Source organism: Bacteroides sp. LFL-34 (assembly GCF_027257075.1).
GTDB classification, from domain to species: Bacteria; Bacteroidota; Bacteroidia; order Bacteroidales; family Bacteroidaceae; genus Bacteroides; species Bacteroides ovatus.
In genome coordinates this window covers 1-115,343 of the sequence record NZ_JAPQKZ010000015.1, presented here as the reverse complement: position 1 = coordinate 115,343, position 115,343 = coordinate 1, and the positions used below count along the sequence as shown (strand labels likewise).

84 protein-coding genes, 3 pseudogenes and 2 riboswitches (1 of these 89 running past the window's edge) are annotated in these 115,343 nt (G+C 42.1%); of the genes and pseudogenes, 62 read left to right on the top strand and 25 right to left on the bottom strand.

Translation table 11 applies throughout. From position 1 onward, the window contains the following. From N5O98_RS11440 to N5O98_RS11380, 14 genes and pseudogenes are all read left to right on the top strand, one after another. Positions 1 to 195: the 3' end of a tyrosine-type recombinase/integrase gene (locus N5O98_RS11440; protein WP_004311304.1), read on the top strand. It extends 750 nt beyond the left edge of the window; only the last 195 of its 945 coding nucleotides appear in the window; the start codon falls outside the window, past its left edge; the stop codon is at positions 193 to 195. Positions 196 to 591: 396 nt separating this feature from the next. Further along, positions 592 to 3,555, top strand: a complete 2,964-nt coding sequence (locus tag N5O98_RS11435) for a hypothetical protein (protein WP_004311303.1) — start codon at positions 592 to 594, stop codon at positions 3,553 to 3,555. Positions 3,556 to 3,950: 395 nt separating this feature from the next. Beyond that, positions 3,951 to 4,706, top strand: a pseudogene (locus N5O98_RS11430) (tyrosine-type recombinase/integrase); the annotation flags it as partial. A gap of 447 nt (positions 4,707 to 5,153) precedes the next feature. Further along, a complete protein-coding gene (locus tag N5O98_RS11425; protein WP_004289225.1) occupies positions 5,154 to 6,047 on the top strand; it encodes a phage integrase SAM-like domain-containing protein in 894 nt (297 codons plus the stop codon). Between the two features lie 46 nt (positions 6,048 to 6,093). Continuing rightward, complete coding sequence (locus N5O98_RS27495; protein ID WP_004289226.1) at positions 6,094 to 6,423, top strand: hypothetical protein; 330 nt, start codon at positions 6,094 to 6,096, stop codon at positions 6,421 to 6,423. A gap of 386 nt (positions 6,424 to 6,809) precedes the next feature. Beyond that, positions 6,810 to 7,001: riboswitch (cobalamin riboswitch) on the top strand. 155 nt (positions 7,002 to 7,156) lie between these two features. Continuing rightward, the gene (locus N5O98_RS11420) at positions 7,157 to 8,074 is read left to right on the top strand and encodes a DUF4465 domain-containing protein (protein WP_004289228.1); all 918 of its coding nucleotides are present in this window, start codon (positions 7,157 to 7,159) and stop codon (positions 8,072 to 8,074) included. A gap of 64 nt (positions 8,075 to 8,138) precedes the next feature. After that, complete coding sequence (locus N5O98_RS11415; RefSeq protein WP_004293827.1) at positions 8,139 to 9,920, top strand: PKD-like domain-containing protein; 1,782 nt, start codon at positions 8,139 to 8,141, stop codon at positions 9,918 to 9,920. A gap of 14 nt (positions 9,921 to 9,934) precedes the next feature. Next, positions 9,935 to 12,025 (top strand): lipoprotein, encoded by a 2,091-nt coding sequence (locus tag N5O98_RS11410; RefSeq protein WP_004311297.1) that lies wholly within the window; start codon positions 9,935 to 9,937, stop codon positions 12,023 to 12,025. A 28-nt stretch (positions 12,026 to 12,053) separates the two neighbouring features. Beyond that, the gene (locus tag N5O98_RS11405) at positions 12,054 to 13,154 is read left to right on the top strand and encodes a YncE family protein (RefSeq protein WP_004293828.1); all 1,101 of its coding nucleotides are present in this window, start codon (positions 12,054 to 12,056) and stop codon (positions 13,152 to 13,154) included. An 18-nt stretch (positions 13,155 to 13,172) separates the two neighbouring features. After that, complete coding sequence (locus tag N5O98_RS11400) at positions 13,173 to 15,251, top strand: TonB-dependent receptor plug domain-containing protein (RefSeq protein WP_004311295.1); 2,079 nt, start codon at positions 13,173 to 13,175, stop codon at positions 15,249 to 15,251. Positions 15,252 to 15,262: 11 nt separating this feature from the next. Further along, positions 15,263 to 16,402, top strand: coding sequence for an ABC transporter substrate-binding protein (locus N5O98_RS11395; protein ID WP_004289233.1), 1,140 nt, complete (start codon positions 15,263 to 15,265; stop codon positions 16,400 to 16,402). Beyond that, complete coding sequence (locus N5O98_RS11390) at positions 16,403 to 17,383, top strand: FecCD family ABC transporter permease (RefSeq protein WP_004311292.1); 981 nt, start codon at positions 16,403 to 16,405, stop codon at positions 17,381 to 17,383. After that, positions 17,380 to 18,138 carry an ABC transporter ATP-binding protein gene (locus N5O98_RS11385; protein WP_004289235.1) on the top strand — a complete coding sequence of 253 codons (759 nt, stop codon included), beginning with the start codon at positions 17,380 to 17,382 and terminating at the stop codon, positions 18,136 to 18,138. Before N5O98_RS11390 ends, N5O98_RS11385 begins: the two co-directional genes overlap by 4 nt. Beyond that, a complete protein-coding gene (locus tag N5O98_RS11380; protein WP_004289236.1) occupies positions 18,135 to 18,701 on the top strand; it encodes a DUF2284 domain-containing protein in 567 nt (188 codons plus the stop codon). The genes N5O98_RS11385 and N5O98_RS11380 overlap by 4 nt, the downstream gene beginning before the upstream one ends. Positions 18,702 to 19,284: 583 nt before the next feature. Here N5O98_RS11380 and N5O98_RS11375 read toward each other — a convergent pair. After that, positions 19,285 to 19,539 (bottom strand): hypothetical protein, encoded by a 255-nt coding sequence (locus N5O98_RS11375; protein ID WP_008650625.1) that lies wholly within the window; start codon positions 19,537 to 19,539, stop codon positions 19,285 to 19,287. A 76-nt stretch (positions 19,540 to 19,615) separates the two neighbouring features. Between N5O98_RS11375 and N5O98_RS11370 the strand changes: the two genes are divergently transcribed. The 3 genes from N5O98_RS11370 to N5O98_RS11360 all read left to right on the top strand — a co-directional run bounded on the left by N5O98_RS11370 (position 19,616) and on the right by N5O98_RS11360 (position 21,330). Further along, positions 19,616 to 20,032 carry a DUF3408 domain-containing protein gene (locus tag N5O98_RS11370; protein ID WP_004327094.1) on the top strand — a complete coding sequence of 139 codons (417 nt, stop codon included), beginning with the start codon at positions 19,616 to 19,618 and terminating at the stop codon, positions 20,030 to 20,032. Between the two features lie 29 nt (positions 20,033 to 20,061). Continuing rightward, positions 20,062 to 20,466, top strand: a complete 405-nt coding sequence (locus N5O98_RS11365; RefSeq protein ID WP_004315818.1) for a DUF3408 domain-containing protein — start codon at positions 20,062 to 20,064, stop codon at positions 20,464 to 20,466. A gap of 75 nt (positions 20,467 to 20,541) precedes the next feature. Then, a complete protein-coding gene (locus N5O98_RS11360; RefSeq protein WP_004311277.1) occupies positions 20,542 to 21,330 on the top strand; it encodes a ParA family protein in 789 nt (262 codons plus the stop codon). 108 nt (positions 21,331 to 21,438) lie between these two features. Here N5O98_RS11360 and N5O98_RS11355 read toward each other — a convergent pair whose 3' ends face one another. Beyond that, complete coding sequence (locus N5O98_RS11355) at positions 21,439 to 21,600, bottom strand: hypothetical protein (RefSeq protein WP_153862836.1); 162 nt, start codon at positions 21,598 to 21,600, stop codon at positions 21,439 to 21,441. A 987-nt stretch (positions 21,601 to 22,587) separates the two neighbouring features. On the opposite strand from N5O98_RS11355, the gene N5O98_RS11350 reads away from it, so the two are divergent. The 7 genes from N5O98_RS11350 to N5O98_RS11320 all read left to right on the top strand — a co-directional run bounded on the left by N5O98_RS11350 (position 22,588) and on the right by N5O98_RS11320 (position 37,728). Next, positions 22,588 to 24,468 (top strand): carboxypeptidase-like regulatory domain-containing protein, encoded by a 1,881-nt coding sequence (locus N5O98_RS11350; protein WP_004327093.1) that lies wholly within the window; start codon positions 22,588 to 22,590, stop codon positions 24,466 to 24,468. A gap of 910 nt (positions 24,469 to 25,378) precedes the next feature. Then, entirely contained in the window at positions 25,379 to 28,249 is a 2,871-nt protein-coding gene (locus tag N5O98_RS11345) for a TonB-dependent receptor (RefSeq protein ID WP_004311273.1), read from the top strand. A gap of 13 nt (positions 28,250 to 28,262) precedes the next feature. Beyond that, positions 28,263 to 29,534 carry a DUF4876 domain-containing protein gene (locus tag N5O98_RS11340; protein ID WP_165860835.1) on the top strand — a complete coding sequence of 424 codons (1,272 nt, stop codon included), beginning with the start codon at positions 28,263 to 28,265 and terminating at the stop codon, positions 29,532 to 29,534. Positions 29,535 to 29,557: 23 nt separating this feature from the next. Then, the gene (locus tag N5O98_RS11335; RefSeq protein WP_004311268.1) at positions 29,558 to 31,120 is read left to right on the top strand and encodes a DUF6850 family outer membrane beta-barrel protein; all 1,563 of its coding nucleotides are present in this window, start codon (positions 29,558 to 29,560) and stop codon (positions 31,118 to 31,120) included. A gap of 30 nt (positions 31,121 to 31,150) precedes the next feature. Continuing rightward, positions 31,151 to 33,325, top strand: a complete 2,175-nt coding sequence (locus N5O98_RS11330; protein WP_005651733.1) for a HEAT repeat domain-containing protein — start codon at positions 31,151 to 31,153, stop codon at positions 33,323 to 33,325. A 6-nt stretch (positions 33,326 to 33,331) separates the two neighbouring features. Continuing rightward, on the top strand, positions 33,332 to 35,533 hold the full coding sequence (locus N5O98_RS11325) for a HEAT repeat domain-containing protein (RefSeq protein ID WP_004311266.1): 2,202 nt from the start codon (positions 33,332 to 33,334) through the stop codon (positions 35,531 to 35,533). Between the two features lie 2 nt (positions 35,534 to 35,535). Further along, the gene (locus N5O98_RS11320) at positions 35,536 to 37,728 is read left to right on the top strand and encodes a HEAT repeat domain-containing protein (RefSeq protein ID WP_182423470.1); all 2,193 of its coding nucleotides are present in this window, start codon (positions 35,536 to 35,538) and stop codon (positions 37,726 to 37,728) included. Positions 37,729 to 37,731: 3 nt separating this feature from the next. On the opposite strand, the pseudogene N5O98_RS11315 reads toward N5O98_RS11320, so the two are convergent. After that, positions 37,732 to 37,905, bottom strand: a pseudogene (locus N5O98_RS11315) (transposase); the annotation flags it as partial. Between the two features lie 232 nt (positions 37,906 to 38,137). Here N5O98_RS11315 and N5O98_RS11310 point away from each other — a divergent pair. Further along, positions 38,138 to 38,824: pseudogene (locus tag N5O98_RS11310) on the top strand (transposase); the annotation flags it as partial. Here the strand turns inward: N5O98_RS11310 and N5O98_RS11305 are convergent. Both N5O98_RS11305 and N5O98_RS11300 read right to left on the bottom strand, forming a co-directional pair. Continuing rightward, a complete protein-coding gene (locus N5O98_RS11305) occupies positions 38,796 to 42,344 on the bottom strand; it encodes a type IIG restriction enzyme/methyltransferase (RefSeq protein ID WP_149948916.1) in 3,549 nt (1,182 codons plus the stop codon). The pseudogene N5O98_RS11310 and the gene N5O98_RS11305 overlap by 29 nt on opposite strands. Positions 42,345 to 42,539: 195 nt before the next feature. Next, entirely contained in the window at positions 42,540 to 42,707 is a 168-nt protein-coding gene (locus N5O98_RS11300) for a hypothetical protein (protein WP_004311262.1), read from the bottom strand. A 298-nt stretch (positions 42,708 to 43,005) separates the two neighbouring features. On the opposite strand from N5O98_RS11300, the gene N5O98_RS11295 reads away from it, so the two are divergent. Both N5O98_RS11295 and N5O98_RS11290 read left to right on the top strand, forming a co-directional pair. Then, positions 43,006 to 43,209 carry a helix-turn-helix domain-containing protein gene (locus N5O98_RS11295; protein ID WP_032849094.1) on the top strand — a complete coding sequence of 68 codons (204 nt, stop codon included), beginning with the start codon at positions 43,006 to 43,008 and terminating at the stop codon, positions 43,207 to 43,209. Between the two features lie 12 nt (positions 43,210 to 43,221). Beyond that, positions 43,222 to 43,515 (top strand): helix-turn-helix domain-containing protein, encoded by a 294-nt coding sequence (locus N5O98_RS11290; RefSeq protein WP_005811301.1) that lies wholly within the window; start codon positions 43,222 to 43,224, stop codon positions 43,513 to 43,515. Between the two features lie 64 nt (positions 43,516 to 43,579). Here the strand turns inward: N5O98_RS11290 and N5O98_RS11285 are convergent, their stop codons facing one another. Both N5O98_RS11285 and N5O98_RS11280 read right to left on the bottom strand, forming a co-directional pair. Continuing rightward, positions 43,580 to 44,791: a site-specific integrase gene (locus tag N5O98_RS11285; protein ID WP_004311260.1), complete on the bottom strand. Its 1,212-nt coding sequence runs from the start codon at positions 44,789 to 44,791 to the stop codon at positions 43,580 to 43,582. A gap of 19 nt (positions 44,792 to 44,810) precedes the next feature. Beyond that, positions 44,811 to 46,040 (bottom strand): site-specific integrase, encoded by a 1,230-nt coding sequence (locus N5O98_RS11280; protein WP_004311259.1) that lies wholly within the window; start codon positions 46,038 to 46,040, stop codon positions 44,811 to 44,813. Positions 46,041 to 46,899: 859 nt separating this feature from the next. Here N5O98_RS11280 and N5O98_RS11275 point away from each other — a divergent pair. Continuing rightward, positions 46,900 to 49,497, top strand: coding sequence for a collagen-like triple helix repeat-containing protein (locus N5O98_RS11275; RefSeq protein ID WP_229127976.1), 2,598 nt, complete (start codon positions 46,900 to 46,902; stop codon positions 49,495 to 49,497). Positions 49,498 to 50,064: 567 nt separating this feature from the next. Beyond that, the gene (locus tag N5O98_RS11270) at positions 50,065 to 51,624 is read left to right on the top strand and encodes an ATP-binding protein (protein ID WP_008648727.1); all 1,560 of its coding nucleotides are present in this window, start codon (positions 50,065 to 50,067) and stop codon (positions 51,622 to 51,624) included. A gap of 41 nt (positions 51,625 to 51,665) precedes the next feature. Here N5O98_RS11270 and N5O98_RS11265 read toward each other — a convergent pair whose 3' ends face one another. Together N5O98_RS11265 and N5O98_RS11260 are read right to left on the bottom strand one after the other, a co-directional pair. Beyond that, positions 51,666 to 53,240 (bottom strand): Rne/Rng family ribonuclease, encoded by a 1,575-nt coding sequence (locus N5O98_RS11265; RefSeq protein ID WP_004304193.1) that lies wholly within the window; start codon positions 53,238 to 53,240, stop codon positions 51,666 to 51,668. A gap of 283 nt (positions 53,241 to 53,523) precedes the next feature. Continuing rightward, positions 53,524 to 53,799 (bottom strand): HU family DNA-binding protein, encoded by a 276-nt coding sequence (locus N5O98_RS11260; RefSeq protein ID WP_004300646.1) that lies wholly within the window; start codon positions 53,797 to 53,799, stop codon positions 53,524 to 53,526. A 211-nt stretch (positions 53,800 to 54,010) separates the two neighbouring features. Between N5O98_RS11260 and mutY the strand changes: the two genes are divergently transcribed. The 4 genes from mutY to N5O98_RS11240 all read left to right on the top strand — a co-directional run bounded on the left by mutY (position 54,011) and on the right by N5O98_RS11240 (position 57,674). Beyond that, entirely contained in the window at positions 54,011 to 55,060 is a 1,050-nt protein-coding gene (mutY, locus tag N5O98_RS11255; protein ID WP_004311255.1) for an A/G-specific adenine glycosylase, read from the top strand. 91 nt (positions 55,061 to 55,151) lie between these two features. Further along, positions 55,152 to 55,631, top strand: a complete 480-nt coding sequence (locus tag N5O98_RS11250; RefSeq protein WP_022200014.1) for a single-stranded DNA-binding protein — start codon at positions 55,152 to 55,154, stop codon at positions 55,629 to 55,631. A 77-nt stretch (positions 55,632 to 55,708) separates the two neighbouring features. Next, positions 55,709 to 57,064, top strand: coding sequence for a gliding motility-associated protein GldE (locus tag N5O98_RS11245; RefSeq protein WP_004311253.1), 1,356 nt, complete (start codon positions 55,709 to 55,711; stop codon positions 57,062 to 57,064). Next, positions 57,042 to 57,674 carry a 4'-phosphopantetheinyl transferase family protein gene (locus tag N5O98_RS11240; protein WP_061447523.1) on the top strand — a complete coding sequence of 211 codons (633 nt, stop codon included), beginning with the start codon at positions 57,042 to 57,044 and terminating at the stop codon, positions 57,672 to 57,674. Before N5O98_RS11245 ends, N5O98_RS11240 begins: the two co-directional genes overlap by 23 nt. A 161-nt stretch (positions 57,675 to 57,835) precedes the next feature. Here the strand turns inward: N5O98_RS11240 and N5O98_RS11235 are convergent, their stop codons facing one another. The 9 genes from N5O98_RS11235 to N5O98_RS11195 form a co-directional block, all read right to left on the bottom strand. Beyond that, positions 57,836 to 58,060, bottom strand: a complete 225-nt coding sequence (locus N5O98_RS11235; protein WP_004300640.1) for a (4Fe-4S)-binding protein — start codon at positions 58,058 to 58,060, stop codon at positions 57,836 to 57,838. Positions 58,061 to 58,068: 8 nt separating this feature from the next. After that, on the bottom strand, positions 58,069 to 58,371 hold the full coding sequence (locus N5O98_RS11230; RefSeq protein ID WP_004300639.1) for a GNAT family N-acetyltransferase: 303 nt from the start codon (positions 58,369 to 58,371) through the stop codon (positions 58,069 to 58,071). An 80-nt stretch (positions 58,372 to 58,451) separates the two neighbouring features. Continuing rightward, positions 58,452 to 59,825 (bottom strand): tryptophanase, encoded by a 1,374-nt coding sequence (locus N5O98_RS11225; RefSeq protein WP_061447522.1) that lies wholly within the window; start codon positions 59,823 to 59,825, stop codon positions 58,452 to 58,454. Positions 59,826 to 60,043: 218 nt separating this feature from the next. Further along, complete coding sequence (locus N5O98_RS11220) at positions 60,044 to 61,354, bottom strand: DUF5074 domain-containing protein (protein WP_004304187.1); 1,311 nt, start codon at positions 61,352 to 61,354, stop codon at positions 60,044 to 60,046. Between the two features lie 49 nt (positions 61,355 to 61,403). Further along, on the bottom strand, positions 61,404 to 63,416 hold the full coding sequence (locus tag N5O98_RS11215; protein WP_004304186.1) for a YncE family protein: 2,013 nt from the start codon (positions 63,414 to 63,416) through the stop codon (positions 61,404 to 61,406). 19 nt (positions 63,417 to 63,435) lie between these two features. Beyond that, positions 63,436 to 65,481, bottom strand: coding sequence for a TonB-dependent receptor plug domain-containing protein (locus tag N5O98_RS11210; RefSeq protein WP_061447521.1), 2,046 nt, complete (start codon positions 65,479 to 65,481; stop codon positions 63,436 to 63,438). A 184-nt stretch (positions 65,482 to 65,665) separates the two neighbouring features. Next, positions 65,666 to 65,865: riboswitch (cobalamin riboswitch) on the bottom strand. Positions 65,866 to 66,635: 770 nt separating this feature from the next. Continuing rightward, positions 66,636 to 67,580, bottom strand: coding sequence for a DUF5106 domain-containing protein (locus N5O98_RS11205; RefSeq protein ID WP_004304184.1), 945 nt, complete (start codon positions 67,578 to 67,580; stop codon positions 66,636 to 66,638). A 157-nt stretch (positions 67,581 to 67,737) separates the two neighbouring features. Then, positions 67,738 to 69,519: a sensor histidine kinase gene (locus N5O98_RS11200; protein WP_004311246.1), complete on the bottom strand. Its 1,782-nt coding sequence runs from the start codon at positions 69,517 to 69,519 to the stop codon at positions 67,738 to 67,740. Between the two features lie 27 nt (positions 69,520 to 69,546). Beyond that, positions 69,547 to 70,236, bottom strand: a complete 690-nt coding sequence (locus N5O98_RS11195; RefSeq protein ID WP_004300631.1) for a response regulator transcription factor — start codon at positions 70,234 to 70,236, stop codon at positions 69,547 to 69,549. A gap of 241 nt (positions 70,237 to 70,477) precedes the next feature. Between N5O98_RS11195 and N5O98_RS11190 the strand changes: the two genes are divergently transcribed. The 4 genes from N5O98_RS11190 to N5O98_RS11175 all read left to right on the top strand — a co-directional run bounded on the left by N5O98_RS11190 (position 70,478) and on the right by N5O98_RS11175 (position 75,352). Further along, the gene (locus N5O98_RS11190) at positions 70,478 to 71,671 is read left to right on the top strand and encodes a hypothetical protein (RefSeq protein WP_004300629.1); all 1,194 of its coding nucleotides are present in this window, start codon (positions 70,478 to 70,480) and stop codon (positions 71,669 to 71,671) included. A gap of 59 nt (positions 71,672 to 71,730) precedes the next feature. After that, positions 71,731 to 72,531 (top strand): DUF3805 domain-containing protein, encoded by an 801-nt coding sequence (locus tag N5O98_RS11185; RefSeq protein ID WP_004311244.1) that lies wholly within the window; start codon positions 71,731 to 71,733, stop codon positions 72,529 to 72,531. A 1-nt stretch (position 72,532) separates the two neighbouring features. Further along, entirely contained in the window at positions 72,533 to 74,401 is a 1,869-nt protein-coding gene (locus tag N5O98_RS11180; protein WP_004311243.1) for an ABC-F family ATP-binding cassette domain-containing protein, read from the top strand. A gap of 111 nt (positions 74,402 to 74,512) precedes the next feature. Beyond that, entirely contained in the window at positions 74,513 to 75,352 is an 840-nt protein-coding gene (locus N5O98_RS11175; RefSeq protein ID WP_061447519.1) for a histidinol-phosphatase, read from the top strand. A gap of 1 nt (position 75,353) precedes the next feature. Here N5O98_RS11175 and N5O98_RS11170 read toward each other — a convergent pair whose 3' ends face one another. Together N5O98_RS11170 and N5O98_RS11165 are read right to left on the bottom strand one after the other, a co-directional pair. Further along, positions 75,354 to 75,569 (bottom strand): hypothetical protein, encoded by a 216-nt coding sequence (locus N5O98_RS11170; RefSeq protein WP_004304182.1) that lies wholly within the window; start codon positions 75,567 to 75,569, stop codon positions 75,354 to 75,356. A 26-nt stretch (positions 75,570 to 75,595) separates the two neighbouring features. Next, entirely contained in the window at positions 75,596 to 76,831 is a 1,236-nt protein-coding gene (locus tag N5O98_RS11165) for a fucose isomerase (RefSeq protein ID WP_118161373.1), read from the bottom strand. Positions 76,832 to 77,011: 180 nt separating this feature from the next. Between N5O98_RS11165 and N5O98_RS11160 the strand changes: the two genes are divergently transcribed. From N5O98_RS11160 to rimI, 4 genes are all read left to right on the top strand, one after another. Continuing rightward, positions 77,012 to 78,211, top strand: a complete 1,200-nt coding sequence (locus N5O98_RS11160; RefSeq protein ID WP_004300623.1) for a pyridoxal phosphate-dependent aminotransferase — start codon at positions 77,012 to 77,014, stop codon at positions 78,209 to 78,211. A gap of 82 nt (positions 78,212 to 78,293) precedes the next feature. Further along, positions 78,294 to 79,538, top strand: coding sequence for an ABC transporter permease (locus N5O98_RS11155; RefSeq protein WP_004314833.1), 1,245 nt, complete (start codon positions 78,294 to 78,296; stop codon positions 79,536 to 79,538). 130 nt (positions 79,539 to 79,668) lie between these two features. Then, positions 79,669 to 81,135, top strand: a complete 1,467-nt coding sequence (locus N5O98_RS11150; RefSeq protein WP_004311241.1) for a RimK family protein — start codon at positions 79,669 to 79,671, stop codon at positions 81,133 to 81,135. A gap of 2 nt (positions 81,136 to 81,137) precedes the next feature. Further along, the gene (rimI, locus tag N5O98_RS11145) at positions 81,138 to 81,587 is read left to right on the top strand and encodes a ribosomal protein S18-alanine N-acetyltransferase (RefSeq protein WP_004311240.1); all 450 of its coding nucleotides are present in this window, start codon (positions 81,138 to 81,140) and stop codon (positions 81,585 to 81,587) included. Positions 81,588 to 81,617: 30 nt separating this feature from the next. Here rimI and N5O98_RS11140 read toward each other — a convergent pair whose 3' ends face one another. Genes N5O98_RS11140 through N5O98_RS11125 form a run of 4 tightly spaced genes read right to left on the bottom strand, consistent with a single transcriptional unit; the run spans position 81,618 to position 86,553 of the window. Continuing rightward, on the bottom strand, positions 81,618 to 82,790 hold the full coding sequence (locus N5O98_RS11140) for a glycosyltransferase (protein ID WP_004311239.1): 1,173 nt from the start codon (positions 82,788 to 82,790) through the stop codon (positions 81,618 to 81,620). A 56-nt stretch (positions 82,791 to 82,846) separates the two neighbouring features. Further along, positions 82,847 to 83,872: an AI-2E family transporter gene (locus N5O98_RS11135; protein WP_004300618.1), complete on the bottom strand. Its 1,026-nt coding sequence runs from the start codon at positions 83,870 to 83,872 to the stop codon at positions 82,847 to 82,849. A gap of 57 nt (positions 83,873 to 83,929) precedes the next feature. After that, complete coding sequence (locus tag N5O98_RS11130) at positions 83,930 to 85,183, bottom strand: sensor histidine kinase (RefSeq protein ID WP_004300617.1); 1,254 nt, start codon at positions 85,181 to 85,183, stop codon at positions 83,930 to 83,932. Positions 85,184 to 85,188: 5 nt separating this feature from the next. Next, entirely contained in the window at positions 85,189 to 86,553 is a 1,365-nt protein-coding gene (locus N5O98_RS11125) for a sigma-54-dependent transcriptional regulator (protein WP_004300616.1), read from the bottom strand. 326 nt (positions 86,554 to 86,879) lie between these two features. Here N5O98_RS11125 and N5O98_RS11120 point away from each other — a divergent pair, with 326 nt between their 5' ends. The 16 genes from N5O98_RS11120 (at position 86,880) to N5O98_RS11045 (ending at position 109,188) form a co-directional block, all read left to right on the top strand. Beyond that, positions 86,880 to 88,181, top strand: coding sequence for a TolC family protein (locus N5O98_RS11120; protein ID WP_032843902.1), 1,302 nt, complete (start codon positions 86,880 to 86,882; stop codon positions 88,179 to 88,181). Positions 88,182 to 88,187: 6 nt separating this feature from the next. Further along, positions 88,188 to 89,435 carry an efflux RND transporter periplasmic adaptor subunit gene (locus N5O98_RS11115; protein WP_004311235.1) on the top strand — a complete coding sequence of 416 codons (1,248 nt, stop codon included), beginning with the start codon at positions 88,188 to 88,190 and terminating at the stop codon, positions 89,433 to 89,435. Positions 89,436 to 89,447: 12 nt separating this feature from the next. After that, positions 89,448 to 90,164 (top strand): ABC transporter ATP-binding protein, encoded by a 717-nt coding sequence (locus N5O98_RS11110; protein WP_004304173.1) that lies wholly within the window; start codon positions 89,448 to 89,450, stop codon positions 90,162 to 90,164. Then, on the top strand, positions 90,161 to 92,581 hold the full coding sequence (locus N5O98_RS11105; RefSeq protein ID WP_004326609.1) for an ABC transporter permease: 2,421 nt from the start codon (positions 90,161 to 90,163) through the stop codon (positions 92,579 to 92,581). The genes N5O98_RS11110 and N5O98_RS11105 overlap by 4 nt, the downstream gene beginning before the upstream one ends. A gap of 702 nt (positions 92,582 to 93,283) precedes the next feature. Next, positions 93,284 to 93,829: a DUF2500 family protein gene (locus N5O98_RS11100; RefSeq protein ID WP_004311234.1), complete on the top strand. Its 546-nt coding sequence runs from the start codon at positions 93,284 to 93,286 to the stop codon at positions 93,827 to 93,829. Between the two features lie 20 nt (positions 93,830 to 93,849). Beyond that, the gene (locus tag N5O98_RS11095) at positions 93,850 to 94,440 is read left to right on the top strand and encodes a sugar O-acetyltransferase (protein ID WP_004300595.1); all 591 of its coding nucleotides are present in this window, start codon (positions 93,850 to 93,852) and stop codon (positions 94,438 to 94,440) included. Positions 94,441 to 94,673: 233 nt separating this feature from the next. Then, positions 94,674 to 97,151, top strand: a complete 2,478-nt coding sequence (locus N5O98_RS11090) for a TonB-dependent receptor (protein WP_004311233.1) — start codon at positions 94,674 to 94,676, stop codon at positions 97,149 to 97,151. An 81-nt stretch (positions 97,152 to 97,232) separates the two neighbouring features. Then, a complete protein-coding gene (locus tag N5O98_RS11085; RefSeq protein WP_004311232.1) occupies positions 97,233 to 98,309 on the top strand; it encodes a sensor histidine kinase in 1,077 nt (358 codons plus the stop codon). Beyond that, positions 98,306 to 99,385 (top strand): sensor histidine kinase, encoded by a 1,080-nt coding sequence (locus tag N5O98_RS11080; RefSeq protein WP_032851999.1) that lies wholly within the window; start codon positions 98,306 to 98,308, stop codon positions 99,383 to 99,385. Before N5O98_RS11085 ends, N5O98_RS11080 begins: the two co-directional genes overlap by 4 nt. Beyond that, positions 99,382 to 100,098 (top strand): LytR/AlgR family response regulator transcription factor, encoded by a 717-nt coding sequence (locus tag N5O98_RS11075; RefSeq protein ID WP_195664285.1) that lies wholly within the window; start codon positions 99,382 to 99,384, stop codon positions 100,096 to 100,098. The genes N5O98_RS11080 and N5O98_RS11075 overlap by 4 nt, the downstream gene beginning before the upstream one ends. Positions 100,099 to 100,162: 64 nt before the next feature. Next, positions 100,163 to 100,711 carry an RNA polymerase sigma-70 factor gene (locus tag N5O98_RS11070; RefSeq protein WP_004304159.1) on the top strand — a complete coding sequence of 183 codons (549 nt, stop codon included), beginning with the start codon at positions 100,163 to 100,165 and terminating at the stop codon, positions 100,709 to 100,711. Positions 100,712 to 100,795: 84 nt separating this feature from the next. Further along, a complete protein-coding gene (locus N5O98_RS11065) occupies positions 100,796 to 101,965 on the top strand; it encodes a FecR family protein (RefSeq protein ID WP_004311231.1) in 1,170 nt (389 codons plus the stop codon). A 10-nt stretch (positions 101,966 to 101,975) separates the two neighbouring features. Next, entirely contained in the window at positions 101,976 to 105,353 is a 3,378-nt protein-coding gene (locus N5O98_RS11060) for a TonB-dependent receptor (protein WP_004311230.1), read from the top strand. Positions 105,354 to 105,379: 26 nt separating this feature from the next. Then, positions 105,380 to 106,837, top strand: a complete 1,458-nt coding sequence (locus tag N5O98_RS11055) for a RagB/SusD family nutrient uptake outer membrane protein (RefSeq protein WP_022199195.1) — start codon at positions 105,380 to 105,382, stop codon at positions 106,835 to 106,837. Between the two features lie 24 nt (positions 106,838 to 106,861). Continuing rightward, the gene (locus tag N5O98_RS11050) at positions 106,862 to 108,028 is read left to right on the top strand and encodes a metallophosphoesterase (RefSeq protein WP_004311228.1); all 1,167 of its coding nucleotides are present in this window, start codon (positions 106,862 to 106,864) and stop codon (positions 108,026 to 108,028) included. A gap of 20 nt (positions 108,029 to 108,048) precedes the next feature. Beyond that, positions 108,049 to 109,188: a metallophosphoesterase gene (locus N5O98_RS11045; protein WP_022199194.1), complete on the top strand. Its 1,140-nt coding sequence runs from the start codon at positions 108,049 to 108,051 to the stop codon at positions 109,186 to 109,188. Positions 109,189 to 109,270: 82 nt separating this feature from the next. Here N5O98_RS11045 and trxA read toward each other — a convergent pair whose 3' ends face one another. After that, entirely contained in the window at positions 109,271 to 109,768 is a 498-nt protein-coding gene (gene trxA / locus N5O98_RS11040) for a thioredoxin (protein WP_061447516.1), read from the bottom strand. A 513-nt stretch (positions 109,769 to 110,281) separates the two neighbouring features. On the opposite strand from trxA, the gene N5O98_RS11035 reads away from it, so the two are divergent. The 5 genes from N5O98_RS11035 (at position 110,282) to N5O98_RS11015 (ending at position 114,368) form a co-directional block, all read left to right on the top strand. Further along, a complete protein-coding gene (locus tag N5O98_RS11035; protein WP_022199192.1) occupies positions 110,282 to 111,679 on the top strand; it encodes an RtcB family protein in 1,398 nt (465 codons plus the stop codon). 38 nt (positions 111,680 to 111,717) lie between these two features. Then, entirely contained in the window at positions 111,718 to 112,425 is a 708-nt protein-coding gene (locus N5O98_RS11030; protein WP_022199191.1) for an RNA ligase family protein, read from the top strand. A gap of 2 nt (positions 112,426 to 112,427) precedes the next feature. After that, positions 112,428 to 113,537 carry an AAA family ATPase gene (locus N5O98_RS11025; RefSeq protein WP_022199190.1) on the top strand — a complete coding sequence of 370 codons (1,110 nt, stop codon included), beginning with the start codon at positions 112,428 to 112,430 and terminating at the stop codon, positions 113,535 to 113,537. 136 nt (positions 113,538 to 113,673) lie between these two features. After that, positions 113,674 to 113,919: a hypothetical protein gene (locus N5O98_RS11020; protein WP_004300538.1), complete on the top strand. Its 246-nt coding sequence runs from the start codon at positions 113,674 to 113,676 to the stop codon at positions 113,917 to 113,919. Then, the gene (locus tag N5O98_RS11015) at positions 113,919 to 114,368 is read left to right on the top strand and encodes a WG repeat-containing protein (protein ID WP_008648679.1); all 450 of its coding nucleotides are present in this window, start codon (positions 113,919 to 113,921) and stop codon (positions 114,366 to 114,368) included. Before N5O98_RS11020 ends, N5O98_RS11015 begins: the two co-directional genes overlap by 1 nt. Positions 114,369 to 115,343: the final 975 nt, after the last annotated feature.

The window sequence follows — 115,343 nt, the reverse complement described above, 5'->3', positions numbered from 1 at the left end:
ACCGCACGTCATACTTGGGCGACGACTGCGTATTATTGCGAAATTCATCCGGGCATTATTTCCGAAGCAATGGGACATTCGTCTATCACTGTAACGGAAACTTATTTGAAACCTTTTCGAAGTAAGAAAATTGATGAAGCAAATAAACAGGTGCTCGACTTTGTAAAACGCTCGGTGATGGGTGCAAGTGCTTGATTTTTACTCTGTTACTTCGTAGGTAACGGGTTGAAATATCGGTGCAAATATGAGCATATTTCTTAAAACAACCAAACGAAATCATACATTTTTTCTAATAAACTACTCAAAAGAGGAATTAAACAAATAAAACACACGGATTCTTTGTATTAGGACTTTGTTAACTTCTAAATTTTGCAAAAGATTTCCCTCCCTCTACTGCCTTTCAGAAGCAGGGGTAAAAATGTTTCATTGCTTATCGTCTTATTTTTCAGTATTGACTACTCCAAAAGAGCAGGTACAAAGGTTTATCCGTTACCTACGAAGTAACGGGCGGCTATTATTGAAACTTAGTGTTTAATAATATATTATTAATGTAATTTTTAAGTAGTTATGAAGAAAAAATTTGTTAGGGTAATGCTTTTTGGGGCATTGACGCTTGCGGTTAGTACAACTGTAACGAGTTGTAAGGACTATGACGATGACATCAAAAATCTGCAAGAGCAGATTGATAAAGTTACGTCCACTAATCCGGTGAGTACAGAGGACATGAAAGCGGCCATATCTAGTGCCATTCAAACTTTGCAGACTCAATTGCAAACTGCTATTGATGGTAAGGCGGATAGCAAGGCAGTACAGGATTTGCTGAAAACAGTAGAAGCGTTGCAGACTGCGTTGGAAAACAAAGCAGATGCAAGTACTATTAAAACATTGGGCGACCAGATTACCGAACTTTCAAAACAAGTAAACTCAATCGAGGGAACTTTGAACGAAACGAAAAAAGATCTGGAAGCTAAAGTTGCCGACCTGACAGAAAAATTGGCTGGTGCTGCATCTAGCGAAGACCTGAAAAAATTAGCAAATGAACTGGCAGAAGCTAAGAATGAATTGAAGGCTGTAAAAGATATGGCTGACAATAATGCGGCTGCTATTGTTGAGATACAAGCTAATATCTTGGAACTGCAAAAATTGGATGGCAGAATCACCGCATTGGAAACATTCAATCAAAACGCTGCATCGAAGGATGATTTGACTGCTTACGTAGCCCATTCTGAACTTGCAGGATTGGTTGATAACGAAGTTCTGGAGTTGCTGAAAGACAATGGCTCTATTGCTAAATATGTAAACGAGGTTATTGAATCACAGGTATTGGCGGAAACCTCTGCTATCAATCTTGCTATCAAAGGTGTAGACGATAAATTAGCAACGTTGAGTACTAGTTTTGAAACTTATAAGAGTGAACAGGCAACTGCTTACCAAACTGTTACCAGTAATATCACTACGCTTACTACATTTAAAACAACTATCGAAACAGCTTTAGCTGGTGGTGGTTATGAAAATTTTGCGGCAGTATTGGCTGAAATCTCTACGATCAAAGCTAGTTATGGCTATTGCGCTACTAAAGCAGATTTTGATAATAAAGTAGAAGCCTATCTTGCTACTTATAAAAGTGGGGTAGATGGAGAGTTTACTGCATTAAAAACTCGTATCACAGCACTTGAAAATCAGATTCAGAGCGTAGTTTATGTTCCTGAATATGAAGATGGTAAAATCATCTTTATGTCTTATTTCTACGATAATAAATTGGTAGCTGAAACGAAACCGATCCAGATGAAATTCCGTATTTCTCCTGCAACGGCCGTTGCCAACTTCGCAGAGAATTATGCTCCTTCGTTCGACGGACAGGAAATTAAGACCCGCACAGCCGAGATTTATAACATTGAGAAAACGGAAGTAGACGAAGCTACAGGTATCGTTACTTTTACTATTTCTACTTCAACGGACAAGAGTTTCGCTGTTAGTCTGAATCTTATCGCTAAAGATCAAAGCAAGAATCTGACTAATATCAGTTCGAACTATTTCCCGGTAATTTCGGATTATAGAGCGATTACTGATGTAAAAGTGGAATCACCGAATAAAGAAATTGATTATATTCTTTATGATAAACCTCTATCAGTTGTAGATTATGCAACGGGAGCTGTTCTTCAGATTACTGGTAAAAATAGAGCTGGTGATGATGTTACTAATGAGCCAATGGCAAGCAGTGTGAATGCCGAGAAGTTCGTAGTATCATATAAGGTAGAGGGCGATGATGCGGCTTCCTATACCATTGAGAAGGGTGTACTGAAGTTGAAAAATTATACTGATGCTTCTAATGGTAAAATAGCCAAACCAAAGGCCACTGTAACAATCACTGGTACTGATTTCGAGAAAGTTACTGCTTTTGCTGATGTTACCGCTAAAGCGGCATCGACAGATCCGGAAGTTTCTCCAACTATTTCGGCAGTTAAATTTGATGGAACAAAAGAACAAGTAGCTGATGTGACAGTTCCTTATGGTACAACTGGTGGTAGTACTGATATTGGTATTAGTCAGGAAGTTTATGAAAAATTGCCAGCAGAGAATTTTGCCTTTAAAGCTGCAGAAGGAGTATATTTGAGATTTAAAGCTAATACCACTACAAACGAATTGGAAATTGTAGTTCCGAAGGGTACAGTAAAAGATACTTATGTACCGGAAGTAAAAGTAAAGGTATCTGATGTACAGAACTTCACTTTGAAACCATCAATTACAGTTGAGGTAACAGATGCTGATTACACATTGACGTATGATGATAAGATTATTACTGGTGGATCAAGTTTGGCTTTGACCGCAAATCTTCTTCCGGCAGACAAGCCTACATCTATGAATTTCATGATGGAAATCCCTTCTCTCTTTGCGAACTATGCAACGATTGTGGACAATGCTAAGAAGGTAGGTGCTACTGTTCAGTTCTCACTGAAAGAGGCGATCACTGGTGTTAGCCTTGCAGATAATGTCTTGAAAGTGGATAATACATACTCTAACCCTGCTCCTGCTAAGGCTATAGTAGTTGTTGCTAAGGTTATTGCTAAAAATGCGGCTGGAGCAGATATCGAATTAGTAACTTCTAAGGAAACAACCTTTACTCTTGCTGATCTTAGTGGTGAATGGACTGCTCCGACTGCTACAACAGTGAAGATTGGTAGTGATAAAGTGGATGCAACTACTCAACTTGCAACAGGAGCTATATGGAAAGCTTCTAATAAAGAGAAAATGTGGGAAGCAGGTAAGGAAGTAAAAGCTGGCGACAAATGGGGAGCAGCTCCATTAGGCATATTCGGATTTGTAGCTCCTACATTTGAATTGGCTGATGCCGCTAATGCTAAATATGTTACTTTAGATAAGAATACGGGTGCTTTGACTCTTACCAATACAGGAAAGCAGTTGAAAGCTGAAGTTAGCATTATTGTTAACATTGTTGCCGAATCACGTTGGGGAACAATTACTAATTATGCTGCTGGTAAAACGGTTACAGTGAAAATAGATCCGACAAAAGAGTCAACTAGTATTCCAGACTAAAAACCCTTCTTCACCTATGTGTGAAAAAGATATTTTTACCCCAGAACAAAGCGAAGGACACAGCTTGTGAAAGTCCATCCTTCCATCTTTGTTCTTCTATTAGAAAAGGGATGCCACCCTAATTTCCCACTGGCATCCCTTTTATCTTTACTCTTGGAACGTCTTTTTTGTTGTACTAGAATCAAATTGCTAGTCCCTCATTTCCCTATAGGTAAAGGAGGCGTTCACAAGATATAGAAAACCCGAGCTTGCGAAAGTCCGGGTTTTTGTTATAAATCGACTTTGATAGCTTTCTCTATAAAAACATCTTCGTTTTCAGTTTTGTTCGTATGATGAGTTTTTAGATGAAAGAATACTTGTATCTTTATTGTCGAATAAATTAATAAATTGAGAAAATGTTGAAAGTAGTAACATTTATGAAGCAAGTAGCCACGGGGCTACAGGTGGAGGGAAACTTCGGTACTGCACACGTTTATCGTAGCAGTCTGAATGCCATCATTGCTTATTGTGGGAAAGCGGACTTCACCTTTGAAGAAGTGAGTCCGGAGTGGTTAAAAGGATTTGAAATACATCTTCGTAGTCGTGGTTGTAGCTGGAACACCGTTTCCACTTATCTGCGTACGTTTCGTGCGGTTTACAATCGTGCCGTCGATCTTGGGAAAGCTCCTTATGTACCTCATCTGTTCCGTTCTGTTTATACCGGTACTCGTACCGATCATAAACGTGCGTTGTGTGATGAAGATATGAAGAAGGTGTTTGCCAAATTGTCTCGTACGTCAGGTGTGCCATTTGCTGTATGTCAGGCGCAAGAGTTGTTCATTCTGATGTTTTCGCTTCGTGGTATGCCGTTTGTCGATCTCGCTTATTTGCGTAAGAGTGATTTGCGTGATAACGTAATAACATATCGCCGGCGTAAAACAGGGCGCCCGTTGTCTGTGACGTTGACTCCCGAAGCGATGATCCTGGTGAAGAAGTATATGAATCGCGATCCCTCTTCTCCCTATTTATTTCCATTGTTGAAAAGCCGTGAAGGAACTAAAGAGGCGTATCGCGAATATCAGTTGGCATTGCGCAGTTTTAACCAACAGTTGATGTTGCTAGGTGAATTATTGGGATTATCCGATAAATTGAGCTCGTACACCGCGAAACATCATACAATCTCTATCTAATTGAAAATTAAACAGTTATTTCTGTTTAATTAATATCAGGTAACGATTTAGAAACGAGCGAATTACAATATTCTGTTTTCTTTTGCCTCTGTCAAAGAACGATTCTTTCAATGCAAATATACACTTTACTTGTGACAAAAGCAATCTTTTTCTACATTTAATCGACTTACAGTCAGCCTTAAAGAGGGTATCTGGTCTCATTCCATCTTCTTCCTCAAAAATAACATAGCAGTCTAAATTGGTTTATGTATGGGATAGGTCTTGTTCATTCGATCCGGTAGACTACTATACATAAAAGTATAAAGGCGAGATACGACAAGGAGATGCCATGCTTTTGTGTAAGGGGAATCTCTCTTAGCTTATCGCAGACCATGTATAGCTAAGTGTTTTGAGAATAAACAGTCTGTAAAAAACGGAAAGACACCGATTATGGGCCGTATCACCATCAATGGAACCCAAGCCGGTTTCAGTTGTAAGAAAGAAGTGTCCCTCGCTTTGTGGGACGTCAAAACCAACCGGGCCAAAGGCAAGTCCGAGGAGGCCCGTACACTCAATCAGGAGCTTGACAATATCAAGGCGCAAATCACCAGGCACTACCAGTACATCTGCGACCACGACAGTTTTGTTACAGCCAAGAAAGTCTATAACCGCTATGTCGGCTTCTCAGAGGAATGCCACACCCTTATGAACCTTTTCAGGGAACAGCTGGAACCGTATAAAAAGAAAATCGGCATAGAGAAAGCCGAAAGCACCTACTGCGGTCTGGTTGCCGATTACAAGAGTCTCCTGCTTTTCATGAAAAGCAAGAAGAATGCAGAGGATATTGTCATCGAAGAACTTGAGAAATCATTCATCGAGGATTACTACAACTGGATGCTCGGTACATGCGCTTTGGCAAACTCCACTGTCTTCGGGCGTGTCAATACCTTGAAGTGGCTGATGTATATCGCGCAGGAAAAAGGCTGGATACGGGTTCATCCGTTCGCATCATTCGAGTGTATGCCCGAATACAAGAGGCGTTCTTTCCTTTCCGAAGAGGAACTGCAAAGGATAATCCATATAGAACCGAGATACAAACGCCAGCGTGCCATGCGCGACATGTTCCTGTTCATGTGCTTCACCGGTCTTTCCTATGTGGACTTGAAAGCCATAACATACGATAATATCCATACCGACTCCGACGGCGGTACATGGCTGATGGGCAACCGTATAAAAACGGGAGTGGCGTATGTCGTAAAATTATTGCCCATTGCTATCGAACTGATTGAAAAATATAGGGGTACGGATGAAAAGAAAGACTCCCCGAATGTGTCTTTCCGGTAGGTGAATACAATGCCATGCGGCTCAGTCTTGGAATCATAGGCAGGAAATGCAACTCCGGGGCGAGGTCACCCCGCACATCGGACGCCACGCATTTGCCGTTCTGGCCATACTCAAGGGGATGCTGCTGGAAACTCTTCAGAAAGTGTTTGGGCATAAGTCCATCACATACGTCCTGCGCATCCATTCACTTGTCCGGCGCAGGCGGGGCAATCTTTTTCTGGAAGTCGCCCATCTGTACGACCAGCGTGCTGACCAGCTTTCTCAACTCCTAATACGCGCTTGTTTCAATAATTGTCAGTTCCATACTAAAATTCTTTTTAAGATTCTGAATATGCGACAAAGTAACGCACATCCTATATCCTTTCCAAACAGATAATATCAGAGTCTTCCGTTGGCGTGCATTGGCGTATCCAACGTTAAAAGAGAAGGTCCTTCACCTGCATCCATGCGGCAACGGAACTTCCATTCCCTTACTTGTTTTCCATAAATTTATAGGATTAATTTCTGGTGCATGATATTAATAGTCATTATTCTGTCTGCTTTTTTTGCTTGCATAATTGCAGCTAACAGTTATCTATTCCAGAACGCATTGTTATGGAAAATGGCAAGCTGTTTTGTTGGTTTATGGATATTGTGTATGATAATTACCGTCTTCGTTTGTCGTAAACTTGAATGCTCTAATTAAAACAGTACGGTTGTCATGCTTTGTGTGTTTTATTATAAATATTATGAATTATTTGGAATTGATATGTAATATAGATAATTTTGCAGTCGGGAAATGGTTTCGGGAGGTTTACGCCTTCCGAATGAAAAGGGAACCCGGTGAAAATCCGGGACAGTACCCGCTGCTGTGAGTCCACAAAAACGGACATCGAACTTTTGCCACTGGTGTAATACCGGGAAGGCACGATGACCGGGACGAGTCAGAAGACCTGCCATGACCGGAATGAGATTTACACCTGCGGGATATACGGGTCGTAATCAAATAAGGAATAGCTCATCGGCCATTCAATATTTGAAGACAGACATATTCCCGTTCGTGTAAGTCCGCACGAACGGGAATTTTTTGTGTTTGTTAATAATATGTTTTACATTAAAATGAGTGACCTATGAAAAGAAAATTACGCTTTCTGGCAGGTGCCTGTCTATTTACCGCAACCGCCTTGTTCTCTGGCTGTAGCTCGGACGATGACTTTTTGATGGACCCGGTTGATTCCGGAACTTCGCAAACCCGTGCTGTGACAAATTCGGACGGTACTTTAACTATCACTTTCGATGATTTCGATCCCGGCATGTTAGCAGGACCTACCTCGGCCGGAGAAAATCTTTATTCGTACCAAGGGTATCCTCAAGTAACCACCATTTACGACAATACTCCGGAAGAATATCTCTTCCTTTCAATGTTTAATACTGTAGGTGGAAGCACAGAGTATTCCAGCGGCGGCATCGCACTTTCCAACTGGAACATCCGCTCCAATCAGTCGGGAAATACCGGAGACTGGTGGTATTCTTATCTAAACCAATGTTCTGTCTATAACACTGCGGTGGAAGCGGAAGGACAGAATAAGGAAGCCGGGCACAGCGGTTCCAATTTCGGTGTCGTTTACGGATATGTGGATGCTTACAATCAGGCATGGATGGCTAAACCAGAATTTTATTTCAATGTTCCCCGGAAATTGGTCGGCCTGTGGATCTGCAACACCTCATACACTTATGGTGTCATTACTTATGGTAATCAGTTCGGTTCTACGGGGGTAGCGACTCCTCTGAAAGAGATGAAAGGGTATTTCCAAGTGAATCTGGAATGTTATGATGCGAATGGCGGTCTGATCCGCACTTACAAACGTCTTTTAGCCGATTATCGTAACGGCCAACAACAGGTTGATCCTATCACGACATGGGATTATTGGGAAATCAATGCCGAAGGGGTGCAAAGTGTGAAATTCAACTTCGAGGGTTCGGATTCGGGAGCATACGGTTTGAATACTCCGGCTTATATCTGTATTGATGATATCACCATACAATAAAAAGAATACAAGGATATCCCTTCTGTCGGGGGTATCCCTGTTATTTTTCTAAAATCCACACATCATGCATCGTTTTCACTATTTTATTATTTCTGCCTGTATGCTGTTCACCTCCTGCAACAAGGATGAAGTCATTACCGAAGAAGTAGGAGGACAACCTATAATAGAACTTGACAGCGAGACCGGTATTTACACGGTCAAGGTCGATCACGAATTGACTATCGCCCCGACATACCAGAATGTTGAAGATGCTCTTTTTGCTTGGACGATAGACGGTACGCTGGTTTCTTCGGGTCCGTCTCTTCAACGTACATGGAATGAATGCGGGGATTTTTATGTCAAACTAAGAGTAGACAATGCGGAAGGCTATGCCGAAGAGGAACTGAAAGTAGAAGTGAAAGAACTCACCCCTCCGGTCATCTCACTGGCACTACCTTCGCAGGGGCTAAAAGTCGTCCGGAATACCGATTACACATTTACTCCCGATATTCAGCATTCGGATGTCGAAGGGTTCAAAATCGAATGGGTACGGGAAGGAAAAATCGTTTCCACCGAGAATACTTATACTTTCAATGAAAAAGAACTCGGTGTTTATACGGTGACAATCAACGCTTCCAATATAGATGGGACAACAACGAAAGACGTAAGCGTAGAGGTCGTGGAAACGATGCCCTACGTTGTCAAATTCCCGACCCCGTCTTACCTGCAAACATCCACGGACAGGTACACTTTTGCCGACCGTCCTGTTTTCCTGCGTCCGTTGTTGGAGTATTTCGACAATCCCCGTTTTGAGTGGAGTGTGGACGGTCAGGTCATGGAAGGAGAAGTGGAACGCATGTTCAAGTTCACGCCGTCCGCACCCGGAGAATACACCGTCTCCTGTACTGTGTCGGAAGACACACCGACGGAAAAAATAAGCAGGAATATCGACAAAGGGAAAACGGCTGTCACTGCCACCGTAAAAGTCGTTTGTGTGGACAAAAAGGAACAAGACGGCTTCCGGGCTTCGGGAAGTTCCAAGCTCTGGAATAAAGTCTATGAATATACCCCAGCTCCCGGCCAATTTATCAACGAGACGAGCACGATAGGCGGTATGACCGGCAACGAAACATCCCCTGAAGCGGCTGTCGCATGGGCAACACAGCGTTTGAAAGACAAACTGCACGTCTCTTTAGGTTCTTTCGGGGGTTATATCATCGTCGGCTTCGACCACAGTATTCCCAATTCGGGTAACCAATATGATTTCTGTGTTCAGGGGAACGCCTTTGACGGCAGTTCCGAACCGGGTATCGTATGGGTCATGCAAGATATAAACGGAAACGGATTGCCGGATGACGAGTGGTACGAACTGAAAGGATCTGAAGCAGGCAAGGAAGAAACAATACAGAATTTTGAAGTGACCTATTACCGTCCGGAAGGCAAAAAAATGGATGTCCAATGGATCAGTTCCGACGGTAGAAACGGCTGGGTAGACTATCTGTCCGCTTATCATACACAAGACTATTATTATCCGGCTTGGATTTCGGAAAACAGTTATACCCTGACAGGCACTTGTCTGGCCGCCCGCAACACCCAAGATTCTCAAACCGGTTATTGGGATAATCAGAGTTATGACTGGGGGTACGTGGATAATTTCGGAAACGACCAGATAGAAGGCGGCAGTACGGTGGATGGAAGCGGACAAAGGAACGGTTTCAAAATTTCCAATGCCATCCATGCCGATGGAACGGAAGCCAATCTGCAATATATTGACTTTATCAAAATACAATGCGGTGTTCTGGCCAAAAGCGGCTGGCTGGGCGAAGTTTCTACGGAGGTATTTTCTTTTGAGGATCTAACCAAATAATAAAAATTACAAGTATGAAAATTTATTTTCTTCCCATGCTCCTATCCTTGTTCTTTTTGGGAGCGTGTGACAAAAACGATGAAATTATACCTGAAGATGCAGATGAAAATTTCATCACATCGGTCGTGATGACCGTGGACGGGAAATCGTACACGGCCGACATTACGGACAATACAGTAACAATAACCGTTCCCTATACGGTATCGCTGAACAACGCCGAAGTGGAATTCAAGTACACAACTTCTGCAACAATCATACCTGATCCTGAAACGGTAACGGACTGGGATAACGAACGAACCTTCCGGGTGACATCCTATAACGGAGATGCCCGCGAATATACCTATAAGGTCGTGAAAAGCGAGATAGAATCTGACGGAGATGTGGAGTTGAAGACCACCGAGGAGGTAGCTTCTTTTGCCGCAACCAAAACAACCGTTGTCAAAGGGAACCTGATTATCGGCTCTGATGCGGAAGAGGCAGAAAAAATCACTGACATATCTGCATTGGCATCTTTGAAAGAGGTTACTGGCAACATTGTCATTCGTAACAGTTACAACGGTGCAGACTTGACAGGGTTGGATAATATCGTTTCTGCCGGAGGTTTACAGGTAGGTTCGACCGATGTCGCCTCGAAAGCTACGGAACTTCACATGATTTCCATGAAAGCATTGGAAACGCTCTCCGGAGACATATCGGTATATAACGACCAAGTGACGTATGTCCTATTCGAGAAACTGGCAACTATTGAAGGAAGCGTGATGTTCAATGCGTCGTCGTTACAGAGTTTTGAGTTTCCGGTTCTGACTACTGTAGGTCAGGATCTGAATCTTCAAGGACTCAATGAAGAGAACACAGCAGCCGGTTCGATTGCGTCTTTGGAAATACCGGAACTGACAAGTGTCGGAGGGGTCTTGTCCGTAAACAATCTTGCCAAGCTGACTTCCATGAGCTTCCTTAAGCTGAAAGAGACCGGTGGCCTTGATTTCCATACCGTCCCCGTGATGTTGGAAACCATCAACCTTCCGGAAATCGAAACAGTAAACGGAAGTATTATTATGGAAGCCAATATGGAAGCTCCTCCTACCGGTAGTTTTGTTCCCCAACGAAATGACGTGCTTCAGGCTTTCGGTGGAATGGACAAACTGACAACGATAAAGGGACAGATAAAGATAAAGAATTTCACGGCACTCAAACAACTTCCCGACTGGAGCAAGATCACCACACTTGGAAGCATCACGCTGGATTATCTTGAAGATGTGAGCGGAACACTGCTGTTGCCGAACGCCCGATTTGAAACCTTCGGAGAAACAGCGCCCCAGATTGAAATTATAAACAAGGTGCAGCTCTCCAAAATTGAAACAGCCGAAGATTTGTCAAATGTAAATTTTGTCATCACCAGTCTCACGAATAATAAGTTCCCTGAAATCACGTTCAAGAATATCAAAGACTTCACTTGTAAGCCAACCACCAACAATACCGATTATACCATATCGACAATTCAACATGTATATGGAAATCTAAATGTGACAGGCCAAATGCGAAGCAATGCCAAATTTCCCGACTTGGAAATCATAGATGGATATGGATATATCCAAATACCCATGTTTGCTTCAATCACAATGCCAGTCTTGAAAGAAGTGGGAGGACAGTTCTATTTATCTGGAAATTTTACCAGTTGTAACTTGCCCTTACTATCCAAAGTTTGTTGTTCAGCTTCTCCTGTATATTATAAAGAGGGAGAGGGTTCGTTAGCAATATCTTTACAAAGTAAATCGCTGGATATTCCGGAATTGCTTCACGTAGGAGGTGAAGGGTTGTTCGTTAATAAAGCAACAGGCATTACTTGTGATAAATTACAGACTATAGATGGTACGCTACAGATAAAAAGTGCGACTTCTCTTTCTCAGGAAACACTTTCCATGGAGAAGTTGGAGACCTTGCATGGGGTTGTTTTTGACGGTTTGACGAAATTTACCGACTACACTTTCTTCGGCAAGTTTATAGAAAACGGAATGATTACGGGGGAAAGTTGGAGCGTGACGAAATGTGGGTATAACCCAACCTTCCAAAATATGAAGGACAAACAATATACGCAGCAGGATTAAACCTTATACCTTAACCAGAGTACCCGTAATGATTCGGGTACTCTTTTTTATCCGAATGACAATGAGCAGAACAATACAACGGATTTGCCTTTTTCTTTTCTGCCTGCCAGTTTTCGGCAGTTGCATGAAATGGGATTACGGAGAGATGGAAGATTTCTCTGTATCGGCCTCTGGTCTTTTCATTACCAACGAGGGGAATTTCCAGTACAGCAATGCCACGCTTTCCTACTACGATCCCGCCACGTGCGAAGTGGAGAATGAAGTGTTTTACCGTGCCAACGGGTTCAAGTTGGGCGATGTGGCCCAGTCTATGGTTATCCGGGACGGTATAGGCTGGATCGTGGTGAACAACTCGCATGTGATTTTCGCCATCGACATCAATACTTTCAAGGAAGTGGGCCGTATCACAGGTTTCACCTCACCCCGGTATATCCATTTTCTGTCGGATGAGAAAGCCTATGTGACGCAGATATGGGACTACCGTATCTTCATCATCAACCCCAAGACATACGAGATTACCGGCTATATCGAATGTCCAGACATGGACATGGAATCGGGTTCCACCGAACAAATGGTACAATACGGCAAGTACGTCTATGTGAACTGCTGGTCGTACCAGAACCGCATCCTGAAAATCGACACGGAGACGGACAAGGTCGTGGACGAACTGACCATCGGCATACAACCTACTTCGCTGGTCATGGACAAATACAACAAGATGTGGACCATCACGGATGGCGGTTACGAGGGCAGCCCATACGGTTACGAGGCACCGTCTCTCTATCGTATAGACGCCGAGACTTTCACCGTAGAGAAACAGTTCAAGTTTAAGCTGGGCGACTGGCCTTCGGAAGTCCAGCTCAACGGTACACGGGATACACTTTACTGGATCAACAACGATATTTGGCGAATGCCGGTGGAAGCCGACCGTGTTCCCGTCCGGCCTTTTCTGGAGTTTCGGGACACCAAATACTACGGCCTTACGGTCAATCCCAACAACGGGGAGGTATATGTGGCCGACGCTATTGATTACCAGCAACAAGGTATCGTGTATCGCTATTCGCCGCAAGGCAAGCTGATCGATGAATTTTACGTGGGAATCATTCCGGGAGCTTTCTGCTGGAAATAACGAGGAAGGAGGACAAAAATGAAAAGACATCTTATTCTATTGTTCGTGGGGGTAAGCCTGCCCTTTCTGCTTGCCGCCCAGCAGAAAAATTCCGTCAGCATTACCAAAAGGGTACTACGTATTCCGGAGGTTACGGTGGTGGGCAAACGACCTATGAAGGATATAGGCGTGCAACGAACCCGTTTCGATTCCATCGCCATGAAAGAGAACATCGCCTTGTCTATGGCCGATGTGCTGACATTCAACTCATCCGTTTTTGTCAAGAACTACGGACGCGCCACGTTATCCACCGTGGCTTTCCGGGGTACCTCTCCCTCGCATACCCAAGTGACGTGGAATGGTATGCGCATTAACAACCCGATGCTGGGCATGACGGATTTTTCCACCATCCCTTCTTACTTTATCGATGATGCCTCGCTGCTGCACGGAACGTCATCGGTAAACGAAACGGGCGGCGGCTTGGGTGGTCTGGTCAGGCTCTCCACTTCTCCGGCCAACCATGAAGGGTTCGGGTTGCAGTACGTGCAGGGAGTGGGGTCGTTCAGCACGTTCGACGAGTTTCTCCGCCTGACCTACGGTGACAAACACTGGCAGTCCTCCACCCGTGTGGTGTATTCCTCTTCCCCCAACGACTACAAATACCGAAACCGGGACAAGAAGGAAAACATCTATGACGAGGACAAGAACATCATCGGTTCCTATTACCCGACGGAACGCAACCGCAGCGGGGCTTATAAGGATCTGCACGTCTTGCAGGAAATTTATTATAACACGGGCGAAGGCGACAAGTTCGGGCTAAACGCCTGGTATATCAATTCCAACCGGGAACTGGCGATGCTCAGCACGGATTACGGGAACGACATGGACTTCGAGAACCGCCAAAGGGAGCAGACGTTTCGCGGCGTCCTCTCGTGGGATCGCGTGCGGGAGAAATGGAAGGTCGGTGTAAAAGGCGGCTATATACACACATGGATGGCCTATGATTACAAGCGGGACAAGGGAAACGGCGAAATGGCTTCGATGACCCGCTCACGCAGTAAGATTAACACGTTCTACGGAAGTGCGGACGGGGATTATGCTCCTTCAGAGAAATGGCTGTTCACGGCCGGTGTTTCCGTACACCAGCATTTGGTGGAAAGCGCGGACAAAAATATCATCTCGCAGGAAGGTAACAAGGCTGTTGTCGGGTATGACAAGGGACGTGTCGAGTTTTCCGGTTCCGTTTCTGCGAAATGGCGGCCTGTCGATCGTTTTGCCGCCTCGCTTGTCCTTCGCGAGGATATGTTCGGTACGGAATGGGCCCCGGTTATCCCGGCTTTCTTCATCGACGGGGTACTGTCGAAAAAAGGCAATATCGTGGCGAAAGCATCCATCTCCCGGAACTACCGTTTTCCCACGCTGAACGACCTCTATTTTCTGCCGGGCGGTAATCCCGACCTGAAAAGCGAGCACGGCTTCACATACGACGTGGGGTTGTCGTTCTCGGTGGGGAAAGAAAATGTATATGCTTTGAGCGGTGGTATCAACTGGTTCGATTCGCACATCGACGACTGGATCATCTGGCTACCCACAACCAAGGGATTCTTCTCCCCCAGAAACCTCAAAAAGGTACATGCTTACGGGGCAGAGACCAACGCCCACCTTGATATAATGCTCGGAAAGGACTGGAAACTGGATATGAACGGAACTTTCTCGTGGACTCCCTCGATCAACGAGAGCGAACCGATGAGTCCGGCAGACCAATCCGTCGGCAAACAGTTGCCATACGTGCCGGAGTTTTCCGCAACGGTGACCGGACGTCTGTCATGGCGGACATGGAGCCTGCTTTACAAATGGTGTTATTACAGCCAGCGTTATACCATGTCGAGTAATGACTATACCCTGACGGGCTATCTGCCCCCTTACTTCATGAATAACGTGACACTGGAAAAACAGCTCTCTTTCCGATGGGCCGATCTGTCGCTAAAGGGCAGCATCAACAACCTGTTCGATGAAGAATACCTTTCCGTATTGTCCCGTCCCATGCCGGGCATCAATTTCGAGATATTCATCGGCATAACACCCAAGTTCGGAAAAAACAAAAATAGTAAACGATAATCTGCATCAATATGAACGCATTAAAGAATTTAAGCCTGATTTTGTTGCTTTCTCTGGCATTTACAGGCTGCCACAACAAAAGCTCAAAAATCAATGATTTCAACCTGCTGCTTTATGCTCCCGAATATGCCTCCGGCTTCGACATCAAAGGGGCGGGCGGGAAGGAAAGCGTACTGATAACCGTCAGGAATCCCTGGCAGGGAGCGGACAGTGTAACCACATGGCTGTTTATCGTCCGCAACGGTGAAGAGGTTCCCGAAGGGTTTGCAGGACAGGTACTCAAAGGAGACGCCAAACGTATCGTGGCGATGTCTTCCACTCATATCGCCATGCTTGACGCAATCGGTGAAGTCCGGTGTATAACCGGCGTTTCGGGAATCGACTACATTTCCAACCCAGACATCCAAGCCCGCCGCGACAGTATTGGCGATGTCGGCTATGAAGGGAACATCAACTACGAGTTGCTGCTCTCGCTCGATCCCGACCTCGTTCTGCTCTATGGGGTGAACGGCGCAAGCGCAATGGAAAGCAAACTCGAAGAACTCGACATACCGTTCATGTATGTCGGCGATTATCTTGAAGAGTCGCCTCTCGGCAAGGCCGAATGGATGGTAGTGCTTTCAGAAGTCACAGGAAAACGTGAGAAGGGTGAAAAAGCCTTTGCCGCAATCCCGGTCAGATACAACGCCTTGAAAAAGAAAGTGGCCGACAGTACCCTCGGCACTCCTTCGGTTATGCTTAATGTTCCCTATGGCGACTCGTGGTTCATGCCTTCAACCCAAAGTTATGTAGCCCGCTTGATTACTGATGCGGGAGGCCGCTATATCTACCAGAAGAACACGGGAAACGCTTCTATCCCCATTGACTTAGAAGAAGCATATCTGCTCGCGTCGGATGCGGACATGTGGTTGAACGTGGGAATGGCGAACTCCCTTGACGACTTGAAGGCATCATGTCCGAAATTCACCGATACCCGATGTTTCAAAAATGGAGAGGTGTATAACAACAACGCCCGTACCAACACAGCCGGGGGTAACGACTATTACGAGTCTGCCGTCGTGAATCCTGACATCGTGCTCCGCGACCTCGTGAAGATATTCCATCCTGAACTGGTGCAGGAAGAGTGTGTGTATTACAAGCAACTGAAATAGATGCGTTCCCGTTCGACTATATTATTCTCCATATTGATTACGCTCACGGTCGGTCTTTTTTTACTGGACTTGGCCGTGGGAGCTGTCAACATTCCGATCCGCGATGTATGGGCAGCACTGACCGGGGGAAATTGTTCCCGTGCCACGGAAAAAATCGTACTCAACATACGCCTCATAAAAGCTATAGTGGCACTGTTGGCCGGGGCTGCCTTATCGGTCAGCGGTCTTCAGATGCAGACCCTCTTCCGTAATCCTCTTGCCGGTCCCTATGTCCTTGGCATCAGTTCCGGTGCAAGTCTCGGTGTGGCACTTGTGGTACTTGCCGGGATCGGTTCATCAATAGGCATTGCCGGAGCAGCGTGGGTGGGTGCGGCTGTCGTGTTGCTCGTGATAACTGCCGTCGGACAGCGAATAAAAGACATCATGGTAATCCTGATTCTGGGCATGATGTTCTCATCGGGCGTAGGTGCTGTCGTGCAGATATTGCAGTACCTCAGCAAAGAGGAATCGCTGAAAGCCTTTGTCATTTGGACGATGGGGGCTTTGGGTGACGTCACCTCCGGACAACTTCTGATTCTTGTTCCATCGGTGTTTGCCGGACTGCTGTTGGCTGTACTGACCATCAAACCGCTTAACCTCCTGCTGTTCGGAGAGGAATATGCCGTAACAATGGGACTGAATATTCGGCGTTCACGCAGCCTGTTGTTTCTCTCGACAACGCTGCTCGCCGGAACGATAACCGCTTTTTGCGGTCCGATAGGTTTCATAGGTCTCGCTATGCCTCATGTCACAAGAATGCTTTTCCAAAATAGCGATCATCATGTCCTTCTGCCCGGAACAATTCTTTCGGGAGCATCGATATTGCTTCTTTGCGACATCATTTCTAAAATATTCACCTTGCCGATCAACGCCATTACAGCTCTATTGGGAATCCCAATCGTCGTATGGGTGGTTTTACGCAACAAATCCATCACCGCATGATAGAATTACAGCATTTTTCCATAGGTTACAAAGAAAACTCGTTGCTCCACGAGGTAAATGCCACGATAAAAAAAGGTCAACTGACAGCCCTTATCGGAAGAAACGGGACAGGAAAATCGACGTTGCTCCGCGCCATAGCCGGTCTGAACCGGTGTTATTCCGGAAAAATCATTCTCGACGGGCACGACATCGCCTGCATGAAAACCGAAGATATGGCAAAAACGCTGGCTGTCGTCACGACCGAGCGCACGCGCATCGCCAACCTGCGGTGCAAGGATGTCGTAGCCATAGGCCGTGCTCCTTATACCAACTGGATAGGTAGGATGCAAGAAACAGATAAGGAGATAGTCATGCAATCGCTCATTTCGGTGGGAATGGAGGCTTATGCAAACCGCACGATGGATAAAATGTCGGATGGCGAATGCCAGCGTGTGATGATTGCTCGTGCATTGGCACAGGATACTCCTATCATTCTCCTTGATGAACCGACTTCCTTTCTTGACATGCCTAATCGCTACGAACTTGTGGCGTTGCTTCGTAGGCTTGTCCACGACGAGAAAAAATGTATCATGTTCTCGACACATGAACTTGACATCGCGTTGTCCATGTGCGATTCGATAGCATTGTTAGATACCCCGAATTTAAGTTGCTTGACCGCGTCTGAAATGCAGAAAAGCGGATACATTGACAGACTTTTCCAAAATGAAAACATCCGTTTCGACTCCTTATGCGGTACAATGATTTTGAAACAATGAGTATATACACTGTAGAAAATTTTACTTCAGACATCACTGTTGAAGGATACATCGCCGAATTCCGTGACGAACCACATTTTCTTGAACTTTGCAAACAATGTACCAATTACGGTAAAAGTTGGGGGTGTCCTCCATTTGATTTTGATACGGAATCGTTTCTCCGACAATACAAGTATGCACATCTTATGGCAACGAAGATAATCCCTGAAGACAAAGATATTCCGATTGAATATACACAAAAACTCATTTTACCGGAACGGATACGAATCGAGAGCGAATTATTGGATATGGAACGGAAATATGGAGGGCGTTCATTTGCCTATATAGGTAAATGTCTTCACTGCTCAGATAACGAGTGTACGCGTAACTGCGGCACACCATGCCGACACCCGGAAAAAGTGCGTCCGTCACTCGAAGCCTTCGGATTTGACATAGCCAAAACGCTTTCTGAACTTTTTAACATCGAACTTCTTTGGGGAAAGGATGGCAAATTACCTGAATATCTTGTTCTCGTAAGCGGATTTTTTCATAATGAATACGAACTTTGCAACATAGCATACTAATGATTCGGACATGAAATAAACAGACAAACTAACCACATTCGGTTCAATCTGTTTTGTGATTTCAAATGAATTATAATTAGATATGTAAAAAGCGACGCTGGAGCTTGAAATAAGTAACGGTTTATCGGTGTATTCTCCGTTAAACCGTCCTGTTTTCGTTAAACGAAAACACAACTTGCTGTCCGCAGGAGCGGACCACATTTATCCAATAATTATTGTGTATTAGCCCATTGTATGGCTATTCTCCTGTGATTTACGAGGCATTTCCATCAGGTGTTTGCCGGCTGCTCTCCCCATAAAAGGGTGGATATCTCTCCATAATCATATGACTTACGTCCATAATTCGGGAATAAGGAGGCGAATATACGGGAAATCTGCCCTTTACATGCCCTATTGTCCATTAATGGATTGTTACTTCTACACATCTACAAATGGAGAGCGGCAGTGAGCCGTATATGGTTTATGGTTTTTCTGCATTATCTTCATTAATGGATTACTACTTCTACACTTCTGCAAATGGAGAATGTAGCCGTGTACACCTTATGGTCTTCCTTCATAATTCTCCATTAACGGATTAATACTTTTACACTCCCATAGACCGATAATTTAAGAATCCGTATCCGGACGGATGCGCGCTCTCACGCCTGCCCATAAGGATTAAAAAGGAACGGTGGACAAGGAAACGGAATCCCGCTCGCTTTTCCACACCACTACGGGCCTCTGATGTCGCCTCCGCATAGGAAGAACCGTCCGAACGGAACGGCATCTCCGTCCCCCCCGTCATGTGTATCATGACAATAACTGACTTTGGATGACTATAAGTGACAGGTGGTTTCATCCTGTTCTCTTCTTCCTTTATTTTGTATTCCGAGACAATACCAGTTGTGTAATTTAATAATTTAAGATTTTAAAATATGGATTCAGAAAAGGAAAAGAACCGGCTTTCCGATATCGTTCTCGAGAGGGTCGGACTCACGGGGAACCTTCTGTCAGCTCCCGTTTCCCCATCCCTGGAACCAGTGGTGGAGATACCAAGTCATGGAAGTCAGGTCCGGGCAGGGAAAGTGACAGGTCCGGAGGAATACAAGAGGAGGTTTCTGGTTCCCGCTCCCAGAGCCGCTGAGTGGAAGACCGCCTACATTGATGGGAGACTGCACCGCCGGATCGCCATGCTGGTCAGGGCCGCCGGCTGCGGCAGCATCTCCGGTTTTATCATCCGGTTGTTGGAACTCCATATGGAGGAACACAGGGAGGACATCGCCTCCCTGCTCGGTGAGGTCTACCGTCCCTGGGATGAGGACGGACAGCCGGGAGGAACACCTCGCCGATAAAACGTTGTCATTGTCCAAGAAGGCATATCATGACAGGAAAGAACGTAAAAGAGCGGATTGGTCTTGGCGGGATGGACGCGGACCGCATCCGTGAGATCATGGGGGAAGCGCCTGCCTGTCCCCGGAAGAGACGTGGAACGTCCGGTAACGACATTATACGTCCCGCAAGGAAAAATGGCCCCATGCAACCGTCCGTCTACGGGGAGGAATACCTGCATGGCATTGCGGGCGTGCAGCGTCGGTCGCTGCATATTCCCGCCGCCCTGCACCGGAAACTGTCCATCCTGGCGGGAGCCTCGAGAAACGGAAAGGTCACTCTGGAGGGGTTCATCAACCACCTTGTCTCGCGGCATCTGGAAGAATACAGGGAAACGACGGACATGATTCTGGAGGAGTCCCTGCCCGGCCCGGTCATAAAGGCTCGTCCCCCATGACAGGGGATCTCCCCCGATGGGAGCATTATTTTTGTTTCTGAAACAATAGTGTTTAACTTTTAATGAAAAAGAAGTATGATGAAAAAAGAAAAAGAGTTGTTGGTTGCCATCGCCAGCCAGAAGGGTGGCGTGGGAAAATCCGTCTTTACGGTACTGCTGGCCAGTGTCCTGCATTACCGCAAAGACGTGCGTGTGGCGGTTGTGGACTGTGACTCCCCGCAGCACAGCATCGCCCTGATGCGTGAGAGGGACATGGAGAATGTCATGAAAAATGACGACCTGAAGGTGAACCTGTACCGGCAGTACGAAAGAATCCGTAAGCCTGCCTATCCGGTCATCAAAAGCGACCCGGAAAAGGGGGTGGAAGACCTGCGGCGTTATATGGACGAAAAAGGGGAGACTTTCGATATCGTGCTCTTCGACCTTCCCGGAACGCTCCGCAGCGAGGGGGTGGTTCATACCGTTGCCGCGATGGACTATATCTTTGTCCCGCTCAAGGCGGACAATATCGTCATGCAGAGTTCCCTGCAGTTTACCAAGGTGCTGGAAGAGGAGCTGATCGCCAAGGGGAACTGCAACTTGAAAGGAATCCGGCTGTTCTGGAACATGGTGGATAGAAGGGGACGGAAGAATTTGTATGATGCCTGGAACCGGGTCATCCACAGGATGGGGCTGCGGCTGCTGTCCTCACACATTCCGAACACCCTCCGCTACAACAAGGAGGCGGACCCTGTCTGTAAGGGTGTCTTTCGTTCCACGCTGTTTCCACCCGATCCCCGTCAGGAGAAAGACTCCGGCCTTCCTGAACTGGTGGAGGAGATATGCCATGCCATCGGTCTGGAGGAATCCGATACCGAGCGGTAGCGGATGATAGGATACAGACACCTTGAATAAGGGCTTTTAGCCTAAGATAAAGTAAGATAATTGCATGATAATAAGTTTTTTACAGATGTGACTTCTCCTATAAAAGCATTACCTTAGTAGTGTAATGTGCGCCAAGAGGTCACACAAGTAATTGTTCAGCATCGTGTCTGAACCTATTGTTCCATCAATAGTAGCCTGAAGAGGCGTACGTGACTGGCAACGGTCGGGTGCGAAGCCCTCTTGACAACGACGTTCCAACCTAAGCATCATAGGCGAAGAATGTCAAAGCTGACTGATATGAGTAACCTAAGTGAATCGCCGTACCATCGTGACTATGAATTAGCTCACGGATATTTATGGGCCATTCCAAAAGGCAAGCAGTCAGGATAGTACGCTGTTACATCGTGCTACACGGATGTCGCACTGCTGGTGGATAGGCGGAGTCTAAGTCGGTCGTCAGTTATTTGTGCGAAACTTGGTAAGCCCGTATCTCTCCCGTCAGCCAATAACCGATGGGTGGCCAATTGTAAGAGCGGCCGAATGAGGTGCGGGTAAAGGATTGTGGAGAAAGCGAATGCCATGGTGTAATGCCCTGGATAAAGGTTTCAACGTCACCCTACGCGAAAGCGGGCAGACTTCCACAGGGTAATTCTTTGTGAAACGAATTGTAGAACTTCAAGTATAAAGAAACAGCAAAGGAACAAGGCGCAAGCCGAGTGTGCATCTTCAGCCGGACGCAAAACCGTGTGGAAAGGAATAGACTTCGCACGATGCGAACGTAAGGTATCAATCGTTCACTGACTGCTATGTTCGGTATTAATGCAGACTGAATCCTTAATCATTTATCCAAACTCTTGAAATATCAAAGCCTGATTTAAGTGCAGATAACTGATAGAGTTTGGATAAATGGAAAGTTTGAATAAAATACATTATTATCAATTTCTACAGATATTTTTCCTTGCGCTCACACCCCACTGCATATTTGAGAAAACAGAATGATTTAACATACTATTTTTCATATCCAATCTTTTTTAATACTCCCCATGATAATACTCACTATAAAAAGTCCAATCGAATAATTTTACGCGGTGATAAATGAAATTAATAGAAAGCGATTACCTTTGAAGAAAAAGTCTGTAATTTGGTCAAGAGAAAAGTACAATAGGTCAAAACATGGATATTATAATTCGCTTTATTTGCACTACCATTTTAAATCTAATTGTATTAATCCTTATTATAAACTTTAATATCTGCACTATGAAGAGAAAAGTACTATTAAGCACATTGTTTCTAATACTACATTTCACTGTAGCATTAGCACAGCAAGTAACTATTTCAGGGCAAGTGTTGGATGAGAAGAGTGAACCTCTTATCGGTGCCACGATAAATATCGAAGGTACCACCAATGCAGTAATCACCGATTTAGAAGGAAAGTTCACGATAAAAGTACTTCCTTCTGAAAAACTGGTCATCAGTTATCTGGGATATAAGCCCAAAACTATCACTATCGGAAAGAACCGAAGATTTGATATCATTCTAGACCCTTCAGTCACAGAGATGGATGAGGTGGTTGTTGTAGGCTATGGTAGCCAGCGAAAAAGTGATATTGCAACCGCCGTTGCTTCTGTGAATATAAAAGATATTGTAAACAGTAGTTCTACGCAGACGTTGCAAGCACTACAAGGCAAAATCAGCGGAGTACAGATTATCCCCACAGACGGTTCATTGTCAAGCGGAATGACTTTCAGAATCAGAGGTGTCAACTCCGTCACAGGAGGAACCCAGCCTCTCTTCGTCATTGATGGTGTACCAATGCCTACTCAACAGATCACCAATGAAGATACCGAAACGGTAAACAATCCTCTGCTGGGACTGAATCCAAATGATATTGAATCCAATTTGAATTATTGGAATCCTCGTCCTATCAAAAAGGATAATCCATATTTGACCGTCCAAAGGAAGCTCTCTCCACAGACTGTGGAGGATTTCGCCAATAGACTGTTCATCTACCAGGTAGGAAAAAACAATCATATCGGCTTTCCATTCCGCAAACCCTCCCAGATGGAAATCCTTAACTTTGAAATGAGGAACTATTTTGCAGAGACCAATACCAATTATAAAGCCTTTGCCACGGGTGGTGACAAGGCGCAAAGCTGTTGGATGGCCAATTTTGTTCCTTTTGACAAGGTTACAGACATATATCTCTTTGAATCCGCTATTGACGCAATGAGTTTCTACGAAATAAACCATTATACTAAAGAAACCACATGCGCATTCATAAGCACGGGGGGATATGTCACCAAATCCCAAATAGAGAATATAAGCCGTATATTCCCATCTGATAAGGTAAAGTGGAATTGTTGCTATGACAATGATGCCAGCGGTAATGGTTTTGACATCACCACAGCATATTATCTCAAAGGTGAGGAATGTAAAGCTTTTGCAAGGACCAACACTGGAGACACATATAAGACCATCTATTTAAGTTTCCCGGATGGAAACACACAGACCTTCAAAGAAGATGCATTTTCCTCCGGCGAGTATCTTAAACAACATGGTATAGACAATGTAAATATCATCAAACCTTCACGGTACAAAGATTGGAATGAGCTTCTTGTCTATTACAAAAGATTTGATTTGAACCTGGGTCCAGGAATGAAATTCATCCCGGCTATCGAAAAGACCATATCCCAACTGAATCTAAGAGGATATGAACAATTGGCCAATAGTATCAGTTCTTCCACAAAAGAACTGGTGGATTCTCTGCTTGAGCAAGCCAATTACTGCATTTCCGCACCTCTTGCCGAGAGCGGCGCTTATACTCTTATGGTAGACTGTAATATCTTCATGGGGCTGGACACGATGGTACCGGTACCAAGCAACTTATATGTTATAGAAAAGTGCACGCAAAAAAAGATATCGGCACATGCCATAAATGAATTTCTTAAAAAAGAATATATAAACATTTTTAGAGACATGAGTTCATCTGATTTCAAAAATTTTCTAGAGAAAGACATCCTAACTTATACAAAGGGTGCTGTAGAAAAGAATTTTGAGAAAGTGATATTGACTTTCGGATGGAGCCTTAAACCTTCAATTCTAAAAAAAAAGAGTTTTGACTTAGAACATGGTATATAGCATAACAATACAGCATGATACCATAATAGTAGCTGTTTCAAGCAGACATGTTGTCACAATTCCTGCCAGGTTTAATGGAATGATTCTCGGGCTTTGGAACTTGATACAGATTTTCGTTGCCTACTGTAATGAGAATCCGAATTGGGTGAGTAATGTCCGGTCACTGTGGGGTGACCGATTCAAATAGGGACAGGTATGGAACGGATGCCTATTCATGCCCCTATTATAGCTGACACATGGACTTTTATACATTCTTGCACTTTTTAAGTGGGTAAAAAAGTACTATTTGTATTTTATACAAAAAATTGTTTGCTTAATGAAATGGAACATACATTGCCAATGATATTTAATACCTATATATAGGTATTAGATGCGTTTTTATACCCAAAAAATGGTATTTTTATAATCTTTTGTAATATCTAATTTTGCGTCCTAAAATAGATCTTTTATCGAAGAGAGATACAGTTTCCTTATATTTGAACTGGGGCTTCTGTAAAGTGCGATAAATATGAGGCTGGAACGGAGCTATCAGAAGAATTTTGGAGAAAATCCGTTTTTTAACTTAGTTAGATCTATCAATGAAAATATAAGTATTTATCTGCGTTGTATTAAGATATAGCATATCAGAACTACAACCATCCCGTTTTTTATTTAGATTTGCAGTTTGCTTTTAATCACTCAAGATCCGTATTACTATGTATGGAACTTAAATAAAGTACTAATATATATTGGATTTTCCTAAATATAATGCAGTTGCTATATTGTTAGACAACAGACGGTTGAGGTCTGTGAGATTATGCAACGGCACCAACAAAAACAACATGTATTTTTAATAATTTTAGTTTTGTTACACACAATGGTTTGTTTTAATTTAAAATTTACATATAATTTTGCATTATTAATAAATATGATGTTACTTATGAAAAAAGGTATTTTGGGGTGTAATATTATATACTTGTTTATACTTATTTGCATAGGAATTGCCCTCCCTATCAAATCGCAAAACAATTACAAAGTAAAACTTACAGGCACTGTTTATGAGTACGACCACAACAACAAGCGTTTGCCTTTAGAATTTGCAGCTGTGTCTATTCCTGAAATTGCACTAGGGACAACCTCTGATGAAAATGGTAGATACATACTGGAAAACGTACCTACTGGTAAAATTCGTATGCAAATTCAATATTTGGGCAAAGTCTCCATTGACACCTTAATAAATGTAAATAAGGATTTGGTTCTTAATTTTACAATGAGGAATGAGGATTTTAAGTTGAAAGAAGTTACAGTAACTGCAACCAACAGCCGTTCAGGCAAATCCACATCTTCTCACATTTCCCGCTCTGCTATGGACCATATGCAAGCGACCAGTTTATATGATGTAATGTCATTGATGCCAGGTGGAATTTCACAGAATCAAGATATGAGTTCGGCACAACAGATTAACATCCGTCAAGTTTCCAGTTCCAGTGGTCCGGAAGCTCCGATGAATGCTATGGGCACCGCAATAATTCGTGATGGTGCCCCCATCTCAAATAATGCTAATCTATCTGCGATGAGCCCTACGGTATTAAGTGGTACGGAAACACCCGCTTCATTGGCCGGAGGTGCCTCGCCGGCTGGTGGAACCGATGTTCGTAGTATTTCTACTGAAAATATAGAGTCTATACAAATCGTTCGTGGTATCCCTTCTGTTGAATATGGTGATCTGACCTCAGGAGCAGTAATTATTAATACAAAAGCTGGTCGTGAGCCGCTACGTGTCAAAGCAAAAGCCAATCCCAATATCTATCAGGTGTCTATGGGAACCGGTTTTGAACTTGGAAAAAAGAAAGGCGCTTTAAATGTAAGTGCAGATTATGCTTATAATACGAATAATCCAATATCCAGTTACCAGCACTATCAGCGTGCCACAACAAAGTTGCTCTATTCAAATACTTTCTTTAATAATAAGTTACGTACCAATTCCAGCTTTGATTTTATTTATGGTAAGGATCAACGTGAACGTAATCCTGATGATGAACAAACTAAAACAGCTTCGGAAGGCCGCGATATAGGTTTTACTTTGAATACCAATGGTACATGGAATATAAATAAGGGCTGGTTAAAAACACTACGCTATGTATTGTCAGGTACGTATATGGATAAAGACAGTTATTATGAAACCGTATACAGTTCTGCTACATCTCCTTATTCCATGACCACTACAAACGGTGCGGTACTTAGTAACTTTGCAGGTCAGCATATCTATGATGCCAATGGTAATCAAATTACTAATTTTGGACCGGAAGACATAAATCATTATGCTGTTTATCTACCAAGCAGCTATTTGGGACACTATGAGATCGATAGTCGTGAAGTTAATTTGTTTGCTAAAGTGACGAGTTCTCTATTCAAGGCGAGCGGTCATGTAAACAACCGCATCTTGATTGGTGCGGATTTCCGGAGTGACGGTAACGTTGGTAAAGGAAAAACTTATGACCCAAGTACTCCTCCTTATCGTAGTCAATACGGTCATAATTCATCTTTCCGTCCACGTAACTATAAGGATATTCCTTTCATTAACCAATTTGGTGCATATGTGGAAGATAATTTCAAATGGTCCATAAGCGGTACGCATGATTTGAACATTCAGGCTGGTGTGCGTTATGATCATACCTCAGTAGTAGGAGGCATTTTCTCGCCACGTGTAAATGCATCCATTGATTTGATTCCGAATCTATTAAGTCTTCAGGGAGGTTACGGTATTGCTGCAAAGATGCCTTCTCTTCTCTATTTATATCCAGAAAATGCATATTTTGAATATATCAATATAAATGAGCTTACCAATGAAAATATTCCGGAAAGCCAGCGCTTGTTTATGACTACCACAGAAGTTCGGCAAGTAGATAACTCAGATTTGAAGATTGCCCAAAATCATAAAGCAGAAGTCGGTTTTAATTTACGAGTGGGTAAAACCAATCTGAATGTAATAGCTTATAAGGAGCGTCTGAAGGATGGTTATGTAATGAGCCAAACCTTCAACACCTTCAATACATTTATCTACAATGAATACCAGCGCACAGAAAACGGGATAGAGCTTAGTAGTAGCCTACCGGTATTGTCTACTTATGCAAAACCAACTAATAATTTAAATATAGAAACTAAAGGTTTAGAATTTGATTTGAATATCGGACGTATTGATGCTATCCGTACGGCCTTCCAAATAAATGGCTCATGGATGCGTACTAAGAGTTGGCGTCAGGGTTATAGCTTCTATGACAATAGCGAAGATGCTGCTTCAGCCCGTAAACCGGTGGCCATTTATTCTCAAGAAGGCAATGCAAGTTACAAACAACAATTTGTAACGACTTTACGTGCCACTCACAATATCCCGCGTATCGGTTTTGTTGTTACGATGACAGCACAAGCTATTTGGCAGCAGTCTAATTGGAATACATTTGGAAACGATTCTATACCTGTGGGCTATTTAGCATTGGAAGATGCGTCTGTAAATATGTTTCCCAAGGGGAAATATACCACTACCCAGCAAGTAAAGGATGCAGGATATGGATATATGTTGAATAATGTAAGTCATAATAATGCTATAAAAGAATCATACAGTCCTTATTTTTGTTTTAACTTGAATGTAACTAAAGAAATTAGCAATATGCTACGTGTTTCTTTCTTTGCCAACAATATGTTCAGAAGTTATCCGCGCAGAGAATCCAAACGTAATCCGGGTTCATATATTCAATTGAATAACCGATTTTTCTTTGGGCTGGAATTATCACTCACTTTATAATGTTTAGGAAGTTATGAAAAAATATTTAATATATTTGTTTACATTGGCAAGTACCCTTTTGATAGGATGCGATTCGTTCAGGGACATGTCTGGCACAGCAGAAGTGAATCCTATCACAGTGGATGTATATTTGGATATTACCGTTGAAAATATATCCACACTGAAAGATCTGACTGTAAAGTTCGACAATTACGATGAAGATTTACATTATGTAAAAGAAGTAACTGATAATAGTGTGAAAGTTGACGGAATTATCCCCGGAATTTATTCGGTAACAGTATCCGGTACAGCGATCGATACAGAAAACAATGAATACTACATCAATGGCAATTCTGTAAATGCGGCATTATTTAAGCATGGTAGCGCATTGAATATTGAAGTACAAGGGCTTAAAGTGAGCCCATTAATATTCAAGGAGATTTATTATTGCGGTAGCCGTCCGGAAAAAGGAGGAGTCTATTTCCGAGACCAGTTCTATGAGATATACAATAACTCTGCTGACATTTTGTATTTGGACGGTATTTATTTCGCAAATTTAACTCCGGGTACAGCTACCACTAAATTACCTATTTGGCCGGAAGCGGACGGTAATAATTATGCATATGGAGAACGTGTGTGGAAATTTCCAGGAAATGGAACCGAATATCCGTTAGCGCCAGGTGAATCTTGCATCATTTCTCAATTTGCCGCTAACCATCAGTTGGACATCTATAACCCTCAAAGTCCTATAGACGGCAGTAGTTCTGAGTTTGAGTTTAATATGAATAATCCAAACTTCCCTGACCAGGCAGCTTATGATATGCAACATATTTTCTACCAAGGAAAAGCAGAGATGGGAAGTATACCACAATATTTGACATCCGTATTCGGAGGTGCTTATGTGATTTTTCGTGTTCCTGAAGGAGAAGCTTGGGATCCGGTCAACGATGAAAATATGAAGACAACAGATCTTAGCAAACCGAACAGCAATGTTTATTATGCAAAAATACCTATTAAATATGTATTGGATGCTGTTGAAGCAGTAAACAATGAGTCAAAGATGAATGCAAAACGTGTCCCCGGTGTACTTGATGCAGGTATTACTTGGGTAGGAGCTACTTATTGCGGTTTAGGTATTGCTCGCAAATTGTCCACAGACGAAGAAGGTAATCCTATTATTCGCGAAGAAACAGGTACATATATATATCAGGATACAAACAACAGTACGGATGACTTTGAACGTGGCGTTGTTCCTGTAATGCGTCGTAATGGAGCAAAAATGCCTTCATGGAATCACACATTGTAATAATTAACTAAAAAGACAGAACAATGAAAAAACAATATATGAACTATATGAAAAGCTGCCTGCTGGTAATGATAGCCTGCCTTGTAAGTATGGTGGGAGCGGCACAGGGCTTCTCTCCCGCCGCTATGGAACAATTGAAAACAAGACGACTATGGTCTCATTCACAGAATGCTGCCGGTATGCCATTCGATGATATTCAGAATTATTCGAATGTTATATTGGGATATGACTTACAGGACGGAAACTATTGCCGTCCGCAAGAGGGGCAGAAAGAGGCTATCGTAGGTGTATCCAGTGAAGGCTTTATCAATCTGAAAAATGCATATGTGTGGGGAGCATTTAATTTTGCACAAAAAAATCTGACAGATGCCGGATATAACGCCTCCATTGCCGATCCATTCAGGGGAATGCCTTACTATGTCGCAGACCAGCACTTAAGCAAATGGAGAAATCAATATTACGATCTGAAGTTTCGTGCAGCTACTCCTTTACTTGGTAATCATTGGGCATTGGGGTTGGAAGGTAATTATGTAGCTACATTAGCTGCCAAACAGCGCGACCCGCGTGTGGATACCCGTTTTTATACGCTGGGACTGACGCCGGGGATTACTTACAAGTTGAATAATTCACACAAGTTTGGTGCAAGTTTCAAGTATAGTTCTATCAAGGAAGACTCAAGAATGAGTAATGTCAACTCTTATGTGGATCAGGACTATTATATATTATACGGTTTGGGAACAGCCATAAAAGGAATAGGCAGCGGTGTAACCAGCAATTATATTGGAGACCGTTTCGGTGGAGCTCTCCAGTACAACTTCAGTATGCCCTCTTTCAATTTACTGCTTGAGGGCAGTTACGATGTAAAAGCGGAAACTGTTCAGCAGAGCTATACGACTCCTAAAAAAATAGCCGGTGTAAAAGATAAAACTGCTCATGTTTCTTTAACGATGATTCAGGAAGGAAAGGACTATACCAATTATATGAGAACCACATATACAAATCGTAACATCGATGGTATTCAGTATATTTCTCAACGCGATAACTCTGAATCACAAAGTGGCTGGGTGGAATTATATAATAACATCCGTTCTACGTACAAGGCACAAACCGCTTCTCTTAATTATGCATTAAGCAGAAACCGCGGGAATGAATATAGTTGGAAAGCAGAATTAAATGTGAATTATACCAAGCAAGACGATGAATATTTAATGCCTAATTCTGTACAGAATGCAGAAAATTTATCTTTAGGCTTAGGTGGCAAAAAAAATTTTGTTTTAGGCAATAGTTTGAATCGCAGGCTTTTAATAGATGTTCATGTTGCGTATAACAATAATCTGGGAGGTGAATATGTATATGGTGGCAGCCATGCAGACTATCCAACTGTAACCGAATTACAACAAGGGCTGACTAATTATTATAACTGTGATTACTATCGTATTGGCGGGTCGATAACGTATTCGCAACAAGTCAGAGAAAACAGACGTATGAACTTATTTGCAAAAGTTGTATTCGATCGTGTAAATACCTCTGACTATGATTATGATGGGCGTACTCATTTATCGATAAGTTTAGGATGTAATTTTTAATGCTACATAACGAAATCTATATTACAAAACATGCGTAAATTAATAACTGGAAGTTTGATGCTCTGCAGCATATTATCTCTGCGGGCACAGACATTTGTTAAACCGGCTGTGAAAGTAAAGGACACCTCTTTTGCTGTAATTACAGATAAAGGGACATTTCAGGCTTGTGAAGCCGAGCTTAAAGCCTATCAGGAGATTCTAGGAATGGAAGGGTTGCCTACGTTCATCGTATACAATGAATGGAATAAACCGGAAGATGTAAAGAAAGTTATTGTTAAGCTCTACAAAAAGGATAAATTGGAAGGAGTGGTATTTGTCGGTGATATCCCTATTCCAATGCTCCGCAAAGCCCAGCATATGACTTCCGCTTTTAAAATGGATGAGAAAAACAATGACTGGAGAGATTCTTCAGTGCCCAGCGACCGTTTCTACGATGATTTCGACCTACAATTCGATTTTTTGAAACAGGACAGTGTCGAAAATAATTTCTTCTATTATAATTTGGCTATAAAATCTCCACAGCAAATTCGGTGTGACATATATTCTGCACGTGTCAAAGCTGTTGATAACGGCGAAGAACCGCATGCGCAAATCAGCCGCTATTTTAAAAAAGTGGTGGCTGAGCACCAGATAAACAATAAATTAGACCAATTCTTCTCCTATACAGGTGATGGCTCTTACTCTAACTCATTGACTGCATGGACACCGGAAACCTTTACTATTCGCGAACAAATGCCGGGCGTATTCGATAAAGAGGGACGGGCCCGTTTCATCCGTTATAATTTCAGCGATTATCCCAAGGACGATGTCATTAATATGCTGAAACGCACAGATCTGGACTTGTCTATTTTTCATGAGCATGGTATGCCCGAACGTCAATATCTTTCCGGTAGTCCCGCTACTAATAGGTGGAATGCTCATGTAGATGCAATGAAGTACTATTATCGTGGTTTAGCGCGTAGAAAGCAAAACAACAAAAAGTCTTTCGACGAAATGCTGGATATGATGAAAAACACATACGGTTTGGACACTACTTGGATTGCAGGCTATGATGATCCCAAAGTAATTGCAGAAGATTCTTTACTAGACCTGCGCACCGGTATTATCCTGTCGGAAGTTACAGAGTTTAAGCCTAATAGCCGTATGGTAATTTTCGATGCATGCTATAATGGTGATTTCCGGGAAAAAGATTACATTGCCGGACGTTATATCATGTCGGAAGGAAAATGCGTAACTACTTTTGCCAATTCAGTCAATGTACTGCAAGATAAAATGGCAAACGAGATGCTCGGCCTGTTAGGTATGGGAGCACGAGTGGGGCAATGGGCTAAATTGACGAATATTCTCGAATCGCACATTACCGGTGACCCTACTCTACGTTTTCAATCTATCAATGAGGTAGATGCCAATGCTTTGTTCAAAGAACCATATAGCGAGTCCCGCATGTTGGAGTTATTACAGTCGCCCTATGCCGACATACAGAATTTTGCTTTGCACAACCTTTATCGCAATGACTATCCGGGTATTTCTGATTTATTAAGAAAAACTTTTGAAACTTCCTCGTTCATGATGGTACGTTTCACCTGCTTGGCATTGCTTGAGAAGATTAGTGACAAAAACTTCCGGGAAGTCTTACACTTGGCCATTACGGATTCCTATGAATTTATTCGTCGCACCTCTGTTCGTATGATGCAACATGTGGGACTGAACGAGTATGTTTATCCGCAAATCAAAGCCTATGTAGAAGACAACCTATCCGAGCGTGTGGCATTTAATGTGAGTTTGGGGCTTCAAGTCTTTGATCAGGCAGCCGTACAGGCGGCAATTGATAAAGTAATGGCTGAGACCTATGTGTTGCAAGACAAGGAGGAGATGCGTAAGGTTTTGGAGAATGCCAATAATAGTCGTAGCATGCAAAAAGAGTTATTAAGCAAAGAAACTTCCGAACGTTGGCGCATCCTTTATTGCAATTCTCTGAAAAATCATATGGCACATGCCTGTGTAGACGGCCTCTTGGCTTTACTTACCGACTCCAGTGAAAGTGAAAAGCTAAAAACCTGTTTATTGGAGGCTTTTGCTTGGTTCACTCATTCTTATCGGAAGCCTGACATCCTTCGGGTATGCGATCAACTGAGAAAAGATAAGAGCTTATCCGAGAACCTTCGTGAAGAAGCCGACCGTACATATTACAGACTTAAAAATTAATTGGCCATGATTAAAAAAATAATATATCTGGCATTTCTTTTGCCATTGGCAGGAAATGCACAAACAACAGTCATAAAGCCATTGGTCAAACAACCTACCGCTTTTGCTATCATAACAGATAACCAAACTTATGCAAATACCAAAGATGCCATGCATCAGTACAAAACTGCGGTTGAAGATGATGGTTTGGCAACTTATCTGATCAGCGGTGACTGGCAAAATCCAGATCAAGTCAAACAGATAATCATCAAAACATATCAAGAATGCCCTTCATTGGAAGGTCTGGTTTTAATCGGCGATGTGCCTGTCGCATTGGTACGTAATGCGCAACACATGACTACTGCATTCAAAATGAATGAGAAAGCCTTTCCTTGGGATCAGTCTTCCGTACCTACCGACCGCTTTTATGATGATCTGAACTTAAAGTTTGAGTTCATCAGGCAAGACTCAGTAAATCATCAGCATTTCTACTACAAATTGACAGAAGACAGTCCCCAGCGGCTAAATCCTACTTTCTATTCAGCTCGTATCAAGTATCCGGAAAAAAAGGAAGGGGATAAATATGCGGCCATTGCCTCATATCTGAAGAAAGCTGCTGCTGCCAAGGCAGATAAGCATAATCAATTAGATCGGGTATTCTCATTCAATGGTGCTTCTTACAATTCCGATTGCCTGATTGTATGGATGGATGACGAAAAAGCTTATATGGAGAACTTTCCATTAGCTTTTGGTCGTCAAATGGGATTCAAACATTGGAACTTCCGAATGAAACACCCTATGAAATATAAGTTATTCAGCGAATTGCAACGAAAGGACCTTGACTTATTTATGTTTCATGAACATGGAATGCCAACAGGGCAGCTTATTAATGATGAATTGGCATGCACTGATTTCAATAATCGTTATAAAATGTTGAAGAGTACACTTTATAATGCAGTCATGTCCCATGTTGGAAAACGTGACAAAGACACCTTACGTATTCAGATGCAGGAAAAACGACAAGTGAATGAGGTGTTTTTTAAAGACCTGGACAATCCTAAGTTCTGGGAAGCAGACTCTCTTCACTACGCTGATGAACGTATCGTAACGGAAGATTTAATGAAGAGAAATCTTTCCACTAATCCGAAGATGATAATGTTTGATGCGTGCTACAACGGTTCTTTTCACGAAAACGACTATATAGCAGGACAATATATCTTTAATGACGGTCAGACATTAGTAGCACAAGGAAATACCCGTAACGTATTGCAAGACCGCTGGACTATTGAAATGATTGGTTTGTTGTCCCATGGTGTACGAGCCGGGCAATACAATAAGCTAATCGTATCACTTGAAGGTCATTTGTTTGGTGATCCCACTTTCCGTTTTGCTCCTATCGAAGCCAATACTTTAAGTACCGATATAACAATACACAAAGATGACAAAGCCTATTGGAAGAATTTGTTAAACAGCCCATACGCTGATGTACAAAGTTTGGCCATGCGTATGCTGGCTGACGCCGATACCCAAAAGGAATTATCTCCGTTGCTCCTGAAGAAGTACCGGGAAAGTGGCTTCAATACGGTTCGTATGGAAGCTATCAAGTTGTTGAGCCGTTATCAGGACGACAACTTCATCGAAGCATTACGCGAAGGTTTGAACGATACTTATGAAATGGTAGCTCGCCAAAGTGCCATTTATGCTGGATTTGTAGGTGACGATTCCTTATTGCCCGCTATTGTGGAAGCATTGGTCGAACATAATGAACGCTTACGCGTACAAATGAGTGCCAACAAGGCTTTAAGCCTTTATCCGAAAGAGAAAGTAGAAAAGACAATAGAAGACTTTTATGCAAAAGTTGACCGTTTGAATGAAAACGAAGAGAAAAAACGATTACTAAGAAGCCTGGAAAGAATGTTTGTACAAGAGGCAAAAGTCCATCAGACCTTGATGGATGTAGCTGCACCGGAAGCAAAACGTATCAGTGCAATCCGCAATGTGCGTAACTATACATTCCATTTCCACGTGGATGATTATTTGAATGTAATTCGTGATGCCGGTAATCCACAGGAAGTACGTGTAGTAATGGCCGAAGCATTAGGTTGGTTTACTAATTCTGTACAACGGCCACACATTCTTGAAGAAATAAAGAAGATGCAACAAACAGCCAATCTTCCGGAAGATTTAAAAGCAGAGCTTGAACAGACAATCAAAAGATTAAGTTTATAAATATGAATAAATACATCCTTTTGGCAATTACCGCTTTGTGCTTACAGGATATGCAGGCGCAAACAGTTGTACATCCTAGTATAAAAACAAAGACTACTTTTGCAATTGTAGTCGATCAGAAAAGTTATGATGAAGCGAAAAGTGAAATTGATGCTTATCGTACCAGTATAGAAAAAGAAGGTTTAGGTACTTACTTGCTAATTGATGATTGGAAAAGGCCCGAACCTATTCGTGAGCAACTTGTCAAATTGCATGAGAATGAGAAAACGCCTTTGGAGGGTTGCGTATTTATAGGTGACATCCCTATTCCAATGATTCGTGATGCACATCATCTATCTTCGGCTTTCAAAAGGTCTCCCAAAGCCAATTGGCAGAAATCAAGCGTTCCTTCCGACCGTTATTATGATGACTTCGGATTAAAATTTGATTATATTAAACAAGACAGTTTGATACCTGACTATCATTATATGACATTGCGTGCTGATTCTAAACAGTATATTTCACCGGATATTTATTCGGCCCGTATCCGTCCATTACATTTAGAAGGTGAGAACCGTTATCAGATGCTACGCGATTACTTAAAAAAGGCAGTTGCCGAAAAAGCAAAGCAAAATGCATTTGACCAACTGACTATGGCCCGTGGCCATGGTTACAATTCTGAAGATCCTTTGGCATGGAGCGGTGAGCAAATAGCCTTACGTGAGCAATTGCCGCAAATATTCAAATCGGGTAATACAGTGAAGTTCTATGATTTTAACATGCGCTATCCGATGAAACCATTATACTTGAACGAGATTCAGCGCGAAGGATTAGATGTCATGCTATTCCATCACCACGGTGGCCCCACCATGCAGTATATCAATGGCTATGAAAATGGTTCCGGTATTAATTTGAGTATTGAGAATGCCAAAATATTCTTGCGAAGCAAAGTGCCTTCATACGGCAAGAAACATGGGCGTGAAGCTGCTATCAAAGAATATGCCAAGCAGTATGGGGTGCCTGAAAGTTGGTGTGCGGAAGCTTTCGATGAGGAGAAAATAAAATCGGATTCCATTGTAAACCGTAATATGGATATCTATACTGAAGATATTCGTCTTTTGACTCCTAATGCGCGTTTTATATTGTTCGATGCTTGTTTCAACGGTTCTTTCCATTTGGATGACAACATTGTAGGCTCTTATATATTCAATAAGGGTAAGACCATTGCTACTATGGGATGTACGGTTAACACCATTCAAGATAAATGGCCGGATGAATTTCTCGGCTTGTTAGCTGCCGGTATGCGCATCGGGCAGTTCACTCGTTTTACCTGCTTCTTGGAAAATCATCTGATCGGTGACCCGACTTTTCACTTCACCAATAATGCCGGGCTGGATATGGACATCAACCAAGCTTTAGTTGCGCAGGAAGGAAATGTTACATTCTGGAAAAAACAGCTGAATTCCCCTATGGCTGACATGCAGGCAATGGCGCTCCGTCAATTGTCAATGGCAAATTATAGTGGTCTCGTTGAGTTGCTGAAGAAAAGTTACCACGAATCGAACTATTTCGTTGTGCGGTTGGAAGCATTACGCCTATTAGCTTTGAACTATCCGACAGAGGTTGCCGATGTATTGCAGACAGCCATGAACGACAGTTATGAACTGATCCGTCGTTATGCGGTGGAATACGTTGAAAAGAATTGCAATCCGGAATTGTTGCCGGCATGGATAGAAAGCTATTTATTACGCGGACATGAAAACCGCCATCGTTTCAGAATTTTTAGTGCTATCAACACGTTCGACCATGATATGGCTTTGAATGAATTGAAGAAACAGGCTGCCGATTGGTCTTTCTACGATTCTTCCTATGTGAATGAATTGTTAGAATACCTTCCTCGCCAAAAGAAAGGACTTGAAAGAGATTTTGCACTTATTGACAGTCCGGAAAGTACTACCAAACAGATACAAAGCGAAATAAGTAGGTTCCGAAATAAACCTATTGCTAAAGCTATTGAGCCATTACTGAACATTATAAAAAATGAAAGCCAAGAAGAAGAACTTCGCATATTGGCTGCTGAAACATTAGGCTGGTATAATTTATACTATAATAAAGCAGATATAATCAAAGAACTTAACACATTTAGAACTTCCAATCAAAAGCTAATGAACGAAGTTACCAAAACAATTAATAGGCTGAAAAGTCAAAATAGGTAGAATCATCCAAACGATGAGATAGACCGGATCCAAAGGGCGGTTCTGCCATTCCTGAGCAGCCTGGTTGACTTTGTTCGTGATGATGGAAATAGCTGATGTGGACAGTTCTATCTCATAGATTTCACGCATCTCCTCTTCTATGTCTGACACGCTCATTCCTTTGGCATATAGGGAGATAACAAGTTTTTCTTTAATATTATCGACACTATACAGGGACATTCAGTAAATGTCTATAGTATAACTCCTCAACCAGTTCCAGACACCAATCATTAAAACAGGGATATTCCTAAAATAATAAAATTTAAGGCAACTAATTCATTGCGAGTTAGTTGCCTTTTTTGTATCTTTAAGCATTCCCCCCAAAAAACGGTTTGACGGCCAAAACGGGGGTAATCTAAAATAAAAACACATGGTAAAGATACAAAAAATCTCAGAAATCGAACCTCGTTTAGGTTTTACCGAGTTCGATATGCTAAAAAAATATCGTCAAAGTTTTGCAACGAGTGAATTAGGTCGCCTCCATGCTCTGTTTCCTTTCTCGGAACTGGCCCGACAAATGCATTTGAAGTCCTCTGCTTTGGGTCGTAAAAGTTATTTTTCTCCCGAAGGTAAAATAGCCTTGATGGTCTTGAAGTCCTATACCAACTTTTCCGATGCACAACTGATTGAGCATTTAAACGGTAATATTCATTACCAGTTGTTTTGTGGTGTTCAGATTGATCCGCTTCATCCACTAACCAATCCTAAAATCGTTAGTGCAATTCGTCAGGAACTAGCGCATCGCCTTGACGTTGAGCCCCTCCAGCTCATTCTTGCCGAGCATTGGAAACCTTATCTTGAGAACCTTCATGTCTGTATGACCGATGCCACCTGTTATGAAAGTCATCTGCGTTTTCCTACTGATACCAAACTCTTATGGGAAGGTATTGTATGGCTTCATCGTCATCTGTGCAAACATTGCCAGACCTTGCACATACAACGTCCCCGTAACAAGTATCTTGATGTACGCCGTGCCTATCTTGCTTATAGCAAACTGCGTAAACGCAGGAAATCACAGACTCGTATGATTACACGAAGGTTACTTCAGTTATTGGAAAATTCAATACTGCCAACAGATAATCCAAATGATCGCCTGTCATAATATAACAGGCATTGTTCATTACATAATTGTTGGCATCATATGCAAAAGCCATTTGGTTTCCGATTATTCTCCATACAATTTTTGGCTTAGAAAAATCCTCCCAATAACTGATGCTATCTTGTGTTTCAAACCACTCGTTACTAGTTTTCTTTCGGGCTTTTATTTTTTTGCCATTAACAATATGAGTTTCTCCTGTTTGTTCTAAACGCTCTATGCCAATTGACAGAAGATAATTTTTCACCGCAGGATAACTTTCTATATCATAATGCCGCGAAGGAAATGTGGCTATAATCCACAAGTCCGCCCATTCATATTCATATCTCTTGATATCCCTGCCACGAAGAATCGGTCGTATAAGTTCAGCCGTCCGAACACGTTCATCTTCTGTTTGACAATTCGCTAGTATCTCATCACGCTTTTCGGTAGAAATGATAAAAGCATCATTGAAACCAGTTTTTATCCCATAGTTGATTTGGATGTTCCAATCCTTCAAGGGTATTCCCACAGACTCAATCTTCTGCTTGATGCTCTGTTCAATGGGAGACAATATCACCCATGGGATAGAATCTGCAAAGTTACACTTCACGCCTTGTTGCTGCACGAAATCGCTCAAATTATTCAAGCCATTCGAATCTTGTACCAAACAAGCTTGTGTGTTAAAAATATTTGCTGCTTTTTGAGATAAAAGAATATTTGCTTCTACCGTTATTGCATCGAATATTTTTATACCTGCAAAATCTACCAACATAATAGGATTGGTCTTGCTTGCGAAATAACCTCGCAAGGCTTCACCATACCCTGCACGCATCCATTTATTAGACGTGATATAGCAAAGAAAACCATTGGGAGTAAGCAGGTTCATACCCAACTCATAGAAGAGGCAGTAAATATCACCAGTGCGTGCATAAGTTATGTAACCCATGCATTCTAATACATCGGCACTCTTACCCATAGATTGTAACTGAATGTAAGGTGGATTGCCAATGATACAGTCAAATCCCAAGAAGTTGCCTTCGGCATCGAGTACTTCTGGAAACTCTATACGCCATTCGAATGCACCAAGATAAATTTTGTTGGAGCGTATTTCCTCAAATATATTTTCTAAAGTCGCAATTTCTTTCTTTAAATCGGCAATGCGCTTGTCCGACGCTTTCTTTTCCTTTTTTGTCGGTTCAAACAGTTGAGGCGCTTGTAAGTTTGCCAACTCAGAGCGGCGTTTGTTCAATCTAACCAATCGTGCATCCCGGCGGTTGATCTCTGTTTTCAGTTTCGACTTGATTTCTGTTATAAACGTTTCCAAATCCTGCTTTTCGCTTTTACTTTGGGCATTTTTATATTTAGCTACAGCCTCCTTATATTGGCTGATGCTGATACTAGACTCTCGCAGTACGGTCTGAATACTGTCTGTCAAAGCGAATCGGTGAAGCAAAGAATTTCCACATTTGATGTTAATGTCGATATTTGGTAAGGTTTCTAAATAAGTGTAATTACTTTCAGCCGTATAGTAAGCATTCTTCAACAATTCAATCCACAGTCGTAGGCGGCAAATCTTCACAGAGTTGGGGTTAATATCAACGCCAAATAAACAGTTCTCAATGATTTGACGCTTCTCCTTGAAAAGAGTTTCCTGCATGCGGCGACTTTCCGCATTGAGTGGGTTGTAAGCAAATAAATTACCTTCGGTATCGGTAACAATCAGCTCGTCATTTTCAATGGCAAGTTGATAGTCCGCTTTGCGGATACGCTTACCGGTAGCATCTACCAAAATACCTAATTCGTATTTCAAGAGTATCAGTTCATTGAGAGCAGACACAAGAAAGTGACCCGAACCAACAGCTGGATCACACAGTCGCAAACTGTTAATTAGTTCATTAGCTTCGACTATATTGTCAATATGGTTGTATAGTTCTATACGGGTGGTACAATTCCAGCCATAATAACCATTAAACTTTTGCAACACGGTCTTGGTGATTGCTTCACGGCACATGAACATAGTGATAAAGCCTGGAGTGAATACTGAACCATCCTTGTGACCATTTATTTTCTCGAATATAAGCCCTAAAACAGAAGCATTGATGAGTGTTTTAGCCTCTTCTTGCACTTCTTCACTGCCTTCGCTCGCAAAGTTATAAGCGTCGAGAAAAGCAAACAAATATTGCAGGGTGGGTAATGCGTTGACTTGTAGATTGCGTTTTTTATTTCGTAATACGCTACTCGCCAAGACAGGAAGTACCGTACGTTGTGAAAGGCTGTTTATCTTAATTGTTTTACTTTCCAAATCTGTCACCTCGAAAAGAGAACTGTTAAGATAGGGAACGTAAGCAAAATCACGCATAATGGAGTGTGTGCGGCTGCCCATGTCACGTGCAAGCACTTGGAAAAAGAGTGTGTTGAGATCATCATAGTCATGAATCTTAGTTATTGAAAGAAATTTATAGATTGCATCTCCATTGTGGTATTTCAACATCTGAGCCTCCAACAGTTTCAAGAAAAGGATACGATTCATCCAAGTAATACACAATTCCATTGCAACATTGAATAACCGTTCCTCATAATCATTCCCATACAAACGACCATTTATGTGACGCAAACAATCTTCTGCATCCAGTTGGTTAATAGTATTCTCTAGTAATGAAGCCTCGTCACGCCGTTCCACAGCTTTGCGTACAATCACGGTTTTATTATTCTCTTTGCGTTCCTCAATACCAATAATGTGTAGCAGCTCAGTGTAGAATCCACGGTTGAGCGAATTGCTGTCATTTTGGAACGATAGCTTCAAAAGATGTGTATCGCTGAATATCTTATAAAGTTCGATAAGTTTGCGTGAAGCGCTACTGTCTGTTCTATCAAGCAGGTGTTGATAGTCTTGTAAGTTGAAGTAAGTGTATTCAAGGCTATCTTTCACCTCCTCAATATAGGTTGTTGCAATTTCAGTATAGAAGAAATCGGTTTTGTTACTGGTTTTGCGTCCATCCACAAAGTCTTGAAACTCACGACGTAATTGTTTGTTCTGATAGAATTTGCGTTCAAACTCATGGGCATCAAAAATAAAGAATTCATGAATATTAGTAGCGATGAGATATTTAATATCATTGTTCTTCTTATTGACACGTTCTTTAAGATAGTATAGCAATAATTCCTGCAAAGCCTTACGATTAAGATTGTCATTAGAAATCATCTCACCTTTGTTGGTGGTACTCTTTACTTCAATCAATAACCCTATATTGGACTTGATAGTTTTATCCAATCGGATAGCCAAATCAATATCTTCTTCGGGAGCCATGTAGTATGGCTTGTAGAACGTTTCACTCAGAAAATTACGTAAATGTTCTTTTTGCGTGTGTTCTCTTTGCCCATCCACAATATTGTCTCTCAATGTGCGAAGGGCATTTTTGAATAAGTCAAAATCTGTTGTTTCAATCGCAACCTGTCTATATGCTTTGTTCAAAACTTGATTCGGTTTGAGTAGTCCCATAATGTTTGGTAAATGAGTTAATAAAATACAAAGGTAGTCTAAAAACTTGATAATAAAGAATGAACGTATTGGTTTAACGAAAGTTTGTTCTACTGCCAGCCATTATCAACAAACAATAGCAGCAGTAGATTTGACATGATTCTACTTATTATATTGTAATAGCCAGCCAAAGTAATCTTTTCACATCCGGATCTATCACAGGTTGGATAAGTTGTTAACCTGAAGGTAACCGACCTGATGGTATAGGAACAGGAAGAAGTCTGTAATCATGGCATTTACCCGGATAGAGAAGCCACATTTTTTATTGCCGGACTTCCGGCATTGCCTCATCCATGTGTGAAAAGGAGTTTTTTCTTTCACCACAACGTTCCTTTCACATACCCAAAGGGGGTAGTGGATCCAGACCTGCTTCGGCTTTCTTTTTCCTTCCCATATGACAAAAACCGACTATCCATGACTATTCCTGCCAGTGTGCCGGTCGTGCTTGCCTCTCATGGTTTCTTCCCTTATATTCGCACTGATATTTAAACGAGTTGAAAATATGGAAATATGCTACATCGAGGCCGGTGTCCTTGAGAGGATGCTGGCGCGCGCCGAGAACCTGTCCGCACGTGTGGACAGATTGTATGAGAGAAACCGCTGTAAGGAACCCGGAGAGTGACTGGACGGCCAGGATGTCTGCCTGCGCCTTGACATCTCGCCGCGTACCCTGCAGACTCTCCGCGATACCGGACGGCTGGCGTTCACCCGCCTCCAGCGCAAGTTCTATTACAAGCCCGGGGATGTGGAGAAGTTGATGGTCTACGTCGGCATCAGACGCAAGGAGAAGGAGGTGAGAGAAAGAAGGAAGAACGGAAACCTTTAAAGAGCGGAAGAGATGGAAGGCATTATCGACAAGGAGAACGAACGTGTCCGCAGGTTCTTTGCCCTGCTGGACGACATGGAGAAAAAAGTGGAACGTCTTGCCCGTGACAACCGTCCTCCCTTCAACGGGGAACGGTTCCTGACCGACAGGGAGCTTTCCGGGATGTTGAAGATCAGCCGCAGGTGCCTGCAGGATTACAGGGACCAAGGACGGATTCCCTATATCCAGCTTGGCGGGAAGATCCTGTACTGGCAGTCGGACATCGAGAGGCTGCTGGAGGAGAACTATCACCCTGCATTGGTATAATATCGTATTTAAGTTTAAGGATTGTCGCCGGAATTGCATTTACGATTCCGGCGGCAGTTTTTATTTAGCCTGCGGCTTCCTTGCCGGCCGCGGGCTTTCTTCTTTCCATCAGCCGGTTCATGTCCGAGGATATCTTCCGGTCGGTGACCTGGGCGTAGACCTGCGTGCTGTCGATGTTCGTGTGGCCCATCATCCTGGCGATGCTCTCTATCGGAATACCTGCGGTCAGTGTCAGGGTCCCGAACGAATGCCGGGCCATGTGGTAGGACAGGTTCTCTTTCATGCCTAATGCCACGCCCATTCCATGTACCTCATACCAGAGGACGTCGCGGACCGGCAGCGGGAATACCGGCCTGTCGTCATCCGTGGTGTTGTAAAGCTCCAGTATCTGTCCGGCTATGGGATGCAGCGGGATGAACGCCTCCACGTCCGTTTTGGCGCGGCGGATGCGGATATACCTTCTTCCTTCCGAAGTCGTTCCGATGTGACGGGGATGGAGAGCCCTCGTATCCGCGTAGGCCAGACCGGTCAGCGAGGAGAAGATGAACGTCCTGCGTGCCAGCTCCATCATCGGGTCGGGCAGCGGGGTTTCCATCATCCGCTTCAGTTCACTGCGGCTGATATGCCTTAGTTTAGGTGTTTCTTTCCTCTCGTATGCCACGTCCTCTATCGGATTGGCTCTTAGTATTTCCCGGTCCACGGCGATGTAGATGAGCCGGTTGAGCCAGCACAGGCAGTGGTTCACGTGTCCGTTCCTGTGTCCCAGCTCCTTCTTGAGAAAGACCTTGAACGATTCGGCGAACTCCTCGGTGATGTCCGAAAAGGCGATGTCCTTCATCCCGCGGGATTCGATGAACTGCCTGAGGTTGAGCTGGGTGGTCTTCGACTGGCGGTAGGTGGAAGTGGAGTTGATCTCCTTGGAGCGGACCCTGAGCCGTTCGCGTTCCACCTCTCCGGCCTGCAGGAGGTATTCCGGTACGGAATTGGCGCCTGACACGGTGGTCTTGAGCAGTTCGGCCGTGACCACTCCCTGGTTCCTCAGCAGGTTCCCGTACGCCTCTTCCAACCGGCTGCGGAAGGCGGCAAGGCGGTTGTTCTCCCTGGCTGTTTTGATTTCACACTTCTTGCTGTCCCAGTCCCCGGGTTTGCAATAGACGCCTGTCGTGACTGCCGATTTCTTTCCGTCGATGCTGATCCGGCAGAGGACGGCGGTCGTGCCGTCCGATTTCACCTTGTTACGGTTGATGTAGAATAAGAGCTTGAATGTACTGCGCATGATAATGATTGTTTAGGGATTAAAGGATAAGTTTCAAATCGCGGGTTGCCTCGACGAACCTGTCCATGTCCTCGAACAGCTTCTTCGGGGTTACGCGCGCGTATATCTGGGTGGTCTTTATGTTGGAGTGTCCCAGCATTTTGCAGATGGTCTCTATCGGCACTCCCTCCTCGAGCGTGACCAGCGAGGCGAAAGAATGCCGTCCCATGTGGTAGACAAGGTCCTGGCTCAGCCCTGCCATCAGGCGCAGGGATTTCATATTGGCCCTGAGCGTGTGGTAGTCCTGCGGCGGGAAAAGAGTCTCGCGGGTATCGTCCCGGTATTTCTCAATCAACGCGACGGCTTCCGGAAGCAGCTTGACACGTCCGAGGTAGTCGGTTTTCTTTCGCTGGTATTTCAGCCAGAGGCTGCCCTCGTCATCCCGGAAGAGGTTCTTCCGGGTGATGCTTACCGCATCGGCATAGGCGGTGCCGGTGTAACAGGCGAAGAGGAAGAGGTCCCGGGTGATGACATGTGACCTGCGTTTTTCCGGTATCTCCAGATCACGCAGCTTCTCGAAATTCTCACGGCTGAGTGCTTTCGGTGTTGTCTCCTTCTGCTTGGGCAGCTTGAAGTGGCAGAAATGGTATTTCTCCGAGTGGCCCTCCTTGTAGGCGATGCGGCAGATCTTTTTCAAGATGGCCAGGTAGCCGCGAAGCGTGTCCACGGCATATCCCTTTTCCAGAAGGATGAAATCCTGATAGTCGCGGATGAACTGCTCGTTGAGCTGCCCGAAGACAAGGTCCGGAACCTTGAATTTCGCCTTGATGAATTCGGAAAGCGTGCGGTAGGTGAAGAGGTAGGTCGAGAGTGTGGTGGGCGCACGGTCCACACCGACACGGGCCTTCATTTCCCCGTTATGCCGGTCGAGAAGTTTGAGCAGGGTCATCTGCATGCCCGCATTGCCCTGGAACATGTCCCTGACCGCGGCGGCATCGAAATCCCTTTTTCTTTCCATGAGGGAATTGAAGGCCGAGTGTACGGCAAGCAGCAGTCTTTCTATTTTTTCATTGGTCTCCACCGCTTCCCGGCTCTTGCCGTTCAGCCGGCTCTCACGCGCGTTCCACAGCCCGGGGGTGCAGGAGAGCTTGCAGCTGAACTGCGCCATCGTGCGGTTGAGGGTGATCCGTCCCATGATCGGGGCTTTGCCGGTCTTGTCCGGCTCGCTCTTTTTCAGGTAGAGCAGCACCTTGAATTTTTCCACTTTCATAACGCTCTTTTTTAGGTTGTAAAAATACTCCTTTGAAAAGCGTCCTTTGGCATGCAAAACATTGAGAAACAGTGAATACAAATCCGCTTTGTTCTTATCGGTAAAAATTCGGTTACCTGCCGTCGTTTCCGAAACAGGCGGCTAACAGTCTGGTAACTGAAACGTCGCAATATTTTGTTTTCTTTTGCAGGTCTGTCTGTTCTGCAATTCTCGCAAAATGCTTAATTATAAACGTTTTACGTTTAATTATCGTCATTCTGTTTTTTATTGCATTTCTAAATATTACTTACACCGCCCGCCATACCTGGGCTACGACAGCTTATTATTGTGAAATCCATCCGGGTATTATTTCCGAAGCGATGGGACATTCGTCTATCACTGTGACGGAGACTTATCTGAAACCTTTCCGGAGTAAGAAAATTGATGAAGCAAATAAACAAGTTCTTGACTTTGTAAAACGTTCTATTGTAGGTGTAAGTGCTTGGAAATAACTCTGTTACTCTGTAGGTAACGGGAATGAATATCGGTGCAAATATGAGCATATTTCTTAAAACAACCAAACGAAATCATACATTTTTTCTAATAAACTACTCAAAACAGGAATTAATCAAATAAAACACGCGGATTCTTTGTATTAGGGCTTTGTTAACTTCTAAATTTTTGCAAAAGATCTCCTTTCCTCTACTGTCTTTCAGAAGCAGGGGTAAAAATGTTTCATTGTTTATCTTATCATTTCCCAGTATTGACTACTCCCGAAAAGCAGGCACAAAGGTTTCTCCGTTACCTACAGAGTAACGGGCGTGCTATTATTGAAACTTAGTGTTTAATAATATATTATTAATGTAATTTTTAAGTAGTTATGAAGAAAAATTTTGTTAGGGTAATGCTTTTCGGGGCATTGACGCTTGCTACTGTCACTTATGTAGGCTGTAAAGACTATGATGATGACATCGACAATCTGCAAACGCAGATTGATGCCAATGCGGCAGGTCTTGCTGAACTGCAAGCAAAAGTGAATGCAGGTAATTGGGTAACAGACATTAAAAGTATCACTGGTGGATTTGAAATTACTTTCAACAATGGAAATAAATATTCTATTGTGAATGGTAAAGATGGATCTGTCGTTGAAATTGGAGAAAATGGAAACTGGTTTATAGACGGTGCTGATACTGGGAAACCGGCACGAGGTGAAAAGGGTGAGACCGGTGCTACTGGTCCTGTTGGCCCCGAAGGTCCTGTTGGCCCCGAAGGTCCTGTTGGCCCCGAAGGTCCTGTTGGTCCTGAAGGTCCTGTTGGTCCTGCCGGTCCTGCCGGAAAATCTCCTTTTATTGGCGATGGAACAGGTGAATTTGAAAAAGATTATTGGTATTTTTATGATGACGTTACAAATAAATGGGTAAAAGGTGATTATTCGTCAGCCACTGTTTATGCTGTACAGAATGAGGGATTACCTAGCTTCACTCTACATGTAAAAGATAAAACTACTGGAACTGAATTAACAAGTATTTTGCCTACTGCAGCTTTGATTAGTAGCATTGAAGGAGTGAATATTAATAATGGTAAAATCACTACAGGCGGAACAAAGGAACTTAAATTAAGTTATGCTCAATGCAAAGCTGATTTCACTTTTGGTATGGGTGATGAGAAAAAAGAATTTAAGAAAAATGACCTGTTAATAACTAATTCCGGCGTGTTGAATGCGTTGATTAATCCGGTAGGTCCTGACTTTACTGATAGCAAATATCAAATCTATTTGATGAATTCTCAAAATGAAGCTAATTTTGTTATCTCTAAGATCGAACAAAATAAAACTGCAAAACCATTGACACGTGCTACCGAAGCTAAAGTGAATCGTGGTGTTTACGACCTTACTGTTACACTAAAAGATGGTTTGAATCTGGAGAATGCCCTTCCTGCCGATGAAGCATACGCATTCTGTACAAAAGACGCATGGAACAATGAAATAATCTCTGCTTATGATGTTAAAATCAAACCAGAAGCAGTTACAAGTGCTACTAAACTGGTAGATGCAGCAGTGTCCGCAAAAGTTGGTGAGGTACAGGTTTTGGATGACTTGGCAGCTGCAGCTACCACCACTCCTATGGATTTGAGTACAGTCTATGCATATTATTATAAGTTGGCAGCCGATGCTCCTGAAGGTGTAACATTGGGAACGAACGAGGCCGGCAAACAAACCATCACTTCTACCAAAGGGCAAGAAGCAAAGGTTGAAGTCTGCTATATAACTACAAATGGTATTCCTTTTGATGGAGAAGCTCATGAGGGCATTGATTATTCTAGCGTCGGTGGCTCCTCTGCTCCGGCTAAACTGACTGTCACCTTTAAGCAAATAGAAACAAAATCTTTGGCAGCACAGACGGTAGTTTGGAATAAATCAGAAAAATCCGACATTGTTGTGTCAGCAGCTAATATTAAGGCAATCAAAGACGCTATTACAGCTGCTAAACTTGCTAGCTCAACTGCTACGGTTAACGATGGAGACAAAGTGAAGTTCAGTGGTATTGGTGCTTCTGGTGATACTAAATATGATAACCTGAAACTGACAGTAGCCGCTGCATACAAGGGTACTATGGAAGTCGTATTGACAGTTGACGTCGACGCAACGAAGCAAATTATATTCAAAATGCCGGTAACTGTTGACTATAAGATGCCTGTATTTACAAAAACTTCAGGTATGTGGACTGAAGATGACGAGGTATCTCTTCTGATTAATGAAACTAAGAATGGTGATAAGATTCAGAGCATCAGCCTCGAAAGAGAAATGGGCTCAATCTTTACTACATGGAGCGCTATTACTGAAGGAGTTAATGCAGGTATATACAACAATATTACGTATGCTATAGACAAGAATGGTGAAGATCCTGTAGGAAGTGAATCTAACGGTAAATTCACAGTAGACATGGATCACGCTAAAGACAATATGGCATTGACCGTAAATGTAAATTGTCAACCTAACGATGCTGCTGAACCTGCTTCAATTGCTAACCAAAAGGTGAAATTTATCTCATTATCAAAACTGCTTACATCAACATTTGGTGCAACGGACGCTAAAAAAGGTATCACAACAGCGTATACAGCTGAAACCATAGATGCAGAGATTGATGTACTGGGTGACATTGTATGGAAAGACAGAAAAGGTAAGAATATGTGGCCGACTGCAAATGGTGAAACTTATGACACTAGTGTTTTGACTACCGCTGACGATGTTCTTGCTCTTTATGGATATTCTATTAAGGTAGAACTAAGTGATAAAGTTAACTTCGAGTTTGATGCTAATAAGAAACTGAAATTAACAACAGTTGGTAAGGCCTTGAAGGGTCTTGTGCAAGATTTGGTAGTGACGGTTACTATTACTCCTTCAATCAGCTGGAGCGCAACATCTCCTGCACCTGTGGTGAAGACAGTAACATTCCCTACTGCTCTCTTTGCGGATTAATTTGAAATCCTTTAATGTTCTATTAGATAGTTCCTCTATATTTGCCTCTGGCAGAGGTGGGAGCTATCTCTAGAATGATATAACATAATAGGAGAGCCCGTGCTTGTTGAAGTGCGCTCTCTCCATAAATATGAAACCCTTCTTCACCGAAGTGTGAAGATTATATGTTGAGAAGTGACAAAGCGAAGAGACACAGCTTGTGAAAGTCCATCCTTCTATCTTTATTCTTCTATTAGAAAAGGGATGCCTCCCCACATTTCCCACTGGCATCCCTTTTATCTTTACTCTTGGAACGTCTTTTTTGTTGTACTAGAATCAAATTGCTAGTCGCCCATTTCCCTATAGGTAAAGGAGATGTCCCCAAGATACAGAAAGCCCGAGCTTGCGAAAGTCCGGGCTTTTCGTAATTTTGTGCAGTCATCATCCCCTTATTTTATCGTCCCTAAGTTTCCGGGGAAATGTGCAGAATGAATGATTGAAAAGAATCTTTTAACCTGCTATGACAAAGAGTTCTATTAAAAATATATATCTTTGCAAGAAAGGCATTGATTAATAAAAGAAGAGAATATGAGCCATAAAATTTATCCGATCGGCATTCAGAATTTCGAAAAAATTCGTAATGACGGTTATTTCTATATTGATAAGACAGCACTGATGTATCAAATGGTAAAGACTGGAAGTTATTACTTCTTGAGTCGTCCGCGCCGTTTCGGAAAGAGTCTGCTCGTCTCCACCTTAGAGGCCTATTTTCAAGGAAAGAAAGAACTGTTTGAAGGGCTGGCTGTGGAAAAACTGGAAAAGGACTGGATAAAATATCCTATACTGCATCTGGACCTTAATATCGAGAAATATGATACATCCGAAAGTCTGGATAATATACTTGATAAATCGCTGACAGCATGGGAAAAACTATATGGTGCCGAGCCGTCCGAACGTTCGTTTTCTTTGCGTTTTGCCGGTATTATAGAGCGCGCCTGTAAGTTGGCGGGGCAACGTGTGGTTATTCTTGTCGATGAATATGATAAACCCATGTTGCAAGCCATCGGTAATGAGGAATTACAAAAGCAATTTCGGAATACATTAAAGCCTTTTTATGGAGCGCTTAAAACAATGGACGGTTGCATCAAGTTTGCATTCCTTACCGGTGTGACAAAGTTTGGCAAAGTCAGTGTGTTTAGTGACTTGAACAACTTGGACGATATATCCATGCGAAAAGATTATGTTGAAATCTGTGGGGTTAGCGATCAGGAACTTCATGATACTTTGGATGCCGAGCTTCATGAATTTGCGGACGTACGCGGTGTGACGTATGATAAACTCTGTGCAGAATTGAAAGAATGTTATGACGGCTATCACTTTACACACAATTCAATCGGCATGTACAATCCGTTTAGTTTGCTCAATGCTTTTAAGTATAGAGAATTTGGCAGCTATTGGTTTGAAACGGGCACACCGACCTATCTGGTGAAATTGCTGCAAAAACATCATTATGACTTGGAGCGGATGACGCATGAAGAAACCGACGCCCAAGTATTGAATAGCATAGACTCTGAATCTACTAATCCCATTCCGGTGATTTATCAGAGTGGTTATCTCACTATTAAAGGGTATGATGAAGAATTTGGAATGTATCGGTTAGGTTTCCCGAATCGTGAAGTAGAAGAAGGATTTGTCCGTTTCCTGCTTCCTTATTATGCGAATGTAAATAAGGTAGAATCTCCGTTTGAAATTCAGAAATTTGTTCGTGAAGTACGTTCCGGGGATTATAATTCTTTCTTCCGTCGTCTGCAAAGTTTCTTTGCAGATACCACCTACGAAGTGATTCGCGATCAGGAATTGCATTACGAGAATGTGCTTTTCATTGTCTTTAAACTGGTCGGCTTCTATGCCAAAGTGGAATATCATACAAGCGAAGGGCGCATCGATCTTGTCTTGCAGACAGACAAATTCATTTATATCATGGAATTTAAACTGAATGGTATGGCCGAAGAAGCCTTGCAGCAGATAAATGACAAGCATTATGCTCTTCCTTTCGAGATGGATGAACGGAAACTCTTTAAAATAGGAGTGAACTTCAGTGCGGAAACCCGTAATATTGAAAAATGGATAGTTGAAGAAAATAGATAAAACAAAAAGGCGACTCGTTTTGACCGGGCCGCCTTTTCTGTCTATTTGATTTCGATTTCTTCCTTCATATCGATTTCTTCTCCATGTGTATCATAGAACACATATTGCAGAAATGCGAGTTTTTGACTTGGAATAATCTTGATACCGAATCCGTATTTCATTTGCCACTTCCGTTTCAGAGAAACGAGTCCCTGATTGATATAGGCGGCAACATACGGATGGACGTGTAACGAGAATTTCTTAACCTTCAGTTTATTGACCAGGTAATCAATTTTACTCTCCAAAGTGTCCGTAAAGAGAATGGACGACTTGATAGTGCCTTTGCCGAAGCAAGTAGGGCAGGTTTCGGTCGTGTTGACGTCCATTGCCGGACGCACACGTTGGCGTGTAATCTGCATTAGCCCGAATTTGCTAAGCGGCAGAATATTATGCCGTGCCCTGTCTTTCTGCATATTGGCACACATTCGTTCATAAAGCTTCTGACGGTTTTCGGCTTCATTCATATCGATGAAGTCCACGACAATGATACCACCCATGTCTCTTAATCGCAGTTGGCGGGCCAGCTCGTCGGCGGCTCCCAGATTTACTTCGAGTGCGTTACCTTCCTGCCCGTTGGCATTCTTGGTGCGATTACCGCTGTTCACGTCTACTACGTGAAGCGCCTCAGTGTGCTCAATAATCAGATAGGCACCACTCTTGTAAGAGACTGTTTTACCAAACGATGATTTAATCTGCTTGGTGATACCGAAATTGTCGTAAATGGGAAGTTGGCCTTTGTACAGTTTCACGATATTAGCCCGGTCGGGCGCAATCAGTGATACGTAATCCCTAATTTCATTGTACACAGCCTCGTCGTTGACGTGAATATTCTCAAATGATGGGTTGAAGAGGTCGCGCAACAAACCTACGGCGCGGCTGGTTTCTTCATAAATCAACGTCGGGTACTTGGTGGCTTTTTGTACTTTTACCATCGCATCTTCCCAATGCTTAACCAAAACTTTAAGCTCTCCGTCGAGTTCGGCTACGCGTTTGCCTTCGGCTACCGTGCGGACAATGACACCAAAGTTTTTAGGCTTGATGCTCATCAGCAGTTGTTTAAGGCGGGCGCGCTCTTCGCTCGATTTAATCTTTTGTGAAACAGAAACCTTATCATTGAAAGGGATCAGTACGAGATAGCGTCCGGCAAACGAAATTTCGGACGTCAGTCGCGGTCCCTTAGTGGAGATCGGTTCCTTAACGATTTGCACCACTACTTCTTGTCCTACTTTGAGGGTGTTGGATACAGTTCCATCCTTGTCAAGGTCGGGAAGCAGGGTTGCTTTGCTGATGGAGGTCAGCTTCTTTTTGTCGCTTAAAGTCTGCTTTACAAACTTTTCGAGTGAGTTAAATTGAGGACCCAAGTCTAAATAATGAAGGAAAGCGTCTTTCTCGTAACCGACGTCTACAAAGCATGCATTTAGTCCGGGCATCAATTTCTTGATACGTCCCAAATACATATTGCCCACAGAGAAAGAAATATTTCTTCCTTCGCTTTGAAGTTCCACCAGGCTCTTATCTTCGAGAAGGGCGATGGAGACCTCTTTGGGCTGTACGTCAACTACTAGTTCATTTGTCACTGTTTTGTTTCTTTATTATTGATTGAATCTCGTTTATATGAACAACTTTTTTGACAAATTGTTCATTTTGGGTTAGCTACTTAAACAAAGAACAAACTTGAAAGACATTAGCTTCGCAAGTTTGTTCTTTATTTCTGTGTGATCCAGACTTAAAAATTATTTTTTGCTTTTATGTCTGTTCTTTCTTAGTCTTTTTTTACGCTTGTGCGTAGACATTTTATGTCTTTTTTTCTTTTTTCCGCTTGGCATAGCTTCACATTTTATGGGTTAATACTCTTGTTTATTATTTCTTTACTGAAATTGTAAATGTCTTAGCCGGTTTGAAAGCCGGAATGTTGTGCTCCGGAATAATGATCGTAGTGTTTTTAGAAATGTTACGAGCAGTTTTCTGTGCTCTTTTCTTTACTACGAAACTACCAAACCCACGCAGGTATACGTTCTCATCGTTAGACAGTGAATCCTTTACTGCATCCATAAATGCCTCAACTGTTGTAAGAACTGTCTGCTTATCAATCCCAGTTTTCTTTGTAATCTCGTTTACAATATCTGCTTTAGTCATTTTTCCTTAAAAAAAATATTATTACTATGTTATTGCTAATTTTTTGGACTGCAAATATATAGCTTTTTAAGCTCCTAAAAAAATATATTCTGCACATTTTTCTAAAAAAATAGTGGCATAGGGTTTTCTTAGAGCTAAAAGAGTTACTTTTGTGTGCCTTTTGAGTAGGATATACAAGATAAATGTTAGATAATACATTAGGAATGAGGATATGAACGAGTTTACGAAAACGATTGTAGAGTGGTATGAAGAGAATAAACGTGAACTGCCCTGGAGGGAGTCTGCCGATCCGTATCTGATCTGGATTTCGGAGATTATTCTTCAACAGACGCGGGTGGCGCAGGGGTATGATTATTTTCTTCGCTTTATCAAGCGTTTTCCCGATGTACAGACTTTGGCTGCTGCGGATGAGGACGAGGTGATGAAGTATTGGCAGGGGTTGGGGTATTATTCGCGTGCCCGCAATCTTCATGCTGCCGCCAAAAGCATGAATGGTGTTTTCCCGAAAACATATCCGGAAGTGCTGGCTCTGAAAGGAGTGGGGGGGTACACGGCGGCAGCTATCTGTTCGTTTGCTTACGGTATGCCTTATGCGGTGGTGGATGGTAATGTGTATCGGGTGCTTTCACGTTATTTCGGTATAGATACTCCGATTGATTCGACGGAAGGAAAGAAACTTTTTGCAGCATTGGCAGATGAGATGTTGGATAAGAAGCATCCGGCTGTTTACAATCAGGGGATAATGGATTTCGGAGCGATTCAGTGTACTCCGCAGTCGCCCAACTGTTTGTTTTGTCCCTTGGCAGGCGGTTGCTCGGCACTTTCGAAGGGGTTAGTGACAAAGCTTCCGGTGAAACAGCATAAAACAAAGACTACCAACCGTTACTTCAATTATATTTATGTACGTGCGGGCGCGTATACCTTTATAAATAAACGAACAGGAAATGATATTTGGAAGAATCTGTTCGAATTGCCATTGATAGAGACTCCGACGGCTCTTTCGGAGGAAGAATTTCTTGCTTTGCCGGAATTCCGTGCATTCTTTGCATCGGGGGAAGTGCCGGTGGTGCGTTCTGTTTGCAGGGAAGTGAAGCATGTGTTGTCTCACCGGGTGATTTATGCTAATCTGTATGAAGTAACATTATCTGAAAATTTGACTTCTTTCGGTGATTTCCAGAAAATAAAAGTGGAGGAACTGGAGCAGTACGCTATTTCAAGGCTGGTGCAAACTCTGCTGCAAGCACTAAATGGCAAGTATTAAGTTTTAATACTTAAAATTCTTGCATCCTATTGTTATTCTGTTTAATTTTGGCAGCAGATTTAATTTTAAGAATCATAAACTTGATGCATATATGTCAGTAAATAAAGTAATATTGTTGGGAAATGTAGGACAAGATCCTCAGGTGAAGTATTTCGATACAGGTTCAGCGGTGGCTACTTTCCGTTTAGCTACAACTGATAGGGCCTATACATTGCAAAATGGGACCCAAGTGCCCGAAAGAACAGAGTGGCATAATATCGTTGCATCTAACCGTTTGGCGGAGATTGTAGATAAATATGTGCACAAAGGTGACAAACTGTATCTGGAAGGGAAGATAAGAACGCGTTCTTACAGCGACCAGTCGGGTGCTATGCGCTATATTACCGAAATTTATGTGGATAATATGGAAATGTTGTCTCCGAAAGGAGCCAACCCGGGTGCGGGGGCTTCTGCTTCTGGACAGCCTGTTATGGGACAGCAGCAACAACCGGTTGTCAGCCAGCCGCAACAAACGCAGCAGTCGCAGGCGCAACCTGTACAAGATAATCCGGCAGATGATTTGCCGTTCTAAATAATGTGATAGTGTGCCAATCGATTTTTTCTAACTCATTGGCACATTATCTTTTGTTTAACTAAAATATAAACTCTTTGGACTCAGATGGTTATTTAAGCCAATTGGCTGACATTTTCAACGGTATTACCGTAAACACTCCTTCTATCTCTGCTATTATTGCCATAGTGCTGGCAGGTGTGCTTCTGCTTGCTTCCGGCTTTGCTTCGGCTTCCGAAATAGCTTTTTTCTCGCTATCTCCTTCTGATCGGAATGATATTGATGAGCGCAATCATCCTTCCGACGATAAAATAAGTGCTCTTCTTGGGGACACCGAACGTCTCTTGGCAACGATATTGATTACGAACAATTTTGTGAATGTGACCATTATCATGCTCTGCAATTTCTTCTTTATGAATGTGTTTGTTTTCCATTCTCCGTTGGCAGAGTTCCTGATACTGACCGTCATCCTGACCTTCCTCCTGTTGTTGTTCGGTGAAATTATGCCTAAGATCTATTCGGCACAGAAAACATTGACTTTTTGCCGTTTTTCGGCACCGGGAATTTACTTTCTGGAAAAGGTATTCCGTCCGATAGCTACTGTGCTTGTGCGTTCGACAACTTTTCTGAATAAGCATTTTGTGAAGAAGAGCCACAATATTTCTGTGGATGAACTGTCGCACGCGTTGGAACTGACGGATAAAGCAGAGCTTTCTGAAGAGAACAATATTCTGGAGGGAATTATCCGTTTCGGTGGGGAAACCGTGAAGGAGGTGATGACATCACGTCTGGATATGGTCGATCTGGATATCCGTACATCTTTCAAGGAGGTGATGCAATGTATCATTGAAAATGCTTATTCACGTATTCCTATCTATTCCGGTTCACGGGACAATATTAAAGGGGTGCTGTATATTAAAGACCTTCTGCCTCATGTCAATAAGGGGGATAATTTCCGTTGGCAGTCATTGATTCGCCCGGCTTATTTTGTGCCGGAGACGAAGATGATTGATGATTTGCTGCGTGACTTCCAGGCGAATAAGATTCATATTGCTATCGTTGTGGATGAGTTTGGAGGAACTTCCGGGCTGGTAACGATGGAGGATATTATCGAAGAGATTGTAGGTGAGATTCACGACGAATACGATGACGAAGAGCGTACATACGTTGTTTTGAATGACCATACCTGGATATTTGAAGCGAAAACGCAGTTGACGGATTTCTATAAGATTGCAAAAGTGGACGAAGACGAGTTTGAAAAGGTGGTGGGTGATGCAGATACATTGGCAGGTATGTTGCTCGAAATTAAAGGTGAATTCCCGGCGCTGCATGAGAAAGTGACGTATCACAATTATGAGTTTGAAGTGCTCGAAATGGATAGTCGCCGTATATTGAAAGTTAAGTTTACAATTCTGCGGAAAGAAATGGAAGATGGCGTCGTTTCTGCAGTATAAGACGAATGGCATACAGTGGGCTGTCTGGAAGATGGAAGAGTCTTTGGATGCTTTATTGCTTCTTTTGCCCGGTGCGCGAAGAGCTTTCTGTGAGCAGGAATTGAATCGCTTTGTCTCCGAACGTCGTAAGATGGAATGGTTGTCGGTTCGTGTTCTGTTGTATTCCATGTTGCAGGAGGATAAGGAAATCGGTTACTCTCCCGAGGGGAAACCTTATCTCACAGATCATTCTTTTTTTATCAGTATTTCTCATACGAAAGGTTATGTGGCGGTGATGCTTGCTTCTTCGGTTCCGGTAGGCATTGACATTGAACAATATGCCCAACGGGTTCACAAGGTATGCGACCGCTATGTCCGTCCTGATGAGCAAGTAGAATCTTATCAGGGAGATATAACTTGGGGGCTGTTATTGCATTGGTCGGCAAAGGAAGCTGTTTTCAAGCGGATGGAAAATGCGGATGCTGATCTTCGTAAACTCCGGCTGACGCATTTTATTCCTCAAGAGGAGGGGACGTTTCAGGTTCAGGAGTTAGTTAAGGCGCAGCAAGAACTTTATTCTGTCGGTTATCGTATTTGTCAGGACTTTGTATTGACGTGGACATTGAATTGAACGGATGAGGAAATGTGTGAGGCTCTTTTCTCGGTGTGTTATCATTGTCCGAATGTAGTGTCTTTCTAAAACGAAAAATGAGACTGCCTCATTTTTTTATTTTGAAGCAATCTCATTTTTATGAATTCAAAGCCTTTCAGGCGAAGTCTTTCACTATTGGGTTATTTCTCTTTTTTATTAAGTCGATAGCTCAATGCTCCTGACGGACATTTGCCGATTTGTGCAATTAATTCTTCTGTTGTCGCATTTTCAATCTGCACCCAGGGTCTTTCTTTGGGATGATAAACATTGGGTAGCATCTTTACACATATTCCGGCGTGCTGACATAATTCAGGCTGCCACACAATGGTCAGTTCACCATTAGTATATTCAATTTTTTTTCCCATATATGTATTTATTTAATATGAATACCACGCATTACAATTCGCTTCCATTCCGGATGTTTGTGAATATATCCGGCTACAAACGGGCAAAGCGGTACCAGGCGTAGACCTTGTCGCTCGATGTCTGCCAATGCTTTTTCCGCAAGTTGTGAGCCTACTCCCTTGCCGCCTAATGAGGCGGGTACTTCGGTATGTACAAGGTATATTTCTCCATTGTTTGATTTGATATAGTCTATTTCAGCTATTTTGCCATCGATCTGAAATTCATACCTATGCTTTTCTTCGTTGTCTATTAATTTATAATCTTCTGCCATAATTTTTACGTATTAAGTTCGATTATAATATAAACACTTGGGGAACACTTTTGTTTTACGCGAACAAATATTCTCCAAGTTTATAGTCTTTCCAATTGAACTGTGAAGTGTCTCATTAAGGGAGCTTCCCAGGCGATACGTACTCCATGAGTGATGCTTTCTCTGCGTTCGTATACATTTTTGAGGGCGGCAGCTATTACATTCATGTGATTGTCGGTATATACTCTGCGGGGGATTGCGAGACGAAGTAGGTCAAGGCCGTTAAAGCGATTTTCATGGGTCACCGGATCACGGTCGGCAAGGATATAACCGATTTCACATCCACGGATACCGGCTTCCAGGTAGAGCTCTATAGTTAGCGTCTGTGCCGGGAATTCTTCTCGAGGAACATGTGTCAGGACTTTAGGCGCATCAATGAAGATAGCGTGTCCTCCGGCTGGGCGTTGGTAAGGGATTCCGTATTCATCCAGTTTCTTTGCCAGGTATTCCACTTGTTTGATACGTGTTTCGAGGTTGTCGAATTCGGTGTTTTCGTCCAGTCCGATGGCGAGGGCGTTCATATCCCGTCCGTTCATGCCTCCGTAGGTGAGATAGCCTTCGTATTGTACACAGAAGCCTTTTGCACTTTCATACCAGTCTGCACGTCGCGTGGCAATAAATCCTCCCATATTGACGATTCCGTCTTTCTTGGCGCTCATTGTCATGCCATCGGCAAGAGAGAACATTTCCCGTGTGATTTCTTTGATCGTTTTGTCTCGGTAACCTTCTTCGCGCATTTTGATGAAGTAGGCATTCTCGGCAAAACGTGCAGAGTCGAAAAGTACGGGTTTGCCATATTTGTCGGCGATGGCACGTACTTCGTACAGGTTTTGCATGGAGACGGGTTGTCCTCCGGCTGTATTGTTGGTGATGGTGACGATGATAAAAGGAATCCGTTCAGCGTATTCTGTGAGGGCTTTCTGTAATTTATCAGGGTCTATATTTCCTTTAAACGATATTTCTAGTTGGGTTTGTTTGGCTGCATCGATGGTGCAGTCTAATGCGATGGCATGACGTCCCTCGATGTGGCCTTTGGTGGTGTCAAAATGTGAGTTGCCGGGCACAATATCTCCTTCATGTACCAAATAAGAGAAAAGAACATTTTCAGCGGCACGTCCCTGATGGGTTGGTATGATGTATTCAAATCCTGTTAGTTTCGTAATCATCTCTTTCAACTTGAAGAATGAGGTCGCTCCGGCATAGCTTTCATCACCTAGCATCATTCCCGCCCATTGGCGGTCGCTCATCGCTCCGGTGCCGGAGTCGGTGATGAGATCGATATAAACTTGTTCTGATTTGAGTTGAAAGACATTATAATGTGCTTCTTTAATCCATTGCTCGCGCTCTTCACGTGTGCTTTTCCGGATGGGTTCTACCATCTTGATTTTCCATGATTCAGCAAAAGGTAATTTCATTGTTGTAGATTTAATAGTTTTGAACGACGAATGTAGCTAAAATATGCGTGATTAACAAATATATGATGACCTTTTGTAAGTTTGGCTGATGCGGATGCCTTTTTGTGAAATAGTAGGAAATCAAAATATAGTGGGTGGAGAAATGAAAAGAGTCAGACTTCCATTGGGAATATCTGACTCTTTAAAATTATAGGATGATTTCTAATGTAGTACTATGTTTATTGAAAGGCTATAGTCGATGGGAACCAATAAGTACCAGTATAATCAATTACTTCTTTTTGAGTACCAGTGACTCCATTTGCTATGTAAATATTAGTATTTAAATAATGTGTCGACCATCCGTCTTCTGTATAGATAATATATACATCTCCATTTCTGGGATCGACTTGAACACCTGCTCCATATACCGATTTATCAGCAGCGGGAGCAGAGAAGAATAGGGTAGCATTTTTTGTTTCTACATTATATTTATAAATGTTCTTGCCATATACACTGTAACCTTCTTCAAACATTTGTACTAAATATAATGCATTCTCTGTTATAGATGCACATAAGCCTGTAGGAGTATAGCCCCACTGATTATAAAAAACACTAAGTCCGTTAGGTAATTCAACTTCTTCATAATCTAATGTCTCTACATTAATTTTAATTAATTTGTTACCATTTGCGCCCCATAATGTGCCATCCTTGGTTTGGGCGAATCCTGTTTTTATTTGGTAGGCTATGTCTTGTTTAAAGGAAAGATCATTGGTATTATATACTTTAATTGTGTTTTTGCTGCTAATGAATATGTATTTGTCTGTTTTATATATATCTTCATTATCGCTGCTAACTGCATCTAAACCTGATAACTTTTCACCTAATGTCAATTGCTTTAAATTAACTTTGAATGCTCCATTACTAGTCGTAAGAATACCAGTTTCATTATTAACAATGCAAAAGTTTTGTCCTTGTGCATTTTGGTCCAACCCGTCTTCTATCTTATTCACAATTTGGTTATTTTCCAAATTCATTTTAACAAGGAAAGGACTTTGTTTACTAACGATATACATATAACCGTTATTGATAATACCTACAGTTGAAGTTACTCCTAGTCCTTCTACTATATTATATTGCCATTGTTCCTGTTTGTATCTATTAACAGAACCTTTGCCTTGACCTTCATTAATAACATAGAATGGTGGTTTAACGACTATTATATTAATACTTTTTTCCTGCGCTTCATTGTTGGCTGTTACAGTTAGCGTTATCGTGTGAGTTCCTGTGACATCACTTTGAAAAGTATAAGTGCTTTGGGTAGAGACTTCCTTTCCAGCTGTTGACCATGAGTAATGAACTTCTCCTTGTGGGTTGCTTAATTGAGCTTCAAGTTGAATAATTTGTCCTGTTACTATAGTAGTTCCATCTTCTACACCTAAACTGGAAATTTCTACTTTTGTGCTATTGTCATCGTCATCACTACATGATGTTGAAACAAATGGCAGTGCGAATAATGCCAACAGATAAAGTTGGCTGATTAAGAATTTCATTTTCTTCATTTTTCTTGAATTAATAAATTATATATAGTTTATTGTCTTTCTATTTCTTGAAGTGTAAATCTTCAACGGCCTGTAGCTCTGTGGAGATTTCTCCCATCCATCCACTATTTTGGTTGACTGCCGTATAGATTCTTACAAAATCGATTCCATCTAATACGACAGGATTTCCGTTCTTATCTACTGCCCAGTCTATTTTGAATTTACATTGTTCTTCTCCATTCGGATGATTATCGGCATATCCCCAGGCATAACAATAACCCACCCAATGTTCGGGCATATTTTCATGCGGTTCATTCACTGTATTATCTTTCAGACGACTTCCGTGGAATGTGATTTGATCTTCCTTTATCCATGCTGGGTAATAAGAATTTGTTGTATGGTAATCATTCCGATATACATATCCTTCATTACCTTTATTGTCAGTCCACTTAACATCTTCTTTCGGAGAGGATGGGCGATAATATGTGATTGTATAATTTTTGGTCGTAGCAGGAGAGTTATATTCACTTCCTGCCAGTTCATACCATTCATCATCTGCTAATCCATTTCCATTAGTGTCTTTGGACACTAATACAATACCAGGTTCAGCGCTTCCCCCGAGAGCACCGGTCAATGTTCCGAACATATCATAGTATGCGTTACCATATATCTTAAGATCGTATTCACCCGGGACATTAGGAACGGTATGATCGAATCCTACTGTGATATAACCACCATATGCTCCAAGACTAATCAAGCATAGGTCGGTATCTTTCAATTGTTCTTCTGCATATTTTCTAACCTCTTCAGCGGTATAATTCTCTTTATAAGCAGTGGTAACAGTATTCATATATTGACTGGGAGCCGGATTGTAGTCTAATACTTTATTGGCAAAAGCAGAGGGGGCATTCGGGTCGGATTCTTCTCCGTCACTATCCCCAGTCGATGCTTTTTGGCTAAATATGACACTGTTGGGATTGAGACCGATACGGTTTAATCTGAATAATAATTGACCGTTTGTATTGAAACATAATACATCTCCGGTTATCGTATAGCTATATGCTTCTGTGATATACACATTACCACTATAAGGGTTGACATTAATGCTATATGGAGTACTAATCTTAGTTCCATCTGTGATGAAATTCTCCCGTATCGTCTCTCCGGTTCTTAAGTTTAGTACTTTGATAGACGATGCTTCGGTATTGTAATTATAATTATATAGATAGGCTATGTTGTTATTATCGATGGCAAAGTTCATCACTTTTTCGTTATAAATGCGTTCTACTTCGTCCGTTTGGCTATTAATCTTCACAAAGTTAAAATCTCCGTCTGCAATATTGCTTCCATAAGTTGCCACATAGACCGCTTCGTCCGGTCCTGGTGAAATACAGCCGGGGTTAGGACCAACTTCTATCTTTTTTATTTCGGTGAAAGATTCGATGTCGATAACGGAGACAGTATTATCTACCCCTAATCCTTCCGAATAGTCTAATCCTCCAGAGTTGGAGACATACAATTTCTTATTCTTAACACAAATGTTTTCCGGATTTCTTCCGGCTTTTGTGAAACTTTCTATTTGCAGCGAAGTCGTATCAATACGTGCTACTGTTCCATCAAACGAACATACATATGCTTTGTTTTCATAGAAAGCGATATGGCGTGGTTGTCTGGAACTTCCATTATCCGTAAACATGGGGATTTGTTTGATCGATATACCTGTTTGGAAGTCAATCACTTCAATGGTACTTGATACATTCACTACAATATACAGTTTACTTCCGTAGAGTACAATGTCGTTGGCTGTATCACCTAGCCCACGCTTATTCAAGTCTTTAAAATAGTTTTTGACTAGTTTGTTGCTTTTGAATGAATATTTAGCTAATGAACTATTGTTCAAGTTGAACAAACCCTCACTTAATATGTATATTTCGGCTGTTCCGGTTTCTGTAATATTACCATCTATGGTTGTTGAAGTCGACTTGTCTTCTAAGTCATCGCAAGCTACGAAGAGTGACAGGAATGCGCAAAATAGTGTCTGATATATATATAATATTTTTGTTCTTATATTCATAATTTACCTGCTTTTATTCTTAATATCTTATATTTAAAGTTGCTCTGACGAAGCGCCCTGGCATGGGGAAGTTTTTCACAATCTCATAGTTTTTGTTGGCTATGTTTAGTACTTCTACACTGACTGAAGTATGAGTTTTTAGAATGTGAAAACTGCGACTTATTGAAATACTATGATCGCTATAACCCTCCATACTATTCTCGGCTATATTTTCATTCTGCACATACCGTTTCCCAGAGAAGAGGAATGAATACGAAAAGTTGATCCACGGTGTTTCGATGCCGGCTTGTCCCGAACCGGATACACGAGGAGTATAAGCTATCTGATGTTTGTAAGTCCTCCCTGCTTCGGTAGTGGGGTCAGAATTAGTTATATCCAAAGCTTGTTGGTAGGTATAATTACCGGAGAGATTAATACGGATTCTTTCCCAGGGCTGAAGAGATAAACTACCCGTGGCGTCAATTCCTTTGATTTCAACCTCACCCAAATTTCTCATACTCCATACGGCAAGATTCTTAGTTGGGTAGGCGATGATTTTATCTGTCACCTTGTTGTAATATGCATCGATTGTGGCAGATAAATAAGGTAAGAACGGACATACGTTTTTGCTATATGTCAGACCTACGTTGTATTGTCGTGCGTTTTCCGGTCTTAATTTAGTGTTTCCCACTTCCTGATAATATAAATCATTGAAACTAGGTAAACGGAAAATGTCTTTATAAAAGAAGCGAATACGGAATTCTTCGTGATAAAATGGTTTGAATGAAGCACTTATATACGGTGTTAATTTACGATGGTTGCCGGCACTACCCCCTTCTTTTACATCCTCGTTGATAATTGTTGCTAAAGCTGATGCAGAGATTGTTAGCCAATCATTCATGTACTTCCCCGCAAAAGCTGTCAACCATGAATAACGTGTAGGTTGTGCAAACTCATTAAGATTAGCATTCATTGTATTGATGCTTCCATCTGTAGAAAGAGAGAATGAAAGATTGTCCAACATCCGGTAGAGGACAGAAGCAGAGAGGTAATACTCTTGTTGATAATAACTGTTTTCTGTCTTACCTTTAGAATTTGGAGTGTCTGGGTCCAGATAACGCTGATAACTCCAGTTCCATTTGGCAGAAGATTGAAATACCCATTGGCGGCTGAATTCTTTTTTGTATTGGCTTTGTACAAATGTATTTTTATCCCACAATTGTTGTAGAGAATGGTCATTGTAAAGAGTGGTGGCTTTGGGTAGTCCTCTGGAAGACTGAAAATAATATGCTTTAAGTCGGTACTGTTCTTTATCAGAAAAAATGCCATAAAGTCCCGCTTCAGCACGAAAAGTCTGCACGTCTGTATTCTTTCGCTTTTCACGAGAGGTCAGATCTTCTTTTGCATCTCCATAGTGTAGAGTATATGGATAATGTCCATCGGAAGACATCCATTCACCATTGGCTGATACCGTCCATTTGGAGTTTAATTGTTGTTCTAATAGTATGGAGGGATTGACCAGCCCCCATGAACCGGTTTTGAAAGATGCACTTATATTGGTTGTTTTTTCTTTCTCAAAGCGGGGAGTGAGTGTCTGGATATTCAAGATACCTGCTGCTGCAAAGAAGCGGGCGGGCTGGAAAATGTTGTCGCTTTGACCATTGCTTAAAGAGAGTTGGTCAACATTATCAAGCGAGAAACGCCCGATGTCGATTTGTCCCGTTTGGCAATCGGTTAGGGTGATCCCGTCATAGCCAACAGCGGTATGTTGTGCTCCCAGGCTTCGTATGGATACTGTTTTTAGTCCGCCAATACCTCCGTAGTCTTTTACGGTCACTCCGGCAAAGTGTTTCACTGCGTCGGATACTTGCAGGGCGTGCAGGTTTTTCAGGGCGTCTTTGGAGAATACTTGCAGGGGAGCGGTAGAACGTACTTCGCGAGTCTGATAGATATCTGATACTGTTATTTCAGGAATAGAATATGTATGTGTCGTATCTACCTTTTGCTGTTGTGCAAAAAGTGGTATGGATAAGAATTGGCAGCAGAATACTGCAAAGATCATTTTCTTAAATGTTCTCTCTTTCATTTATTCCTTATTTCAGTCTGTTGCTATTTAAAAGTGTCCGGGCGAAATCCCTTCGACCGGACACGCATAAATAAACTTGGCAGAGTTTATTCGTTTTAACACACTTTCTCTGAATTAGAGTGATGAATGAAATGATAGACGACTTGTCCGGTTCATTAGACTCAACGCTTTTTCCTCGAAAGCAGTGAAACATAATTGCATGGTAGGTCTTCTGACTTATTCCTGTTACAAACGCCTTCCCAGATTATTCTCCAGTGGCAATGAGTGAATTGCTTGTAACATGCATGGAACTTACAGCAGCGGGACTGTTCAGGATTTACACCTGATTCCCTTTTAATTGCTTCCCCCGTAAGGGAGTCGCAAACCAATGCGGGACAAAGATAGGGAGTTTATTTGTTTTTTCCAAGTTGGGGGATATTCTTTTTCTTTCGTCCTGATACGAAAGAGAAAGAACCAACTTGTTTTTTTCGATATTTTCTGTATTTTTGTAAATGAGACTGTCACTTATTACAAAATTTACCAAATTAGCGGATTTTAGAGGCGGGTATTGAGTTGCCCGCCTTTTTTTATTTGTTTGACATAAGATTAGCTTTTAAAAAGTATCTTTGTCTATGTCCAACGTTGGACGTATGAAACAGATTTATTGAAACATAATTGGTCGTTTTTTATAGGTGGATGCAGCGGTATCCACCTATTTTGTTCCTTACTGCACGGTTTTGAACTAATTCATTTCGGTATGGTTTTGAAGCAAATGATACTTTAGCAAACAAGTATTGAAGTGGTAGCCCGAGAAATAATATAGAATTTACCTAACGTACAAACGTACGTTACCTACCGTGTGAATGTCCGTTACCCACCGGGCGAGCATCAACAACCTACCAGACAAAAGTCGGTTATCTGCCGGACGAACAGTTCATGAGGGACACGGGAACAGAAACGGCACCGACGAAGTGGTCCGAACCGACAACGGCAGCATCCAAAGCCATCTTCTCTGCCCAGTATTATTGCTGTTGTTTATAACAGAAATAATACTTTTACTTACTCTTCTTTACTCTTCTCTACTCTACTGGTTTTCATTGGCTTTTCCCCCTTTACTGGTGGGCGTTTCAGCGCTTTGTACAGCCCTCTCCGAACACCCTCATTTTTGTATCGTTTTACTCTAGTTCAACATTAGTTAAGTATTCTTCGATAGCTTGTGCGGTGGCGTCTTTTAGGAGCACGGTCTTTTCTTTGTTTAAAAGGTAGAGGGTGGGGATAGCCTTCAAATCATATAGTTGTTGTTCTTTGATGGCAAATTTCTTGTCATATCCGTTGATCCATTCTTTGGGGAATTCATTCAGGTGTTTTCTCCATTCGTCCAACTCTTCGTCAGGGTAGATAGAGAGGACTGTTAGTTTCTTTTGTCCCAAAAGTCGGTTGATGATAGGTGCGTTTTTCAGGGCATCTATTGTTTCTGTGCAGGCATGACAGCCGGGGTTGTTGATGAATAGGAGGATATAGTCGGCTTGCTGTTGATAGAGGGAGCCTTGTGCGCCGGAAGCTAATGTGTAGCTGAAGTTCAGGGCTTTGGTTCCGATACGGTTTTTCTGTGCTAATTCCCGGCGGGCTTTAGGACGTACTTTCTCAATTTCCTCTAACAAGGGAGAAGCTAACATGGCGTCTAATACGGGAATATAGAATTCTTCGTTACGCATGGGGGAGTTGGGGTCGTATAAATATTTATCCGCCAGGTCGGTGATGTAGGTGAATACTTTTTTGTCTACATTCGTTTGTTCGATTGTTTTCCGCATGGCTTCTTGTGCAGTTTCCAACGGGACGTGATTCAGTATGTCACAATAATCCGCCCAAGCTTGTTCGGTCACTTCGGGGTGGTGGATGTAATTAGTGTCGGCGAAGTTGACGTTATCCCAATAGTGTTTTACCAGAAAGTCTGCCCGTTGTTCCGGGGCTGTCATCATTGGGGGGATGGCAGGCAATGTAAAGGTTTTAATGGTGTCTTGTATTACATCATTTTTGTTCAGACTGGAAGCGTTGCCGCTTTTGCAGGCACAAAGGCAAAGGATGCATATAGCTGGAAGAATATGGATGTTTGTTTTCATAACTAACAATTATTACATTGAATTTATGTAGATTACATTGGTGACAAAGATAATGTCCTTTCTACTTTATTCAAAGAATTTTTCTTCCTTTTATTTTGCTGCGTTCTCTTCTGTTAGTTTTTTTGATTAGACAAGTTTTGCAGGATAACTCCTGATTTTACTTCTCCTTTGCCAATGTAAATACAAATTCCAGCCCGCCTCCCTGATTGTTCTTGGCGGAGATGCTGCCACCGTGGATGATGACGGCGTTCTTCACAATAGCTAGTCCCAGTCCTGTTCCACCTACTTTCCGTGAACGACCTTTGTCTACCCGGTAGAAACGTTCGAAGAGACGATTCAGATGTTCGGGAGATACTCCAATACCTGTGTCGGCAAAGCTGAAATAGTAGAAATTCTCATCTTCACGGAAACAGTTGATATTGATCTGGATATTACTTCCGGCGTATGCGATGGCATTGTCCATTAGATTACGGAAGATGGAATAAAGTAGTGAGTAATTTCCTTTGATTTGTATACTCTTCTTTAAGGAGTTGACGACTGTAATATGTTTTTCGTCAAGCTCCAACGATACTTCGTTGATGATGTTACCTACCAACACACTGATGTCTACCCGTTCCATGTCGATCATGCTGGCGGCTTCATCCATGCGGGTGAGTACGGAGATGTCGCGTAATAACCGACTTAAACGGTTGCTTTGTGCATAACAACGTTCGAGGAATACGTTGATCTTCTCGCGTGGAATATTTTCATTGCTGACAATGGTTTCCAAATACCCTTGGATACTGCTGACGGGAGTTTTCAACTCATGGGCGATATTCTGGGTCAGTTGGCGTTTGAGTCTAACCTGTTCTTCTTCCTGGGTAACGTCGTTGATGGAAATCTCGAAGCTGGCATCCTGGAAGATGATACATTCTACGATAAATGTCCGTCCATTCTTATTGATGGTGACAGACATTCGTTTTTCACCTTTTCCTCTCGAACGTTCTTGCTGATTCTTATTGATAAAATGAATGATCTCTTGCAGTTCGCTGATGGCAAAGACTTCTTCTGTTGTTTCCAGGTTGGAGTCTGAAATCAGGTTACTGTATTGGGTGAAAAGATTGTTGACAAGAATCTCTTTTTTGTCTTTAGTAAATATACCTAGTCCTTCGTGTGAGATTTGAAGGTGGGTGATTAGCTTTTCACGTTCAATGTAGAGAGCTTCTTTGGTTTCGTGCAGTCGTTTGTAGATTTGAATGATGTGCTGTGATATTTCTCCCAGTTCGTTGTGCGGGAAGGCGGATTGCATAGCCATTTCGATAGGCTCGTTCCGGTCGGCGCGCATCGCAAATTCACGGAGCTGGCTGATGGAAGTCCCCAGTTTGTTGGTGAATTTGTAGAAGATAATCATTAATAATAAGGTCACGATTACGGTAAACCATAAATAGTGCGGGTCTGCTTGCAGGTTGTTGATGAGGCTGACATTGTAAGGTAAAGCCGAACGGACAATATAATCTTTATAATGAGTGGCCGAATAGAAATAGGGAACTCCGGTTGTCTCGGAAGTACGGCGTACATCATATCCGTTGCCATGTTTTATGGCTTTCTGTACTTCCGGACGGTTCAGGTGGTTCTCCATCTGGTTATTATGACTTGGATAGCTGTCGTAAACAACATTTCCTTGAGCATCAATAAGGGTTACACGCAAGTCTTCCAGGATATGGTTATTGATATAACCGTCGATGATTTCACTGTCAAGAGGTTGATTCTCCAGTTGTTCGTAGAGCCTGCTGTTGTAATCTTGCAGTTTGGTGTTTAGCAGTTCTATTTTATATTCCCGTTCACGTTGATACTGGTACGCAATAAAACAAATGGCAAATACCAGGAATAGTGAAATAACCGAAAGGAAAAGTTTTCGGCTAAAAGAAAGAAAATGCTTTTGAGTTACAGGCAGGTTCATAATAACTATTTAATTCGGCATAATTATTTATTCAGCTTCAAAACAGTATCCATATCCGAGACGGGTGACAATGCATTTGCCGTATACCCCAATCTTTTTACGTAGACGGGTGATGTTTACGTCGATAGTACGGTCGAGCACGTACACTTCGTCACTCCAGATGCGGGCCAGGATGTCTTCACGGGAAAATACACGTCCTTTATTCTGTACCAGCAGAAGCAAGATCTCAAATTCTTTTTTGGTCAATGGCACTTCTTCATCGTCGATACTTACTTTTTTCTTTGTGATGTCAATAACGAGCGACTGATAAGTAAGACGTTCGGGGACTCTTTCCGTTTCCGTTGTCACTGTGCGTCTTAATACGGCTTTCACACGGGCGATGACTTCACGCAGCGAGAAAGGTTTTGAAATATAATCGTCTGCTCCCAGGTTGAATCCGGTCACAGTATCGTTTTCGGTATCTTTTGCTGTGATAAAGATAATAGGCACTTTAGCTGTTTTCTTGTCTTTTTTCAGGATGTTCGCCATTTTGAATCCGGAGATTTCTCCCATCATCACATCGAGGAGAATCAAGTGATAGCTGCTGATGTCCATCTTCATTGCTTCTTCAGCAGAGTTTGCAGTATCAACTTCATAACCTTCGTTTTCAAGATTGAATTTCAGAATCTCACAGAGGTCTTCTTCATCGTCGACAACTAGAATACGGTAATCGTTCATAAGATGTATGTATTAATGTGATATGACAAAGTTACGTTTTTATTTTATCCTTTGCAAAGATGAGGAGACTTTGTTACGGGCAGATGAAACAGACGTTACAATCGTGTTACATTCCGGGAATTCCGAGAATTGATGAGGAATATGGAAGTTTTTGTTGATTGTAAGAGGAAAAACCGCTCACTATTTGTTATCTTTGTTAGCGAGATACAATAGAAACGTTTGATTATAGAAACTACAAATAATGATAAAAATTGACTTAAAACGGCATCGGAAGGAAATAATAGGATCGGTGGTGGTACTGTTAATTCTCCTTGGCGGTATGTCTGTGTTTAAATATACTTCATTCAATTCCGGTTTTGAAATTGTGGATGATCTGGGCGGAAATATATTTCCTTCAGCGATTTTGTCTGTTGCCACTACTGATGCGCAGGTGATTGTTCCGTCGGATTCTAATTATTTGGGGAATCCGAAATCGTGTATTGCTGTTCGGGTGAAGTCGAAGACAGCCTATAGCCGGGTACGGATTGAAGTGGCTGAAACGCCTTTTTTCTCCCGTTCGGTGTCGGAATTTGTACTAAACAAGCCTCGAACGGAATATACGATTTATCCTGATATCATCTGGAACTATGAAGCTCTGAAAAATGAGGTGCAGGCAGAACCGGTAAGTGTGGCTATTACTGTCGAGATGAATGGAAAAGATCTGGGGCAACGGGTGCGTACATTCTCTGTGCGCAGTATCAATGAATGTCTGTTGGGGTATGTATCGAATGGAACCAAATTCCATGATACAAGTATTTTCTTTGCTGCCTATGTCAATGAAGAGAATCCTATGATTGACCAGTTGCTTCGCGAAGCACTGAATACTCGTATTGTCAATCGCTTCTTAGGCTATCAGAGTAAGGCTAAAGGGGCGGTGGACAAGCAGGTGTATGCTCTCTGGAATATATTGCAGAAACGCAAATTCCGTTACAGTTCTGTTTCCAACACCAGCCTTTCGAGTAATGTTGTTTTCTCGCAGCGGGTTCGTACGTTTGATGATGCACTGGAATCTTCGCAGATTAATTGTGTGGACGGTAGCGTACTGTTTGCATCACTGCTTCGGGCTATAAATATCGATCCTATTCTGGTACGTACGCCGGGACACATGTTTGTGGGGTATTATACCGATAATTCACATACTGATAAGAACTTCCTAGAAACAACAATGATTGGTGATGTCGATCTGGATGACTTTTTCCCGGATGAACAGCTGGACTCCACAATGGTAGGCAAGTCGCAGAATGAAATGTCGCTATTGACTTTCGAGAAATCGAAGCAATATGCTAATAAGAAGTATAAGGAGAACGAAGAAGGTATTCATTCCGGGAAATTGAATTATATGTTTCTGGAGATTTCTAAAGATGTGCGGAGGAAAATACAGCCAATAGGGAAATGATGTTTTGTAATTCGTATTTAATTCGTACTTTTGCCAAGTAATCATTTTAAAGTAAAAGGATGCAAGGCAAGAAATTTATCTCTCCCGGAGCATGGTTTTCTATGAACTATCCATCAGACTGGAATGAGTTTGAAGATGGCGAAGGCTCTTTTCTTTTCTATAATCCCGATGTATGGACGGGGAATTTTCGTATATCCGCATTTAAAGGAAAAGCCGGTTATGGCAAAGATGCCATCCGGCAGGAACTGAAAGAGAACGATTCGGCTTCATTGGTGAAAGTCGGAACGTGGGAATGTGCGTATAGTAAAGAAATGTTTCAGGAGGAGGGAACTTATTATACTTCCCATTTGTGGATTACAGGCGTTGACGATATTGCTTTTGAATGTTCTTTCACCGTGCCTAAAGGTGGAGTTGTGAAGGAGGCGGAAGATGTAATCGCTACTTTGGAGGTACGTAAAGAAGGGCAGAAGTATCCTGCTGAATTGATTCCTGTACGTCTTTCTGAAATTTATTTGATTAATGAGGGATATGAATGGGTGGTATCTACTGTGAAGCAGGAACTGAAAAAGGATTTTCAAGGAATAGAAGAGGACTTGGAGAAACTTCAACAAGTGATTGACAGCGGTAAGATTGGTTTGAAAAAGAAAGAGGAATGGTTGGCTATTGGTATCACTGTTTGTGCAATTCTGGCAAATGAAGTGGATGGCATGGAATGGAAAACGTTGATTGACGGCAACCGGGAAGCTCCTGTTCTCCAATATAAAGATCGGACCATCGACCCGATGAAGCTCGTTTGGAGTAAAGTAAAGGCGGGAGAGCCTTGCAATGTAATAGAAGAATATAAGAAGTGTTTGGATTAAAATGGCAGTACCTTATTTACAGATAGATAACCTGACCAAGTCTTTCGGTGACTTGGTTCTTTTTGAAAATGTATCTTTGGGCATTGCCGAAGGTCAGCGGGTAGGATTAATAGCAAAGAACGGTAGTGGAAAGACTACCTTACTGAATATCATTGCCGGAAAGGAAGGTTATGATAGCGGTAATATTGTTTTTCGTCGTGATCTTCGGGTGGATTACCTGGAACAGGATCCGCAATATCCCGAAGAACTGACAGTGCTCGAAGCCTGTTTCCATCATGGTAACAGCACGGTGGAATTGATAAAGGAGTACGAACGCTGCATGGAAACCGAAGGTCATCCGGGATTGGAAAACCTCTTGGCACGTATGGATCAGGAGAAAGCTTGGGAGTATGAACAGAAAGCCAAGCAAATCCTTTCACAACTTAAAATCCGTAATTTCGATCAGAAAGTGAAGCAACTGTCCGGCGGACAGCTGAAGCGTGTTGCTTTGGCAAATGCTTTGATTACCGAACCGGACCTGTTAATCCTTGATGAGCCGACCAACCATCTGGACTTGGATATGACCGAATGGTTGGAAGATTACCTGCGTCGTACCAACCTTAGCCTGCTGATGGTGACTCACGACCGTTACTTCCTTGATCGTGTTTGCTCCGAGATTATCGAAATAGACAATCAACAAATCTACCAATATAAAGGTAACTACAGCTATTATCTCGAAAAGCGTCAGGAACGTATTGAATCTAAGAGCGTGGAAATAGAGCGTGCCAATAATCTGTATCGTACAGAACTCGACTGGATGCGCCGGATGCCGCAGGCACGCGGACATAAGGCTCGTTACCGGGAAGATGCTTTCTACGAATTGGAAAAGGTTGCGAAGCAGCGTTTTAATACTGATAATGTAAAGCTGGAAGTGAAAGCATCGTATATCGGAAGCAAGATATTCGAAGCCGACCATCTTTTCAAGAGTTTCGGAGATCTGAAGATTCTGGATGATTTCTCTTATATCTTCTCTCGTTATGAGAAGATGGGAATTGTAGGAAATAACGGAACCGGAAAATCTACTTTTATCAAGATATTGATGGGACAAGTCAAGCCTGATAGCGGAACAGTGGATATTGGCGAAACAGTTCGTTTCGGTTATTATTCGCAGGACGGACTTCAGTTTGACGAACAGATGAAAGTGATTGATGTGATACAGGATATTGCCGAAGTCATCGAATTGGGCAATGGAAAGAAGCTGACTGCTTCTCAATTTCTGCAGCATTTCCTGTTTACTCCTGAAACCCAGCATAGCTATGTCTATAAATTGAGTGGGGGAGAGCGTCGCCGTCTTTACCTTTGTACCATCCTGATGCGTAATCCTAACTTTCTAGTATTGGACGAGCCTACCAATGACCTCGATATTATCACGCTGAATGTGCTCGAAGAATATCTCCAAAACTTCAAAGGCTGTGTGATTGTCGTTTCCCATGACCGTTACTTTATGGATAAAGTAGTAGATCACCTGATGGTATTCAACGGGCAGGGAGATATCCGTGACTTCCCCGGAAATTATAGTGATTATCGTGACTGGAAAGAGGCGAAAGAACAAAAAGAGAAAGAAGCGGAGAAGCCGCAGGAAGAAAAGACCGCCCGTGTCCGCCTGAACGACAAACGTAAGATGAGCTTCAAGGAAAAGCGTGAATTCGAGCAACTGGAAAAAGAAATCGCCGAACTGGAAGCTGAAAAAACACAAATTGAGGAACTTCTTTGTAGCGGCACACTTTCCGTTGACGAATTGACTGAAAAGTCAAAACGTTTGCCCGAAGTCAATGATATGATTGACGAAAAGACAATGCGTTGGTTGGAACTTAGCGAAATAGAAGGCTGATTCGTGCCACTATATTGGCACCTTTGTGCCACTTCGATGGCACAAGTATAGTTTATTATATTCCCGGATAACCAAATAATGATAATATACCCCCAGACAATATAACCTAGTATGACAAACCTAACCAATTATCATAGCCACTGCCTGTATTGCGACGGACGAGCCAATATGGACGATTTTATTCGTTTTGCTATCAGCGAAGGGTTTACTTCTTATGGCATTTCTTCTCATGCTCCACTATCATTTTCTACCGCATGGACGATGGAGTGGGATAGAATGGAAGATTACCTTTCCGAATTCTCTCGTCTGAAAAAGAAATATGCAGGTAAGATAGAGCTTGCCATCGGTCTCGAAATTGACTACCTGAATGAAGAAAACAATCCCTCTTTGCCTTGTTTTCAAAAACTACCACTTGACTACCGGATAGGTTCTGTGCATATGTTGTATTCTCCAGAAGGGAAAATCGTAGATATTGATACCCCGGCAGATCTTTTCCGTCAATTGGTAGACAGGCACTTCGATGGTGACTTGGATTCTGTTGTCCACCTTTATTATAAGAACCTGCTCCGTATGGTAGAGCTGGGAGGATTTGATATTGTCGGCCATGCTGACAAGATGCATTATAACGCTTCCTGTTATCGTCCGGGTTTGCTTGATGAAGCATGGTATGACACGTTGGTCCGCGATTACTTCGCGGTGATTGCCGCACGTGGTTATATGGTGGAAATCAATACCAAGTCTTATCATGAGCTGGGTACATTCTATCCGAATGAACGTTATTTCCCTTTCCTGAAAGAATTGGGTATTCGGGTACAGGTGAATAGTGATGCGCACTACCCTGAAAGAATAAACAATGCCCGCTTCGAAGGGTTAGCCGCTTTGAAGAAAGCAGGTTTTACTTCGGTGGTAGAATGGCATGGGGGGAAATGGGAAGATATTCCCATAGGATAAGTTATTCCATATCCAGGATCTCTTGTTTCTCTTCATTCAACGAAATCAACGTTTTCTTTAGCTCGTCTATTCGTGAATCAATTTCAGTCAACTTCTTCAGATACATAGTTCTAGGTAGCGCATCTTCATAGGCCATGATAAACTCCTCTTTTTCGTCAAAGAGCTGCTCTATTTGCTCTTCAACTCTATTTATAGCACATGTAATTTCTCCTATCATAAATCTTTCGTTTTTTATAGATGCCTTTATTCCATCCTCTTGCAAGCATTTGCCTGGAAAAACTCGTTCAACGTATCTTCATAGTTACCATGAAGCATAATATGATGATTTCCCAGTGGATTCTTTAAGAAGTATTCGGCCGGAGTATTCATGCGGATGCGCACTTGTGTACGGCACATATTAATATAATTAGTGTTTTCAGTCAATGTTCCTGTAGACAAGTAATATTCATCCAGACATTCACCGCCACATTTTATGATCGTTACATCCCCCGTCGGAAGTAGCCCTTGTATGGCAATTCCTTTTTCTGTTTCAAAGTGATTGCGGATAATATATCTCTCCGTTTGTTTGAGACCTACGGTGCAATGTGCCAATATCAGTTCATTCGTACGGGAATTAATCATGGAAGGATTTGCCATAAATCCGTCTTTACCCGTAAGTGCTTTAACTGCTAATAGCGTAAATACAGATTGAAGATCTCCTTCACAACCTGCTATTATCCCGTCATCATTCAATAAAGATAATGCCACGCATCCGGTAGTGTCGATTTGTTCAATCAGTTTAAAGCAGTTTAATGTCAGCGCTTCCAGATTTTCTTCCTGACAGACCTTTTTGATTGCCCGGTATAATCGCATCGCTTTGATTAAATCTTCGGGAGTTCCTTCGCGGCAGGCAAGAGCTTGTGATGCTACAGCTGCGCATGATGCTCCGACTTGGTCATCCGTAATGTGTTTAAATTGTTCATAAATCCGTTCCAATGGAATATCTACATATTCGATTCCCCAACGACGTTTTGCCAACAAGTAGTCTACGTTACTGGCAACTAACCAGGAAGAAGGACTTCCAATGACTCCGATACGTTTGCCGAACAAGGAACGTTGTGCCTGGAAATTATTATAAAGTGTATGGATACGTAAGATGATAGCCGGTAATTCACCGTGCAGAATTTCACTTTTCATTCCGCGTCCCCGTAACCAGGTGGAAATTTCCAGTGCGGCAGCAAGAGAATTCTGCATGCCGTCTGCCAGTAAAATGGCGGGGCGAGGGAGGTTTTCGAAATGCTGTATGACCAGTCTTTCCACCCCACCGGTAGCGACGAAAATGATTTTGAAATCGTCACTACTAAGTTTGTCCATATCTTGATGGTCGACGAACTTTACAGTATAATATTTTTCAATCTCGCTCAAAATAGCTTCGTGCGAGCTACGTAGCGAGACTTGTTTGTGAAGTATTGAAGCGAATGAGATAAGGTGTATGGTCATTATGATATTGTTTTAAGTTTTCCGTATGACAAATGTATAGCTTTCTTTTCAATTTACCATAACGATTTTAACCTTGCTAAGGTTTTTAAAGTTTTTATGTCTCTGTATTCAAATTATTGCGTACATTTGCAGCTCCAAGTAGAAAAAGTAAATAGTAATTAGTAATTTGTAGTTAAAATTATGCCAACCATATCCATTCGCGGAAACGAGATGCCTGCATCTCCTATCAGAAAACTGGCTCCTTTGGCAGACGCTGCCAAGCAACGCGGAGTCCATGTGTTTCACCTGAACATCGGACAGCCTGATCTGCCCACTCCTCAGGCCGCGATTGACGCGATACGCAATATTGATCGTAAAGTGCTGGAATATAGCCCCAGTGCAGGTTATCGTAGCTATCGCGAAAAATTAGTGGGATATTATGCAAAGTTCAATATCAACCTTACAGCAGACGATATAATCATTACATCAGGAGGTTCGGAAGCCGTGCTTTTTTCCTTCCTTTCCTGCCTGAATCCGGGAGATGAAATTATCGTTCCGGAACCTGCATACGCTAACTATATGGCATTTGCAATCTCTGCCGGGGCTAAGATTCGTACTATTGCTACGACCATTGAAGAAGGTTTTTCTCTTCCGAAAGTAGAGAAGTTTGAAGAACTGATTAATGAACGTACGAAAGCGATTCTTATTTGTAACCCAAACAATCCTACCGGTTATTTGTATACACGTCGTGAAATGAATCAGATTCGTGACTTGGTAAAGAAGTACGATTTATTCCTTTTCTCTGATGAAGTATATCGTGAGTTCATATATACCGGTTCTCCTTATATTTCTGCCTGCCATCTGGAAGGTATTGAAAATAATGTGGTACTGATTGATTCGGTATCCAAACGATATTCCGAATGTGGTATCCGCATTGGTGCGTTGATTACCAAAAACAAGGAGATACGCGATGCTGTTATGAAGTTCTGTCAGGCTCGTTTGAGTCCTCCGTTGATTGGACAGATTGCTGCAGAAGCTTCTTTGGATGCTCCGGAAGAATATTCACGCGAAACGTATGATGAGTATGTAGAACGTCGTAAATGTTTGATTGACGGTTTGAACCGTATTCCCGGCGTTTATTCGCCCATTCCGATGGGAGCTTTCTATACAGTGGCCAAACTTCCGGTAGATGACTCCGATAAGTTCTGCGCATGGTGTCTTTCTGATTTTGAGTATGAAGGTCAGACTGTATTCATGGCTCCGGCTTCCGGTTTCTATACCACTCCGGGATCTGGAATCAACGAGGTTCGTATTGCTTACGTATTGAAAAAAGAAGATTTAACCCGTGCACTTTTTGTCTTGCAGAAGGCTTTGGAAGTGTATCCGGGAAGAACGGAATAAATTCTAGTATTAAGTATTAACCGTAGTTTCTGGGGTGTTTGTTGCTGCTACACTTAATACTTAATACCTAATACTTAAACAAATGTCTTTATCACTTTTCATAGCCCGGCGTATCTATCGTGAAAGCGATGGCGGAAAGCAGGTGTCACGTCCTGCGGTCCTCATTGCCATGGCGGGTATTGCTATTGGCTTGGCTGTGATGATTATTGCGGTGGCGGTAGTTATCGGGTTTAAAAGTGAGGTGAGAAATAAAGTCATAGGATTCGGGTCGCATATTCAGATAACTAATCTGGATGCGGTCAGTTCTTACGAAACCCATCCGATTGTGGTAGGAGACAGTATGATGACTGCTCTTGCTGATTATCCGGAGATAAGCCATGTGCAGCGTTTCTCTACTAAACCGGGTATGATTAAGACCGATGACGCTTTTCAAGGAATGGTGTTAAAAGGGGTAGGTCCGGAGTTCGACCCCCATTTTATAAAAGAGTATTTGGTAGAAGGGGAGATTCCTGTTTTCAGTGATTCAGTATCTACCAATCAAGTGCTTATCTCGAAAGCGTTGGCAACTAAAATGAAGTTGAAACTGGGAGATAAGATATATACCTATTATATACAGGATGATATTCGTGCTCGTCGCCTGACGATTGCCGGAATTTATCAGACGAACTTCTCCGAATACGACAACCTCTTTTTACTGACGGATCTCAATCTGGTGAATCGCTTGAACGGTTGGCAACCGGAACAGGTGACCGGTGTGGAATTACAGGTGAAAGATTATGATAAACTGGAAGATATAACCTATGAGATCGCAACTGATATTGACAACAGGCAAGATGAACTGGGAGGTGTGTATTATGTGCGTAACATCGAACAACTGAATCCTCAAATCTTTGCCTGGCTTGATTTATTGGATTTGAACGTATGGGTGATTCTGATTTTGATGATAGGAGTTGCCGGCTTCACCATGATTTCCGGTTTACTGATTATTATCATCGAACGCACCAATATGATTGGGATTTTAAAAGCATTAGGAGCCAATAATTTCACGATTCGCAGAACCTTTCTTTGGTTTGCAGTCTTTCTGATTGGCAAAGGCATGCTCTGGGGCAATGCCATTGGTTTGGCATTCTGTATTCTTCAATCTCAATTCGGACTTTTCAAACTTGATCCGGAGACTTATTATGTAGATACTGTCCCGGTATCTTTTAATGTTTTACTTTTTATCTTGATTAATTTGGGTACTTTGTTTGCTTCTGTATTGATGTTGATTGGCCCCTCTTTTTTAATCACTAAGATCAATCCGGCAAGCTCCATGAGATACGAATAATCCTCTTTTTTTCTACCTGTTTTCTACTGCAAAAATAATTTAGTCCGTTGCGTGATGTGGAGTGAATAATATGTCTATATTTGCGCCCAATTTACTTAATATCCTCTTGTAGGTTTAATTTTTAACCATTATGAATAATGTGTTAATCCTGTTGGATAATCTGGATGACTGGAAACCGTATTATGAGACAAGTAGTGTCCTGACTGTTTCCGACTATCTAAAAAACAAGCCGGTGGAGAAAGACCGGAAGTTAGTTATTAATCTTAGCAATGATTACAGCTATAACTCTGAAGGGTATTACTGTTCGCTGCTAGCCCAAACGAGAGGACAGAAAGTCATTCCGGATGTTGATATCATCAACAAAATGGAGGTTGGAACGGGGGTGCGGATGGACCGTAGTCTGCAAGCCCTTTGTTATCAATGGATACAGAAGAATGACATCAAGGATGATATCTGGTACCTGAATATTTACTTTGGCAAATGCCGGGAAAAAGGTCTGGAACGGATTGCGCGTTTTATTTTCGAGAATTACCCTTGCCCATTGTTAAGAGTGGCTTTGAATACTCATCCCAGAAATCAGATCGAGGGCATTCATTTTCTTCCCCTGAATCAGCTTAATGATGCAGAGCAGGATTTCTTTGCCAATACGCTGGATAACTTTAACAAGAAAATATGGCGTGCACCGAAGTCGGCAAAGGCTTCCCGTTACAGTCTCGCTGTATTGGTCGATCCACAGGAGAAATTTCCTCCCAGCAATAAAGGTGCTCTGCACAAATTGACTGAGGTAGCTAAGAAAATGAACATCCATGTGGAGATGATAACCGAAGATGATGCTATCCGTTTGCTCGAATTTGATGCCTTGTTTATTCGTACTACAACTTCGCTCAATCATTATACATTCCATTTGTCACAGTTGGCTGCACAAAACGGAATGGCTGTCATTGACGATCCGTTGTCTATCATCCGGTGTACGAACAAAGTGTATCTGAAAGAACTTTTTGAGAAGGAAAAGATATCTGCTCCCAAGTCTACATTGATTTTTCAATCCAGCCATCATTCGTTCGAACAGATAAGCGAACAGGTGGGCGCTCCTTTTATCCTGAAAATACCGGATGGCTCTTATTCCATTGGTATGAAAAAGGTGTCGAACGAAGAAGAACTGCAAGCCAGTCTGAAGATACTGTTTGAAAAATCGGCTATCTTGTTGGCACAGGCATTTACTCCAACGGAGTTTGACTGGCGTGTCGGTCTATTGAACGGTGTACCGCTCTATGCCTGCAAATATTATATGGCGAAAGGACATTGGCAAATTTACTGTCACTATGATTCGGGCAGAAGCCGTTGTGGATTGGTAGATACGATTCCTATTTATCAGGTGCCTCGTGTGGTATTGGATACAGCTGTAAAGGCTGCCAATCTGATAGGAAAAGGGTTGTATGGAGTCGATCTGAAAATGGTGGATGATAAGGCTTATGTAATTGAAATCAATGATAATCCGAGTATCGATCATGGACTGGAAGATGCCATTATCGGTGATGAAATGTATTACCGCTTGTTGAATCACTTTGAACAAGTGCTAGAAACAAAACATTATTGATTATGGAGCCGATAATCGTCCGTAAAGCACAGCAGGCAGACATTCCCGCTATTTTGGAAATAGAGTGGGAGTGTTTCCGGGAAGACAGTTTTTCAATAGAGCAGTTTGCCTATCTGATAAGCCGTTCGAAAGGAACTTTCTATGTGATGATGGAGGCGGATAGGGTGATCGCTTATGTCTCCCTGTTATTTCATGGGGGAACTCGCTATTTAAGAATCTATTCGATAGCTGTTCATCCGGATTATAGAGGAAGAGGACTGGGGCAGGTATTGATGGACCAGACGATTCAGACGGCCGGTGAATGTAAGGCTGCAAAGATTACGCTTGAAGTGAAAGTGACCAATACTTCCGCTATCGGGCTATATATGAAAAATGGCTTTATTCCAACAGGAATAAAGCCATGCTATTATCACGATGGTTCGGATGCTATTTATATGCAGCGATTGATTTAACAATAAGTCTGTCTTCTCACGAAATCCGGTTTATCTTCTCATGAAATCTCCTTTTCCCCGGAAGAAACGGCAGAGTTTGAACTTCAATGACTGTACAGGTTGGATAAGGTCGAAAACAGGTAACGAGAAATAGTATTTTCGTCCTCCACCCATTTCTTTTGCCGTGCGGTTGATAATGACAGCTTGTACTGTAAAGCGCAGTAACCACATCAGGAATGCGATGCCTGCTACTAGCCAGTGGAAATTAAGTATCCCGAATACGATACCTGCTATACAGGCAATATAGAATAACAAACGGGAGAATGTCTCAAATCCCAGGAGGTAACGCTGTATTCCGTGGTAGAATCTGGCAGTAGCCATATAACTAACCTTTTCTTCTTTCCAATCTTTGTAGCGATATACGGGCTGTATCCGTGTGGTAGCGTTGAAGTCTGTTTCAACACGGGTGTTGGCGGAGGTAGCTAGTTCATTAATGAATAAATCATCTTCTCCACGTTGCAGATTCAGGTATTTGGAGAAACCTTTCTGTTGAAAGAATAGTTCTTTCCGGTAAGCCAGGTTGCGTCCGATACCGATATAAGGTTTTCCGGCTAGCGCGAATCCCAGATAGCGCAAAGACTGGAACAAAGTATCGAATGCAGTACGTTTGTGCAACCATCCCTTTGTGCGGTCGTATCCGCTATATCCCAACACAATTTGGGTCTGCGGAGTGAAATTACGTGCCATCAGTTTTAGCCACTGGTTGCTGGCGGGCATACAGTTTGTTTCCGTAAATACGAGCCAGTCATGTTTGCTGGCTTTGATGCCTAACGTTAGAGCCAGTTTCTTATGACTGATATAGCGTGCACTTTCGGGCGTAAAACTATGATAAAGATGAGGATATTTTTCTTCCATCACTCCCAGTATATCCTCGGTATCATCTGTGGAAGCATCATTGATGACAATCACTTCAAATTGTGGATAGTCCTGTTCCAGAATGGCAGGTAGAATTTTACGAAGATTTTCAGCCTCATTGCGTGCACGGAGAATCACGGAAAGTGGAGGCAGTTCTCGTATGAAATGCACCTCTTCTTTGCCTACAGCTTTATTGTGGACATGTATTCGATTGTACAGGCCGAAATAATAAATGAGCTGGATGATAAAAAGAATACCTGCCACCGATAAAAGAATCAGTTCGACAGTATTGAATGTAAATGTTTCCATCAAATTTTAGTGTCGTTTTTACAGCCGCAAAAGTACACAATTTTTCGGTAGTTTCGTCATCTCGATGGGAGGTTATTTCGCAAGTCGAGATATTCTTTCTTGAACATATCCACAAAAAGAAAGAATAATGAAAGCAGCAACGGACCGAAGATGACTCCCATAAACCCGAATATCGGCAGGCCGATGACTACTCCGAAAATAGTGATAAGCGGATGTGTATCCGCCATCTTCTTTTGAAGGATGAACCGGATAAGGTTGTCCGATTGCGATACGACGATAGCTCCATAGCCAAAAAGCCCGATGGCGTTGAACCAGTCTCCGCTGATGGCAAGATAAGCGGCTACAGGAAACCATACCAATGCCGTACCTACCATCGGAATGATGGTTGCAAAGCAGGTCAGGAATCCCAGCATCAGTATGTTGGGTGCTCCGAAAAGCAGATAGCCTATCATAGCCACGCCTCCCTGAATGATAGCCAGTAAGGGAATGCCGATAGCATTGGAACGGACAATCATATTGATTTCGTGAATGACTTCCTGCGTATTGGTTTCATTAAATGGCAGAATGTCATTGACATAAGCTTCCATCTTTTTTCCTCCAATCAGCATGAAGTAAAGCACAAAGATCATGACGAACAGGTTGATGGCAAGGCTGCTGATGCTTTCCATTATAATTTGTCCGATACGGGGAAGTATGGACATGATGAATGACAGCGTATCTTTTCCCAATACATCGTATCCTGTTTTCTCTTTGATGAATTCTGCTACCTGTTGAATAGGTGCAATATAGGTCTGTGGATCCAGATTGATATCCTGTAACTTGTTTGCCACCATCCAGACAGTCAATCCCAAAGGGATAAGAAAGACGAAAATCGTTTCTGCGGTAATCAACAGTGCGCTGATGCTTCGTTTCAGCTTTCGTTTTTCTACCAGATGATTCATCTGTCCGCGTACAAGAATGTAGATGGTGAGTGCTCCCAGCAATCCCCCCAGAAAAGGAGTGATTTGGCGGAAGATGATGACTCCCATAAACAGGATGATGACAATGAGGGAATATTTCCAGTATTGTTCTTTGGTGCTCATATCGTGTAAAATTCGTTTATATGATAATAAACACTCGAAGGCCGTGAAAGGTTTGTTTTACAGTGAAATGTCGATATGAAAAATTGTTTTACCGGGACGGCTTTCCAAAATAGACAAATGACCGTTGTGGTTACGGATGATTTGTCGGCAGAGACTTAATCCGATACCGGTTCCTTCGGATTTGGTGGTGAAGAACGGAATGAATATTTTTTCCTGCAGTTCATCGGGGATACCGGGACCATTGTCTGTGACGTCGATAGATATATGCTCGTCCCGATATGCATAAATTTCGATTGCTCCGTCTGTTCTTCCGTCTAACGCCTGAATGGAGTTTCTAAGGAGATTGAGCAGGACTTGGGATAGCTGGTTCTCGTCTCCATCCATGTCGATGAATTCCGGCTGACAGGTAAGTGTGAAATGAATCTGATTTTCCTGAAAATCGGTAGACAGGAGTTCTTGCAGATTTTGCAGGAGGGCTGTTAGTGAAAACCGTTTCCTTTCCGGTTGGGGCAGATAGGAGAGACGACGGAAAGATTCGGTAAATTCCAGCAGGCGTTCACTTTGTGCCTGGATGATATGAAGTCCGCGAAGTGTTTTTTCGCTGTTGTCCGGATATGCGGATAATGTTTGCGACAGGGAGATGATGGGAGCAATGGTATTCATGATTTCGTGGGTAAGCACGTGGCTTAGCTTGTTCCATGATTCACTCTCTTTATCATTCAGTTCATTGCTGATATCCTTGATGGATAAGATGGTAATAGTTTCGTTCTGTAATTTCATCTGGTTTTGAGACAGACTAAGTCGTTCTTTCTTCTCTTTTTCCTGCAGGATAGGTTTCAGTTGGTCGTATTGGGCTAGTTGCTGGCATCCCAATAAAGTCAGTGCGGCACTGTTGGCCATCATTATTTTTCCGGAAGAATCCCATGCCAACACACCGCTAGGGACTTCTTCCAATAGCGAACGGTAGAAATGTTCCTGCTTTGAATATTCAGCTTGAGTTCGGATGAGCAGGGCATTGATACGGTTGAGTGAACGATTCAGCATTTCCTGTTCCCGGCTGACATTGTTTTCGGGGAAATAGAGCATATTGTCTTTGTCTTCTATCGCATCGAAGAAAAGGCGTAATTTTTGGTTGAAAGAGTTTAGCTTATTCACTAATCTTCCAATCTGAAACAAGGAGCAGATAACCAGTAATATCCCTATTACCACTCCTTGTTGGGAAATAATGAGCCATAGACCTGTTCCTGCGGTAGCAAGAATAAATAGGATATGTCCTAATGTGGTCCAATATATATGTCGGCTGAATAGCATACGGCTTAGGGCTTAAATCGTTTCAGTTTATTGTAGAGCGTTTGTCGGCTGATACCAAGTTGTTCGGCCGCAGCAGTCAGGTTTCCATTATTTTGCAAGATGGCCGTCTCGATGGCTTGTCGTTCCACTTCTTCCAGATTGGGCACCGCTTGGACTGTCTGTGGTTTCCAAGTCTGTTTCACCAGAATATCTTTAGGACGTATCACGTTGCTTTCGCATAAAATAACCGCCTTTTCGATGGTGTGTTGCAGTTCCCGGATATTGCCCGGCCAATGATAGGAGCGTAGCTTTTCAATCGTTTGCTCATGCATTCGCATTTCCGGTCGTTGATATTTGGAAGCGAAGCGATGAAGAAAAGCATCGATGAATAATAATAGATCATCTCCCCGTTCTCTCAAAGGGGGAATTTCCAGATGGATGGTATTGATGCGATAGAATAAGTCTTCGCGGAACAAACCTTCTTTAATCATCTCCGGTATGTCTTTGTTGGTGGCGGAGATGAGTCGGATATCAACGGGAATCACTTTGTTGCTTCCGATTCGGGTGATATTTCGGTTTTGTAGTACAGTCAGTAGTTTGGCCTGCAATGCAAGAGGGAGATTTCCGATTTCATCCATAAAAAGCGAACCACCATTGGCGGCTTCGAATTTACCCGGACGGCTTTCATAAGCATCAGTAAACGCTCCACGTTCGTGTCCGAAGAGTTCACTCTCAAAGAGCGATTCGCTGATAGCCCCCATATCGACACTAAGTAACTGACGGGTGTTTCGTGAAGATAAGCGATGTATTTCCCTGGCTAACATCTCTTTTCCTGTTCCGTTTTCTCCGGTTATCAGGATATTGGCATCGGTTTTGGCGACTTTAGTAACTACCTTAATTAGCTGTAGCATTGCAGGGGAATGACCGATCAACATTTCTGACTTATTCAGATTTTCATCACCGGATGCTTTCTGGGTTGATTTGGGAGAGTTTTTATGATGGGTTGGACGATTGTTTTGATAGGCTTCCTTTATTTTCTGTATCAGTATGTGGTTATCCCATGGTTTTAGTAGAAAATCTGTTGCACCATTCTTCAGTGCTTTAACGGCTAATTCTACATCACCGTAGGCGGTTAGCATAATAACGGGCAGTGAAGGGCGGATTTCATGGATATGTTTCAGCCAGTACAGTCCCTCGTTACCATTGTTGATTCCTGCTGAAAAGTTCATATCCAGAATCACAATATCAATCGGAGTGGTAGATAAGATGGTCGTGATTTGATTAGGATTGGCAGCTGTGCGGACTGTGCTGAACACATTCTCGAGTAATAACTCCAGTGAGGCTAATACACTCTTATTGTCGTCTACAATTAAAATCGTTCCTGTTTCCATACGCAAGATTGGGGGCTCTGTCCGTTGAATGTTCCTTTAAAGTTTCCGGGTAAAGGTATCTGTTTTTGATTTTCTTTGCAAGGGAGTGTCCAATAATTAGACGTTTTCATACAAAGTTTATGCTGGAATGAGTCAGAACGAGTTAGAATAGGGTAGAATAGAGGGATTCTCTCGGTAATGTCCAATTATTGGACGTTAGGGCGTTTAATTTTTGGACGGTGGAAGAATTATGTAATTTCTATTTGTTTTATAATCAATTATTTATGATTTGTGGCATTGCATTTGCTTTTATCATCCTGCTATCACACAATCATATATTATAAAGGATGAAAAGATTTCTTTTACTACTATTGCTTTCAGTGCCGGTTTTCCTGCTAGCCCAATCCGCTATGAGTTTGGACGATTGCATTCGTTTGGCTTATAAACAGAATCCGGCTGTACGTAACGGAGTTATCGGCATAAAGGAAACGAAAGCGGATTATATAGCTTCTGTCGGTGCTTTCCTGCCGCACATAGTGGTTAATGCGGAAACAGGCAAACGATTCGGACGTTCGCTGGATCCTGACACCAATGGGTATACCAGTGAATCTTTTGAAGAGGGAACGGTGGGACTCGATATGACACTTTCCTTATTTGAAGGCTTTTCGCGTATCAATCAGGTGCGTTTCCGGAAAATGAACAAAGAACGTAGTGAATGGGAGCTGAAAGAGAAACAGAATGAACTGGCCTATCAGGTGACGGATGCTTATTACAAACTGATTCTGGAGAGAAAATTGCTCGATCTTGCTTTGGAACAAAGCCGGTTGAGCGAAAGGTATTTGAAACAGACAGAGGTCTTCGTGGAACTGGGATTGAAATCAGCTTCCGATTTACAGGAGGTGAAAGCACGCCGGGAGGGAGATATTTATCGTTATCAGTCGCGCGAAAATAGCAGTCGGATCGCTTTATTACATCTGAAACAATTAATGAATATCCAGCCGGGCGACACACTCGCTATTCTGGATACGATTACAGCATCCCAATTACCACCATATTCTGTTTCGACTGTGGAAACTCTATACGCACAATCTATCGAAATATTGCCCTCCATACGTATGATTGATTTGAAACAAAAAGCAGCTCATAAAGAGTATGCGATAGCGGGAGGAGCTTTCTCACCCTCTGTCTTTGCTCGTTTCACCGTCGGTTCCAATTATTATAATACAGCTTTCTCGGCCAGACAATTGCGTGATAATATAGGAAAATATGTGGGTGTTGGCATCTCCTTTCCCCTGCTAAGCGGTTTGCAACGTTTGACCAATCAGCGCAAGCTGAAATTGAATATGTATCGGCTCAAAAACGAAGAAGAACTTGAAAAACAACAATTATATACGGATATTGAGCAAACACTCCTTTCTCTTCACACCGGATATAGTGAACATCAGCAGGCATTATCACAACTTGACGCTGAAACACTGGTACTGAAAGAATCCGAACGGAAATGGGAAGAGGGATTGATTTCCGTCTTTCAACTGATGGAAGCCCGTAACCGGTTTATTGCTGCCAAAGCAGAACTGGTTCGTGTACGCTTGCAAATAGAAATGATGATGAAACTAGAAAAATATTATCGACAAGGAACTTTTTTATAAACCATTATGGATACACTTATTGAACGAAAACCCGGCATCAATCGCAAACGTCTTTATTGGGTCGGTGGGGTAATGCTCGGACTTGCTGTGATTGCCTATTTTATTTTCAGAGATACAGCTTCTTCTATGGCAGTGGAGAAAGACCGGCTGACAATTGCTACTGTCGAGCAGGCCGAGTTCAGTGATTATATCCGTGTGATTGGTCAGGTCATGCCTAGCCGGATTATCTATATGGATGCCATCGAGGGCGGTCGTGTGGAAGAGCGCCTGAAAGAAGAGGGAGCTATGGTAAAGGCCGGTGATGTGATTCTGCGTCTTAGCAACCCATTGCTCAATATCGGTATCATGCAGAGTGAAGCCGATCTTGCTTATCAGGAAAACGAGTTGCGTAATACCCGGATTAGTATGGAGCAGGAACGACTGCAACTGAAACAAGAACGTATCGGCCTGAATAAAGAGCTTATCGGGAAGCAACGCCGTTATGAGCAGTATAAACGTTTGGTAAACGAACAACTGATAGCACGTGAAGACTATCGCCAGGCAGAGGAAGAATATATAGCAGCCAAAGAGCAACTGGCTGTTATTGACGAACGTATCCGGCAGGATCATATTTTTCGGGAAAGTCAGATAGGCAGTCTTGACGAGAATATACGTAATATGAAACGGAGCTTGGCATTGGTTCGTGAGCGTTTGGAAAACCTGAAAGTGAAAGCTCCGATTGACGGACAGGTAGGAAACCTGAATGCGCAAATCGGGCAATCTATTTCTGCCGGCGAACATATCGGGCAAATCATCACTTCCAACCTTAAAGTACAGGCACAGATAGACGAGCACTACGTAGAACGGGTACTTCCCGGACTTCCTGCCGACTTTACCCGTGACGGAGGAACCTATAAACTGGAAGTGACTAAACCTTATCCTGAAGTGAAAGACGGTCAGTTTCGTACAGACCTCAATTTTATATCCGAACGACCGGAGAATATCCGTGCCGGACAGACTTATCACATAAACCTGCAATTGGGTGATCCGGCACAAGCTATTCTGGTTCCCCGTGGCGGATTCTTTCAAATTACCGGGGGCCGATGGATGTACGTTGTCGATGAAAGTGGTACATTTGCCACGCGGCGCCCTGTGAAGATAGGACGGCAGAATCCACTGTATTACGAGGTGACAGACGGTTTGTCTCCGGGTGAGAAAGTAATCATATCCGGGTATGAATTATTTGGAGACAATGAGAAACTAATACTAAAATAATGAATAATTATTATGATTAAAACAGAAAAACTATCTATGCTTTTCACCACAGAAGAGGTGCAGACAAAAGCATTGAATGATGTCACCTTACAGGTGGAACAAGGAGAATTTGTAGCGATAATGGGACCGTCAGGATGCGGCAAATCCACCTTGCTGAATATTCTCGGTACATTGGATTCTCCGACTTCCGGTTCTTACTTTTTTGAGGGGAAGCAAGTCGATAAAATGACTGAAAACCAGTTGACTGCTTTGCGGAAAGGTAATCTGGGCTTTATCTTTCAGAGTTTCAACCTGATTGACGAACTGACCGTGTATGAGAATGTGGAACTGCCACTTGTCTATCTGGGTATGAAGACTCTCCAACGGAAAGAACGAGTCAATAAAGTGCTCGAAAAAGTCAACCTGTTACATCGTGCGAATCATTATCCCCAGCAGTTATCCGGCGGACAGCAACAGCGTGTAGCCATTGCCCGTGCCGTAGTGACCGAATGTAAACTACTGCTGGCCGACGAACCTACCGGAAATCTGGATTCGGTGAATGGCATCGAAGTGATGGAACTGTTGAGCGAACTCAACCGTCAGGGAACCACAATCATTATCGTCACCCACTCACAGCGGGATGCGAAGTATGCACACCGGGTCATCCAACTATTGGACGGACAGATTGTAGCCGAAAACATCAACCGTCCGCTGGAAAAGAAAACGTCATCTAAAAACGAAACCGTATGATAGGGAATTACTGGAATAGTGCCTATCGGAATCTGATGAAGCGGAAGAAGTTCAGTTTCATCAATATCTTTGGATTGGCAATCGGAATGGCATCGGCATTACTGATGCTAACCTATGTCACTTTTGAGTTCAGCTTTGATAAAATGCACACGAAATATGCCCATATCTATCGGGTGCAAAGTACTTTTCATGAAGGGGAAGTCCTGACCGATTACTGGGCGACCAGCTCTTTCGGATATGCCTCGGCCATGAAAGAGAATCTTGCCGGAATCGAAGATTATACCCGTATCGCTACCCATCTCCAACCGGAGCAGATTGTGAAATATGGCGAACTGACATTACGGGAGAATCAGATAGCCTATGCCGATCCGGGCTTCTTCCGTCTTTTTGATTTCGAACTTCTGAAAGGGGATAAAAAGACTTGTCTCTCCATGCCCCGGCAAGTGGTAATCACCGAACGTATTGCCCGTAAGTATTTCAAAGATGAAGACCCTATCGGCAAAATTCTGATCTTTACCGGAACGTATGATAAAGTATCGTGCGAAGTGACCGGAGTCATGAAAGAAATGCCCTCCAACTCACACATTCATTATAATTTTCTGATTTCCTATGCCTCTCTGCCTCAATATATGCAGGAATACTGGTATAAGCATGAAGCCTATACGTATGTTTTGCTCGATTCACCGGAAAGAAAAGCGGAGATAGAAAAAGAATTTCCTGTGATGGCGGAGAAATACAAGACAGAGGAAGCACTGAAAAATAAGACGTGGGGCGTGTCTTTAATTCCCTTGGCAGATATACATCTCACCCCACAGATAGGCTATGAGACGGAAACCAAAGGAAATCGTTCTGCTATGATCGCCCTGATTTTTGCAGCTGTCGCTATTCTGGCTATTGCCTGGATTAACTATATCAATCTGACCGTAGCACGTTCGATGGAGCGTGCTAAAGAAGTGGGAGTGCGCAGGGTAGTGGGAGCTTTCCGCCAACAGTTGATTTATCAATTCCTGTTTGAGGCCTTGGTTATGAATCTGATAGCTTTCATATTAGCTGTGGGATTAATAGAACTGGTTCTTCCACATTTCAACCAATTGGTAGGACGTACAGTTACGTTTTCTGTCTGGTTCATGGATTACTGGTGGATTTTGCTGGTTCTCGTTTTTATAGCCGGAATATTTATTTCCGGGTATTATCCGGCATTGGCTTTGTTGAATCGCAAACCTATAACCTTGTTGAAAGGGAAGTTTTTGCATAGCAAGTCAGGCGACCGAACCCGTCAGGTACTGGTGGTTGTCCAGTATACAGCTTCCATGATTTTACTTTGTGTTACATTGATTGTTTTTGCACAGCTGAATTTTATGCGCAATCAATCTTTGGGAGTGAAAACCAGCCAGACATTAGTGGTTAAGTTTCCGGGACATACAGAGGGGCAGAATATCAAGTTGGAAGCAATGAAAAAAGCAATCGCGCGTCTTCCTCTGGTCCATCGGGTTACTTTTTCCGGTGCCGTGCCGGGCGAAGAAGTGGCCACATTCCTTTCCAATCGTCGCACCAATGACGCTTTGAAGCAGAACCGTCTTTATGAGATGCTGGCTTGTGATCCTGATTATGCGGATGCATACGGTTTGCAGATAGTAGCCGGAAGAAGTTTCTCCGAAGAATATGGTGATGATGTCGATAAACTGGTGATTAATGAAACAGCTGTACGTAATCTGGGATTTGCTTCCAATGATGAGGCGATAGGCGAGTTGGTAACAGTGGAATGTACTGATGCGCCGATGCAGATTATCGGAGTGGTGAAAGATTATCATCAGCAGGCGTTGAGCAAGAACTATACACCTATCATGCTGATTCATAAAGATAAAATTGATTGGTTGCCCCAGCGTTATATCTCTGTTGTGATGGCTTCCGGAAATCCCCGTGAACTGGTATCTCAAGTGCAAGAGATCTGGAATCAGTATTTTGCGGATTCCAGCTTTGATTATTTCTTCCTCGATCAGTTCTTCGACCACCAATATCGGCAAGACGAGGTTTTCGGAGCGATGATCGGTTCGTTCACCGGATTGGCAATCTTTATTTCCTGTCTCGGACTTTGGGTATTAGTCATGTTTTCCTGTTCCACCCGCACCAAAGAGATGGGAATACGTAAAGTGTTGGGAGCTTCCCGCTGGAATCTTTTCTATCAGTTGGTCAAAGGATTTTTCCAGTTGATTTTGATTGCAGTTGTTATAGCTCTTCCGGTAGCTTGGTTTAGTATGAATGCCTGGTTAAGCCATTATGCTTTCCGTACCGATCTCAAAGCGTGGTTCTTTATAGTACCTGTATTGCTGATGTTGTTCATTTCATTTGTGACAGTGGCTTTCCAGACAATGAAAATAATAATGAGCAAACCTGCTCGTTCATTACGATATGAGTAATCTCTGAATCTACTCCATCGGATATTCGTTAATATCCGATGGATTTATGTTAAATGTTAACGAAACTGTTACTTCTATTAAACCATGTTATAAGATACGCTACTTGAGCCTGAAAATTTGGAGATATGCAGAAAGTCCGTATCTTTGCAATGTGTTTTTCATAGTATTAGATTTAAGGTTAACAAAAGATTGGCTGTCTGGGATAGATAGCCTTTTTTTATGCTTTTTCCCAAGCAAAAATATAGCGTCACTATCCGGTCGGGATGGTTACCCTATCCCACGAATATACCGTCACTATCATAAGTGGATACCGTCACTATGTTTAAAATGAATTTTTCTATCCTTTCTGTTATTCTATTATTCTCATCCTATCGTGAGTTGTCAATAAAATTCCAATATGCTTATTAGTTGAAATGGTGATTTGGTAAATTGTTGATATTTAATTGATTATATGACTTGTATTTTGGTTTAAAACCAAAGCCCCGTTCCTTTAAAAGGAACGACCCGTTTCTCGGTGTGCAACGATGTGTTTCTCACCGAGGAACAAGACATGTACTTTAATTAAGTCGTGAAACTAGCTTAAATGTTCGTTTTTTTATTTCCACAAAGAAAAAAGGTACAAGATATAACCTTGATTTTTATATGTGATTTTGGCTGTATCTTTAATTGCTTATCTTTATATTTGCGCATAAAAGTATAAATATGATGAAAACTCTATTTATTAGGATACTTCGCTTTTTGATGCTTCTGATATTTATTGCTTCGTGTGGCATTGGATATGTTATCTACGAAGATACACTGACTGCCTGGTGGATACCTCTTGGAATGGCGCTTTTGATTGCTCTTGTTACTATCCCATTCTATAAGAAATGGATATGGCTGACAACCGTGGATGGTAAAGTAATTAATTGTTTGTGTCATCTGGCTTGCATCGGTGCCATCAGTTATGTCTTGTTTCTTGGCGGTAATTATTGGTTTGCCGATCCTGCTTCCACACACGAAGAAACAGTGATGGTACAGAAAAAATATGTGGAAACACATAAGAAGACCCGTAGAGTAGGCAGGCATCGTTATGTTTCGGATGGCATACGTAAGGAATACTATCTGCAGGTAGCTTTTGAGAATGGAGCTGTGGAAGAGCTGCATGTGTCACTTTCCACTTATAATAAGGCCAAGGCAGGTGCATCGAAGATACTGACTTTACAAAAAGGCTTTTTCGGATTACCGGTGATTACAAAAGGACTTTAATCAATCATTATGATATAGATATGGAAAATAGAGAATTGTATGAAAGAATGTTGTCGGGGACTATGTATAATGATTTGTCTACAGAACTGGTTCAGAGAAGAGAACAAGTCGTTTTTCTGACTAATGATTATAACTCTACTTATGGAAAACCCAAAGAGGTTCGTGAAGCATTATTACGCAATTTGTTGAAAGGCATTGGGGAGAATGTTCACTTCGAACCCAATTTCCGGTGTGAGTTTGGATTTAATATCACTATAGGAAACAACTTCTTTGCTAATTTTGATTGCATCATGTTGGATGGGAATCTTATTACAATAGGGGATAATGTATTGTTGGGGCCACGTGTGGGATTGTACACAGCAAATCATGCACTTGATGCCCGGGAACGCATTATGGGAGGTTGCTATGCACATCCGATTGTAATAGAGGATAATGTCTGGATTGGTGCAGGCGTTCATATTATGGGTGGTGTTACCATTGGGAGAAATTCGGTAATCGGAGCAGGAAGTGTAGTGACTAAGGATGTGCCGGAAAATGTAATCGCTGCAGGAGTGCCATGTAAAGTAATTCGGGAGATCACGGATAAAGATAAGACCGACTTTTTAGGGTAGGTTGGCGTGTGCTATTAAAAAAAGTCACATCACTTTTAGAGGATATAAATCGTTCTGAAAGTGATGTGTCTTTTAAAAAGAGCTTCTTCTTTAAGTGAAATTCCATAGTTCGGATGATTTTTCGTCTTACCAATTTTGTGTTTTGTCTACAAACGGGATGTATTCGTCTCATTTCAAAAATCGGCAATCTTCTATACTCTATCTTCGTGACGAAATAAAAACAGAATAAAATCATGAAGATGAATAAAACTAGATTATTAGAAAAAATATCTATTCAGTCGGGTATCTCCGCAGATGAATGCAGCACAGTACTCAAAACCTTTGAAAGAGTTCTTGGTGAAGAGTTAACCCGAAAAACACATCGTTATGGCGGGTGGATACTTTTGTTGGTTGCTTTGTTGGTATCCGCAGTGGCTTTTAGTCAGACACCGCAGAGAAAAGGTCGGCCGGTACAGACAATCCGGGGAATGGTTATTGACGGGGATTCAAAACACCCGATACCGTATGCAACGGTGAGATTATCCGAAAAAGAGGGAACAGGTACGATAACAGACAGTCTCGGGCGTTTCAGCATACCACAGGTTCCTGTTGGACGGCATACGGTAGAGGCAGCCTTTATGGGATATGAACCGGGTATTTTCAGAGAGATACTGGTAACTTCCGCCAAAGAGGTTTATTTGGAAATTCCTTTGAAAGAAAGTGTAAACGAACTCAATGAAGTAGTGATTCGTGCCAGGACCAATAAAGAGGAAGCGATGAATAAGATGGCTACTACTGGAGCCCGTATGTTGAGTGTGGAAGAAGCGAGCCGCTATGCCGGAGGTTTTGACGACCCTGCCCGTTTGGTATCTTCCTTTGCCGGAGTGGCCCCCAGTGTATCTTCCAATGGAATATCCATTCATGGCAATGCTCCCCATCTGTTGCAGTGGCGATTGGAAGACGTTGAAATTCCGAACCCGAATCACTTTGCGGATATTGCCACATTGGGTGGAGGGATACTTTCATCTCTTAGTTCGCAGGTATTGGGTAATTCCGATTTTTTTACCGGAGCTTTTCCGGCAGAATATGGAAATGCGGTATCTGGTGTGTTTGATATGAAATTGCGTAATGGAAATAACCAGAAGAATGAGAATACGCTTCAAGTGGGCATCATGGGAATTGATGTAGCTTCCGAAGGACCGTTAAGCAAGAAGCACAAAGCATCCTATATTTTCAATTATCGGTATTCCACAACAGGACTTCTGAACTTGGAGGGCGGAAAGATGGACTATCAGGACTTGAACTTCAAACTGAATTTCCCGACACAGAAAGCAGGAACATTCTCTGTCTGGGGAACCAGCCTGATTGATAAATTCGGCAGTGATTTTGAAAAGAATACGGATAAATGGGAATATATGAGCGACCGTAGCGAATCAAAAGACAAACAGTATATGGCTGCCGGAGGTATCAGCCACCGTTATTTCTTCAACAATGACGCATCACTGAAAACCACTATTGCCGGTACTTATTCGCAACTGGACGGTGGAGCAACCATGTTTAACCACTCTTTGGAATCCACCCCCTACATGGATCTTAACTCAAAACATACTAACTTAATACTAACTTCGACTTTTAACCGTAAATTCAGTAACCGTTTTACTAATAAGACAGGATTTACGTATAATGCCATGTTCTATCAAATGAATCTTGCCATTGCTCCTTATGAAGCCGAATCACTGGAAACCGTATCTCAAGGAAAAGGTAATACGAGTCTGATATCTGCCTACAATAGTTCTTCTGTAGGATTGACGGAACGCTGGACGCTCAATGCCGGTATTTACGGGCAATTTCTGACTCTGAATAATAAATGGTCTGTTGAACCCCGTATTGGTTTGAAATGGCAAGCTACTCCGAAAGCAACTTTTGCACTGGCTTATGGTATGTACAGTCGCATGGAGAAAATGGACGTCTATTTTGTGAAAACGAAAAGTACAGGAGACAAATCCGTCAACAAGGAACTCGATTTCACCAAAGCGCAGCACGTCATGTTATCTTTTGGATACAAAATATCCGATCGCATGAATCTGAAAATAGAACCTTATATCCAATTTCTCCATGATGTGCCTGTGATGGCTGACAGCTCTTATTCCGTACTCAACCGTTCTGATTTCTATGTGGAAGACGCATTGGTTAATAAAGGAAGAGGACGCAACATCGGTATTGACATCACTTTAGAACGTTTCCTGGAAAAAGGGCTCTATTACATGATTTCCGGTTCTCTTTTCGATTCCCGCTACCGGGGCGGAGACGGTGTGTGGTACAATACGAAGTTTAATCGGAATTATGTCATCAACGGACTGATTGGAAAGGAATGGATGCTGGGACGTAACAGACAGAATATTCTTAGCATCAATCTGAAATTGACCTTACAAGGAGGTGACCGGTATTCTCCGATTGACAGGGAAGCAACGATGAATCATCCTGATAAAGAGGTGCAATATGACGAAACGAAAGCATTTTCTAAACAGTATTCTCCCATGCTTATCGGCAACTATACCGTGAGTTACCGCATCAACAAGAAGAAAGTCTCTCATGAGTTTGCAGTGAAAGGACTTAATTTTACCGGTGCGAAAGAACACTATGGACATGAATATAATGTGAAAACTGGAAAAATTGATGTTAGTGACGGTTCTACAACATTGACAAATGTGAGTTATAAACTTGAATTTTAAATAACCGATATAGAAGTCCAACCGGAAAAATGTTTTATCTTCGTCCCCGGAGATAAAACATCTTCCCTGATTAAATACACGATGGCTGAAACAATAACAACAGACAATAAATCTACTTTATTATATCGATTCCTCGTTAGTCCGGAACTTCGATGGGCGCGTTATCTGGTGCTTATTATGGTGTTGGCTACCATATCATTCAATCAGGTTTTTATTATATTCCTCGATTATCGGGATATATTGGGAGGATGGATTTATACATTCACTTTCTTATATCTACTGACTTATATAGGAGTTATTTATCTGAATCTTTTCTGGCTCTTTCCAAAGTTTTTGCTGAAAAGACGCTATCTAACCTACATATCCTTACTTTCAGTAGCAATGATGCTTGCCCTGGCAATACAAATGGCAACGGAATATGTATCTTATTCCTGCTGGCCGGAATTTTACGAACGTGCCTCCTATTTCTCCATACCTATAGTGATGGATTATATATCTTCTTTCATGTTGTCCACACTCTGCATGATAGGAGGAACAATGACCGTTCTCCTGAAAGAATGGATGATAGATCATCAACGTGTCTCACAAATGGAAAAGGTTCACGTTCTTTCGGAAGTGGAACAGCTAAAAGAACAAGTCAGCCCCGAACTTCTTTTCAAAACATTGCATCATTCGGGGGAACTGACATTGAGCGAACCGGAAAAAGCTTCGAAGATGCTGATGAAATTAAGTCAACTACTTCGCTATCAGCTATATGATTGCAGCAGAACAAAGGTATTGCTTAGTAGTGAAATTAATTTCCTGAATAATTACCTGACCTTGGAACAGAATTCTCAGGCACAATTCAATTATGAACTGCTTGCGGATGGAGAAGTAAATAGAACACTGGTTCCACCCTTGCTTTTCATTCCATTTGTGCAATATATTGTAAAATCAATCAACGAACAGCGAACATCAATCCCTGTTTCTCTCAAAATCCATTTGAAAGTAGAAGAGAACACAATTATATTCACTTGTCTTTGCCTACAAGTGAATCTTTTGGAAGATAAAGGACTTGAAAGAATCCGCCAAAGACTGAACTTATTATATGGCAATCGTTACAGACTATTCCTGACGACAGAAAGCATCTGGTTGGAATTGAAAGGAGGTGAAGTATGAACCTGAATACAGAACATAGAAGAATGGAAGATAAAAGTGTCACAGCTTTTCTGTTAAGTCCTCATTACCGGACATGTAGACATCTGTTACTGCAAATAATAGTTCTTTTGATGACTATTAATGTCTTTTGGTACGAACCTTTGCAGTCAGTTTCTTTTTGGCGGCGTTTTGGTGGATTCCTGGCATATTTTGTTTCCATTAATACGGTAATCTATATGAACCTGTATATATTAGTACCCTGTTTTCTGTTGAAGAACCGTTTGGGGCACTATGTCCTGGCGGCTGTCCTGACGAATTTGGTAGTCATCGTCTTCCTTTCAGTCACCCAGGGATTACTCTTTGAAGTAATTCTGCCCGGAAAAGATCCTGGCAGATTCGCTACTTTCATTAATACTTTTTCGGGGATACTGACCATCGGTTTTGTTACCGCAGGTTCGGCAGCCATATCCTTGTTTACCCATTGGTTGCGTTATAATCTGCGTATTGACGAACTCGAGTCCACTACTTTGCAATCCGAACTGACATTTCTGAAGAATCAGATTAACCCGCATTTTCTTTTCAATATGCTGAATAATGCCAATGTCCTGATAAAGAGAAATCCGGAAGAAGCTTCCAAAGTACTTTTTAAACTGGAAGATTTGCTACGGTATCAGATTAACGACAGTTCGCGTGAAAGAGTTTCATTGGCTTCGGATATCCGTTTCCTGAATGACTATCTGAATTTGGAAAAGATACGCCGTGACAATTTCCAGTTTACGTTGAGGCAGGAGGGAGAAGTGGATTCCATTTGGATTCAGCCTTTGTTATTCATTCCTTTTGTGGAAAATGCGGTGAAACATAGTTTTGATAGTGAGCATTCTTCGTATGTCCATGTCTTTTTTAAGGTGGATGCTCACCGACTGGATTTCCGGTGTGAGAATTCTAAACCGGCTGTTGCAGTCCAGCAGGGTAAAGTCGGTGGAATCGGACTTGCCAATATCCAGCGTAGGTTAGGATTACTGTATCCTGAACATTATAAGTTGGAACAAAGAGAAGATGAAAATCTCTATTCTGTAATTTTAAGTATAACATTATGAATTGTATCATTGTAGATGATGAACCCTTGGCACGTGAGGCCATGAAGTTATTGATAGAAGAATCCGATAACCTCCAGTTGATAGGCAGTTTTAACAGTGCTGCAACTGCTTCCGACTTTATGGAGCAACAGGGAGTCGATCTGGTTTTTCTGGATATTCAGATGCCTGGGATTACAGGAATAGAGTTTGCCCGTACAATTTCCAAAAAGACACTGGTTATTTTCACCACAGCCTATACAGAATATGCGTTGGATAGCTATGAAGTAGATGCAATCGACTATCTGATTAAGCCTGTCGAAGCGGAACGTTTTCAAAAGGCGGTGGATAAAGCGTTATCCTATCATTCTCTATTATTGAAAGAAGAAAAAGAAGCTATCGAAACGATTGTTGCCGCTGAATATTTCTTTGTAAAGGCAGAGTGCCGGTATTTCAAGGTGAATTTCTCCGATATTCTCTTTATTGAGGGATTGAAAGATTACGTCATTCTTCAACTGAACGACCAGCGTATCATTACTCGCATGAGCCTGAAAGCCATATTCGATTTATTACCAAAATCTATTTTTTTGCGGGTGAATAAATCCTATATCGTCAATACCGATCACATCGAGTCATTTGACAATAATGATATATTTATAAAATCGTATGAAATTGCTATCGGTAATAGTTACCGGGACGACTTCTTTGAAGGTTTTGTAATGAAACAAAGATTGTGATTTTTCATTTTTGTTTGGTTACATAATTTTCAAATGGTATATTTGTAACCAAAATAAAGAATACGTGATTGGCACAACAGACTATATTAGTATTAAGTTAACTGATGAGACGCAGTTTCGTTCTATATTCGACAAATATTACATATCTCTATGTATGTTTGCTAATCAGTATGTCGAAAATGATGCATTAGCGGCTGATATTGTTCAGGAGTGTTTTGTGAAGTTGTGGCAGTTACGCGATGATTTCATGTATGTGCATCAGATTAAATCATTCCTCTACACGTCGGTACGCAATAAATCTTTGAATGAACTGGAACATACCAAAGTCATGAACGAGTATGCACAGAAAGTTCAGGAAATGAGTAAAGACTCTTTTTTTCAAGACAAGGTCATTGCAGAAGAAAGTTACCGGATATTGGTGGATGCCATTGAAAAACTGCCACCGCAGATGAAAAGCATTATGCAACTGGCACTTGAGGGAAAAAGCAATCCGGAAATTGCTGAAACACTGAATATTTCCGGTGAAACGGTACACTCCCAGAAAAAGATTGCCTACCGTAAATTACGCGTATATTTGAAAGACTATTACTACCTGGTTTTTTACTTTTTATAGTTTCTTTTAAAAAAAATCATTTTAATACACCCTGATTTTCAATTCACCTGTTTTAGTATAAACAACGATTAAAACATGTGAATTATGATAAACCAACATTTTTATATTGCAAGACTCATTGCCAGATACTTATCTGATGAAATCGAGGAAGAAGAACAGGCGGAACTGACTCGGTGGAGAAATGAATCGTCCGAAAACGAACGCCTTTTTCGGGAAATCTGCAAGGAAGAGAACATAAAGCAGAATATGCAGAAGCGGCAAACTTTCCATACAGAGGACGGATGGGAGGGAGTGCAAAGAAAAATCCAACGCCATCGGTTCAGACATCGGATACTGAATATATGTAAATATGCTGCTATTTTCATTTTTCCGGTGGTTGTTGCTACTGTGGCAATATATAAGAGCGGTAATGAACCCCAGCCGTTATCTCAAGTAGCGGAACAAATTGTTCCGGGTGGTAAGAAAGCCGTTCTTATTCTGGATAATGGAGAAGCAATTGATTTGAAGTCTACCTCCGGCGTGGAATTGAAAGAAAAAGATGGTACAGTTATTCTGGTGGATTCTACAGCATTGAATTATCAGCAGGCTCCCGCCCGGACATCCGAAAAACTTGCATATAATAAGGTAAACGTTCCTCGTGGTGGTGAATATCAGCTGACGTTGAGCGATGGAAGTAAAGTACAGTTGAATTCTATGAGTTCCATCCGTTTCCCTGTTCAGTTTGCACAGGATTGCCGTCTGGTAGAACTGGAGGGAGAGGCCTATTTCGAAGTAAGCAAAACCGGACAGCCTTTTATTGTACAAACCAAAGGGATGAAAATAGAAGTATTAGGAACTTCTTTTAATATATCAGCTTACGCAAACGAAGAATATCAAACTACACTTGTCAGCGGTTCGGTAAAAGTACAGACTGAAAATGGAAGCAACCGGGTTCTGAAACCATCGGAACAGGCTTGTATTACTCCGGGCAGCAACCAGATCAATGTACGCAATGTAGATACTGCATTTTATACTTCATGGATACATGGAAAGATCAATTTCAAGGACCAGCGATTGGACGACATCATGAAAACTCTTGCCAGATGGTATGATATGGATGTAGTCTATGAGAATGAGGCGACGAAAGAGTTACGCTTCGGTTGCTATGTTAACCGCTATAATGAGATTACCCCATTGGTGAAATTGTTGGAGCAAACGGGTAGAGTAACTGTCACAGTAGAAGGAAAAACTATCAAAATATTCACTAATCATTAATCGCTGTTTTATGGAAAAACTACGTAATGTTGCCAGATTTGGGAAATATGGAAAACGTCTTTGTATGATGTTCCTTTTTCTCTGTATTACGACTTCAGGGCTGATGCGCGCATCTGTATTCGCACAGACCACGGTTACAGCCAAATTCAGAAATGTAACACTGAATGAAGTTCTTTGGGAAATTCAGAAACAAACGGACTTTACCTTTATCTACAGCACAAATGATGCAAAGAAAGTCAGAGTGGAAAATCTGGATGTGAAGAATGAACTGATTTCTGAAGTGCTTAACAAATGCCTGCGAAATAGCGGACTGACTTATACGGTTCATGATGGAGTAATTGCCATCCGTAAGGCTGAACCCGTTAGGACGGAAACTGTTGCACGTGAGAAATATACGATTACAGGGAAAGTAATTGAAGATAGTGGAGAGCCGATAATCGGAGCTAATGTCATCGTGAAAGGTACAACTAACGGTATGATGACTGATATGGATGGTAATTTCCATCTGGAAGTTACAGACAAGAAAGTGACTCTGATGGTTTCTTATATCGGTTATGCGTCACAGGAGGTAGTTGCAACTCCCGGCAAGCCGATGAGCATAATCCTGAAAGTGGATAATAACCTGTTGGACGAAGTGATTGTAACGGGATATGGTACTTTCAAGAAATCGGCTTATGCAGGTTCTGCTAGTATCGTAAAGACAGATGCTGTGAAAGATGTGCCTAATGTATCTTTCCAACAGATGTTGGAGGGGGCGGCTCCCGGTGTCAGCGTAAATACCGGTTCGGGTATACCGGGTTCGTCAACGTCCATCCGTATCCGTGGCATGGGTTCGTTCAATGCCTCCAATTCTCCGCTGTATGTAGTGGATGGTGTTCCCGTATTGTCGGGTAATATTGGTGCATCTGGTAGTGATTCCGGTTTGGATGTAATGTCTACCTTGAATACATCGGATATTGAAAGCATCACTGTTATCAAGGATGCCGCTGCTGCTTCACTTTATGGTTCACGTGCAGCGAATGGCGTTGTCATTATTACTACGAAACAAGGAAAAGCAGGTAAACCGGTCTTTAAATTGAAATCGGATTGGGGATTCTCTAATTTTGCCATGCCTTTCCGCGAATTGATGGGCGGACAGGAACGTCGTAACCTGATCCATGAGGGGCTTCGAAATTATGCTTTAACTTATAGCGGTAAGACCGATGATGAGGTGGGACTTCATCAGGGGATGACCGAGAATGAAGCATGGGCTTATGCCGATTCGAATATTGACCAGTATGCACCGATCCCTTGGTGTGGTTTTGTAAATTGGGATGATTATCTGTTCCGTAACGGTAGCCACCAGAATTACGAGTTTTCAGCTTCCGGCGGACAGGAAAAGATTAAATACTATACGTCCATCGGCTATATGAAGCAGGATGGTGTTACGATAAACTCCGGTCTGGAACGTATTTCTGCACGTCTGAATGTAGACTATCAAATGGCTAAATGGATGAATATCGGTGCAAAGATACAGTTCTCCAAAGTGAATCAGGATACTTATTCGGAAGGGACATCGTATACTTCTCCAATTTACGGTACGCGTAATGGAGCCACACCGTCTGACCCTATATGGAATGAAGACGGCACCTGGAACCGTGCATTAATCAAATTGGATGACCGTAATCCGATGTTATCAAATTCTTATAATTTTAAGAGAGAATATGCGACTCGTTCTTTCAATACCGTATATGCATCATTCGATATTTGGAAAGGAATCAAGTTTGCGTCTACATTCAGCTATGATTTTGTGATGAACAAGTCTCGTGCATGGAAAGACCCGCGTACCAGTGACGGTGACGATGATAACGGGCGTTTCAGCAAAGATTATAATGATATTACCAATATGACATGGTCTAATATTCTGACTTATCAGACAAAGATCAAGAAAAAACACAATCTGGACCTTTTGGTTGGTTATGAAATCAACAGTAAGGAGTCGGATGGACTGGGAACTACTATCTCTAATTTTGCACGCTGGGATAAGCCGGAAGTCAACAATGGTGTAGTGTATCAGAGTATGGGAGGTTCTAACAGTACGACGCGTATTGTCTCTTATATTACACGTGCCAACTATGATTATGACAACAAATACTATCTGGGAGCGAGTTGGAGAACAGACGGAAGTTCGCGATTGGCAAGAGAGAATCGTTGGGGAAATTTCTGGTCATTGTCCGGTGCATGGAGAGTGAGTAGCGAGAGTTTTATGAAACCTCTTCAGAACTGGTTAAGTGACTTGAAACTTAGAGTTTCTTACGGTGTGAACGGAACTCTGCCGTCTTCTTATTATGGATATATGGGATTGAGCAGTCTGACTAGTAATTATAACGATAATCCGGGTATCACGCAGTCGCAACTGGAAAACAAGGAACTGACTTGGGAAACCAACTACAACTTCAACTCCGGTATCGACTTGGGATTCTTCGACAACAGACTGAATGTTACATTTGAATATTACGTTCGTACAACGAAAAATCTGCTTTACAGCCGGCCATTATCTCTTGCAACAGGTTTCTCAAGTTATCTTGCCAACATAGGCAAATTACAAAACAAGGGATATGAATTGGAAATTCGTTCAACTAATATCGAGACAAAAGATTTTCGTTGGAGCACTAGTTTGAATCTGGGACATAATGCCAATAAAATCCTGAAGTTGGACGGAGATTTGAAACAAGTAACCAGCGGAACATCTATTCATAAGGTAGGTTTGCCCTATTCTACCTATTATATGATTGAATTTGCAGGCATCGACCCGGTAGACGGTGAACCGATGTTCTATAAGAATACGACGGATGAAAACGGAAATCTGAACAAAGAAACTACTAAAGATCCGCGTAGTGCGGAAAAAGTGATACTGCAATGTGCCGATCCTACTATCACCGGTGGACTAGGTAACAGCATCTCTTATAAGTGGTTTGATCTGAATTTTAACGTGAATTTCTCTTTTGGGGCATGGAACTATGACGGCGCGGCAGGCAAACTGGAACACGGTGGCGACGGAACGCTGAATATTCCTATTTATTACCGGAAACGTTGGCAGAAGGAGGGTGATGAAACGAGTATTGAACGTTTTGTAGTCGGTAGATCAATTTCCATGACCGATTATGCTACCACACGTCGTTTATACAGTGGAGATTATGTTCGTCTGAAGAATCTGACTTTCGGCTTTACACTGCCGAAGACATGGACCCGGAAAGTGGGTATAGACAATATACGTCTGTATGCATCGGGCAATAACCTGTTAACTTGGGCGGCATACGATTATATTGACCCCGAATCGGGTTCATCACCTAGTTGGGATACTCCTCCGATGAGAACTTATACATTCGGTTTGGAAGTGAAATTCTAAGTGCATTAATCTATAAATGAATAAGTATGAAAAAGATAAAATATATAGCTTTAGGTGCCTTTGCAACCTTATTGAGTAGTTGCGGAAATGATTGGTTGGATTTGCAATCTTCCACAGCTATAGAAACTGATGGTTCATTGACCGAATTAAGAGATTTTGAATTTGTGCTGAATGGTGCATACAGCAGTATGCAGTCATCCAGTTATTATGGAGCAGATATGTTCTGTTATGGTGATTTGAGGGGAGATGACATGAAATCTTATAAGTCTTCCAGCACCAATGTCAGTTTCTATACATTCAAGTACAATAAGACGAATGGACCTAGTGGTTTCTGGGGGATGTACTACGGTATTGGTAAGAACCTGAACATTTTATTCCGGGATATTGAAAAGATAAAGCTTGTTCCCGATCGGGAAATTACAACTCCGAAACTGGAGAAGCTGACAGAGCAGGAGTATTATAATGACTTGAAAGGAGAGGCTTTGGCAATACGTGCCTTGTTGCTGTTCGATATGACACGTATTTACGGGTATCCTTATCTGAAAGATAACGGGGCATCACTGGCTGTGCCCATTATTGATAAAGTGGTAGAAGATAAGAATATCAAACCTTCCCGCAATACGACCGCCCAATGTTATAAGGCCATCACAGACGACCTGACAGATGCGGTGAAGCTGCTTCGTCCGGTAAAGAAAGAGGGTAAGATCAATAAATGGGGGGCAATGACATTATTAAGCCGGGTTTATCTCTATATGGGGAATGACAAAGAGGCATACGATGTGGCTGCCGAAGCTATCAAAGGTGCGGAAAAACAAGGCTATAAGTTGTGGACCAATGATGAATATGCCAAGATATGGGCTACTCCGTTCAATAGTGAACTGTTGTTCGAAATTGTGAATCTGACAACTGATAGTCCGGGAAAATCATCCATCGGTTATCTTAGCACCAAATATAATCTGATAGCTACCGAAAAGTATTGGAAAGACTACATGAAAGACAATTCCGATGATGTTCGTAGTCAGATGGTGTCTACGGCAAGTAGCAGTAAACCTTATTGCTTGAAATATCTGGCACAAGGTTCTAAATCGTATGAAGATGCCAATATCCCGGTTTTCCGTCTGTCGGAACTCTATCTGAATGCGGCTGAAGCTGCGATTAAGAGGAATGATATACCTAATACGCGCAAGTATCTGAAACCTATTTATGCACGTACGGGTAAGGATCTGGATGCTGTGGCGGATGAAGGTATAAATCTGGATCTGGTGCTTGAACAGCGCCGCATTGAATTTTGGGGAGAGGGACAACGTTTCTTTGATTTACTTAGAAATAACAAGAAAGTGATACGTGAAGATTATTTGAGCGAAGTTCCCAATGAAGCGGTAGAGTTTGATTGGAGTTATTATAAAATCGTTCTTCCTGTTCCTAACCACGAAATGGAGTACAATGAAAATATGGTTCAGAATCCGGAATATGAATTGCATTAATTAACGCATTAACGTATAGAAATTATGAAAAAGATATATAGCATCTATTTCCTTTTGGGTTTGTTCATCACGGCCTTTTATTCGTGCGGGGAAGATCTGACTCCCGTGGGACCGGATATAGCTGAAATCACTCATTTCCGTAATGATGGTCCTTACCTTTTCTATGAAAACGGTAGACTTAAAATTCTGGAAGTGACTAAAGATAATGCATTGAACATTCGTGAAGAATCCGGATTACCGGCCGGATTGAAACTGGATGTGTATTCGGATGATAATCAGCTCCTTTTTCAGGTACCCATTAATAAGATTGAGAATTTTGAACGTCCGGCATGGGAAAACCGTACCGAGTATGCTAAAACATTTGCCGTATCCGACCTTCACGGGCGTTTCGACTTGTTTGCCGCTATTCTGAAAACAGGGGAAGTGATTAATGATAAATATGAATGGATATATGGCAGTAACCATTTGGTGATTGATGGTGATATTTTCGATCGTGGAGCAGACGTACTTCCTATTTTATGGCTCATATACAAATTGGAATTTGAGGCGAAAACTGTTGGCGGCAGAGTGACAACCATCTTGGGGGATCACGAAGAAATGATAATGCGTGATAATCTGAAATATACGTATGCCAAGTACAACACTCTTTCGCAAAGAGCGATGAACATGACCTATGGAAAAATGTGGGGACTGACGAATGTGATGGGTAACTGGCTGTGTTCTAAAAACACCATTCAGATTGTAGGTGAAAACCTTTATGTTCATGCAGGATTGAGTAAGGTGTTTATGGAACGCGAAGAGACGATTCCCGAAATCAATGAACTGGTGAGCAAGAGCATTTACCTTTCAAAAGAGGAACGGAAAAAACAATATCCGGATATTGCCGATTTCCTTTATAGTGATAGTTATAACGGTCCGTTGTGGTATCGTGGAATGGTTAAGACTGGCAGTGAGTACAGTCCGATAAAGGAAGCGGATGTAGATAAACTTCTGGCTCAATATGATGTCAAACGTATTATTATCGGTCATACGGAAAATAGTCGTGTGAAGTATACCTATAATAAAAAGGTATATGATATTTGTGTTAATCATCCCAAGGCTTTTGAAAAAGAGACTCGTGCCGTGGTTATTGAAGGAGATGATATTAAAGCCATCAATGACGAAGGAGAATTAGTAACGATTAAAAAATAAATTTCAAGAAAGAAAAGAATATGAGCACTCGTTTTTTGAGATTATTTCTTTCTACTCTTGTTCTCGTTTTAATAAGTTCCGGCATTCAGGCCGGAACTTATCATTCAGGAGATAAGAAAAAAGAAAAATTATCTGGTGACGGACCCTATATACTCTATCAGGCAGACGGTAGTACGCGGGTTATTAATGTCAATAAGAAAGGACGGATTACAGACAAGACTTATGCGACATTACCTAAAGATTTCAGTTTCCGTGTGACGGACCATGAGGGACGATATCCGTTTGATGTAAAACTCCATCCATTGAAAAGACCGGAGTGGCAATATACCCGTCCGGAAAAAGTTTTTGTGATATCCGATCCTCATGGGCGGCTGGATTGTGTGATTAGTCTGTTACAAGGAAATGGAGTGATTAATGATAACTATCAATGGAATTTCGGTAGCAATCATTTGGTGATTATCGGAGATGTTTTCGACCGTGGCAAGGATGTACTGCAGATCTTCTGGCTGTTCTATAAATTAGAAGACGAAGCGGCTAAAGCGGGAGGTCATGTCTCTTTCCTTTTGGGAAACCATGAGGCTCTGGTGTTGTCCAACGATCTTCGCTATACAAAAGATAAATATAAATTGCTGGCAGAAAAACTGGGAGTGGAATATCCTTCATTATTCGGCACAAATACCGAATTGGGTCGTTGGCTTGCAACACGTAATACAATGCAAATCATTGGAACCGATTTATATGTACATGCCGGATTAGGAAAATTATTCTATGATAAGGACTTGAATATCCCCACTGTGAACGAGGAAATGAGCCGGGCACTTTTCATGAGCAAAAAAGAGCGTAAGGCGCTTTCTCCACTGACTGATTTTCTGTATGGTAATGACGGTCCGATCTGGTATCGCGGCCTGGTGAGAAAAGATCCCAAATATAAACCGTTGGCACAAGACTCTTTACGAATGATGTTGGATCGTTATATGATAAAACATATCCTTGTGGGGCACACTATCTTCAAGGATATTTCAACCTTTTATAATGGTAAAGTCATCGCTGTCAATGTTGACAATAAGGAGAATCGGAAGAAAAAGCGTGGACGGGCTGTATTGCTAGACAATGGAGTTTATTACGTCGTTGGTGACGACGGTGTTCAGAGGAAACTATAATGAGTTTAACTAAAACTAGCCCTCTATCCATCTTCAAAAGACGAATAGAGGGCAGTTGCCATGACGAGAAAAAAGTCGAAGTCTATTGCTTTGCTTCGTTATTTTGTTTCAGAAGAAATTCATCAATTGCTTTTTTAAGCTGGTCTTTGGGCATAGCTCCCTGCATGATTCTAGGTTCCTCTTTCATTGGAATCATCAATAGGGTAGGGATGCTGCGGATACCGAATGCCGCTGCCAGATCTTGTTCTTTGTCCACATCAATCTGGTAGATATCTACTTTACCGCTATATTCTTTGCTAAGTTCTTCCAGAATCGGGTGCATCACCTTACATGGACCGCACCAGGTAGCATAGAAATCTACGATAGCAGGACGGCTGCCCTCAAATTTCCAATCGTTCGGATTGGCTTCATAATTATATACTTTCTTTAAAAAATCGGCTTTATTTAATGCTACTACTTCCATTTTATTATCCTCCTTTGTTGATTCATTACTCTTTTTATTTTCTCCGCTGTTGCCTGCACAAGCTGTGGTTGCCAATATAACGGCAAAGGCACTCAATAAACCTTTCATTAGTTTCATATACTATTCTTTCTTTTTGTTTTCTATGTTGCAAAGATAGGGGATATAAAGGGAGTAAAAAATAGCAATTTGACAGAAACTCTTGGCAAAACTTCCCTCGGATAGTTACCGAACGCTAAAATTTGTCTATTATTCTTTGGAGGAAATAAAAATAAGCACTAATTTTGCCGCGATAAAATGAGTATTCACCCTTTAAAAACAGATGGAAAGGGTATTAATTATGTTGGAGCTATAATATTTTCAAATTAGGACTAAGTTGTCTCATCGAGAGGATGAGGCTTTGCAACTTACTGTTTTTACACTGAACCTATGGTTCTTATATTGACCGCAATTCTACTAACAAGCGGTAATGGTTGATTAGTCCTGCAATCACTTTTTATATTTTAAATTAATCACTTTAATGCGGTGGTGGGGTATTTCATATCCATATCCAAAGCATTGGTATCACGTGTATTACATTGTTGTCTGCCGGTGAGGCCGACAGGGAATGCTGTATGCGAACGAAAAAAGAGTATGGGAATACGATTAAAAGATTTAAGCAAACTGGGATACCGGGATAATGTTGCCCGCAGTCTGGTAGTGGACATTGTGAGCAAACATTGCAAATACGACACTAAAGAACAGATTGAAATGACATTGAGCGATATACTCGAGCATCCCGAATCTTACAAAAATAATGAAATTTGGAATAAGCTGGCCGAACGCCTTTCGCCTACTATAATAGCGAAAGAGTTTATAGCTTATGATTTATTGGATGAGCCGTTGAGGTATAAAACCTATGGAGGTAAATTTATCGAAACGCTTGCCAAACAACAGATGAACCTGGCTATGCGCTTACCTGTAACGGTGGCCGGAGCATTGATGCCTGACGCTCATGCCGGATACGGGTTACCTATCGGTGGAGTGCTTGCTACGGATAATGTAGTGATTCCGTATGCCGTAGGCGTTGATATCGGTTGTCGGATGAGCCTGACGGTATTTGATGCCAGCGCCGACTTCCTGAAACGATGTACCTATCAGATGAAAGAAGCCTTGAAAGATTTCACCCATTTCGGTATGGATGGCGGATTGGGTTTTGAGCAGGAACATGAGGTGTTGGATAGGGAAGAATTCCGTTTGACACCTTTGTTGAGGGATTTGCATGGAAAGGCAGTACGTCAACTGGGGAGTTCTGGTGGTGGCAATCATTTTGTAGAGTTCGGCGAGATCGCTCTGCAAGAAAATAACGTGTTGAATCTTCCGGAAGGAAATTATCTGGCATTGTTGTCACATTCCGGTTCACGAGGATTGGGAGCTGCCATTGCCAAACATTACAGCCTGTTGGCACGTGAGGTGTGCAGGCTTCCCCGTGAAGCACAGCATTTTGCCTGGCTGGATTTAAACACTGAAGCGGGGCAGGAGTATTGGATGAGTATGAATCTGGCAGGCGATTATGCCCGTGCCTGTCATGAACGGATTCATTTGAATTTGGCGAAAGCATTAGGGTTGAAGCCGCTCGCTAATGTCAACAACCATCATAACTTTGCTTGGAGAGAGGAAATAGTACCGGGGCGTATGGCAATCGTACATCGTAAAGGGGCTACTCCGGCACAGAAAGGACAAGCGGGATTGATTCCCGGTAGCATGGCTACTGCCGGTTATCTGGTTTGTGGCAAAGGGATGGAAGCTGCTTTAAATTCGGCTTCTCATGGAGGCGGCAGGGCGATGTCCCGCCAGAAGGCAAAAGATAGTTTTACGCAATCGGCTTTGAAGAAGCTACTGTCGCAGGCGGGAGTGACTTTGATTGGTGGGAGCGTGGAAGAAATGCCACTGGCATATAAGGACATTGACAGAGTGATGTATATGCAGGAGACACTGGTAGAAGTGCAAGGTAAATTTATGCCTCGAATCGTTCGAATGAATAAGGAGTGATGCGATGAAAGAAATTAGTATTTAATTAAAAGAAGAAAATGATATCAGAGAAATATGGTCGCACCTATCACTATCCGTTCTCTCCCGGAACGACTAGTGACGACCGGATTAACCATACGTATTGGGAGGACATCCAACGGATTCGGACATTGGTGCATACCGAGAAGCTGGATGGAGAGAATAATTGTTTAAGTCAGTGGGGCGTTTTCGCCCGTTCGCATGCTGCTCCCACTACTTCACCCTGGACGAGGCAACTGCGTGAGCGTTGGGAATTGATAAAGAATGATTTGGGTGATATAGAAATCTTTGGAGAGAATCTATATGCTGTGCATTCCATAGAATATCAGCGATTAGAAACGCATTTTTATGTCTTTGCAGCCCGTTGTATGGATCAGTGGCTGTCATGGGAAGAAGTAAAGTTTTATGCAGCTTTATTTGACCTTCCTACTGTTCCGGAGTTGAAGATAGAGCCTGTTTCCGGTTTGACACCAGAACTTTTGAAACAGGAAATTATCCGTATGTCACAAGAACCGGCTATTTTCGGCTCTTGTGATCCGTGGACGAAAGAGGTTTGTACCCGTGAGGGAGTAGTCAGCCGCAATGTCGGAGAATATCCGGTAAGCGAATTTGCACATAATGTATTTAAGTATGTGCGGAAAGGACATGTTAAAACAGATGAGCATTGGACACGTAACTGGAAGCGTGCCCCGCTTGTTTGGGAATTTAATAATGAAAAGGAGGAATAAAGATGAATTGGAAATTGGTAGAAGATAAATCGTGGTGCTCACTCGAACAACAGTTCGAGTGGGTGCGCGAAATGAATACTGTTCAGCAGGATATTCGTTATCATGCCGAGGGAAGTGTAGCCGAACATACCCGTATGGTGTTGGAGGCATTGCAGCAGTCTTCCGCTTATCATTCTCTTTCTACTTTGGAGAAAGAAATCATTTGGACATCTGCCTTGTTGCATGATGTTGAAAAACGTTCAACTTCCGTGGATGAAGGAGAGGGGCGGGTATCTGCTAAAGGACATGCCAGAAAAGGAGAGTACACTGTCCGCACTATTTTATACCGGGATTGTCCTGCTCCATTCCATATCCGGGAACAGATTGCATCTTTAGTCCGGTACCATGGATTACCTGTTTGGCTGATGGAGAAGCCTGACTCTGTGAAGAAACTCTGTGAAGCTTCTTTACGGGTAGATACTTTATTACTAAAGATGTTGGCCGACGCTGATATCAGAGGACGCATTTGTGAAGATAAGAATGAACTGCTGGAAGCACTGGAACTGTTTGAGATTTTCTGCCGTGAACAGGATTGTTGGAAGAAACCAAGAGAATTTGCCACTGATTATGCACGTTTTCATTACTTCCATACTGAAGACAGTTATATTGATTATGTCCCTCACGAACAGTTTAAATGTGAAGTGACGATGTTGTCAGGACTTCCGGGAATGGGGAAGGATTATTATATTCAATCTGCTGGCATAGATGTTCCGGTGGTGAGTTTGGACGTCATTCGTCGAAAACACAAATTGAGTCCTACGGATAAGTCTGCGAATGGATGGGTAGTGCAAACAGCGAAAGAGGAAGCCAGAACGTATCTCCGCAAAGGTCAGGAGTTTGTTTGGAATGCTACTAACATAACTCGTCAGATGCGTGCTCAATTGATTGATTTGTTTGTTGATTATGGTGCAAAAGTAAAGATAGTCTATCTGGAACAACCATACCACATTTGGCGTCAACAAAATAAAAGCAGGGAATATGCACTTCCTGAATCTGTTTTAGATAAAATGTTGGATAAACTGGAGGTTCCTCAACTGGCGGAAGCGCATGAAGTCGTATATCATGTGGTATAAGCAACGTGAAAAGTTGATTCTAGAGCCACTCATTTGATGATGAGAAATAGAATTGTTATTTGTTAGAAGAATTATTGTGTATCAGAATTATATCCGTTATATTTGAGAATATTATGATGGTTGTAATTCTGATATCATGGAACACATAGTTAAAACTTATATTTTACTTTTATTCTCTTTATTAGTATCTTCTATAGGATATGCACAAGAAGAGAACGATATCATATATATTCAGGAAGGGAAATGGGGCGTTATTTTGTGTGGTGAACGTGGTTATGCTTGGCTGGATAATAAAGGAGATACTATTTTCGGCTTTGGAAAATTACAGGAAATTTCAGCTGATGATGACTTTAATTTGGTCTTGGCTGAAAAAGCCTTGTAGTGAAGAGGCAGGATAAGGTGGGAGTGGTGATGAAGGATGGTGAGCAGCTAATTCCCTGCGAGTATGATTCGATTTCTTCATGGTGGGAATATGGGCCTTCCGCGCATTATGTTGTGAAAGATAAAAAAGTGGGAATTATTGATTATATCGGTAAAGTATTACTTCCTACAGAATATGATAGTTTGGATTATGTAACTAAAGATGTTGTAATAGTAACTAAGGATAGTAAATATGGAGCTGTTGATATAAATAATAGATTAGTGCTTCCTTTCGAATATGATGATATTAGATTTGATATTGAGGAATGGTGTGCTACAGGTTATGAGTATATTAGATATATTTATGTGCGTAAAGATAAGAGATATTATAAATATGATAGAGAAACACCTGTTATGGAAGTGATGCTTCAGAAAAGTATAATAGATAAGATATTTAAAAATTATTTGTAGTTATATTTAACAGTTTCAAGGAAAGATGTGAGAGAGAATAAGTTGAAATCACCCTCACTACGCTAATGCTGTAGTAAAGGTGATTGCTTATTTCTGGCACTTTTCGTACGTTTTCTACCAAGAAGAACCGGTTTATATCAGTGTTTTACTGCTATTTTCTTCATCGGATCCTGCATTAAGTCGTTTCTGCAAATATTTTACATTCTCAAGATGTATATAGTTAACCAAGTACATCTGCTTAAACTGCTAGGTGTTTTTTAGTAGTATTCACAATACGGTACGGAAATGAATGAAAGTTTTTCCTACTATAAAGTTGAAAAACATAAAAACATCTGCCACCTGCAACGAAAAGCGTGTAATACACTAGTTAATAAATAGTTGGAACGTGGCAGATACCTGTGGCAGATAGGTTGCAGATAAAGTATCTGCAACACGTTATATAATCAAAGAAAAAGCCTTGATTCCTTTATGCAAAGCTATGGGATAATTGGGGTGACTCTATGGAGAAATTTTGGTATCTCTACGGGGAAACGACAGTATCCTTACGTAGAAACTGTAGTGTCCCGCCTTAGAAACTCTCGTTTCCTGCTGTGGAAACTGTAATTTCTAATGCCGGAAACGACAGTTCCCCGCCTGGAAACGGGAAGTTAATGTACTGTACTGGATTTAGTTGACAACTTCGCTTGTTATACCTAAGTTAGTTTACTCAATATTTTTTAAAACCTAAATAAGTTTACTTGTCCCTTTGTAATTCCTGTATAAGTTGTCATTTTAGATATGTTGCAAAATTATGTATCTTCTCTTATAAGTGCAAGACTTCGGGCTGTAAACTTTCATTAAACAACAAAAACTCTTTGCTCGGGGATCGCCCTAGCGGCAACCTTAGATTTGCAGCATCAAAATATTTATCTTTGAATTGATATTGAAAGGAAAGCAAAAGGAAAACCATCAGCGGCAATAGAAGTCAAGTCTAAG

What these genes read in the sequence shown, in the direction of transcription:
- N5O98_RS27495 (WP_004289226.1), top strand. Translation starts at nt 6,094, where the DNA reads ATGCAACTCCGGGGCGAGGTCACCCCGCACATCGGACGCCACGCATTT.
- N5O98_RS11405 (WP_004293828.1), top strand. Translation starts at nt 12,054, where the DNA reads ATGATTCGGGTACTCTTTTTTATCCGAATGACAATGAGCAGAACAATA.
- N5O98_RS11235 (WP_004300640.1), bottom strand. Translation starts at nt 58,060, where the DNA reads ATGGGAAAAAAAATTGAATATACTAATGGTGAACTGACCATTGTGTGG.
- N5O98_RS11060 (WP_004311230.1), top strand. Translation starts at nt 101,976, where the DNA reads ATGGAAAAACTACGTAATGTTGCCAGATTTGGGAAATATGGAAAACGT.
- N5O98_RS11130 (WP_004300617.1), bottom strand. Translation starts at nt 85,183, where the DNA reads ATGCTATTCAGCCGACATATATATTGGACCACATTAGGACATATCCTA.
- N5O98_RS11280 (WP_004311259.1), bottom strand. Translation starts at nt 46,040, where the DNA reads ATGAAAGTGGAAAAATTCAAGGTGCTGCTCTACCTGAAAAAGAGCGAG.
- N5O98_RS11135 (WP_004300618.1), bottom strand. Translation starts at nt 83,872, where the DNA reads ATGAGCACCAAAGAACAATACTGGAAATATTCCCTCATTGTCATCATC.
- N5O98_RS11165 (WP_118161373.1), bottom strand. Translation starts at nt 76,831, where the DNA reads ATGACCATACACCTTATCTCATTCGCTTCAATACTTCACAAACAAGTC.
- N5O98_RS11410 (WP_004311297.1), top strand. Translation starts at nt 9,935, where the DNA reads ATGAAAATTTATTTTCTTCCCATGCTCCTATCCTTGTTCTTTTTGGGA.
- N5O98_RS11045 (WP_022199194.1), top strand. Translation starts at nt 108,049, where the DNA reads ATGAGCACTCGTTTTTTGAGATTATTTCTTTCTACTCTTGTTCTCGTT.
- N5O98_RS11275 (WP_229127976.1), top strand. Translation starts at nt 46,900, where the DNA reads ATGAAGAAAAATTTTGTTAGGGTAATGCTTTTCGGGGCATTGACGCTT.
- N5O98_RS11395 (WP_004289233.1), top strand. Translation starts at nt 15,263, where the DNA reads ATGAACGCATTAAAGAATTTAAGCCTGATTTTGTTGCTTTCTCTGGCA.
- N5O98_RS11380 (WP_004289236.1), top strand. Translation starts at nt 18,135, where the DNA reads ATGAGTATATACACTGTAGAAAATTTTACTTCAGACATCACTGTTGAA.
- N5O98_RS11055 (WP_022199195.1), top strand. Translation starts at nt 105,380, where the DNA reads ATGAAAAAGATAAAATATATAGCTTTAGGTGCCTTTGCAACCTTATTG.
- N5O98_RS11090 (WP_004311233.1), top strand. Translation starts at nt 94,674, where the DNA reads ATGAAGATGAATAAAACTAGATTATTAGAAAAAATATCTATTCAGTCG.
- N5O98_RS11435 (WP_004311303.1), top strand. Translation starts at nt 592, where the DNA reads ATGCTTTTTGGGGCATTGACGCTTGCGGTTAGTACAACTGTAACGAGT.
- N5O98_RS11350 (WP_004327093.1), top strand. Translation starts at nt 22,588, where the DNA reads ATGAAGAGAAAAGTACTATTAAGCACATTGTTTCTAATACTACATTTC.
- N5O98_RS11335 (WP_004311268.1), top strand. Translation starts at nt 29,558, where the DNA reads ATGAAAAAACAATATATGAACTATATGAAAAGCTGCCTGCTGGTAATG.
- trxA (WP_061447516.1), bottom strand. Translation starts at nt 109,768, where the DNA reads ATGAAACTAATGAAAGGTTTATTGAGTGCCTTTGCCGTTATATTGGCA.
- N5O98_RS11155 (WP_004314833.1), top strand. Translation starts at nt 78,294, where the DNA reads ATGTCTTTATCACTTTTCATAGCCCGGCGTATCTATCGTGAAAGCGAT.
- N5O98_RS11125 (WP_004300616.1), bottom strand. Translation starts at nt 86,553, where the DNA reads ATGGAAACAGGAACGATTTTAATTGTAGACGACAATAAGAGTGTATTA.
- N5O98_RS11415 (WP_004293827.1), top strand. Translation starts at nt 8,139, where the DNA reads ATGCATCGTTTTCACTATTTTATTATTTCTGCCTGTATGCTGTTCACC.
- N5O98_RS11095 (WP_004300595.1), top strand. Translation starts at nt 93,850, where the DNA reads ATGGAAAATAGAGAATTGTATGAAAGAATGTTGTCGGGGACTATGTAT.
- N5O98_RS11085 (WP_004311232.1), top strand. Translation starts at nt 97,233, where the DNA reads ATGGCTGAAACAATAACAACAGACAATAAATCTACTTTATTATATCGA.
- N5O98_RS11170 (WP_004304182.1), bottom strand. Translation starts at nt 75,569, where the DNA reads ATGATAGGAGAAATTACATGTGCTATAAATAGAGTTGAAGAGCAAATA.
- N5O98_RS11420 (WP_004289228.1), top strand. Translation starts at nt 7,157, where the DNA reads ATGAAAAGAAAATTACGCTTTCTGGCAGGTGCCTGTCTATTTACCGCA.
- N5O98_RS11290 (WP_005811301.1), top strand. Translation starts at nt 43,222, where the DNA reads ATGGAAGGCATTATCGACAAGGAGAACGAACGTGTCCGCAGGTTCTTT.
- N5O98_RS11200 (WP_004311246.1), bottom strand. Translation starts at nt 69,519, where the DNA reads ATGAACCTGCCTGTAACTCAAAAGCATTTTCTTTCTTTTAGCCGAAAA.
- N5O98_RS11425 (WP_004289225.1), top strand. Translation starts at nt 5,154, where the DNA reads ATGGGCCGTATCACCATCAATGGAACCCAAGCCGGTTTCAGTTGTAAG.
- N5O98_RS11150 (WP_004311241.1), top strand. Translation starts at nt 79,669, where the DNA reads ATGAATAATGTGTTAATCCTGTTGGATAATCTGGATGACTGGAAACCG.
- N5O98_RS11240 (WP_061447523.1), top strand. Translation starts at nt 57,042, where the DNA reads ATGGCGTCGTTTCTGCAGTATAAGACGAATGGCATACAGTGGGCTGTC.
- N5O98_RS11270 (WP_008648727.1), top strand. Translation starts at nt 50,065, where the DNA reads ATGAGCCATAAAATTTATCCGATCGGCATTCAGAATTTCGAAAAAATT.
- N5O98_RS11305 (WP_149948916.1), bottom strand. Translation starts at nt 42,344, where the DNA reads ATGGGACTACTCAAACCGAATCAAGTTTTGAACAAAGCATATAGACAG.
- N5O98_RS11205 (WP_004304184.1), bottom strand. Translation starts at nt 67,580, where the DNA reads ATGAAAACAAACATCCATATTCTTCCAGCTATATGCATCCTTTGCCTT.
- N5O98_RS11050 (WP_004311228.1), top strand. Translation starts at nt 106,862, where the DNA reads ATGAAAAAGATATATAGCATCTATTTCCTTTTGGGTTTGTTCATCACG.
- N5O98_RS11120 (WP_032843902.1), top strand. Translation starts at nt 86,880, where the DNA reads ATGAAAAGATTTCTTTTACTACTATTGCTTTCAGTGCCGGTTTTCCTG.
- N5O98_RS11140 (WP_004311239.1), bottom strand. Translation starts at nt 82,790, where the DNA reads ATGGAAACATTTACATTCAATACTGTCGAACTGATTCTTTTATCGGTG.
- N5O98_RS11035 (WP_022199192.1), top strand. Translation starts at nt 110,282, where the DNA reads ATGGGAATACGATTAAAAGATTTAAGCAAACTGGGATACCGGGATAAT.
- mutY (WP_004311255.1), top strand. Translation starts at nt 54,011, where the DNA reads ATGAACGAGTTTACGAAAACGATTGTAGAGTGGTATGAAGAGAATAAA.
- N5O98_RS11080 (WP_032851999.1), top strand. Translation starts at nt 98,306, where the DNA reads ATGAACCTGAATACAGAACATAGAAGAATGGAAGATAAAAGTGTCACA.
- N5O98_RS11210 (WP_061447521.1), bottom strand. Translation starts at nt 65,481, where the DNA reads ATGAAAGAGAGAACATTTAAGAAAATGATCTTTGCAGTATTCTGCTGC.
- N5O98_RS11260 (WP_004300646.1), bottom strand. Translation starts at nt 53,799, where the DNA reads ATGACTAAAGCAGATATTGTAAACGAGATTACAAAGAAAACTGGGATT.
- N5O98_RS11075 (WP_195664285.1), top strand. Translation starts at nt 99,382, where the DNA reads ATGAATTGTATCATTGTAGATGATGAACCCTTGGCACGTGAGGCCATG.
- N5O98_RS11100 (WP_004311234.1), top strand. Translation starts at nt 93,284, where the DNA reads ATGATGAAAACTCTATTTATTAGGATACTTCGCTTTTTGATGCTTCTG.
- N5O98_RS11345 (WP_004311273.1), top strand. Translation starts at nt 25,379, where the DNA reads ATGTTACTTATGAAAAAAGGTATTTTGGGGTGTAATATTATATACTTG.
- N5O98_RS11110 (WP_004304173.1), top strand. Translation starts at nt 89,448, where the DNA reads ATGATTAAAACAGAAAAACTATCTATGCTTTTCACCACAGAAGAGGTG.
- N5O98_RS11320 (WP_182423470.1), top strand. Translation starts at nt 35,536, where the DNA reads ATGAATAAATACATCCTTTTGGCAATTACCGCTTTGTGCTTACAGGAT.
- N5O98_RS11030 (WP_022199191.1), top strand. Translation starts at nt 111,718, where the DNA reads ATGATATCAGAGAAATATGGTCGCACCTATCACTATCCGTTCTCTCCC.
- N5O98_RS11215 (WP_004304186.1), bottom strand. Translation starts at nt 63,416, where the DNA reads ATGAATATAAGAACAAAAATATTATATATATATCAGACACTATTTTGC.
- N5O98_RS11340 (WP_165860835.1), top strand. Translation starts at nt 28,263, where the DNA reads ATGAAAAAATATTTAATATATTTGTTTACATTGGCAAGTACCCTTTTG.
- N5O98_RS11220 (WP_004304187.1), bottom strand. Translation starts at nt 61,354, where the DNA reads ATGAAATTCTTAATCAGCCAACTTTATCTGTTGGCATTATTCGCACTG.
- N5O98_RS11065 (WP_004311231.1), top strand. Translation starts at nt 100,796, where the DNA reads ATGATAAACCAACATTTTTATATTGCAAGACTCATTGCCAGATACTTA.
- rimI (WP_004311240.1), top strand. Translation starts at nt 81,138, where the DNA reads ATGGAGCCGATAATCGTCCGTAAAGCACAGCAGGCAGACATTCCCGCT.
- N5O98_RS11180 (WP_004311243.1), top strand. Translation starts at nt 72,533, where the DNA reads ATGGCAGTACCTTATTTACAGATAGATAACCTGACCAAGTCTTTCGGT.
- N5O98_RS11020 (WP_004300538.1), top strand. Translation starts at nt 113,674, where the DNA reads ATGGAACACATAGTTAAAACTTATATTTTACTTTTATTCTCTTTATTA.
- N5O98_RS11160 (WP_004300623.1), top strand. Translation starts at nt 77,012, where the DNA reads ATGCCAACCATATCCATTCGCGGAAACGAGATGCCTGCATCTCCTATC.
- N5O98_RS11370 (WP_004327094.1), top strand. Translation starts at nt 19,616, where the DNA reads ATGGATTCAGAAAAGGAAAAGAACCGGCTTTCCGATATCGTTCTCGAG.
- N5O98_RS11355 (WP_153862836.1), bottom strand. Translation starts at nt 21,600, where the DNA reads ATGATGCTTAGGTTGGAACGTCGTTGTCAAGAGGGCTTCGCACCCGAC.
- N5O98_RS11185 (WP_004311244.1), top strand. Translation starts at nt 71,731, where the DNA reads ATGCAAGGCAAGAAATTTATCTCTCCCGGAGCATGGTTTTCTATGAAC.
- N5O98_RS11195 (WP_004300631.1), bottom strand. Translation starts at nt 70,236, where the DNA reads ATGAACGATTACCGTATTCTAGTTGTCGACGATGAAGAAGACCTCTGT.
- N5O98_RS11190 (WP_004300629.1), top strand. Translation starts at nt 70,478, where the DNA reads ATGATAAAAATTGACTTAAAACGGCATCGGAAGGAAATAATAGGATCG.
- N5O98_RS11105 (WP_004326609.1), top strand. Translation starts at nt 90,161, where the DNA reads ATGATAGGGAATTACTGGAATAGTGCCTATCGGAATCTGATGAAGCGG.
- N5O98_RS11325 (WP_004311266.1), top strand. Translation starts at nt 33,332, where the DNA reads ATGATTAAAAAAATAATATATCTGGCATTTCTTTTGCCATTGGCAGGA.
- N5O98_RS11250 (WP_022200014.1), top strand. Translation starts at nt 55,152, where the DNA reads ATGTCAGTAAATAAAGTAATATTGTTGGGAAATGTAGGACAAGATCCT.
- N5O98_RS11385 (WP_004289235.1), top strand. Translation starts at nt 17,380, where the DNA reads ATGATAGAATTACAGCATTTTTCCATAGGTTACAAAGAAAACTCGTTG.
- N5O98_RS11175 (WP_061447519.1), top strand. Translation starts at nt 74,513, where the DNA reads ATGACAAACCTAACCAATTATCATAGCCACTGCCTGTATTGCGACGGA.
- N5O98_RS11365 (WP_004315818.1), top strand. Translation starts at nt 20,062, where the DNA reads ATGACAGGAAAGAACGTAAAAGAGCGGATTGGTCTTGGCGGGATGGAC.
- N5O98_RS11330 (WP_005651733.1), top strand. Translation starts at nt 31,151, where the DNA reads ATGCGTAAATTAATAACTGGAAGTTTGATGCTCTGCAGCATATTATCT.
- N5O98_RS11025 (WP_022199190.1), top strand. Translation starts at nt 112,428, where the DNA reads ATGAATTGGAAATTGGTAGAAGATAAATCGTGGTGCTCACTCGAACAA.
- N5O98_RS11225 (WP_061447522.1), bottom strand. Translation starts at nt 59,825, where the DNA reads ATGAAATTACCTTTTGCTGAATCATGGAAAATCAAGATGGTAGAACCC.
- N5O98_RS11400 (WP_004311295.1), top strand. Translation starts at nt 13,173, where the DNA reads ATGAAAAGACATCTTATTCTATTGTTCGTGGGGGTAAGCCTGCCCTTT.
- N5O98_RS11375 (WP_008650625.1), bottom strand. Translation starts at nt 19,539, where the DNA reads ATGAAACCACCTGTCACTTATAGTCATCCAAAGTCAGTTATTGTCATG.
- N5O98_RS11285 (WP_004311260.1), bottom strand. Translation starts at nt 44,791, where the DNA reads ATGCGCAGTACATTCAAGCTCTTATTCTACATCAACCGTAACAAGGTG.
- N5O98_RS11230 (WP_004300639.1), bottom strand. Translation starts at nt 58,371, where the DNA reads ATGGCAGAAGATTATAAATTAATAGACAACGAAGAAAAGCATAGGTAT.
- N5O98_RS11360 (WP_004311277.1), top strand. Translation starts at nt 20,542, where the DNA reads ATGATGAAAAAAGAAAAAGAGTTGTTGGTTGCCATCGCCAGCCAGAAG.
- N5O98_RS11390 (WP_004311292.1), top strand. Translation starts at nt 16,403, where the DNA reads ATGCGTTCCCGTTCGACTATATTATTCTCCATATTGATTACGCTCACG.
- N5O98_RS11115 (WP_004311235.1), top strand. Translation starts at nt 88,188, where the DNA reads ATGGATACACTTATTGAACGAAAACCCGGCATCAATCGCAAACGTCTT.